Annotated in this window: 103 protein-coding genes, 4 tRNA genes and 1 riboswitch (2 of these 108 running past the window's edge); of the genes, 55 read left to right on the top strand and 52 right to left on the bottom strand. The window is 67.8% G+C overall.

Annotation, left to right across the window (positions count from 1 at the left end):
• Positions 1–928: the end of a glycosyltransferase family protein gene (locus RUR_RS35870; protein ID WP_283139680.1), read on the top strand. 1,115 nt of this gene lie to the left of the window's left edge; the window shows 928 of its 2,043 coding nt (coding positions 1,116–2,043); its start codon lies off the left edge, out of view; the stop codon is at positions 926–928.
• Between the two features lie 100 nt (positions 929–1,028).
• Here the strand turns inward: RUR_RS35870 and RUR_RS35865 are convergent, their stop codons facing one another.
• Together RUR_RS35865 and RUR_RS35860 are read right to left on the bottom strand one after the other, a co-directional pair.
• Positions 1,029–2,480, bottom strand: coding sequence for a flotillin family protein (locus RUR_RS35865; protein WP_283139679.1), 1,452 nt, complete (start codon positions 2,478–2,480; stop codon positions 1,029–1,031).
• 59 nt (positions 2,481–2,539) lie between these two features.
• Positions 2,540–2,740: a hypothetical protein gene (locus RUR_RS35860; protein WP_487250727.1), complete on the bottom strand. Its 201-nt coding sequence runs from the start codon at positions 2,738–2,740 to the stop codon at positions 2,540–2,542.
• A gap of 402 nt (positions 2,741–3,142) precedes the next feature.
• Here RUR_RS35860 and RUR_RS35855 point away from each other — a divergent pair, with 402 nt between their 5' ends.
• The gene (locus tag RUR_RS35855) at positions 3,143–3,403 is read left to right on the top strand and encodes a hypothetical protein (protein WP_283139677.1); all 261 of its coding nucleotides are present in this window, start codon (positions 3,143–3,145) and stop codon (positions 3,401–3,403) included.
• The gene (locus RUR_RS35850; RefSeq protein WP_283139676.1) at positions 3,400–3,558 is read left to right on the top strand and encodes a hypothetical protein; all 159 of its coding nucleotides are present in this window, start codon (positions 3,400–3,402) and stop codon (positions 3,556–3,558) included. The genes RUR_RS35855 and RUR_RS35850 overlap by 4 nt, the downstream gene beginning before the upstream one ends.
• 216 nt (positions 3,559–3,774) lie before the next feature.
• Here RUR_RS35850 and RUR_RS35845 read toward each other — a convergent pair whose 3' ends face one another.
• The 4 genes from RUR_RS35845 to RUR_RS35830 form a co-directional block, all read right to left on the bottom strand.
• On the bottom strand, positions 3,775–4,503 hold the full coding sequence (locus tag RUR_RS35845; protein ID WP_283139675.1) for a hypothetical protein: 729 nt from the start codon (positions 4,501–4,503) through the stop codon (positions 3,775–3,777).
• A 124-nt stretch (positions 4,504–4,627) separates the two neighbouring features.
• Positions 4,628–6,526: a GMC family oxidoreductase gene (locus tag RUR_RS35840; RefSeq protein ID WP_283139674.1), complete on the bottom strand. Its 1,899-nt coding sequence runs from the start codon at positions 6,524–6,526 to the stop codon at positions 4,628–4,630.
• Positions 6,527–7,189: 663 nt separating this feature from the next.
• Entirely contained in the window at positions 7,190–13,141 is a 5,952-nt protein-coding gene (locus tag RUR_RS35835; RefSeq protein ID WP_283139673.1) for an RHS repeat-associated core domain-containing protein, read from the bottom strand.
• The gene (locus tag RUR_RS35830) at positions 13,138–16,143 is read right to left on the bottom strand and encodes a LamG-like jellyroll fold domain-containing protein (RefSeq protein WP_283139672.1); all 3,006 of its coding nucleotides are present in this window, start codon (positions 16,141–16,143) and stop codon (positions 13,138–13,140) included. Before RUR_RS35830 ends, RUR_RS35835 begins: the two co-directional genes overlap by 4 nt.
• Positions 16,144–17,089: 946 nt before the next feature.
• On the opposite strand from RUR_RS35830, the gene RUR_RS35825 reads away from it, so the two are divergent.
• Together RUR_RS35825 and RUR_RS35820 are read left to right on the top strand one after the other, a co-directional pair.
• Positions 17,090–18,547 (top strand): DUF4331 domain-containing protein, encoded by a 1,458-nt coding sequence (locus tag RUR_RS35825; RefSeq protein ID WP_283139671.1) that lies wholly within the window; start codon positions 17,090–17,092, stop codon positions 18,545–18,547.
• Positions 18,548–18,618: 71 nt separating this feature from the next.
• A complete protein-coding gene (locus RUR_RS35820) occupies positions 18,619–19,962 on the top strand; it encodes a tetratricopeptide repeat protein (protein ID WP_283139670.1) in 1,344 nt (447 codons plus the stop codon).
• Between the two features lie 236 nt (positions 19,963–20,198).
• On the opposite strand, the gene RUR_RS35815 is transcribed toward RUR_RS35820, so the two are convergent.
• On the bottom strand, positions 20,199–20,963 hold the full coding sequence (locus RUR_RS35815; RefSeq protein ID WP_283139669.1) for an IclR family transcriptional regulator: 765 nt from the start codon (positions 20,961–20,963) through the stop codon (positions 20,199–20,201).
• Positions 20,964–21,243: 280 nt separating this feature from the next.
• Between RUR_RS35815 and RUR_RS35810 the strand changes: the two genes are divergently transcribed.
• The 10 genes from RUR_RS35810 (at position 21,244) to RUR_RS35765 (ending at position 33,045) form a co-directional block, all read left to right on the top strand.
• Positions 21,244–22,401, top strand: coding sequence for an ABC transporter ATP-binding protein (locus RUR_RS35810; RefSeq protein ID WP_283139668.1), 1,158 nt, complete (start codon positions 21,244–21,246; stop codon positions 22,399–22,401).
• A gap of 76 nt (positions 22,402–22,477) precedes the next feature.
• Positions 22,478–23,596, top strand: a complete 1,119-nt coding sequence (locus tag RUR_RS35805; RefSeq protein WP_283139667.1) for an ABC transporter substrate-binding protein — start codon at positions 22,478–22,480, stop codon at positions 23,594–23,596.
• Between the two features lie 45 nt (positions 23,597–23,641).
• The gene (locus RUR_RS35800; RefSeq protein WP_283139666.1) at positions 23,642–25,462 is read left to right on the top strand and encodes an ABC transporter permease; all 1,821 of its coding nucleotides are present in this window, start codon (positions 23,642–23,644) and stop codon (positions 25,460–25,462) included.
• A complete protein-coding gene (locus tag RUR_RS35795) occupies positions 25,459–26,493 on the top strand; it encodes an arginase family protein (protein WP_283139665.1) in 1,035 nt (344 codons plus the stop codon). Before RUR_RS35800 ends, RUR_RS35795 begins: the two co-directional genes overlap by 4 nt.
• Positions 26,490–27,626, top strand: coding sequence for an alcohol dehydrogenase catalytic domain-containing protein (locus RUR_RS35790; RefSeq protein ID WP_283139664.1), 1,137 nt, complete (start codon positions 26,490–26,492; stop codon positions 27,624–27,626). Before RUR_RS35795 ends, RUR_RS35790 begins: the two co-directional genes overlap by 4 nt.
• Positions 27,627–27,673: 47 nt before the next feature.
• Positions 27,674–28,501, top strand: coding sequence for a sugar phosphate isomerase/epimerase family protein (locus RUR_RS35785; protein ID WP_283139663.1), 828 nt, complete (start codon positions 27,674–27,676; stop codon positions 28,499–28,501).
• Positions 28,498–29,520: a Gfo/Idh/MocA family protein gene (locus RUR_RS35780; protein WP_283139662.1), complete on the top strand. Its 1,023-nt coding sequence runs from the start codon at positions 28,498–28,500 to the stop codon at positions 29,518–29,520. The genes RUR_RS35785 and RUR_RS35780 overlap by 4 nt, the downstream gene beginning before the upstream one ends.
• A 111-nt stretch (positions 29,521–29,631) precedes the next feature.
• Entirely contained in the window at positions 29,632–30,510 is an 879-nt protein-coding gene (locus RUR_RS35775; RefSeq protein WP_283139661.1) for a beta-keto acid cleavage family enzyme, read from the top strand.
• Positions 30,507–31,364 carry a fumarylacetoacetate hydrolase family protein gene (locus RUR_RS35770; RefSeq protein WP_283139660.1) on the top strand — a complete coding sequence of 286 codons (858 nt, stop codon included), beginning with the start codon at positions 30,507–30,509 and terminating at the stop codon, positions 31,362–31,364. The genes RUR_RS35775 and RUR_RS35770 overlap by 4 nt, the downstream gene beginning before the upstream one ends.
• Before the next feature lie 412 nt (positions 31,365–31,776).
• On the top strand, positions 31,777–33,045 hold the full coding sequence (locus RUR_RS35765; protein WP_283139659.1) for a glycerate kinase: 1,269 nt from the start codon (positions 31,777–31,779) through the stop codon (positions 33,043–33,045).
• Here the strand turns inward: RUR_RS35765 and RUR_RS35760 are convergent.
• The 7 genes from RUR_RS35760 to RUR_RS35730 form a co-directional block, all read right to left on the bottom strand.
• On the bottom strand, positions 32,968–34,434 hold the full coding sequence (locus RUR_RS35760) for an MDR family MFS transporter (RefSeq protein WP_283139658.1): 1,467 nt from the start codon (positions 34,432–34,434) through the stop codon (positions 32,968–32,970). The genes RUR_RS35765 and RUR_RS35760 overlap by 78 nt on opposite strands.
• Positions 34,435–34,906: 472 nt before the next feature.
• Complete coding sequence (locus RUR_RS35755; RefSeq protein WP_283139657.1) at positions 34,907–35,977, bottom strand: quinone-dependent dihydroorotate dehydrogenase; 1,071 nt, start codon at positions 35,975–35,977, stop codon at positions 34,907–34,909.
• A gap of 70 nt (positions 35,978–36,047) precedes the next feature.
• On the bottom strand, positions 36,048–36,416 hold the full coding sequence (locus RUR_RS35750; RefSeq protein WP_428847046.1) for an ACT domain-containing protein: 369 nt from the start codon (positions 36,414–36,416) through the stop codon (positions 36,048–36,050).
• A gap of 1,810 nt (positions 36,417–38,226) precedes the next feature.
• Positions 38,227–39,393 carry an agmatinase family protein gene (locus RUR_RS35745; protein WP_283139655.1) on the bottom strand — a complete coding sequence of 389 codons (1,167 nt, stop codon included), beginning with the start codon at positions 39,391–39,393 and terminating at the stop codon, positions 38,227–38,229.
• Positions 39,394–39,608: 215 nt separating this feature from the next.
• Positions 39,609–40,046 carry a hypothetical protein gene (locus RUR_RS35740; RefSeq protein WP_283139654.1) on the bottom strand — a complete coding sequence of 146 codons (438 nt, stop codon included), beginning with the start codon at positions 40,044–40,046 and terminating at the stop codon, positions 39,609–39,611.
• A gap of 10 nt (positions 40,047–40,056) precedes the next feature.
• The gene (locus tag RUR_RS35735) at positions 40,057–41,133 is read right to left on the bottom strand and encodes a DUF6745 domain-containing protein (RefSeq protein ID WP_283139653.1); all 1,077 of its coding nucleotides are present in this window, start codon (positions 41,131–41,133) and stop codon (positions 40,057–40,059) included.
• A gap of 87 nt (positions 41,134–41,220) precedes the next feature.
• Positions 41,221–42,510: an SMI1/KNR4 family protein gene (locus RUR_RS35730; protein WP_283139888.1), complete on the bottom strand. Its 1,290-nt coding sequence runs from the start codon at positions 42,508–42,510 to the stop codon at positions 41,221–41,223.
• Positions 42,511–42,647: 137 nt separating this feature from the next.
• On the opposite strand from RUR_RS35730, the gene RUR_RS35725 reads away from it, so the two are divergent.
• From RUR_RS35725 to RUR_RS35710, 4 genes are all read left to right on the top strand, one after another.
• Positions 42,648–43,349 carry a helix-turn-helix domain-containing protein gene (locus RUR_RS35725; RefSeq protein ID WP_283139652.1) on the top strand — a complete coding sequence of 234 codons (702 nt, stop codon included), beginning with the start codon at positions 42,648–42,650 and terminating at the stop codon, positions 43,347–43,349.
• A gap of 92 nt (positions 43,350–43,441) precedes the next feature.
• On the top strand, positions 43,442–44,005 hold the full coding sequence (locus tag RUR_RS35720; RefSeq protein WP_283139651.1) for a dihydrofolate reductase family protein: 564 nt from the start codon (positions 43,442–43,444) through the stop codon (positions 44,003–44,005).
• 24 nt (positions 44,006–44,029) lie between these two features.
• Positions 44,030–44,830 (top strand): alpha/beta fold hydrolase, encoded by an 801-nt coding sequence (locus RUR_RS35715; RefSeq protein ID WP_283139650.1) that lies wholly within the window; start codon positions 44,030–44,032, stop codon positions 44,828–44,830.
• 315 nt (positions 44,831–45,145) lie between these two features.
• Positions 45,146–45,592: a hypothetical protein gene (locus RUR_RS35710; protein WP_283139649.1), complete on the top strand. Its 447-nt coding sequence runs from the start codon at positions 45,146–45,148 to the stop codon at positions 45,590–45,592.
• 147 nt (positions 45,593–45,739) lie between these two features.
• Here RUR_RS35710 and RUR_RS35705 read toward each other — a convergent pair.
• A tRNA-Arg gene (locus RUR_RS35705) sits at positions 45,740–45,815 on the bottom strand.
• A 143-nt stretch (positions 45,816–45,958) separates the two neighbouring features.
• On the opposite strand from RUR_RS35705, the gene RUR_RS35700 reads away from it, so the two are divergent.
• Positions 45,959–46,231, top strand: a complete 273-nt coding sequence (locus tag RUR_RS35700; RefSeq protein ID WP_283139648.1) for a GlsB/YeaQ/YmgE family stress response membrane protein — start codon at positions 45,959–45,961, stop codon at positions 46,229–46,231.
• A 108-nt stretch (positions 46,232–46,339) separates the two neighbouring features.
• On the opposite strand, the gene RUR_RS35695 is transcribed toward RUR_RS35700, so the two are convergent.
• Positions 46,340–46,543: a DUF397 domain-containing protein gene (locus RUR_RS35695; protein WP_283139647.1), complete on the bottom strand. Its 204-nt coding sequence runs from the start codon at positions 46,541–46,543 to the stop codon at positions 46,340–46,342.
• 223 nt (positions 46,544–46,766) lie between these two features.
• Between RUR_RS35695 and RUR_RS35690 the strand changes: the two genes are divergently transcribed.
• Entirely contained in the window at positions 46,767–47,309 is a 543-nt protein-coding gene (locus RUR_RS35690; protein ID WP_283139646.1) for an RNA polymerase sigma factor, read from the top strand.
• Positions 47,306–48,190 carry a hypothetical protein gene (locus RUR_RS35685; protein ID WP_283139645.1) on the top strand — a complete coding sequence of 295 codons (885 nt, stop codon included), beginning with the start codon at positions 47,306–47,308 and terminating at the stop codon, positions 48,188–48,190. Before RUR_RS35690 ends, RUR_RS35685 begins: the two co-directional genes overlap by 4 nt.
• Positions 48,191–48,305: 115 nt before the next feature.
• Here RUR_RS35685 and RUR_RS35680 read toward each other — a convergent pair whose 3' ends face one another.
• Positions 48,306–50,468 (bottom strand): prolyl oligopeptidase family serine peptidase, encoded by a 2,163-nt coding sequence (locus RUR_RS35680; protein ID WP_283139644.1) that lies wholly within the window; start codon positions 50,466–50,468, stop codon positions 48,306–48,308.
• A 577-nt stretch (positions 50,469–51,045) separates the two neighbouring features.
• A complete protein-coding gene (locus RUR_RS35675; protein WP_283139643.1) occupies positions 51,046–51,594 on the bottom strand; it encodes a YciI family protein in 549 nt (182 codons plus the stop codon).
• On the opposite strand from RUR_RS35675, the gene RUR_RS35670 reads away from it, so the two are divergent.
• Together RUR_RS35670 and RUR_RS35665 are read left to right on the top strand one after the other, a co-directional pair.
• Positions 51,593–51,793: a hypothetical protein gene (locus RUR_RS35670; protein ID WP_283139642.1), complete on the top strand. Its 201-nt coding sequence runs from the start codon at positions 51,593–51,595 to the stop codon at positions 51,791–51,793. The two genes, RUR_RS35675 and RUR_RS35670, sit on opposite strands and share 2 nt — an antisense overlap.
• A 118-nt stretch (positions 51,794–51,911) precedes the next feature.
• Complete coding sequence (locus RUR_RS35665) at positions 51,912–52,943, top strand: DUF6183 family protein (protein WP_283139641.1); 1,032 nt, start codon at positions 51,912–51,914, stop codon at positions 52,941–52,943.
• 145 nt (positions 52,944–53,088) lie between these two features.
• On the opposite strand, the gene RUR_RS35660 is transcribed toward RUR_RS35665, so the two are convergent.
• Together RUR_RS35660 and RUR_RS35655 are read right to left on the bottom strand one after the other, a co-directional pair.
• A tRNA-Ser gene (locus tag RUR_RS35660) sits at positions 53,089–53,177 on the bottom strand.
• Between the two features lie 103 nt (positions 53,178–53,280).
• Positions 53,281–53,859 (bottom strand): YceI family protein, encoded by a 579-nt coding sequence (locus tag RUR_RS35655; protein WP_283139640.1) that lies wholly within the window; start codon positions 53,857–53,859, stop codon positions 53,281–53,283.
• Positions 53,860–53,958: 99 nt separating this feature from the next.
• Here RUR_RS35655 and RUR_RS35650 point away from each other — a divergent pair, with 99 nt between their 5' ends.
• A complete protein-coding gene (locus RUR_RS35650; RefSeq protein ID WP_283139639.1) occupies positions 53,959–54,447 on the top strand; it encodes a MarR family winged helix-turn-helix transcriptional regulator in 489 nt (162 codons plus the stop codon).
• Here the strand turns inward: RUR_RS35650 and RUR_RS35645 are convergent.
• Positions 54,444–54,995, bottom strand: coding sequence for a SigE family RNA polymerase sigma factor (locus RUR_RS35645; RefSeq protein WP_283139638.1), 552 nt, complete (start codon positions 54,993–54,995; stop codon positions 54,444–54,446). The two genes, RUR_RS35650 and RUR_RS35645, sit on opposite strands and share 4 nt — an antisense overlap.
• Before the next feature lie 482 nt (positions 54,996–55,477).
• Between RUR_RS35645 and RUR_RS35640 the strand changes: the two genes are divergently transcribed.
• Together RUR_RS35640 and RUR_RS35635 are read left to right on the top strand one after the other, a co-directional pair.
• Positions 55,478–56,281: a hypothetical protein gene (locus RUR_RS35640; protein WP_283139637.1), complete on the top strand. Its 804-nt coding sequence runs from the start codon at positions 55,478–55,480 to the stop codon at positions 56,279–56,281.
• 7 nt (positions 56,282–56,288) lie between these two features.
• On the top strand, positions 56,289–57,122 hold the full coding sequence (locus RUR_RS35635) for a MauE/DoxX family redox-associated membrane protein (protein WP_283139636.1): 834 nt from the start codon (positions 56,289–56,291) through the stop codon (positions 57,120–57,122).
• A 37-nt stretch (positions 57,123–57,159) separates the two neighbouring features.
• Here RUR_RS35635 and RUR_RS35630 read toward each other — a convergent pair whose 3' ends face one another.
• On the bottom strand, positions 57,160–58,341 hold the full coding sequence (locus RUR_RS35630; protein ID WP_283139635.1) for an ATP-binding protein: 1,182 nt from the start codon (positions 58,339–58,341) through the stop codon (positions 57,160–57,162).
• Positions 58,342–58,549: 208 nt separating this feature from the next.
• Complete coding sequence (gene rplK / locus RUR_RS35625; protein WP_283139634.1) at positions 58,550–58,978, bottom strand: 50S ribosomal protein L11; 429 nt, start codon at positions 58,976–58,978, stop codon at positions 58,550–58,552.
• Positions 58,979–59,016: 38 nt separating this feature from the next.
• On the opposite strand from rplK, the gene RUR_RS35620 reads away from it, so the two are divergent.
• From RUR_RS35620 to RUR_RS35610, 3 genes are all read left to right on the top strand, one after another.
• Complete coding sequence (locus RUR_RS35620; protein WP_283139633.1) at positions 59,017–59,946, top strand: MerR family transcriptional regulator; 930 nt, start codon at positions 59,017–59,019, stop codon at positions 59,944–59,946.
• 130 nt (positions 59,947–60,076) lie between these two features.
• Entirely contained in the window at positions 60,077–60,802 is a 726-nt protein-coding gene (locus tag RUR_RS35615) for a M15 family metallopeptidase (protein ID WP_346349094.1), read from the top strand.
• A gap of 34 nt (positions 60,803–60,836) precedes the next feature.
• Positions 60,837–61,706 carry an NUDIX hydrolase gene (locus RUR_RS35610; protein ID WP_283139631.1) on the top strand — a complete coding sequence of 290 codons (870 nt, stop codon included), beginning with the start codon at positions 60,837–60,839 and terminating at the stop codon, positions 61,704–61,706.
• On the opposite strand, the gene RUR_RS35605 is transcribed toward RUR_RS35610, so the two are convergent.
• Positions 61,701–62,867 carry a L,D-transpeptidase gene (locus RUR_RS35605; protein ID WP_283139630.1) on the bottom strand — a complete coding sequence of 389 codons (1,167 nt, stop codon included), beginning with the start codon at positions 62,865–62,867 and terminating at the stop codon, positions 61,701–61,703. The two genes, RUR_RS35610 and RUR_RS35605, sit on opposite strands and share 6 nt — an antisense overlap.
• A gap of 233 nt (positions 62,868–63,100) precedes the next feature.
• On the opposite strand from RUR_RS35605, the gene RUR_RS35600 reads away from it, so the two are divergent.
• Complete coding sequence (locus RUR_RS35600; RefSeq protein WP_283139629.1) at positions 63,101–64,306, top strand: FAD-dependent oxidoreductase; 1,206 nt, start codon at positions 63,101–63,103, stop codon at positions 64,304–64,306.
• A gap of 33 nt (positions 64,307–64,339) precedes the next feature.
• Positions 64,340–64,429: transfer RNA gene (locus tag RUR_RS35595), tRNA-Ser, on the top strand.
• 138 nt (positions 64,430–64,567) lie between these two features.
• Here the strand turns inward: RUR_RS35595 and RUR_RS35590 are convergent.
• Positions 64,568–66,538 carry a MinD/ParA family ATP-binding protein gene (locus RUR_RS35590; RefSeq protein ID WP_283139628.1) on the bottom strand — a complete coding sequence of 657 codons (1,971 nt, stop codon included), beginning with the start codon at positions 66,536–66,538 and terminating at the stop codon, positions 64,568–64,570.
• A gap of 149 nt (positions 66,539–66,687) precedes the next feature.
• Here RUR_RS35590 and RUR_RS35585 point away from each other — a divergent pair, with 149 nt between their 5' ends.
• Together RUR_RS35585 and RUR_RS35580 are read left to right on the top strand one after the other, a co-directional pair.
• On the top strand, positions 66,688–67,650 hold the full coding sequence (locus tag RUR_RS35585) for an NAD(P)H-quinone oxidoreductase (protein WP_283139627.1): 963 nt from the start codon (positions 66,688–66,690) through the stop codon (positions 67,648–67,650).
• A 33-nt stretch (positions 67,651–67,683) separates the two neighbouring features.
• Complete coding sequence (locus tag RUR_RS35580; RefSeq protein WP_283139626.1) at positions 67,684–68,223, top strand: bacterial proteasome activator family protein; 540 nt, start codon at positions 67,684–67,686, stop codon at positions 68,221–68,223.
• Here the strand turns inward: RUR_RS35580 and RUR_RS35575 are convergent.
• Positions 68,214–69,011 carry an HAD family hydrolase gene (locus RUR_RS35575; protein WP_283139625.1) on the bottom strand — a complete coding sequence of 266 codons (798 nt, stop codon included), beginning with the start codon at positions 69,009–69,011 and terminating at the stop codon, positions 68,214–68,216. The two genes, RUR_RS35580 and RUR_RS35575, sit on opposite strands and share 10 nt — an antisense overlap.
• Positions 69,012–69,235: 224 nt before the next feature.
• On the opposite strand from RUR_RS35575, the gene RUR_RS35570 reads away from it, so the two are divergent.
• Entirely contained in the window at positions 69,236–69,439 is a 204-nt protein-coding gene (locus RUR_RS35570) for a cold-shock protein (protein WP_283139624.1), read from the top strand.
• A 105-nt stretch (positions 69,440–69,544) separates the two neighbouring features.
• On the opposite strand, the gene serS is transcribed toward RUR_RS35570, so the two are convergent.
• The 7 genes from serS to RUR_RS35535 all read right to left on the bottom strand — a co-directional run bounded on the left by serS (position 69,545) and on the right by RUR_RS35535 (position 78,228).
• The gene (gene serS / locus RUR_RS35565) at positions 69,545–70,813 is read right to left on the bottom strand and encodes a serine--tRNA ligase (protein WP_283139623.1); all 1,269 of its coding nucleotides are present in this window, start codon (positions 70,811–70,813) and stop codon (positions 69,545–69,547) included.
• 54 nt (positions 70,814–70,867) lie between these two features.
• A complete protein-coding gene (gene pheA, locus RUR_RS35560) occupies positions 70,868–71,788 on the bottom strand; it encodes a prephenate dehydratase (protein ID WP_283139622.1) in 921 nt (306 codons plus the stop codon).
• 37 nt (positions 71,789–71,825) lie between these two features.
• Entirely contained in the window at positions 71,826–72,278 is a 453-nt protein-coding gene (locus RUR_RS35555; RefSeq protein WP_283139621.1) for a DUF4446 family protein, read from the bottom strand.
• A 17-nt stretch (positions 72,279–72,295) separates the two neighbouring features.
• On the bottom strand, positions 72,296–73,564 hold the full coding sequence (locus RUR_RS35550) for a glycosyltransferase 87 family protein (RefSeq protein WP_283139620.1): 1,269 nt from the start codon (positions 73,562–73,564) through the stop codon (positions 72,296–72,298).
• A 2,020-nt stretch (positions 73,565–75,584) separates the two neighbouring features.
• Entirely contained in the window at positions 75,585–77,042 is a 1,458-nt protein-coding gene (gene mptB, locus RUR_RS35545) for a polyprenol phosphomannose-dependent alpha 1,6 mannosyltransferase MptB (protein WP_283139619.1), read from the bottom strand.
• On the bottom strand, positions 77,042–77,782 hold the full coding sequence (locus RUR_RS35540) for a glycosyltransferase (protein ID WP_283139618.1): 741 nt from the start codon (positions 77,780–77,782) through the stop codon (positions 77,042–77,044). Before RUR_RS35540 ends, mptB begins: the two co-directional genes overlap by 1 nt.
• Positions 77,783–77,883: 101 nt before the next feature.
• Positions 77,884–78,228, bottom strand: a complete 345-nt coding sequence (locus RUR_RS35535) for an STAS domain-containing protein (protein ID WP_283139617.1) — start codon at positions 78,226–78,228, stop codon at positions 77,884–77,886.
• A gap of 211 nt (positions 78,229–78,439) precedes the next feature.
• Here RUR_RS35535 and RUR_RS35530 point away from each other — a divergent pair, with 211 nt between their 5' ends.
• The gene (locus RUR_RS35530) at positions 78,440–78,868 is read left to right on the top strand and encodes a hypothetical protein (protein WP_283139616.1); all 429 of its coding nucleotides are present in this window, start codon (positions 78,440–78,442) and stop codon (positions 78,866–78,868) included.
• 1 nt (position 78,869) lies between these two features.
• Here RUR_RS35530 and RUR_RS35525 read toward each other — a convergent pair whose 3' ends face one another.
• On the bottom strand, positions 78,870–80,003 hold the full coding sequence (locus RUR_RS35525; RefSeq protein ID WP_283139615.1) for a sensor histidine kinase: 1,134 nt from the start codon (positions 80,001–80,003) through the stop codon (positions 78,870–78,872).
• On the bottom strand, positions 80,000–80,710 hold the full coding sequence (locus RUR_RS35520; RefSeq protein ID WP_283139614.1) for a response regulator transcription factor: 711 nt from the start codon (positions 80,708–80,710) through the stop codon (positions 80,000–80,002). The genes RUR_RS35525 and RUR_RS35520 overlap by 4 nt, the downstream gene beginning before the upstream one ends.
• Positions 80,711–80,906: 196 nt before the next feature.
• Between RUR_RS35520 and RUR_RS35515 the strand changes: the two genes are divergently transcribed.
• Positions 80,907–81,074 carry a hypothetical protein gene (locus RUR_RS35515; protein WP_283139613.1) on the top strand — a complete coding sequence of 56 codons (168 nt, stop codon included), beginning with the start codon at positions 80,907–80,909 and terminating at the stop codon, positions 81,072–81,074.
• A gap of 344 nt (positions 81,075–81,418) precedes the next feature.
• Entirely contained in the window at positions 81,419–82,669 is a 1,251-nt protein-coding gene (locus RUR_RS35510; RefSeq protein WP_283139612.1) for an arginine deiminase, read from the top strand.
• Here RUR_RS35510 and RUR_RS35505 read toward each other — a convergent pair.
• Positions 82,666–83,154 (bottom strand): ATP-binding protein, encoded by a 489-nt coding sequence (locus tag RUR_RS35505; RefSeq protein WP_283139611.1) that lies wholly within the window; start codon positions 83,152–83,154, stop codon positions 82,666–82,668. The two genes, RUR_RS35510 and RUR_RS35505, sit on opposite strands and share 4 nt — an antisense overlap.
• Before the next feature lie 184 nt (positions 83,155–83,338).
• Positions 83,339–85,210 (bottom strand): sensor histidine kinase, encoded by a 1,872-nt coding sequence (locus RUR_RS35500; protein WP_283139610.1) that lies wholly within the window; start codon positions 85,208–85,210, stop codon positions 83,339–83,341.
• Between the two features lie 61 nt (positions 85,211–85,271).
• On the opposite strand from RUR_RS35500, the gene RUR_RS35495 reads away from it, so the two are divergent.
• Positions 85,272–85,841, top strand: a complete 570-nt coding sequence (locus RUR_RS35495; protein ID WP_283139609.1) for a methylated-DNA--[protein]-cysteine S-methyltransferase — start codon at positions 85,272–85,274, stop codon at positions 85,839–85,841.
• 1 nt (position 85,842) lies between these two features.
• On the opposite strand, the gene RUR_RS35490 is transcribed toward RUR_RS35495, so the two are convergent.
• Together RUR_RS35490 and RUR_RS35485 are read right to left on the bottom strand one after the other, a co-directional pair.
• Entirely contained in the window at positions 85,843–87,177 is a 1,335-nt protein-coding gene (locus RUR_RS35490) for a purine-cytosine permease family protein (protein WP_283139608.1), read from the bottom strand.
• Positions 87,169–87,278: riboswitch (TPP riboswitch) on the bottom strand. Its footprint overlaps the gene before it by 9 nt.
• A gap of 208 nt (positions 87,279–87,486) precedes the next feature.
• The gene (locus RUR_RS35485; RefSeq protein ID WP_428847045.1) at positions 87,487–87,819 is read right to left on the bottom strand and encodes a rhodanese-like domain-containing protein; all 333 of its coding nucleotides are present in this window, start codon (positions 87,817–87,819) and stop codon (positions 87,487–87,489) included.
• A 76-nt stretch (positions 87,820–87,895) separates the two neighbouring features.
• On the opposite strand from RUR_RS35485, the gene RUR_RS35480 reads away from it, so the two are divergent.
• Positions 87,896–88,255 (top strand): SSI family serine proteinase inhibitor, encoded by a 360-nt coding sequence (locus RUR_RS35480; RefSeq protein WP_283139606.1) that lies wholly within the window; start codon positions 87,896–87,898, stop codon positions 88,253–88,255.
• A gap of 15 nt (positions 88,256–88,270) precedes the next feature.
• Here RUR_RS35480 and RUR_RS35475 read toward each other — a convergent pair whose 3' ends face one another.
• From RUR_RS35475 to RUR_RS35460, 4 genes are read right to left on the bottom strand one after another with little or no spacing between them, the layout of a single operon-like run.
• A complete protein-coding gene (locus RUR_RS35475) occupies positions 88,271–89,149 on the bottom strand; it encodes an Fpg/Nei family DNA glycosylase (RefSeq protein WP_283139605.1) in 879 nt (292 codons plus the stop codon).
• Complete coding sequence (locus RUR_RS35470) at positions 89,127–90,629, bottom strand: tripartite tricarboxylate transporter permease (protein ID WP_283139604.1); 1,503 nt, start codon at positions 90,627–90,629, stop codon at positions 89,127–89,129. Before RUR_RS35470 ends, RUR_RS35475 begins: the two co-directional genes overlap by 23 nt.
• Positions 90,626–91,186 (bottom strand): tripartite tricarboxylate transporter TctB family protein, encoded by a 561-nt coding sequence (locus RUR_RS35465; protein ID WP_283139603.1) that lies wholly within the window; start codon positions 91,184–91,186, stop codon positions 90,626–90,628. The genes RUR_RS35470 and RUR_RS35465 overlap by 4 nt, the downstream gene beginning before the upstream one ends.
• On the bottom strand, positions 91,183–92,151 hold the full coding sequence (locus tag RUR_RS35460) for a Bug family tripartite tricarboxylate transporter substrate binding protein (protein WP_283139602.1): 969 nt from the start codon (positions 92,149–92,151) through the stop codon (positions 91,183–91,185). Before RUR_RS35460 ends, RUR_RS35465 begins: the two co-directional genes overlap by 4 nt.
• Before the next feature lie 171 nt (positions 92,152–92,322).
• Between RUR_RS35460 and RUR_RS35455 the strand changes: the two genes are divergently transcribed.
• Positions 92,323–93,972 carry an ATP-binding protein gene (locus tag RUR_RS35455; protein WP_283139601.1) on the top strand — a complete coding sequence of 550 codons (1,650 nt, stop codon included), beginning with the start codon at positions 92,323–92,325 and terminating at the stop codon, positions 93,970–93,972.
• Positions 93,969–94,640, top strand: coding sequence for a response regulator (locus RUR_RS35450; RefSeq protein WP_283139600.1), 672 nt, complete (start codon positions 93,969–93,971; stop codon positions 94,638–94,640). The genes RUR_RS35455 and RUR_RS35450 overlap by 4 nt, the downstream gene beginning before the upstream one ends.
• On the opposite strand, the gene RUR_RS35445 is transcribed toward RUR_RS35450, so the two are convergent.
• From RUR_RS35445 to RUR_RS35435, 3 genes are all read right to left on the bottom strand, one after another.
• Positions 94,622–95,254: a TenA family protein gene (locus RUR_RS35445; RefSeq protein ID WP_283139599.1), complete on the bottom strand. Its 633-nt coding sequence runs from the start codon at positions 95,252–95,254 to the stop codon at positions 94,622–94,624. The genes RUR_RS35450 and RUR_RS35445 overlap by 19 nt on opposite strands.
• A gap of 42 nt (positions 95,255–95,296) precedes the next feature.
• On the bottom strand, positions 95,297–95,866 hold the full coding sequence (locus RUR_RS35440; protein WP_283139598.1) for a DM13 domain-containing protein: 570 nt from the start codon (positions 95,864–95,866) through the stop codon (positions 95,297–95,299).
• 118 nt (positions 95,867–95,984) lie between these two features.
• Complete coding sequence (locus RUR_RS35435) at positions 95,985–96,923, bottom strand: LCP family protein (protein WP_283139597.1); 939 nt, start codon at positions 96,921–96,923, stop codon at positions 95,985–95,987.
• A gap of 700 nt (positions 96,924–97,623) precedes the next feature.
• Between RUR_RS35435 and RUR_RS35430 the strand changes: the two genes are divergently transcribed.
• Both RUR_RS35430 and RUR_RS35425 read left to right on the top strand, forming a co-directional pair.
• Positions 97,624–98,985, top strand: coding sequence for a hemolysin family protein (locus tag RUR_RS35430; protein WP_283139596.1), 1,362 nt, complete (start codon positions 97,624–97,626; stop codon positions 98,983–98,985).
• Entirely contained in the window at positions 98,982–100,001 is a 1,020-nt protein-coding gene (locus tag RUR_RS35425) for a hemolysin family protein (protein ID WP_283139595.1), read from the top strand. Before RUR_RS35430 ends, RUR_RS35425 begins: the two co-directional genes overlap by 4 nt.
• A 99-nt stretch (positions 100,002–100,100) precedes the next feature.
• Here the strand turns inward: RUR_RS35425 and RUR_RS35420 are convergent.
• A tRNA-Leu gene (locus RUR_RS35420) sits at positions 100,101–100,183 on the bottom strand.
• A gap of 88 nt (positions 100,184–100,271) precedes the next feature.
• Here RUR_RS35420 and RUR_RS35415 point away from each other — a divergent pair.
• From RUR_RS35415 to pknB, 7 genes are all read left to right on the top strand, one after another.
• Positions 100,272–101,012, top strand: coding sequence for an FHA domain-containing protein (locus tag RUR_RS35415; RefSeq protein WP_283139594.1), 741 nt, complete (start codon positions 100,272–100,274; stop codon positions 101,010–101,012).
• 17 nt (positions 101,013–101,029) lie between these two features.
• Entirely contained in the window at positions 101,030–101,497 is a 468-nt protein-coding gene (locus RUR_RS35410) for an FHA domain-containing protein FhaB/FipA (RefSeq protein ID WP_283139593.1), read from the top strand.
• Positions 101,494–102,771, top strand: a complete 1,278-nt coding sequence (locus RUR_RS35405) for a Stp1/IreP family PP2C-type Ser/Thr phosphatase (protein ID WP_283139592.1) — start codon at positions 101,494–101,496, stop codon at positions 102,769–102,771. Before RUR_RS35410 ends, RUR_RS35405 begins: the two co-directional genes overlap by 4 nt.
• 26 nt (positions 102,772–102,797) lie before the next feature.
• Positions 102,798–104,147 (top strand): FtsW/RodA/SpoVE family cell cycle protein, encoded by a 1,350-nt coding sequence (locus RUR_RS35400; RefSeq protein WP_283139887.1) that lies wholly within the window; start codon positions 102,798–102,800, stop codon positions 104,145–104,147.
• Positions 104,144–105,598, top strand: coding sequence for a peptidoglycan D,D-transpeptidase FtsI family protein (locus tag RUR_RS35395; protein ID WP_283139591.1), 1,455 nt, complete (start codon positions 104,144–104,146; stop codon positions 105,596–105,598). The genes RUR_RS35400 and RUR_RS35395 overlap by 4 nt, the downstream gene beginning before the upstream one ends.
• The gene (locus tag RUR_RS35390) at positions 105,595–106,932 is read left to right on the top strand and encodes a protein kinase domain-containing protein (RefSeq protein WP_283139590.1); all 1,338 of its coding nucleotides are present in this window, start codon (positions 105,595–105,597) and stop codon (positions 106,930–106,932) included. Before RUR_RS35395 ends, RUR_RS35390 begins: the two co-directional genes overlap by 4 nt.
• Before the next feature lie 61 nt (positions 106,933–106,993).
• Entirely contained in the window at positions 106,994–108,823 is a 1,830-nt protein-coding gene (gene pknB / locus RUR_RS35385) for a Stk1 family PASTA domain-containing Ser/Thr kinase (RefSeq protein WP_283139589.1), read from the top strand.
• Positions 108,824–109,016: 193 nt separating this feature from the next.
• Here the strand turns inward: pknB and RUR_RS35380 are convergent, their stop codons facing one another.
• Genes RUR_RS35380 through RUR_RS35370 form a run of 3 tightly spaced genes read right to left on the bottom strand, consistent with a single transcriptional unit; the run spans position 109,017 to position 110,370 of the window.
• Positions 109,017–109,589, bottom strand: a complete 573-nt coding sequence (locus RUR_RS35380; RefSeq protein ID WP_283139588.1) for an anthranilate synthase component II — start codon at positions 109,587–109,589, stop codon at positions 109,017–109,019.
• Complete coding sequence (locus tag RUR_RS35375) at positions 109,586–109,744, bottom strand: hypothetical protein (RefSeq protein ID WP_283139587.1); 159 nt, start codon at positions 109,742–109,744, stop codon at positions 109,586–109,588. Before RUR_RS35375 ends, RUR_RS35380 begins: the two co-directional genes overlap by 4 nt.
• Positions 109,744–110,370 (bottom strand): class E sortase, encoded by a 627-nt coding sequence (locus RUR_RS35370; protein WP_283139586.1) that lies wholly within the window; start codon positions 110,368–110,370, stop codon positions 109,744–109,746. Before RUR_RS35370 ends, RUR_RS35375 begins: the two co-directional genes overlap by 1 nt.
• A gap of 315 nt (positions 110,371–110,685) precedes the next feature.
• Between RUR_RS35370 and RUR_RS35365 the strand changes: the two genes are divergently transcribed.
• Entirely contained in the window at positions 110,686–110,934 is a 249-nt protein-coding gene (locus RUR_RS35365) for a cell division protein CrgA (RefSeq protein WP_283139585.1), read from the top strand.
• Between the two features lie 71 nt (positions 110,935–111,005).
• Here the strand turns inward: RUR_RS35365 and RUR_RS35360 are convergent, their stop codons facing one another.
• Positions 111,006–111,740 carry a rhomboid family intramembrane serine protease gene (locus RUR_RS35360; RefSeq protein WP_283139584.1) on the bottom strand — a complete coding sequence of 245 codons (735 nt, stop codon included), beginning with the start codon at positions 111,738–111,740 and terminating at the stop codon, positions 111,006–111,008.
• 206 nt (positions 111,741–111,946) lie between these two features.
• The gene (locus RUR_RS35355) at positions 111,947–112,516 is read right to left on the bottom strand and encodes a peptidylprolyl isomerase (protein WP_283139583.1); all 570 of its coding nucleotides are present in this window, start codon (positions 112,514–112,516) and stop codon (positions 111,947–111,949) included.
• Between the two features lie 253 nt (positions 112,517–112,769).
• Here RUR_RS35355 and RUR_RS35350 point away from each other — a divergent pair, with 253 nt between their 5' ends.
• The 3 genes from RUR_RS35350 to RUR_RS35340 all read left to right on the top strand — a co-directional run.
• A complete protein-coding gene (locus tag RUR_RS35350) occupies positions 112,770–113,213 on the top strand; it encodes a hypothetical protein (protein WP_283139582.1) in 444 nt (147 codons plus the stop codon).
• Between the two features lie 286 nt (positions 113,214–113,499).
• Entirely contained in the window at positions 113,500–114,825 is a 1,326-nt protein-coding gene (locus RUR_RS35345; RefSeq protein WP_283139581.1) for a serine hydrolase domain-containing protein, read from the top strand.
• A 53-nt stretch (positions 114,826–114,878) separates the two neighbouring features.
• Positions 114,879–115,031, top strand: the beginning of a protein-coding gene (locus RUR_RS35340) for a potassium channel family protein (RefSeq protein WP_283139580.1). Its footprint extends 330 nt past the window's final position; the window shows 153 of its 483 coding nt (coding positions 1–153); its start codon is at positions 114,879–114,881; its stop codon lies beyond the right edge, outside the window.

The raw sequence follows: 115,031 nt of genomic DNA, 5'->3' as shown, positions 1-115,031 counted from the left end.
CTGCTCCACCACCGTGCTCTCCGGCCACTCCAAGGCGATCGAACAGACCTTCGGCGACCTCATCCCCATCGCCAGGGACCCCGAAGAGGCGTACAACCACGCCCTCTACCTGATCAACAGCCCCGAGCTACGGGCCCGCCAAGGCCAGCTGGCGCTCCGCGAGGTCTTCACCAAGCACACGTTCTCCCACCGGGTCGACCAGGTGCTCACCACCCTCGGCCGGTTTGTCGAACCGCGTACCCGCAGCGTCTCCGCGGTCCTGCCGACCAACCGGGAAACCCACATCGAGCACGCCATCTCCCAGGTCGCCCGGCAGCGCCTCCAGCCCCAGCTCGTCATCGTCCTGCACGGGCTCGACCTCGCCCCCGAAACCGTGGCCGACAAGGCACGGGCCGCCGGAGTCGAGAACGTCGTCGTGCTCCCCGCGGACAAGACCCTCTCCCTCGGCGCCTGCCTCAACCTCGGCATCTCCCGGACCGACGGCGACCTGGTCACCAAGTGGGACGACGACAACCTCTACGGCGAGCACTACCTCTCCGATATGATCTTCGCCTTCCAGTACAGCGACGCTGAAATGGTCGGAAAAGGCGCGCACTACACCTACTTCGAAGGGAACGGCGCGACCGTACTCCGCTTCCCCGACTTCGAACACCGCTACACCCACCTGCTCAACGGCGGAACCTTCCTCGCCAAGCGCGACCTCTTCCTCGCCACACCCTTCGAAGACGTCACCAAGGGCGAAGACACCCGTCTGGTCCGCCGACTCAAGGCCGACGGCGTCCGCATCTACTCCACCGACCGCTTCAACTTCGTCTACATGCGCGCCGCCGACCGAGCCGCCCACACCTGGCAGGCCGACGAACACAAACTCACCCGCAACGGCCGCTTCTCCTTCATCGGCCGCCCGGAAAACCACGTAATGATCTAGGGCGCGTTGTAGTCACCCCGACCGTATTAACTAAGTGGCCCGGCTCTAAGTGAGCCGGGCCGATTAGGTAAGTGGGTTTTCCGGCGATGCGCCGTACAGGTCAGGCTTTGAGGTCTTCTATTTTCTTGAGGGCGTCGGGGGTGGAGCCGTTGGTGCCGTTGGCGCCGGAGAGTATGGAGCGGGCGAGGCCCAGGCCGGTGCCGCCGAGGGTGAGGGCTTTGGCCAGCATTTCCTCGATGCCCTGGGCGCCGTTCAGGACGACCATGTGGTCGACGTTTCCGAACGCCTTCGCACCGGCTTCGACGATCTGCGGCCAGTTCTCGGCGAGCTGCTGGGCGATGACCGCTTCCTGGTTGTGGGCGAGGGCGTCCGCTCTCGCCTGGATCGCCTCGGCTTCGGCGAGGCCTTTGGCCTTGGCCGCGTCGGCTTCGGCGAGACCGCGGGCTTTGGCCGCTTCGGCGTCCGCCAGGCCTTTGGCCCGGGTGGCCGAGGCCACGGCGTCGCCGCGGACCTTGGTGGCTTCGGCGTCGGCGAGGGCCGCCTGCCGTACCTGTGACGCCTGGGCCACGGCTCGCAGTTCGGTCTCCCTGGCTTCGGCTTCGGCTTGGGCGATTCGGGCGTCCCGCTCGGCTTGGGAGAGGGTGACCGTCTCGTAGGCTCGGGCGTCCGCCGGCTTGCGCACCTGGGACTGGAGCTGCTTCTCCGCGAGGTCCGCTTCGAGTTCGGCGGCCTTGGTCTCCTGGACCACGACCTCCTGGCGGGCGGTCGCCTGGGAGAGCGGACCGGCCTGCTTGGACTTGGCCGAGGCGCGGTCGATGTCGGCCTGGAAGCCGGCCTGCTGGATCTGGCTTTCCCGTACGGCCGCCGCCTTCAGCGCCGCGGCGACCTGCTCGGCTTCGGTGGCCTCCTGGTCTCGCTGGGCTTCGGCGATTCGGGCGGTGGCCGCGACCCGGGCGGCGTGCGGCTTGCCCATGTTGGTGATGTATCCGGTGGTGTCGTCGATCTCCTGGATCTGCAGGGAGTCGACGATGAGCCCGAGTTTGCTCATCTCGTCGGCGGCGCTGCCGCGGACTTCGCTGGTGAGCCGTTCCCGGTTGAGGATGAGGTCTTCGACGGTGAGGTTGCCGATGATCGAGCGGAGGTGGCCGGTGAACAGTTCGTGGATCGCGCCGTCCATGGAGTCCTGCTGATCCAGGAAGCGGCGTGCGGCGTTGGCGATGGAGACGAGGTCGTCCCCGACTTTGTAGATCACCACTCCGCGGACGTTGACCGGGATGCCCTGGTTGGTCACACAGGACACCTGGAGGTTGGCCGCTCTGCTGTCCAGCCGGAGCCGCCTGGCGGTCTGGAACCCGGGCAGGACACCGGTGCCCTTACCAGTGACGATCTTGAATCCGAGGCTGTCTACGCCGTCGGCCCTGTTGCCGCCGCGGGCGCCGAGGCCGGAAATGATCAAAGCTTCGTTCGGCTCCGCGATCCGCCAGATCATCCTGAACAGGATGATCAGCACGATGGCCGCGACCACGAGGCCGATAATCAGGGTTATGCCCATAGAGCCCTCTGCAGTTGTCTAGGCGGTTTGCTGAGCAAGCTGTGGAAGCCAGAACGCGACTAGACGACCGCCAGTGCGACATAGACAGTGCGGGGCGCGAAGTACTCGACCACGACGATGATGGACCCGACCGGGATCTCCTCGGTGGGAACACTCGGATGGGCGTAGAAGGCCTCCACACCCCCGCGGATCGGGATCATCACCTCCCCGACAAGACCTGGACCGATCCTGCCGGTAACCCTGCCCTGCCTGCCGACCACCTGTGTCCTCTCACTTCCCCAGTTCACCGGGAGCGTCCGCGAACCCCACCTGGAGGTGCTTTCCTCCGATGCCAGGTGAGACGGACATCCCAAAGATCCCGCGATGAGCCGATCCAGGGGTGACTGGCTCACGTTATCCCCGTATAGCTGAATATTGTACGCCTGAGATCAACACAATGTAGGCCACCTAACCGGTAAAAGCGTGAGTTGCCCCATCTGATCGGTGGGTGCACACCAGCTCAATGCGCATTTGATCCCATCCCCAGGCGATAACGCTTTTGGAGGCTATGGTCAGGGTGAGCCCGAGGATGTGGCCGCCGCATGCGCGGCGGCCGGGCCCGAAGAGCCAGGGCAGGAAGAAGACGTGGAATCCCCCGTAGCCGGGGCGGTCCGAGGAGGGGCATGCCGGAGATCGCAGGGAAAGTCGTCCACATCGCCGTTTCGCCACCCGGTGGAAAAGCCCAGCTCGACGAATGGGACCGGCAAGCCTCACGCCGCGCCTCGCAGGGCTACACCGTCACCGACCCGCCGGACGGCCACCCCACGCACCGCGTGTGCCCCTACTGCGTCTCCCAGGCCGTAGTCGTCGGACGCCCGCAGTTCTCCGCTCCCGTCACCGATTCCGGAAAACCGAGCCAGGTCGACGTCTGGGGTGGGCTATGACCGAGGGGCGGCCGGAGTGCCGACAGTGCAAGGGCGCGGGCAGGATCAAGCAGCGGGAGCGGGTCCGCGAGAACAAGGACGGCGAGACCGCCACCGTCGTCAAGGAGTGGTGGGGAACGTGCCGGTGGTGTGGCGGCACCGGGAAACGCGACTGACATCGATGGCCCCCGCCCGGGAAGGGGCGGGGTCGCTTCATATCCGGTGCCGACCTGACGACACGGCGGGCAAGGAGAACCGGTAGTTCAACACGGGGAGTCAGAGACCAGATAACCCGAAAGCACGCCAGTGGGAAGACACCTGGTTAAACCGGGGAATGCATACCGCTCAGCGTGGGATAGCTAAGGAGATTGCCGCCCTATGGGGCGATTTGGCTATCTAAGGGTACGGCTTACCTTGTGATAGGCCTCCTCCGCATACTTGCGGACGGTCTTCTCCCCGACCTCCTTTCCCACGACAAGCAGGCTCACAATGACATTACGGTGCCGGACCGTCGCCGTCCCGATCTGCAGGTCGTACCCCTCGCCGGTGGCCCGGGTGAGATAGCCCTGGAATCCATCGCCCAGCTTTTCCAGCGCCATTTCACGGGTCAGATAGGAAAAGTTCGCCTTTCCGACCCTCGCCCGATACGCGGAGCACTCCCGTGGAGCCTTGACCTCAAACGGCTTGACCGCCTCCTCCGGCGCCAGGGCGATCAACGCCTCGGTCAGCGAAAACCCTTCCTTGCCGAAAACGATCACTGCCGCCGGAGAGTTCCGTACGTGTACGGAGGTGGGGTCGATCTGCCCGATCTTGCGGCACTGCGGCTTGTTCAACTCCGCCTTGGCCATCGCCTCGTTGCCGAGGCGGGTCGCGCGCAGCGCGCCGTACAGTCCGGCCTCCGGCCCGTACGCCCGGCGCAGCCCCGGCACCTCGCCGAGGAGCGCGCCGCGTAAGTCCTGAGCCGTGTACGGCCGGCCGCCGGGGATCGGGGTGGCCGAGGCGACGCCGGACGGGGCGGGGGTGTCCGCGGCCCGATCGGCGGCGGGGCTCGGCGCCTCACCACCGCACCCGCCGACCAGGCCCGCACACAATATGGCAGCGAAATAGCCAAGAGCACGCATGAAATCCCCCTATTGGATTGCCCGCGAAACCGGATTCGGGTCGCCCAGCGCGGACAACCCTATTTCCGGAGTACGTCGGCCACCGTTCAGGGAGCGAATTACGGGGAATTATCCCGCACGCGTATTAGACCCGGTTTTCGGAATCGCGGAGGATGTCCTGGCCGGCCTTCTCCCCGATGATCGCCGTCGGAGCCCAGAGGAACAGTCCGGGAATCCTGGGGAAGGCCGAGGCGTCCACCACGCGCAGATTGGCGGTTCCCCGTACCCGGAACCGGCTGTCGAGGACGGCGTTCGGGTCCGAAGGGTGCCCGATCGGGTTGGTGCACGAGGCGTGATGCCCCCACGCCTCCCGGCGCACCCACCGGGCGAGCTCGGCGCGGTCGGTCATCGCCGGTCCGGGCCAGATCTCTCTCCCCACTCCGGCCTGCCGGTTGATCCGGCGGACCTGCTCCACCCCGTCGACGATCGCCTCGACGTCCCCGGCGCCGCCGGCCCCGTCGTCGAACTTGCGGAAATTGATGAGCGGCGGAGCCGTGGGGTCGGCCGAGCGAAGCCGTACGGTACCCGTCCGCGCCCCCGCGTAGCCCTTGAGAATCAACCAGCTGAATTTGGTGTGGGTGTACCCGTCCTCCCCGAACCTGGGCTTGTAGCCGCGAAAGTCGGACGGGGCGCCGAAAATGTAGAGCTGCCCCCGCCGGTCGTCTCCGTGCCGGCGCTTGATACCCCCGACAACCCCGTTGAACGAGTACGGCGCAAGGCCGCCCAAGCCCACCGAGAACGCCCCTTGGGACGCGCCCATACAGGGGTCGAATATTCCGGTGTCGAAGGTGCACGGCAGGGTGAGCAGGAACGCCGGGTGGTCGGTCACCACACTGTTCTCATAACGGTCCTGCAGATTGGTTCCCACGCCGGGTAGATCAATCTGAACCGGAATCCCATGGCGTTCCAGATGCGCTCGCGGACCGATCCCGGAGAGCATGAGCAATTGCGGGCTGTTGTAGGTCCCGCCCGACACGATGACCTCTCTGCGCACCCGTATGGTCCGCCGCATGGATGCGCGCTCCGCCGCAGAGGTGGGGACGCTGAGCGGCGAGGCGCCGTACAACGCACGGCCCTTGAGGAATTCGACGGCCACCGCCCTTCTCCGCCCGTCGGGGCCGGGGCCGAGCACGATGCGCTCGGCGAGGCAGTCGGTGCCGATGAGGAGCCGTCGCGGGTCGGCCGCCTGTGCGGCGAGCAGCACTTCCCGGGGTCCATAGCGCTTTCCGCTGCGATGGGCCTGGGGCGGATAGAAGAAGCCCTGCGCGCTGCGGTCCACGTTCGCCCTGCTGTTCACGCCGAACCGGTCGTCCACGACGTCGCCGCCGGGCAACGCCGCCGCCTCGGCCTTGGCCGCGGAGAGGATCAGGTTCAGCTGGGGGTCGAGCGCGGCGGCGTCCAGCAGCGGGAACTCGATCGGCTGCCAGGTCTGGACCCGTTCCCAGTTCGCCCACATCGCCTCGGGGGACCAGGAGTCGTCGCCGGTGAGCCGCTGGATGCCAGCCCAGTCGGAGTGCTCGGGATACATGGTGATCTGCGCGTGATGTGCGGTGCATCCGCCGAGCGTGGAGGCACGTGGATAGAGAATCCCCAGGTCCCGGGTCCACTGGCTGGAGGTCCGGCCGAAGACCGGGTCGGTGAAGTGCTGCACCCAGAAGTCCCAGCGCACGGCCTTGTCCACCCCGGCCGCCTTGTTGTGCATCGCCGGCGTCTCGTACCAGGTCTTGTTGCCCGCCGGCGGGCCGGCCTCCAGGACGGCGACGGTGAACCCGGCCTTGGCGAGGGTGACGGCGACCGGGGTCCCGCCGGGGCCCGATCCGATCACCACGTAGTCGACCTCGTCCACGTCGGCGAGCCCGTCCTGCGGCAGACCCTCCGCGGCGGCCTCGGCCTGGCGGGCCGCAAGAGCCGCCGACCCCAACCCGGCGACGGCGGCGGCACCGATGCCAAGACGCAGCGCAGCCCGGCGATCGAAATCAGGCATATCCCCCGTGCTCCTTTTCGGCGAGAAACGCGACACCGGGGGATCGTGACGCCGGATATTCAAACACCGCTATTCAATCACAGGGAGTTACACTGATCACCGCGCCTCGCATCGGCCACCGAACACGCCGGCTATGAATTCGGACATAGATTGCGATTCACCGGCGGACCCTCTTTATCTGGAGCAAATCACCAAGCATCCATTTACCGGCGATATTCCCAGATCATGGGCAGTGCGCTTCATTTATCACAAAAACCACTCGAAATGGCCACGCCTCCAACCACGTTGGCGCACCGGCCGGATCCACGAGTGTGCCCTCGGCCGAAGGAAGGCCGCAGTCAAGAGCCTCACCGCAGCTCTCTCGATGGATCCGTACTTCACCCAGGCGGACCGCGGCATGCGAGTCGCTCACGAGGCTTCACGCGAGGCGGGGATGATCAACGACGATGTCGATCCAGGTTCGAGCTGTGTCGTGCTCGTGACCACCGCGGCATTCCCCGATCATCCCCGGCGGGTCGGGCCGCAACGTGCTCTGAGTCGCCGCGGCCGACCGAACGCGATCCGAAGATCGTGCGCCGACCGGACGGGCGACTCAGAGACGTTCCCGGGTCATAGATCCCGGGTTAGCGGTTTAGATCGACAATTTGGGACGCCCGTGACGGATCAGAAGGGCATCCACCGCCCCTGGTACCTGATGCCTTGGTCGCTGGTCGGCTTGGTGGCCTTGGTGGCGGTGTTTCTCACCTGCGTGTAGAACGTCTGCTGAGTATCCGGGCAAAGGCCAACCCATTTACAATTCGTGTACATCTGGTTGTAGTAGGCATACATCGCATTGACGGCCTGCCACGAGTTCACCCCATTATGCGCGCGATCCGCCCTGTCAAATATATCTTTGGCATTCGCTCGGCCGTCTTGGGCCGCGAGAAACCTTTCCAGGGCTTTCTTGCGTTCATCCAGCGCGGTCGGCAAGTTGGGGTTGGTCTTGCCGGGCAGCGACTGACCCCACAGGAGATCGGACATGTCAGCCGCGTCCTTCAACTCCTTGTCCGCAGCATCCAGCACCTTGCGTGCCTTGACGACCTTAGCGCCTGTCCTCAAAGCCGCCCCGCCCGGAATCAGGCCTGTAGCGGCTACCGAGCAGTCGATCGCATTCTTGTCTACGAAGCACTGCTTGTGCGCGTCCATGACGCCGAAGGCCCAGGCGGCAGCACCCACCCCAACCGCAGCCGCCTGGCAGGGCGGTGGCAGGACGGCAAGAACCGCCGACACCGTACCCAGCACGGTTGAGATGTCGCCCGCGTTGTTGTACGCCCACTTGCCGGCATTCACCACTCCGGACTTGGCATTGTTGTACGCCGCGACCGCCGACGACTTCACCATGGAGGTCGCCGTCTTGGCCACCTCCACGTGGCGGTCGACTGTCTTCTTCAGCGCACTGCCCGTATCCGAGACCCACTTCGGCCATTTGCCGAACCGTCCGTCGGCATCCGACATCGTCATCGGGTTGGCCCCGGCGTACCCGTACCCCTGCATCTGCTGTGGGTCCGTGTAGTCGATGACCGGGTCGACGCTGATGAACCGCCCCAGGGCGGCGTCGTACTCGCGGGCGCCCAGATGGACCAGCCCCGTGTTGTCGTTGACGCCGCCGACGAAGCCCTTTTCCATGCCCGACGGCCAGGCCCCGCTGCCACCACGCGGGGTGCCGTACGGGGCCTCACGGCGGACGGCGAGCGCTTGGTCGGTGGCGCGGACCGACACCGAGGAGGTGCCGTGGTGGTCCGAGGCCAGCCAGGTAAGCCCGGCCGCGGTGCGGACGGCGACGGTGACGCCCGCATGGGAGTAGTAGCGAGTCGTGGCCTTGGTGGCGCCGGTGATCCGCAGCTCCTGGCCTGGCAGGTAGAGCGTGGCCCCGGCCGGGTCGCGGCGAATCAGGCGCTCGCCGTCGGCGTCGTACAGGAAGGACGTGCTCCCCGAGGTGTCGGCCGCTGTGGCCAGGTGGCCCTCACTGTCCCAGGTGAGCGTCTGGGTGCCCTTCGCCGACGGGCGCTTGACGGTGTTTCCCGTCGCGTCGTACTCGTAGACCGCCCTCGTCCCGCCGGTGGTGGTGCTGGTGAGCGCGTGCGGCTGCGACGCCGAGTAGCCGTACGTCGTGGAGACGGCGCCGCCCGTGGTGTGGGAGACCTGCTCCAGCCGGTTGCCGATCTTGTCGAACCGCCAGCTCAGCCAGTACTTGGCCACTCCGCCGAGCGTCGCCGCCGTCGGATCCGGCGCGCAGTCGCCGTTGCCGGGCGTCCACGCCTGGGTCAGCCGCCGTTGCGCGTCGTAGCGGAAGCACTGCGTGTCATCCGGCGAGGCCGCCCGGGTGAGGTTGCCGGCGTCGTCGAAACCGTAGTCCACGGCCTGGACGGCCGCCGGCGCCACCTCGCGGGTGGTGAGCAGGCGTTCCAGGCGGCGGGTGCCCTCCTGGTAGAAGTAGCCGGTGTCCATGACCTTGCCGGTGCCGTTGCGGCGGCCGACCACGGCCAGTTCACCGAACCGGGTGTAGGCGGTCAGGTCCACGTAGCCCGACAGCGTGGCCGGCTTGTCGAGGTCGGTGTACCGGGTGGTGAGCGTCTCGGCGGACAGGCCGCCACCGGAGCCGTCGACGTCCGGCATCCGGACCGAAGCCGACAGTCCGTTGACCGTGTAGGTGTTGTTGTAGGTGTAGGTGCCCGCCAGGGCGCCCTCCGACGCCGGGATCGTGAACACCTGCGTCTGCGGCTTGTAGTCGACGGTGTACCCGGTGGTCTCCTGCGTGTACGCGTTGCCGCCGTGGTATCGGACCGACTTGGTGAGCTGACCGGCCACCACCGTGTCGTAGACCCACTCCGCGCGCTTGACCGCCCCCTCGGCGACAGTCGTCTTACGACCCAGTTCGTCGTAGGTGAACGTCAAGGTGGTACCCAAGGCGTCCTTGAGCGTGGTCAGCTCGCCGTACTCGTTGTAGCCGCTGATCGTGGTGCCCTTGTCGGGGTCCTTGTCGACCGTCTTGTTGCCGCGCAGGTCGTACTCGTACTCCCAGACGCTGCCGGCCGGGTCGGTGATCTTCTTGAGTGCACCGCGCTTGGTGTACTCGTACCTGGTGTCGTCGTCGGCCAGGCGCATGAGCGTGGTACGGCCGACCGCGTCGGTGAACGTCGTCGACGGGGTGCCGCCGCCCGGCGGGGTCCTCTCGGTGCGGTCGCCGAAGTGCGCGGTGGTGGTCCGCCACTTCTCCACGCCCTTGGAGTAGAAGATCGAGGCGGTCTCCCGCCCCATGCCGTCGAAGGTCTTGCGGGTCTGCGACGGGATGACGTTGTCGCCCCCGTCCTTCGGCTTGTACACCAGGTTGTCGGGTGCGCCGTCGGCGACGTACGCGTCGTTGGTCTTCCAGATACGGCCCGCCGTGTCGTGGAAGGTGTCGCTCACGACGCGGCCGCCCTGATCGCCGGCCTCGGGAGCCTGCGTCTGGCGAACGCGCAGCAGTCCGTCGTACAGCGTGTGAACGGTGGTGAGTCCACCGTTGGCGTTCAGCCGCGACGTTGTCAGCATCACCGGACCGTCGCTGCGAATCAGGTAACCGAACTGCGCCGTCGGGGTCGACGAGGTCGACCGGCCGGGGCCCCACACCTTGCTGAGGCGGCCCAGGCCGTCATAGGCCAGAACGGTGACCCGGCCGTTCTGATCGGTGATCTTGGTACCCGCCCCCCACGCCGGGTCTTGCTCGGTCGTGGTGGTCCAGCCCTTGACGTTCGTCAGCACCGTCTTGATGAGCGGGCCTCCGGCCGCGGGCGTGTACGCGGTGGTGCTGCGCCCGCCCTTGGCGTCCCACGCCTCGACGATGCGGCCCTGAGTGTCGTACGCCGAACGCGCGGTCGTCGAGTACGTCTTGGGCGACCAGGTCAAGAGCGTCTCGACCTTGGTGACCCTGCCCTGGGCGTCGTAGGTGTTGAGCACGTCACCGACGACGTCCTCGGCTTCCGCCGGGGCGGTCCCGCACGGCACGGCGTAGGTCTCGACCCGCCGGGTCAAGGCCACCAGCCACTTGGTGGTGTCACGCGGCTCGTACGTCGTCTTCACGCACTTCTCGTCCCCGGGGATCGCGTCGTCGCCGGACTCCTCGACCTGTACGGCCATGCCGTACGCGTCGAAGGTGGTACGTGTCGTCGTGGTGCGTGCCGGTCGGCCACCGTCCAGGGCGGTGCTGCTGCGGGTGACCGCGGTACCGGTGTAGCGGGCCGAGACGGTGACGCCGCCCAGCGTGCGCGACGCGGTCGGAGCCGACTGCCACGGCTCGAAGGTCTGCGTCCCGACGACCGCCGTCCCGTTGTAGGTCACGGTCTGCCGGGTCATGCCGGCGTAGGCGTCCTCGTCGTTGACGGCGGGCGCGCCCCCGGTGGCGGGCAGCGTGGCGACGCGGGTGCCGGAGGGCAGCTTGTCACCGTGCATGCCGCGGAAGAACGTCGCCTCGGTGGTCTGCTCCTCACCGGGATCACCCTTGACGGTGCGGACGGTGCCGTAGCCGCGCCACACCGACCACGTCTTGTTCTCGGCCTTCACCATGCCGTCGTCGTCGGTGTAGTGCCAGCCGGGGCTGCCGACGTAGGTGTACTTGGTGATGGCGCGGGGCGCGTCGGTGGTCTGATCGTTCTCGGTGACGGCGGTCACGACGTACTTGTGGAAGTAGTCGGTGAGCGGGTCGGCCCCCGTACCCGGCGGGGTCCACTTGACCGGGTAGCAGCGCAGTGTGTTCGTCTCCGGCGCCGACGGCATCCGCGACCCGGCGACGCAGTCGGGCGGCGAGTAGGAGACACCGATCTTGCCGCCGGTCTCGGTGGTGATGCCGGCGATGCGCCACCAGTTCATCGCGGGCGAGTGATCGACGGTGTCGACGCGGTTGGGCATCTGCACGCCCTCGAACATCACATCCGGGACTCTGACGCCGTCGCGCCCGGCATGCGAGATCTTGCTCAGCCACAGCCCGGGCCGGGTGCCGTCGCCCGGGTCGGGGAAGGAGTGGGTGAACGTCCACGACTCGACGTCGACGTGCCGGCCGGCCGTGGCGTCCCACACCTGGGTGACGACCTTGGCCAGGCGCTTGGTCGTCCAGAACGTGGGCGAGGTCGTCTGACACGGCGAGCTGGTGCACTCCTGGTCGTACGGCGTGTCCGGCCAGGTGGTGGCGTCCTTGGTGGTGCAGTTGGCCAGGCAGCGGTCGGCGGTCTCGAACAGCACCCGGGCCGGCACGGTGGACGAGCCGTCGCGGGTGCCGTAGTCGATCTGCGTCAGGTAGCCGCCCCGGTCGTACTCGGCCAGGTCGGTGGTGGTGATGTTGCGGGCGTACTTGTTCTTCTCCCGCTGGTATCGGTACGTCATCGTGTTACCCGACGGGTCGACGACGTAGTCGAGGTTCCACCGGTACGCCTGGGTGCAATGGGAGTCGGCGAAAGCGGCCTTGTGGCACGGCTCGCCGGCGTGGTTGCCGAATACGGGCGACGTGAGGACGCTCTGGGTGGCGCCGCTCTTGCCGAACCAGTACTGGACGCCGTTTGAGGTGGTCACCACCCAGTGCTCGCCGTCGTTGTCCCCGTTGGCGGCACCCGTCCTGCGCTCGATCCGGGAGGCGTCGTCGTTACGGAGCTTCCAGCCCTTGCCGTTCTCGTACACCAGGTCGCCGCCACGCCCGTCGAGCGACAGGGTCGCGTTGTCGGTCGCCCAGCACTGGTCGCCGGTCTTGCGGGTCGAGTTGTTGCCGCTCTGGGTGTCCTCCGCGCACGGCTTGTAGCGGCGCTCGATAAACCCGTTGGACAGATCGAAACCCTCACCGACCCACGACGGCTGGTTGTTGGAGGCGGCCATCCGCCCGTCGACCGACGAGGAGGAGTAGGCCAGCTGCAGAGTGGGCACGGGCCCACCGACCGCCGGAGGCATCCGGAACGGATAGTTCCAGGAGAAGTCGCCCGTCGAGCCGCCCGCCGACCAGGTGGCCGACGGCTGCAGCGAGGTGGCGCTGTAGTCGCCGGAGGGTCCGGCGGGCGCCGCCTGCACCATCAGCGTCGCCGGCAGCTCGACCTGCGCCGACACGGTGTTCGATTCGTTTTTGGAGGTGAGGGGTACGGGCGCGCACCCCTCGCACTCAGGCGCCTTGGCCAGCACCAGGCGCGAGGCCCAGTCGGCGCCGTACGCGTCGCGGAACCCCGAGTAGTCGACGCTCACCGTCGCCGTCGGCACGGCCGACTTCCCGGTCGCCGAGGTGTCGGAGGTGACTCGCAGCTTCAGGCCGGGCGAGTCGAGCACCTCCAGCTTGACCTGGCCTGCGGTGGCCGACCGGATCGCCACCGGCATCCCCGCGGCGGCCGAGGAACGCCCGGCCTCCAGGTTCGTGGTCACGGTGAGCCCGGCCTTGGGCCACACGGGCTTGTCGCCCGCATACGCCTTGCCGGTCCTCGGCTCGGGGACCTTTGTCAACGGCAGGGAGGAGCCCGGGACGGACTCGTCGTGCTGGGCCTGCATCCGCTCGGGCACCGCCGCGGCGGCGGGTCCGGACACGACGGGCAGCAGAGCCACCCCGATGAGTGCGGACAGAATCTTTCTCACTTCTGGCCTCCGGGAGCGGCCGCGGCCAGCGCCGCTATCCGCGAGTCGGGGAGAACGCCGGCGTACGCGTGCACGTCGTCCAGGTCACCCATGAAGAAGTCACCCGCCCACATCCACTTTCCGAAGCCGATGGACAACGGGCCCGTGGCCCGCCACGCGGCTCCGGACGCGACCTCGGCGACCTTGACGCCGTCGACGTACAGGCGCACCTTGGCCGCGCCCCTGTCGTACACACCGGCCAGGTGCTGCCACTGGTTGAGCTTCACGGTTCCGCCGACGGCCGCCCACGGGCAGCACGCGTCGGTGTCGCCGGGGCGCAGCTGCATCGACCACTGCGGCCTGTTCAGGTCCTGCCGCAGGCCGAGGTAGAAGCTGGCGACGTTTGTGCCCTCCTGGGCGACGGCGGTCCTCTCATACCTGGACAGGTCGGTGATTCGCACCCAGGCCGCGACGGTGAACGGCTGGTCGGTGTGCAGCACCGGGCCCGAGGTGGCGAGCTTGGCGGAGCCGTTCAGGCCGGCCGCCGCATCGGCGTTGCCGCCGCGGTCGGCGGTCCAGGAGGCCCCGGTGGGCTGGGCGTCCCGGCCGTAGCCGGAGTCGTCGCCGCCGTGGCCGTCCAGGGTCCACAGGCCGACCCGGGTGGTGGCCTGGCCGGTGATCTCAGCGGACGCCAGAACGCGGTTCCACACCTTCACGCCGGACAGAGAACCCGAGAAGTAGTTCTTGAAAGCGCCCGCCCACAGGCTGCGCCCGAAGGACAGGGCGCCGACGCTGGTCCACGGCGCAGGTGGTCGCGCCACCGTCTGCTGGGCGACGCCGTTGACGTACAGGGTGACGGTCCTGGCCCCGGCGTCGTACACGCCGGCCAGGTGGGTCCACACACCGGCCACGGGAGCCGCGGTGGAGACGGCCGCGCCGCCCTCGTTGTTCGACAAGGCGGCCATCTGCCAACGGTCGGCCGTCGAGTTGTACTCCAGCCGGAACGTCGAGTAGGTCTCGCCGGCCTGAGACACGACGGTGCGCCACGCGGTCTTGTCCGCGAGCTTGACCCACGCCGACACGGTGAAGCTCTTGGAGGTGTCCACCACGGGCCCGGTGGTCGCCGCGTAGTCGTCCACACCGTCGAACGACACCGCGGTCACGCCGACCAGGCGCCCGTCGGCGCCGGGCGTGCCGCCGCTCAGCCTGGCGGTGCGCTTGGCGGGTGCGGAGTCGGTCTGCTCGGTGCCCGGGCCGTCCAGCGCCCAGTCGCCGACCGGCCCACCGGCCGAACCGATCAGAATGGTGTGCCGCTTGATCGGGCTCTCATGCCCGGCCCGGTCGACGGCACGGACGTACAGGGTGAGCTGGCCGGGCCGGGTCGGGTCGGTCGCGCTCGGCGGCGGGGGCGTGATCTGCAGAGTCGACGGCGCTCCCGCGACGTGGGTGGTGGGCGGATCGGCCCAGCCGTACTTGAAGCCGGTGGCGTCGGCACCGCCGCCGCTGAAGGTGAACGTGCCGGTCTGGCCGGGTGCGCCGTGGTAGGCGTCGTCGGCCGGGTAGTCGGCCGAGGCCACCTCCGGCGCCGTGTCCAAGCCGACGGTGTCCACCCCGAACTCGCACCAGGCGCTGTGGGCCTTGCTGTTGAGACTCCCGTCGTTGGCCAGGGCGCGGAACGCGTACAGGCCGCCCTCGTCGAGCGCCGGGGTGGCGATCTGGGTTGTGGTGCCGCTGGAGGTGTTGCCGGGGGTGGTCGCCGAGCCCACGACGGGGCTGTAGCTGCCGTCGGCGTTGACGCGCGCCCACTCGAAGGTGGCCTTCATGTCGGTCTCGGGTTCCGGATCCGTCAGCCGGGCCTTCAGCACGGGTGTACGGGTGTCCAGCCACGGCCGGGAGGCTCCCGTCACGCACGGCCGACCCGAGACGGTGAGCTGGTCGGGCGCCGTGGGGTAGGAGTTGTAATCGATGGCCAGAAACGGATTGTGGGCGTTGTACGAGTCGCCGACGACCTTGTAGCGCTTCCAGGACCACACGTCGCCCTCATTGACAGCCTGCAGCCCCAGCGTCAGGTTCGGCGCTCCGTTCGCGGCGGCAGCCGTCACGGGGGTGGTGACGGTGTACTCCTGAGCACCTGCCGGACACTTGCTACCGGAGCCACCGGTATGGCGGCGCACGATCTTGTCGTCGTCGCCGTACGACTGAATCCAGCCTGGCTGAGCGTCCCACGTGGTGGAGCCGTTGATGCCGCCGGTGTGCCACGCCGCAACCGAGCCGGCGACGTTGTTGCCGTTGCCGCAGTCCTTGCCCGTCCAGGAGTGCCACACGCTGAACGTGGCCTTGCTGACAACGGTCCCGGCTACGGCCGCGATGTTGAACTCGACGAACGAGCGTGCGATTTGGCTACCGGATTTCCCGACGCGCAGCACGCCCTGGGTCGCGTCTTCGGGCTCGTTGAGTGTCAGCCGGTCGTAGTACGAGGTATTCGGGAAGGTGGTGCGGACCACCGTCCAGTGGTTGCGGCGCCCGGCGAACGACGCGTCGATCCTGATGGGGAACCTGGCACCGGGGTCGTCGAGCAGCACGGGGTCCGGCACCAGGTCCAGCGCCCCGGCGCGGATCTCGGCCTTGACGGGCTTCTCGGTGTCGGCGTCCCCCATGATGGGAGTCGCACCGCCCAGGACAAGCCTGCCGCTTGCGTCCCTGGCGCCGATCGCTCCGGTCTTGGCGTCGACTCCCAGTGACAGTCCCTTGGTCTTGGTCGTCAGCGACAGCTTGCGCAGCGCCGGATTCTTGGCTGACTCGCGGTCTTTCACCACCAGGGCATAGCTGAACGCGTCGAGTTCGGCCTTCACCTCCAGGTCGACGCCCTTGAGCACCTCGGGGTAGACCGCAACGCCGCCCTTGAGCACAGGTTTGGGCAGCTGGCCCGGCCAGCCGAGGCTCAGCTGGGTGCCATCCCGGCCCGCCTTGGCCAGAGGCGTGGTCCCCCCACCGCTGAACTCCATCGGGAACGTCGCCGCCACCGGCGCAACGGTCCCGTCAGGACGTTCGCGAAGGGTGGCGTCGGGACGTACCCAGTCACCCTTCTCTGATTTCGCCCAAATGGGGCGAAGATGCTCATATCGGGTAAACGATCCATCGGGATTGGCGAAGATCTCCGTGGTCTCGCCCCGCGCCGAAAGCACCTCTGTTCTTTCCCGCGCCTGCGCCGCCACTTGCCCCCCGGTCAAACCGCCGAACGTCCCACCCCCCGCCAACACCACGACCAAAACCGCTGCCAATCGACGAGCCACCTTTTGTCTCCCTTGAGCGCTCGCAAAAACGATGATGCGAGGCCTGACTAGGGGAAGCCCGTATAAATCGCGTATATGTCCTGCTCTTCATGGGTAAATCGAACTCCTGCTCACCTCAGACAAGGCTGAGAAGCACCGATTGACCAGAGTGACCACGGCCTGCACCCGAGTGGACTTTCGGAATCCACCCGGCTCTTTTCGGACAGCCGTAACCGCCCAAATCTCGGTGTGTCGCTGCCACGAGCCCGGGTCGGGGAGCGTCGGCCGGCGCCTTGTCGATCCGAAGACGGCGATCACGACAGGCCCGGCTACGGCCCAAAGGCGGCGCCCCGGAGAACAGCTCCCCGCCCCCGGCCGAAGCCATCGAACTCAGCCCGGCAACGACGGCGGCCCCACCGCCAAGGCGTGGCGCGATCCGCCGATCGAAATCAGTTATCCGCCCCCGCGTCCGGCTGAAGAGAACGCGACATCGGAGGAACGTGACGCACCGCGCTCAAACACGGCTTCTCAATCACAGAGAGTTACACTGATCTTCGCGCCTCGCGTTTTGCCACCACATACTCAGAACGAGAATTCGGACATAAATCAAAAATCGCTGCCAATTCTCACTTGATGCCCATGTCCGCGGTACGGCGGTAAGGCATCGGACCGAATTCCCAACCGGGGGATGGGGAACATGATGCAGTTATCTCGAAAAGCCACCGCGAACCGATACCGCCGGGCCGCACTCGCCCTCTGCACGGCAGGCGCGACGCTCTCGGCCGGCCTGCTCGCCGCAGGCCCCGGGGCGGTGCCCGGCCACGCCTCCAACCACGTCGACTCGCCCGGTCAGATCCTCGACCCGCAGATGGACGTCACCGACCTCTACGCGTTCACCAGCCCGGACCGGCCGGACACGGTCACCGTCATCTGGAACTACATCCCGTTCGAGCTCCCGGTGGTCCCGCTCCCCTGGTACCGCTTCGCCACCCAGGGCTTCTACGACCTGCACTTCGACAACACCGGAGACGGCGCCCCCGACCTCACCTACCGCTGGTGGTACCGCAACGGCGACGGCAGCGGAGATGCCAAGGCGCCGCCGAGCTCCCGTTATCCCGCCATCCCCCAGCAGGGTGAGAACTACGACCCAAGCGACTACACCAAGCTCGTCCCCCGGCAGGCGGCCAGGGCCCTGATTCCGCAGACCTACAAGCTGGAGCTGATCCGTCCCGGCGAGCCGCCGAGGACCCTCCTCGACAACGCCCCGGTCGCGCCGTGGCCGCTCGGCTTGGACTACACAAGCAAGTTCGATCAGGCGATCGTGCCCATTCCCGGCGGTGGCGTGACATTCTCCGGACCGGTGAAAGACCCGTTCTATTTCGACTTCCGGATCTTCTCTCTGCTCAGGACCGGAAACCCCGTCGCGCCCCCGGTCGACATTCTGCTGCCGTTCAACGTCCACAGCATCGCGATTCAGATCCCCAAGTCGGAGCTCGCGCTGAACGGGGATGTCCATCGCAACCCCGTTGTCGGCATCTGGGCGACCAGCTCAAGGAAGTCCCTCAACCTCACCGGGGGATCCGACGAGTACCGCCAGGTGTCCCGGCAGGGGCTGTCCATGTTCGGGGACAGCGTCAACCCGCCTCACCTGCGGGATCTCTACCACGCCTCGTCTCCCGCCGACGACCACGCCTGGCGCGGGCTTCGCGACGCGGTCCGGCACCCGTACGTCGCCAAGCTGGCGGCACCGGGCACGCTCACCTTCCCCTCGTTCGGCCCGCGGCTGGACCACGAGCAGATCTTCCTCACCGGAATCGCCAAGGAGACCGGTCCCATCAAGATCGACCTCAACTCGCACCTGCTCAACAGGGACGTGAACCGGAGCAAGGTCGTCCCGGCCGAGATGACCCGGCTCAACATGACCACCCCGGTGACCGCCAACCCGAACAAGTACGGGCTCATCGAAGGCGACCTTCAAGGCTGGCCCAACGGGCGCAGGCTCGGCGACGACGTCACCACCGCCTACCTCCGGGTGGCCCTGGGCGAACCGCTCCGGCGACGGCTTCTGCTCACCACGTTCAGCCCGCTGCAGGGCCCGGCCAAGCGGCTCCGGCCCGACTTCCCCTACGTGGCGACGCCTGACCTCCGCCGATAGCAGCCGATGGAAACCGACCGCGGGTGGGTGCCCTCCGGCACCCACCACCGCCCACCGACAGGAGCGAAGCCATGCGACGTCAACAGATCATCCTCTGCGTGGTGGCAGCGGGTGCCGGGGCCGCGGCCCTGATCGGTCCCGGTCTCCTCGCCGACATGGCGGAGATCGGTTCCGACGCGCCGGCTCCCACACAGCAAGCCGTGGACTACATCGATCCCCGTCCGGGCGGGCGGCTGAGCGCCAAGGACCTCCCCAATCTCATCACCGCGGCACAGGCCCGGTTGAAGAACGTGCCCCAGGACGCCGAGACCTGGGCGCGGCTCGGCAGCGCCTACATCGAGCAAGCACGTATCACCGCGGACCCCGCGTACTACCCCAAAGCCGACGGCGCCCTGCGGCGCTCGCTGCGGGAGCAACCGGAAGAGAACATCGCCGCGCTCGTCGGCATGGGCTCGCTCGCCGCGGCCCGGCACGACTTCGCCGGGGCCCGCGATTGGGGTCTCAAAGCGCAGAAGATCAGCGAACGCCACGGACCCGCGTACAGCGTGCTCACCGACGCCTATCTCAACCTCGGCGCGTACAAGTCGGCGGAGCGGGCACTGCAGCGTTTGCTGGATCTCAGCCCGTCCGTCGCCTCGTACACCCGGGCGGCCCACCTGTTCGAGCTGAAAGGCGAGACCACCCGCGCCAAGGAGGCACTCCGGCTCGCCGAGGACGCCGCGGTGATCCCCTCCGATGTGGCCTCGGTCGCCTACTTCTCCGGCGAGCTCGCCTGGAAGACCGGACGCCCGCAGGACGCCCTCACCTCGTACGACCTGGCTCTGACCATCCTGTCCGACTACGCTCCCGCGCTCGCCGGGAGAGGCAAGGCGCGGTTCGCCCTCAAACAGACCGACGATGCGATCAAGGATTATGAGGCTGCCGTCGCCCGTACCCCACACCCTCGGTTCCTCCTCGAACTGGGCGAGATCTACCGGTCGCTGGGGCGGCCCGCCGACGCCGATCGCCAGTTCGCGCTGCTGAAGGCGACGGCCCGCCTCTTCACCGACGCGGGGGTCCGCGACGACCTCGGAATCGCCCGGTACGAAGCCGATCACGGCGATCCGGCGGTCGCCGTACGGCTGGCGCGCGCGGAGTGGAAGCGGCGGCCCACCGTGGATGTGGCGGACGCACTCGGCTGGGCGCTGCATCGGGCGGGGCATTCGGCCGAAGCCATGCGGCATGCCCGGTACGCGGCCCGGCTCGGCGAACACAACGCCGAGTACGCCTACCACCGCGGCGAGATCGAGCGAGCGCTCGACCGGAAGCGAGACGCCGTCCGGAGCCTCACCACGTCGATCACGATCAACCCGTATTTCCCGCGGGCGGCGGAGGCCCGCGAGTCCCTCAAGCGCCTCAGCGCCGACCGGCGCTGAACCCGGCCGACCGCGATCCGGTACGGGCCATGCTTCATGTCGGATGTCTCCAGGAGGTGGATCTCGCGAGATGCGATGTCACCGATCCTGGAGAGTTCGCCCGGTTCCCGAATCGCCGACGCGGGCCATCTTCCGCCTCCCTCTCAGGAGGGAGGCACTCACGTGCTGTGGTGCGCCGTGACGACGTAGGCGTTCCACCTGGGCGGGAAACGACGCACCACCTCGCGAGGATCGAATCAGATCGTGTGCGCGAGTTCGCGGACCAGGATGACCCCGAGTTCGACGAGACGGCTCTGCGGCATGCGCGAGGTCGGTCCGGACAGGGCGACGGAACCGATGCACCTGCCGTTGTGATTCAGGGGCGCCGCGACGCAGGACGCGCCGACGAGGGTCTCGTCGATATCGAGGGCGAAGCCGACGCCGCGGGATTCCTCGACCCGTTGACGCAGCTCCAGTGGCCCCTTGGGGGCACGCTCGGTGCCACCTGAGTAGCTCAGGGTGCCGAGGACCTCGTCGAGGTCGTCGCCGTCAAGTGTCGACAGGTAGGCCCTGCCCACGGCGGAGCAGTGGATGGGCCGCACGGTGCCGAGCCGCTCGCGAAGTGTGAGCACCTCGGATGAGGGCTGGTACTGGACGTAGACCATGTTGCCGCTGGCGGGGGCGGCCAGGAGCGACGCTTCACCGGTCTCGCCGGTCAGCCGTTTGAGCAGCGGTCCGACCTTCTCTATCAGCTGCTCGTGGGCGGGGTGGTTGACGATCAGCCCGTAGAAACGCTCCGGGCGGATGGTGAACTCCTTGGTGGCGTCGTCGCGGGCGACATAGCCGGCGTCCACGAGGTCGCCGAGGATCCGGAGGGCGCTGCTGCGGTTCACGTTGACCAACCGGCCCACCTCGGCCGCCGTCGCGGACTTGGTGGCCAGCTGCTCGAGAACCATGAGGCCGCGCCGGATGTGCGACATGCTCCCGAGGTCGCTGCTGTCCCGTGATCGCTTGTCTGGCATAGAGATGATTCTCTCCTTACCAAGATCCTGGACTGTGGTGTTCTCGGAATCTTCTCACCATGTCGTGGGGTGTGCCACGCACTGAGATGTGTTGCGCTCGCAGCAACATAACACTCCTCACTCTGGATGTGGAAGCCTTCAGATTCATGCATGCGGGGGCACTACAGGGGATCTTGTAGCACTTCATCGCCGGTGACCCCCTTGACACACCTTCTCCGGGCTGCCTATTTTCATCAGCCATACGCGTTGCACTGATTGCAACTATACCGAGGAGTTGAGGATGTCCGAGGTGTCGGAGGGCGTCCAGGTCGTCGACCAAGTCGCGACGGGCGGTGAGGTTGAGTTGGACGGCCTGTCGAAGAGCTACGGAACGTTCCAGGCGGTGCGTGGTGTCTCGCTGAGCATCCGTCGCGGTGAGTTCCTGGCGATCCTGGGTCCTTCCGGTGCGGGCAAGACGACGCTGCTCAACATGCTCACCGGCTTCGAGACGCCGACGAGCGGTGCGATCCGGATCGACGGTCGCGACGTCGCGCGGCTGGCGCCGCACAAGCGCGGGATCGGCGTCGTGTTTCAGCACTACGCGCTGTTCAAGCACATGACCGTCGCCCAGAACGTGGGGTTCCCGCTGCGCATGCGGCGGATGTCGCCGCGCGAACAGCGCAGCCACATTCAGCACGCTCTTGAGCTGGTCAAGCTCGAAGGGTTCGCGGCCCGGTTCCCCGACCAGCTGTCCGGTGGGCAGCAGCAGCGGGTCGCACTCGCCCGCGCCATCGTGTTCCGGCCCCCGCTGCTCCTCATGGACGAGCCGCTTGGCGCGCTCGACAAGCGCCTGCGCGAGCACATGCGCGTCGAGATCAAACGCCTCCAGCGGAACCTCGGCGCAACCGTCATCTACGTGACCCACGACCAGGGTGAGGCGCTCACGATGGCCGACCGCATCGCGGTGATGAACGACGGCGCCGTCGAGCAGCTCGGGACGCCTGACGACTTGTACGAGCGACCCGCGAGCGCCTTCGTGGCCGACTTCGTCGGGGAGACCAACTTCTTCCACGGCCGCACCGTTCGCGACGCCGACGGCCGGGTTCGCGTCGTTCTCGACGGCGACCGGCCGGATCTCCGCCGGGAAACGGAGAACGCGGACTCGCTCAAGCCCGACTGCCGGGTTCAGGTGGGTGTGCGCCCGGAGCAGGTCTCGCTGCTGCCGGTGGAAGGCGCCGACGGGCCCGCCGTGGTGGGCACGGTGTGTGAAGTGCTGTACGAGGGCGCGACGGCGTTGCACGTCGTCGAGACGGCGATCGGGAACCTGACCGCGCGCCTCTCACTCAAGAACCTCCGAGAGACCCGATGGGCTGTGGGCGACCAGGTCGCCGTTCATTGGGACGCCCGGGCGGCACGGGGCTACCACGTCGCGGATCGGGGTTCCTCCCCATCGTCGTAACCGGCGATACCCCGGCCCTGGCTGCCGACCAGGGCTCCGATCCGCGTCAGATCTGCACGACAGAAAGGTTCGGCTGATGAAGTTTTCTCGGAAGACCGCGCTGGGAGCGGTGGTGGCGGTCAGCACGCTGCTCGCGACCGCCGCCTGTGGAGGCGGCGACACCTCGGCAGGAAGCGCTTCCCCTTCCGCCGCCGGCCAGGTCATCGTCCCCGATCCCGGCGGCGACCTGGGCAAGGCGATGAAGAAGGCGTTCTTCGACCCGTTTGAGAAGCAGACGGGAATCGATGTCGTGCTCGCCTCCGGTGAGTTCGACGCCGCCGTCGTGCTCTCGGGCGTCAAGGCCGGCGCCCCGGCCTACGACATCCTGAACATCAACGCCGCGGGGCTTCAGCGGTTCCGTGACAACGCGGCGATCGAGCCGATCGACTACACGCTGTGGAAGGAAGGCGTCCGGGACAAGATCTCCCCGGTGAAGGCCTCCGACGACGCGGTGCCGGCCTTCTACATCTCCATCGTCCCGTCCTGGAGTACCGCCAAGCTCGGCGACAAGGCACTGACCTCGTGGGCGGACTTCTGGGACGTCGGCAAGTTCCCCGGGAAGCGGACCCTCGCCCCGGGCGCATGGGGTGCCGGCGGTGCGACGTTCGAGATCGCCGCGATGGCCGACGGCGTGGCACCGAAGGACCTCTATCCGATCGACTACGACCGGGTGTTCAAGAGCCTGGACCGGCTCAAGCCGAACCTGGTGAAGTTCTGGGAGACCGGCGCCGAGCCCATCCAGCTGCTCACCGGTGGTCAGGTGGCGGTCACCAGCGCATGGAACGGCCGCGTCGCCGGCGCCCAGGAAAAGGGCGTGCCGGTGGCCAGCACGTGGAACCAGTCGATCCTGCAGTACGACAACTGGACCATCCTCAAGGGCGCCAAGAACGCCGCGAACGCGCAGAAGCTCATGGCCTTCATGATGGAGGCGCAGCCCCAGGCGGACTTCGCGAACGCGATCCCCTACTCGCCGGCAAACTCCGCGGCGTTCGACCTGCTCTCCCCCGAGCGTGCCGCCCTGCTGCCGACCTCGCCGGGGAACGTGGCGAACGCCGTGACCCAGGACTACGCCTGGTGGACGGCGAAGGCCCCGGGGACGGACAAGAGCAACGAGGAAGTCGCCATCGAGCGCTGGCAAGCGTGGGTCTCGAAGTAGTCCACGACGTGTCTGCGCTCAAGACGACCTCGATCTAGGAGATCCATGTCGGTCGACAGCTCCGCGGAGCGGTTCACCGGTGGTCTGGCCGCCCGCCTGCGGCGTCGGCCGGACCGCCGGTGGCTCACGCTCGTGCCGCTCCTCGCAGTCCTGATTCTGCTGTTCGTCGTCCCGCTGTTCTCGCTGCTGGCCGACAGCTTCCGCAGCGGGCAGGGATTCTCGCTGGAGAACTACCGCGAGCAGGTGACCTCGCCGGTCTTCTGGCGGGCGATGCGCCGTACCCTGGTCATCGCCGCGCTCTCGACCGCGATCTGTGTCGCGCTCGGGTACTGCATGGCCTACGCGCTCACCCGGATGCCCAAGCGGCTGCGCGGCGTGCTGATGGTTGTGGTGCTCGTGCCGTACTTCACGAGCATCCTGATCCGCTCCTACGCCTGGATCGCGATCCTCGCGCCGGGCGGGCTCGTCGCCCGGACGCTCGCGCTGGTCGGTGTCGAGAATCCCCCCGAGCTGGTGTTCAACCAGATCGGGATGCTGATCGGGACCGTGCAGATCCTGCTGCCGCTGGCGCTGTTGCCGATCTACAGCGTGATAAGCGACATCGACCGCGCCCCGGTGCGCGCCGCGCAGAGCCTGGGGGCCTCACCCGCCGTCGCGCACTGGCACGTGTACCGGCCGGCCACCTCGTCGGCGGTCCTGGCGTCCGCCGCGCTGGTCTTCATCAGCACGCTCGGCTTCTACGTGACGCCCGCGCTGCTCGGCGGGCCCGGCGACGCCCTCATCGCGCAGTCCATCCTCGTGCAGTTCTCCAACCTCGTCGATCCGGCCGGGGCCGCGACGCAGGCCGTACTGCTCCTGCTGATCGTCCTGCTGCTGTTCGTCGTCCTCTTCCGCTATCTCGCGCCTTCACTCTCCGTCGGGGGCACCGAGTCGACGGCGGCGGCCGAACGGCCCGGCCGTCGTCCTCGTTGCGGTGGCGCGGACCCGGACGAACGGCGGGAGAAGCTGCGTGCCCTGCGCGCGCGGATGCTCGACACCGGTCTCGACCTCGTCGGGCGGCTGCGCCTGCCCATCCTGCTGTGCGGCTGGATCCTGGGCGCGGCACTGCTCGTCACGCCATTGATCGTCGTGGCCATCTGGTCCTTCAGCGACGCGACGTACCTGACGTTCCCGCCGGAGGAGTACTCCACCCGGTGGTTCGCCGACTACTTCGCCGACGAGGCGTGGCTCGGCTCCACGTTCCTCAGCCTGGGTATCGCCTCCACCGCCGCTGTGATCAGCGTCGTCATCGGCGGCTTCGGGGCCTTCGGTCTGGTACGGGGCCCGCAGCGCCCGCGGCTGCCGATCGCGATCCTGGTCGCGATGCCGCTGATCGTCCCCCCGATGATCTACAGTCTCGGATTCTTCGTCCTCGTGGCGCCGCACGGCCTTGTCGGCACGAATCTGGGCCTGATCCTGCCGTATGTGGTCCTGGGACTGCCCTTCTCGGTCTCCATCACGGCGGCGGCGCTGCGCAACCTCGACCATCGCCTGGAGAACGCCGCGCGGAGCCTCGGCGCGGGTTCCCTCTCGGTGCTCCGGCACGTCCTGCTGCCCGCGCTGCGCCCGGCACTGATCAGCGGTTTCGTGTTCTCCTTCCTCGCCGCGTTCGACGACGTCGTCGTCGCCACCTTCATGTCGGGGCCGACGGCGGTGACGCTGCCGCTGCGGATGTTCCAAGACATCAAACTCGAAGTGAGCCCGAGGACAGCCGTGGTCGCCGTCGTCCTGCTTGGAGCGGGGGCGGCCGCCGTACTCCTCCGGTTCGTCATCGCTTGGCTCGTGCGCGCCGTGAAGGTGGCGCTGAGCCGATTGGGGTCCTCATGAACACCGTAGACGTGACCGCGGTCATCGCCGAGATGACCGACCCCTATGTCGAACACCAGGAGTTTCCCGACCTCGTCTACCCGACATCGGTCACGGCGACGTTGGCGGCCTACCGTGGAACGTTCCCGACCGCGAAGCGGCTCGTGCCGGAGGAGGACGACGAGACGGCGGCGCTGAGCGTGCACAGCCGCGAGTACGTCGACTTCGTCAGGGACGGCAGCCGGCGACCGGAGGGCGCCACGAAGTTCCCCCTGAACGTCGTCGCGCTTCCCGAGCTCCGGGTGTCCGAGCCGCGCACCTTCGAGGGGCGGCACACGCAGTACTTCTTCGACGAGGTCACGCGGGCCACACCCGCGGTGTGCGAGGGAGCGCTGCGAAGTGCGGCCGCGTGCCGGCAGGGGGCCGGATGGCTCGCGGACACGGTCGCCGCGCGAACCGCGGATCCGGCGTTGATACTCGTGCCGTCCCGGCCTCCGGGTCACCACGCCCTGCCCACCGTGGGCGGCGGTCTCTGCCTGTTCGCGAACGCCGCCATCGCGGCGCGCGAGCTTTCCCGCAGCGGCCGGGTCGCCGTACTCGACATCGACCAGGACCACGGGAACGGCACCCAGGCGGTGTTCTACGACGACCCGTCGGTTCTGACGGTCTCGATCCACGCCGAGGGCTGGCCGCACGTCGCCGGATTCGCGGAGGAGACCGGAGGCTCGGGCGCGCCCCACACCAACCTCAACCTCCCGCTGCCCACCGGCTCGGGGTTCGACGTCTACGCGCCCGCGCTTGAGACGGCGCTGGAGGCGATCGGCCGCTTCGAACCCAGGTATCTCGTCCTCGCCTTGGGCTACGACGCCCATCGGGAGCAGGGGTTCGGTCTGCTCCGCCTGGAGGTGGAGCACTTCGGCGTCCTCGGCCGCCGTATCGCCGGGCTTCGTCTGCCGACCCTGGTGACCACCGAGGGGTGCTACGGGTACTACGAGTCGACCGCCGAAGCGGCGACCCGCTTCTTCGAAGGGTGGGCGGAGCGGTGGCGGTGAGTGCCACCATGCGCGCCGCGCTCCTGACCGGGATCGATCGGCCGCTGGAGATCCGCGAGGTACCCGTCCCTTCGATCGGGCCCGATGAGGTTCTGGTACGGACGCTGTCCAGCGGCGTCTGCCGTACCGACCTGCACATCCAAGACGGCTTGGCCTATGTGCCCGAACTGCCGCACATCATGGGCCACGAACCCGCGGGCATCGTGGTCGAACGCGGCTCGGCGGTGTCGGAGGTAGACGTCGGCGAGGTGGTCGTGCCCCATCTGTTCGTCGCGGACAGGGACTGCCGCTTCACCCGGGCCGGCGCCGACGCGCAGGCGCTGCACCTGCGCGGGATCCTGGGTGTGACGCTGCCGGGGGGCTTCGCGGAGTACTTCGCCGCACCTGCCCGGAACCTCCTGAAGGTTCCCGCTGGACTCGATCCCAGGGTCGCGGGGCTTTCGAGCTGCGCGGTCGTCACGGCCGTGCACGCCTTCCGTCGCGGCACGGTGACACCGGTACGGACCGCGGTCGTGATCGGCGCGGGCGGTATCGGGCAGATCCTCCTCCAGCTCCTGGTCGACGCCGATGTGTCGGCCGCGGCCGTCGACGTGCGCGAGGAGAACCTGGCGCTCGCGATCCGCAACGGGGCCGACCACACCGTGTCGGCGTCCGCGGCGGACCGCGTGCCGGTTCTTCATGCCTGGGCCGAGTCCCGAGCCGGTGCCGCCGACGCCGCCGACGGCGTGGACCTGGTGATCGACCTGGTCGGATCGTCGACGTCGATGGCCGACGCCGCCCGGTATGTGCGCCGTCGTGGTCGGATCGTCGTGGTCGGCGAGGAACCCGACTTCCCCGGCATCAGCTCGACGACCATCGCCCAGCGCGAGCTGGAGATCGTCGGTTCGCGCAACGGCGATCGGAGCGATCAGCACGACGCGCTGCGGCTGCTCGCCGAGGGCGTCATCACTCCTCCGCTGGACGAGGAGTACCCGCTCGATCGCGTCAACGAAGCACTTGCTCGCCTGCGAAGCGGTCAAGCACACGGCCGGGTCCTCATCACGCACGAGGCGCTGCGCCGGCCCGGGGCCGGTGGGCAACAGACGAAGAAGCCTTCGCAGACAGGCACAACGATCAGTGAGGAACTGAGATGAAGATCGCAACCGATACGTGGATGCTGCGTCCACAGCCAATCGACACAGTGTTCTCGACTGTGCGGGAGGCGGGCTTCGACTATCTGGAGCTCTCGCCACGGCCCGACGTGATGCCGAGCTACGGCGGCAGACGGGCGTCGAAGGCGAAGATCGCCGAGATCGCGGAGGCGTCGAAGACCCACGGCGTCGAGATCGCGTCCATCTTCATCGAGCAGGCCTGGGGAAGCTCGGAGGAGGACATCCGGCAGGCCGCGGTCGGCTACTGGAAGCAGACCATCCAGCTCGCCGTCGACCTGGGCTGCGACCGCATCAACTCCGAGTTCACCGGACATCCGTCCACCCCGCAGGCCGGCGAGGCCGCGATGCGCCGCTCCCTGGCGGAGGTGCTGCCGCTGGCGGAGTCCGAGGGCATCACGCTCGCGCTCGAACCACATCCGGGCGACTGGGTGGAATCCGGCATCGGAGCCGTCGACTTCATCCGGGGACTGCAGAGCGACCACGTCACCTACCTGCACTGCGTGCCGCACACGTTCTACCTCACCGGTGTGGAAGACGAGCGTGGTCACTTCAAGAACGTCAACCGCGACATCATCACCTACGCGGGCGACACCATGGACCACGTCCACCTGGCGGACACCCTGCTGCCCGGCCGTACCTTCCTCAATCCCGGAAGTCCCGGGGTGCGCAACCACCAGCACCTCGACATCGGACAGGGCGACATCGACTGGGACGAGGTGTTCGACGCCCTCCGTGAGGTCGGGTTCGACGGCGTCGTGTCGGTGGCCGTCTTCCGGCACGAATCACGGGTGATGGCATCGCTCACCCACAACCGGCGCATCGTTCGCGAACGCCTCGAAGGGGGTGCTGACCAGTGACCGGACCGGTACGCTTCGGCGTCGTCGGCCTCGGCGAGATCTACCAGCTCGCCCACCACCTCGCCTACCGGCGGGCGGACGGCCTGGAGGCCGTGGTCGTCTGCGACCTGGACGAGGCCGTCGCCGTACGGACGGCGGAGTCCCTCGGTGCGGAGGCCGGCACCGACTACCGCCGGCTCCTGGAGGACGATCGAGTCCAGGCCGTCGACCTCGTGCTTCCCCACAACGTGCACTACAAGGTCGCGCGCGAGTTCCTGGAAGCGGGCAAGCACGTTCTGATCGAGAAGCCCATGACCGTCGACGCCGCGCACGCGCGCGAACTCGTCACCCTCGCGGCCGACAAGGGTCTCAAGTTCACCGTCAACGAGAACACGCGGTTCATCCCCGCCTACCAGGCGGCCCTGGACGCCATCACCGGCGGCGAGATCGGGGACGTGACACTCGTCCGTACCCTCATCAGCGGCAATGAGTTCGAACGGCTCGGCAACCCGAAACTGTGGAAGGGACGCCAGGACGGCTCGGGCGGCGGCACCATCATCGACGCCGGTGCGCACTCCTTCTACCTGCTGAAGTGGATGTTCGGTGAAGTCGCCTCGCTCAGGGCGCTTTCCGAGCGACTCGTCGACGCCAGCCAGGTCGAGGACTGGTCGATCGTATGCGGCCGAATGCGTTCGGGCGCGCTCTTCTCCGTCGAGTCCACCTTCACCTCCGGTGGGCCGTGGAACGAGCGCCTCGAGGTGCACGGGACCGAAGGGCTCATCGTCGTCGACCAGCACCAGAACCCGCCGGCCATGATTTTCCGGGGCAAGCGCGACCATGCCGGCTCGCCGTTGCCCGGTACGGCCTACGAGCCGCGTACCTGGAAGTACAACTCGATCTCAGCCGGGATCGAGAGCTTCGCCCGTTCGATCGCGAAGGACGAGCCGACCGCCGTCGCGCCCGAGGACGGCGCGTACGCGGTGCGCATCATCGAGCTCGCCTACGAGTCGGTGGCCACGGGCTCGCCCGTCACGCTCTAAGCGGTCCGACCCGAGCCGCGCCCGCCCGTCCAGGGCGTGGCGCGATCCGAGGCTGCCCGCATCACCCCCGAACCACCTCCCAATGTGCAGAGAAACCAACAAGGAGACCCCATGGATCCCCTGATCATCACCGTGACGGCCGACAGCACGATGTCCTATCCCGGCTACAAGGGCATGCCGGCCATCGAGGACACCGACAAGGTCGCCCAGGAGTACATCGACTCGGTGAACGCGGGTGCGACGCTGGTCCACCACCACGGTGTTCACTACCTGGAGGACGCCATCCAGGCCGACGGCAAGAAGCTGTCGAAGATCGACTTCGACGGCTGGAGGGATCTCACCGAGAAGATCCGGACCGTGGGCACCGATCCGATCATGCAGTTCGGCATCGCCAGCGCCCGGCTTCCGGAGAAGGTCGAGCTGATGTCGCTCAGGCCCGACATGATGTCCTACGCCTTCAACGTGCACGACGAGTACTTCCAGCCCGACCCGGCCTACCCCGCCAACGAGATGTACTCCCTGCACCCGCGGGACGAGCTCGTGGAGTTCGTCACCGCGGCGGAGGCGCACGGGGTGAAGCCGGAGATCGAGTGCTTCTACACCGGAGCGTTCTGGAACCTTGAGTACGTCCGGCGGCAGGGCCTGCTGAAGGAGAAGGCGTGGGCCACCCTGTTCTTCGGCTGGGCGGGTGGCGCATGGACGCCGCCGACCCCGGACGCGCTCATGTACATGGTCAACCACCTCCCGCCGAACACGAACTGGAACGTCAGTGTGATGGACCCGGTCGCGCAGTGGAAGCTGCTGCCGCTCGCCATCGCGCTGGGCGGCCACGTCCGTGTCGGCTGGGAGGACAACCCCTACCTGCCCGGCGGTGAGGCCTCGCGCAGCAACGCCGAGTTGGTGGAGGTCGTCGTCAAGATGGCCCAGCAGATCGGCCGCCCGATCGCGAACGTCGAGGAGGCTCGGCGGATCGCCGGGGTGAGCCGGTGACGGCGGCCTCGATCCGAGGTCTGGCGCGCGCTCGTCTGGGCGGCCAGGTCGTGCTCGTCCGGATCTCGGACGGCAAGGCGACGGTGCTCGCGACCGAGTCCGAGCACCCCGCCGCCGACGTCCTGCGGGAGGCGCTGCACACCGGTGCATGGCGCGCGGACGGTGACGACGTGCAGGTTCCGGTCGACGACCTCGAACTGCTCGCGCCGGTCGCGAACCCTTCGAAGATCCTGTGCGTCGGTCTCAACTACCTCGACCACGCGGACGAGTCGGGGGTGCAGGCCCCCGCCAAGCCGCTCCTGTTCGCGAAGTTCCCCAACACGCTGCGCGCCGACGGCGCCGTCGTCGAGGTACCGAGCGACATCTCCGGCCGGCTCGACTATGAGGGGGAGTTGGCCGTCGTGATCGGGAGCCGGGCGAGCAACGTCCCCCCGGACGAGGCGCTCGACCATGTCCTCGGCTACGTCGCGGCGAACGACCTGTCGGCGCGGGACGCCCAGTTCTCCGACGGTCAATGGCTCCGTGGCAAGTCCGCCGACGGTTTCTGCCCGGCCTCGCCGATCGTGGTGCTCGCCGAAGATGTCGAAGACCCTCAGGCACTGCGCATCACCACCCGGCTGAACGACCAGGTCGTGCAGGACTGTTCGACGGCCGAGATGATCTTCTCCGTGGCGGAGATCATCTCCTACGTTTCCCGCTACATGACGCTCGAACCGGGGGACCTGATCCTGACGGGCACTCCGCCGGGTGTGGGCTTCGCCCGCAAACCCCCGCTCCTGATCCAGGACGGCGACACGGTGACGGTGCACGTGGAGGGCATCGGCAGCGTCGCCAACCAGGTGCGCGTCGTTTGAGACGACCGGCAGCCGATCCAAGGTGACCACGCGGTGCGTGTGAACCGATCGGCTGTTCGTCACGACCTGACGGCAGGCAACGGGACTCTCATAGATCGTCTTGCGACCGAGCAGGAAGATCAACTGGAGTCCCGTTTCAGGTTATGCCCGACATCACCGGTGCGGATCGCCGGCAGTCTGCCTCCGGTTCCGGACACGGGCCGCGGCCGGATATGCCGATGGCCGGCCACTGGTCGATCATGGCCTTCAACGACGCATCGGTGTGCATCCCGCCGACCGGGTGCGCAGCCGAAAGGCCGACCCGATCTGCACGACGGCAGCTGAAACCAAGGGGTTCGCCTTCTCGCCCGCCCATACGGGTGGGCCGTTTTGGAAACGCCCTTCGGGTGACGATCAGCGGGAGGGACCTGACATGACAGGGATTACGGCAGGGCAGGTCATCGTCGCGCCGGACAAGTTCCGCGGGTCACTGACCTCCCCCGAGGTGGCCGCCCACGTGGCCGCCGGGCTGCGTACCGCCGTTTCGGGGCGCGTGCCCGTCGTCCGGCTCCCGGTCGCCGACGGCGGCGACGGCACCGTCGACGCCGTGGTCGCGAGCGGGTTCACCCGCGTCGAGACGGAGGTGACCGGGCCGGTCGGCGAGCGGGTCCGTGCGGCCTACGCCGTACGCGACGAGCCGGACGGCCGGGTCGCGGTGATCGAACTGGCCGAGGCGTCGGGCCTGCGGCGGCTGCCGGAGGGGGCCGCCCCCGAGCCGCTGACCGCCACGAGCCGCGGCACCGGCGAGCTCGTCGCCCACGCCGTACGGCACGGTGCGACGCGGATCGTGCTCGGCCTCGGCGGCAGCGCCTGCACCGACGGAGGCGCCGGCCTGGTCCGGGCGCTCGGCGTGCGGATGCTGGACGCGGCCGGGAACGACCTGCCGCCGGGGGGAGCCGCGCTGCGCGACCTGCACGCGATCGACGTCTCCGGCCGGCTCCGCGGCTTCGAAGTCGTCGTGGCGAGCGACGTGGACAACCCGCTGCTCGGGCCGGACGGCGCTGCGGCCGTGTACGGCCCGCAGAAGGGCGCGACCCCCGGCGACGTGGCCGTGCTGGAGGCCGGCCTGGCCCGGCTGGCGGCCGTCGCCGCGCGCACCCCTGGGCTGGTGGACGACACCGCCGAGCGCGGCGGCGTCGCGAGTGCGACGGATCCGGCCGGACGGCCGGGCACGGGAGCCGCCGGCGGCGTGGGATTCGGCGCGCTGACCTTCCTGGCGGCGACGATCCGGCCGGGTATCGGCTACCTGCTGGACCTGGTGGACTTCGACCGGCACGTGCAGGGCGCCCGCCTGGTGATCACCGGCGAGGGCTCGATCGACGAGCAGACGCTGCGTGGCAAGGCCCCCGTGGGCGTCGCAGCCGCCGCGGCCAGGCACGGTGTGCCGGTCGTGGCGGTCTGCGGCCGACGCTCGGTGGACGACGAGGAGCTGCGGGCGGCCGGCATCGAGGCCGCGTACGCGCTGACCGAGGTCGAGCCCGACCTACGGCGGTGCATGGCCGAGGCCGGGCCGCTCCTCGAACGGCTCGCCGGGCGGATCGCCGCCGCGTTCATCACACCGGATTCAGTGGCCGGCCCCCGTGAACTCGCCGGTGCTCTCGGCCCGGGCCGGGAGCAGCAGAGCGGTGACGATCACGATTAGGGACAGCCCCGCGCCGATGATGAACGCCAGCCGCATGCCGCCGAGGTTGGCGAGCGCTTCCGTGGCTCCCGAGACCTTGAGGGTCTCCGCTCGCGCGCTCATCACCGTGATCACGAGCGCGGTGCCGATGGCCCCGAAGACCTGCTGCAGCGTGCCCAGGATCGAGCTGGCGTGGGAGTAGAGCGGCGGGGGAACCGCCCCGAGCCCGAGCGTGAACACCGGGGTGAAGGACGCGGCCAGGCTCAGCATCAGCAGCACGTGCAGCCCGAGGATCTGCCAGTACGGCATGGTCATCGTGATCTGGGTGAAGCCGGCGAGCGCGAGCGTGATCCCGATCGCGCCGGGGATGACCAGCACCCGGCCGCCGAACCGGTCGAACAGGCGGCCGACGGTCGGCCCGAGCAGCCCCATGGCGAGGCCGCCCGGCATCACCAGGAGTCCGGTCTCCAAGACGCTGAGGCCGCGAACGTTCTGCAGGTACAGCGGCAGCAGGACCATCGAACCGAACATCGACATGAAAGCCGTGGCCATCATGATCAGCGCGACCGTGTAGGTGCGATGGCGCAGGGTGCGCAGGTCCAGCAGCGGCACGCCGCGCTTCTGCAACGACAGCTGGCGGAGGACGAAGACGGCGATGGTGAGCAGGCCCGTCGCCACGATCGCGGCGGCGACGCGGACGTCCCCACCCTCGAACCGGCTGAGCCCGTACACCAGGCCGGCGAAACCGGCGGCCGCGGTCACCACGCTCAACCAGTCGATGGTGCTGAACTTGGACTCCCCGACGTTCTTGAGATGCTTCAGGCCCTGCCATGCGATCAGCGCGGCGATGGGGAACACCACGACGAACAGCAGCCGCCAGGACCCGAAGTGGAGGATCGCCCCCGAGACCGCCGGGCCCATGGCGGGCGCCACCGAGATGGCCAGGGTGACGTTCCCCATCACCCGGCCCCGGTCCGACTCGGGCACCACCTGCATCAGGGTGGTCATCAGCAGCGGCATCATCACCGCCGTCCCGGACGCCTGGACGACACGGGCGCCCAGCAGCACCTCGAACGAGGGCGCCACGGCGGCCAACGCCGTGCCGAGCAGGAACAAGCCCATGGCGGTGGTGTACGCGCTGCGCGTGGACACCCGCTGCAGGAACCACCCGGTGATCGGGATGACGGCGGCCATGGTCAGCAGGAAGGCGGTCGAAAGCCATTGCGCGGTCTGCTCGGTGATGTCCAGCGCGGTCATCAGCGGCGGGATCGCGTTGATCAGGATCGTCTCGTTGAGGATGACCACGAAGGTGGCGAGCACCAGGAGCCGGACCACGGCCGGGGTACGCCCTGAAACGGTGGTCGTGGCCTTGTCAGACGCGTCGAGATGGTCGAGTTGTTGGCTGGGCACGGTACCTCAATCAGGGGTTGTCGGACATGGCGTCGTCATCGCTGGTGTCCCAGCCTTGGGTCTTGCAGGAAGTTGTGGTCATGCAGAGTTTGACCGGCACCACCGACAAAACTCATCGCCCGCCCCCAACATTCCCGCAAGTGGGGTGAACTGTCACCCGATTTTCACCGGTGACGGATGACTCCAGATTGTGCGAACAAGTACCCGTATCACCCATGGCCTGGGTGAACACCGCCCCAGGGCCGGACCACCTCGGTGGCGAACACTCGGCCGGAAAAAATCCGCCGACAAGCGCCTGTCGGCGCTCTCACGACAGCCCGCACTTCTCGCGGGCCTTGGCACGTGAGTCCGTCGCGAGGCTTCGAGGAGGCCGCGAACGATCGACTCCCAGCCGGTCGACATGCGGATCCGGTACGGGCTCCGCATGCTCGTTCGGCGGACGCCGCGCCCTATAGGTTGCCGTGCGACCTGATCAGGAATCCTGTCCGATCAGGTCCTGAAGGCTCTTCAGCCCTTCGGACCGGAGCCTGCGCTCAAGATCCCGATGGATCCGATGCGGCCAGAGCGGCCCTCCGTAGATCATTCCCGAGTAGGCCTGGACCAGGGTCGCGCCGGCCTTCAGGCGATCCCAGACGTCGTCGGCCGTCTCAACCCCCCCGACTGAGACCAGAACCAGCCGGTCGCCGACCCGGCCCCGGAGTCGTCGCAGCACGTCAAGCGACCGCTGTTTGAGCGGCGCCCCGGAGAGCCCTCCCGCGCCGAGCCGCTCCACCTCCTCCGTGGAGGACTTGAGGTTCGCCCGGGAGATCGTGGTGTTGGTGGCGATGACGCCGTCGAGTCCGAGCTCCAGGGCGAGGTCCGCGACCGCGTCGACGTCCTCGTCCGCCAGATCGGGTGCGATCTTCACCAGGAGCGGTCGGTCGGTCGTCTCCTTCACCGCGCTCAGCAGCGGCCTGAGCTTGGCCACCGACTGCAGGTCACGCAGGCCCGGGGTGTTGGGCGAGCTCACGTTGACCACAAGGTAGTCGGCGAACCTGGCGACCAGCTTCGTGCTCAGCACGTAGTCGGCCACCGCCTCGTCTTCAGGCACGATCTTGGTCTTGCCGATGTTGACCCCGATCAGCCCGTGCGCGCGGTTCCGGGCGCGCAGCCGTACCCCGGCCTTGGCCGCCCCCTGGCTGGGGAACCCCATCCGATTCAGCACCGCCTGGTCCTCGACCAGCCGGAACAGGCGAGGCTTGGGGTTACCCGGCTGAGCGCGGGACGTCACCGTACCGACCTCGACATGGCCGAACCCGAACGCCGCCAGCGCGTCGCAGGCCATGGCGTCCTTGTCGAACCCGGCCGCCAGGCCGAGCGGGCCGGGGAAGGTCAGCCCGAACGCGCGCACCTGCAAGGCGGGGCTCCGCGGCGCCAGCAGACGATGGATCAGCCACCGCAGGCCGGGGACCGCCCCGACGATACGAAGCAGGACAAACGTCGCGTGGTGCACCGTCTCCGCGGGAACCCGCCTGAGCACGTGCGTGAAAAGAAGTCGATACATCGCCATCGAGCGTATCCGTCGAGTTCGGCCGCATCGCCGCGAGGGGTGGCCCAGGCGCTCACCCGCACGGTCAGATCGTGTATCCCCGAGCCCGCAGCGCCTCCACGGCCCGCGGTAGGTCGGCCGTCCGGACCAGCAGGTAGTCGGTGTCGAACGTGGACAGCGCGAACACCGAGACCCCCGCCTCCGCCAGCGGCGCCGTCAATGCGGACAGGATGCCGACGAGCGAGAAGTCCAGCTGCCCCACCACCCTCAGTGCGCTCCAGCCGCTCTCCACCTTGGCTCCTTCGGGCTCCTCGCCCGCGGCGCACACAACCGAGACCTCGTCCACTGTGACGATCACCCCGTACAGCTCGGCAGGGCCCGGCGGGACGAGTACGGCGGAGCCTGCGGGCAGCCCGCAGACGGAGTACTCGCCGGAGAGCAGTGCGAGTTTCACAGACATCACCTCGGAAGTCCGGCCACGACGGGCGCCCTTCATCGAACCTATGCAAGTTCAAGAGCGCCCGTGCCAGAAATCTTCAGGCATGGGTGCTCTCGGATCTCCGGGCTCCCAAACGGGCACTCGTCTGCTAGACGAGGAGTTTTGGAGAGACTCCATCTTTTGATGGGGTTGATTAGGAACGGCGCTGTTATTCAGATACTCCGACAGCAACAACGGCCGAGGAGTAGCCGTGCAGATATCGGTCGGCGCCGCCCTTACCGGTCACTTCCCGGCCGGCATCGCCTTGACCATCGCCATGGCGTGCCTCCTCCACCGGCAGAGAGTCTCCTGATCCAGGCGACGAATCTCCCGATCAAGGCAACCAAAGGAGGCAAAGCATGAAGGGACTGGCCGAACTGGCGATCGTACTCTTCGCGATGGGAGTCCCCGTCGTGATCATCGTCATCATCGTCGTGGTGATCGCGGCAATCCGGCGCTGACCACCCGACCCCCAACCCTGGTCCGAATCGGCGCACCCCACCCCGCCGGTCAGACCGGTTCGCGCACAGTCCTACCGGGACCAAGCCTGCCCCATGGCCCCATAGCGTCGGTATCGAAGGAGGGGAAGACGCTCTCCACCCCGTTGTTCCGGGGAAGATCCGCCATCGTATGAGCCCCATGCTCCCAATCTCATCCCCACGATCGCATCGCAACGCAGCGCGCCCGCCGCTCATTGATCAATACCAGACCTTACATATCCCTGGACATATCAGAACTTTCGAAATTACGTAATTTAATGGGGTTATCGGAGGTGTGTGCTGCTAGTCAGGTGGTGCGACGACGAAGCGCGGGCGGAAAAGTGATCCACGGATAGCACCACATGGGGAGGACATGGACAGCAGACGGGGCTGGGACCTCGGCATCGGCGCCGCCGTGGCCGGCGCTGTGATCTACATAGCCCGCAAAGCGATCGATACGGTGCGGAAGAACAGGTCGGACAATCCGGTGACCCCGCCCCCGGCACCCGGCCCCACCCACTCACCCATGACCACCCCCATCGCCCACGCCGGGTACCTCCCAGCGGGTCATATATCCGCGGAGCAATACCATCGGACGACGGTCACGGGGCAGACCATCGGAGCGATCGGAACCGTGGCCGCGGCCCTCATCGGGCTAATCGTGGTGATCATCAATGTGACCTGCTCCGGTGAGAACTGCAAGAAGCAGCCTCCGGGACCGACTGCCTCGGAAACGGTGACACCACGCCCCTCGCTTACCCCCTTCCAGCCTCAGCCATCCCCTGCGCCTTCACAATCCGTGGCCTCGGTACTTCCCGGTATTGCCGCCCGTATAAGTGCGGAATATATTCATAAATCCATCGCCGTCTTCGAATACCCCCAGCAGATAACCTCCTTCCTCCTGAGGCATCCCAATGGCGACCTAATCAAACTTCTTAATGGAAGTTCCGTAGGAGTTCTCTGCCATATAACAGGAGCAAGCACCACCCATGAGGTGGAAAGATTCACCAGCGATCAGTGGGTTCGGATCTCCTGGGGAGATACCAGGCACGGGCATATTCCCCGCTTCCGTGTGAGCCTGCCAATCCCTGCCCCCCGGATCCCGCCCTGTGATCCTCCGACTTATTCCCCAACGCCTTCGCCAACTCCAAGCGAAACGGAAGAGAATCCTTTTGGCCCTGGTCCAACTCCAAGTGAAACGGAAGAGAATCCTTTTGGCCCTGGTCCAACTCCAAGCGAAACCTTCATCATCCTCTGAGCCGGTCCACCGATTCCCGATGTTCCAGCCGACGACGGTCCCGCTGCGGCTAGTCGGCAGGCCGCCGCTCGTCGATCTCGCGGGCGCGCTGGGTCTGCGGGTCACCCCGACGGTTGCGGCCCAGTTTGCCGGCGGCGACCGAGGAGGCCAGAACCTCGCAGATCAGCCGGACGCCGAGTAGCGAGGTGACGTCCGAGCTGTCGTACGGCGGCGAGACCTCCACCACCTCCATGCCGAGCAGACCCTCCGCGGCGAACCTCCGGACCAGTTTGAGCACCTCTCTGGGGTACAGCCCGCCGGGCTCCGGCCAGCCTGTACCCGGCGCGAATCCCGGGTCCACCGCATCGATGTCGAACGAGAGGAAGACGCCTTCCGCCCCATTGCTCCAGGCGACCTCCAACGCGAGATCCGCCACCGCGTCGAGGCCCATCCGTTCGACGTCCTCCACCGTGATCACCAAGGAGCCGCCCTCGCGGGCGTGTTTCACCCCGGGCCGAGGCACCTGCCAGCCGCCGATGCCGATCTGGACGAGGTTGCCCATGTCGAAGTGGAGCTCGTGCGCCGCCCAGTACCAGGGGGTGGTGTGCATGCGCTCGTCCAGGTCACGCTTCTGCGTGTCGAGGTGCCGGTCGAAGTGAATGACGCCGATCTTCTTCCCGAAGGCGTTCATCACCCCCCGCGACGTCGGAAACCCGATCGAATGGTCGCCCCCGAGGATGACGGGGAAGACCCCGTTCGACACCAGGTGTTCGACGCCTTTGGTGATCTGATCGAATGCCTTCTCCAGATTGGCCGGGGTGATGAAGATGTCCCCCACATCCACGATGTCGAGCTGTTCCCGGAGGTCCACCCCCATCTCGAAGTAGTAGGGCGTGTACAAGGAGGAGATGAGCCGCATCCCCTGCGGTCCGAACCTGGGCCCCGGCCGGTAGGTCGTCCCGGTGTCCAGGGGCGCCCCCACCACCGCGACCTCGTGCTCGCCCACCTTGGTGACGTCCTCCAGGTACGGGGCCTTGAGGAAGGTGTTGATCCCGGAGAAGTGCGGCAGCTCGCCCCGCTGGAACGTGGAGGCGAGCTCCTTGTCCTGAATGGAATCCGCCGGCGGGAGCCCAAGCCGATGGATCCGCCGCAGCTCCTCCTGATACCTGCGATCACTCAGCTCGCTCTCCAGCCGCTTGGCCCGCTCACCGAGGAGGTCTTCCGGATCGATTCCCATGACGTGTCTGTACACGTCTAACTTTTTCGAGTAACGCCCAGTTTGGTAGGTATTTCGAGAAGAACAGGAACTGACGACCTCCCACGCCGTCGCGAGCTCCGGCGAGAGGCCCATACCGGGATCGGGATGGGCCTCCGAGCCGTCGGCAGTCGAGATCGGTGCGCAGCCCGTACCCCGCTCGAATCCGGTTCACTCACCCGCCAAGGCCGGTCGGATCAGTCGGCGACCAGGCGGGCGCGGCGGCCTTCGTGCTCGCGCTGGCGCCGTACGACATAGGTGCCGGGCGGGCAGCCCGTGGCCCCATGCTCGGGATGAAGCAGGTAGACGACGGCCGAAGCCTCGAAAAGGCCGATGGCCAGCAGGGCGGAGTCCGACACGCCGGCCGTCCACCGGCAGGTGCCGGGGTCGGCGACAAGGGTATGCGGGTTTCCCCCGGCGGCACCGCGAAGCAGTTCGATCCCCTCCGGGCCGACCTCCGTCCAACGGGCGTTCGGCCCGGGTGCCACCGCCGAGGCGATCATGGAGAGCGGGATGACGAGGAGGTCGCCCTGGGCTTGGAGTCCGTCGACGACGGGGATGCGCGCCGAATGCTCAAGATGGTCGAGTACGGCGAGCCCGGTCTGCTGGGCCAGCATGGCGAGAGTCACAGTCATGAAGATCACCTCAGGTTCGTCGGGCCAGAAGGGAGTACTGCTCGGCGGGGAGCCCGTAGGTCCAGGCGGCGGCTTCCATCGGGTCGTCCAGATAGCCCGGCACGGTCAGCCCGTACCGACGCCGCCGTCCGTCGCGTTCGACGGAACCGTTGACCACCAAGAGCACCTTGGTCTCCGGGCGAAAGTGGTAAAGGTGCAATTCGGAGCCGGGATTACCGGGGTCCGCCACGGAGGCGACCAGCCGCAACCCGGCCTCCTCGATATAGGAATCCCAGCCGATGCGCTCGATGGCACACCGTCTGACCTCGATGTTGGCCTCTCTCATGATCCGATCGACGCTCGGATCCGTGATCACCCAGGAGGGCACCTGCGTCCCGTGCCAGGCATGCACCTCCCAGCCGTCCGCGTACCGCAATGCGGGACCGTCCCCACGGTGCAGCCGCACTTCACCGTTGTCACCGCTCACCTCCGTGTGGATCGCCACAGGTCGTTCGGCGACGACACACAGATCCCTTCGGGGCCACCACCAACCGCATGACCTGGACAAAGTGACCCACAGATCAAGCTGCCAGGTGTGTTCCGGGGTGAAGACCACACCTGCGGCCCGGCGGAGGGTGTCGTAGTGGGCGACCCAGGCGACACCCTGGGTGGCATACCAGAGGTCTGTCCGACTCGACCAGTCGTGCACCGCCCGGAGCGGCATGCTGAGCGAGTGGGCGGATCGCTCCAGCGAGGTGCGGACTTCCCGGCGAATCCACTCGCCCATCGAACGCCGAAACCACCTCACCTGGTGGTCCAGGTCCAGGCAAAGCACTCGCATCAGGCTCGACAACCGCGGCGGCAGCTGCCATTCGAACATGCGATCGACGGTTTCGTACGGGCGGAGCCGTACCCCCGGCGGGACGGTCATCAGTGCCGTGACCGGCGACGCAGCCCAGTGGAAACGCGGTGGGGGGAGCCCGATCAGGCGATACAGCCCGGAGATTGCGGCCTCTGCGGCCGGACGGTCGGCGGGCGAGGTCGACAGCAACCGGCCCAGCCATTCTTCACGGATTTCAGCGGCTTCCCGCTGGATGTGCGCGCTCACCGAACTTCGATGGCGTCAAGCCTCCTTAAGATCATGCCTGGATGGTGACAGATCGACCTGCGCTGTGTCCACCCTCCCCGGGACGGTTCAGCGACTCTCCCAGTCCAGTCGCCCGTCGGCCGCTACGGGCTTCCAGTAGCCGATGGACCCGCCGGTCTCCATCGCGTCCGCGGTGGCTTTCAGCAGGGCGTAGTACGAGCGAAGCCGGATCCCTCCGGGGGTGAAGCTCATCGTGCCCTCGTGATTGCTTTTCCCGACGTCGCGTTTCGCCGAGTCGATGATGAGGTGGTCGCCCCCTCCGTCCTCGCCGAAGGGGATCATTCGCCCGCTCCACCATCCCGTCCTCGGGTCGGGGAATTCCCCATCCTCCTCAGCGTTGATCTTGCACATCAGGCGCCAGATGTCACGGATCTCCCGGACCCTCATGCTCCCATTGCCCAGGAAGCCGAACTTCCAGGTGTCCTTCGCGGAAACGGCTCCGTCGTGCCTCAGCAGCGAGGCCCGCAGGTCGTCGGGGAACCGCAGACCCATCTGCGTCTCCGCCACCGCGATCGTCTTGGCCTTCGCGGGTTTGCCGAGCGTTCGGTAGGTCTTGGGAGCGTTGGTCTTCAGCCACGCCTCGATCCGGCGCCACTGCCGATTCACCGCTTTGGTCACCTGAGGATTGAGCGGTCGCACCTTCGGGGCACCGGTACCGGGCCTGCAGTGCGTGTCCGGAGTCGGCTCGTCCGCCGGGGACGGCGTCGGCAGGTCGGACACGGGCTCCGAGTAGCCGTAGTCGTCCGAGTAGCCATAGTCGTCCGAGGAGCCGATGTCCACGAGCTCGTCCGAATAGCAGGAGTCATAGTCACCCAAAGGGTTCCCGTCGCATATTCCCTCGGCTGGTTGCCTACTGGGGAACCGCTCGACGGTCTCCACCGCCGGCTCTTTGGCGAACGTTACGGTTTCGAGAATCTGCGCCCCTCCTACCAGGAGGAGAAACGCGATTCCGGCGATGCCCCAGCGTCTCAACCGTCGCCGGGCGATTTCATCCCGCGATTCGAAGAAGCCCTCGACGACGGAGCGGAAGGTGGACGGCTTGACGGCGTATCGCTCGAGATCGGCTGCGGTGGGAACACCCAGGACCGGGCGCCAACGCGGTTCACTCGCCACCTGAACAGGAGACGCCTCTTCGGAAACCGTCTGCTTTTGCCGGACAGGGCGCTGAAACGCCGGTCGTCTGCGGGAACGCAGTAACAACACGGCGATCACTGCCAGACCGGCAACCGCAAGCGCACCCCATACCCCTCTAGACGTGATCAATCGCCGCACGTCCGGCAGAGTATCCGGAATCATGTCTTTCGCATGCGTGTTCGCCTCATCCCCCACCGGTGCCATCGACACCTGACCGGTCGTACCGATTCGGTGAAGGCCTGCCTGAGCTGTCGCCAGCGATGTCTCGACATAGGCTCAGAAAAGCGAACTTGCACTGCTACCCGCTGAGTGGCACGGACGGAGTGAGGGGAACGACGCGGATGGGCTTGGAGGTCGAGAGCCGATCAGCCGATTCGCCGTACATCGAACGGGTGTGGCGGAGCAGGAGCCGTGGCGTCGACCGGATGACGTCGATCGCGACGGCGCATTGGGACCTGGTCTTCTGGGAGCACCGCGGCCAGGTCAACGTGTCCGTCAAAGGGCCGGAGTCCGGGACGAGTGCCGCCCACGTCCCCGATGAGGCCACATTTTTCGGGATCAGCTTCTCGCTCGGCACTTCGATGCCGCATCTTCCGGTCGATCGGCTCGTCGACGGTGGCGTGCAGATTCCGGATGCGACACAGAGATCGTTCCGGTTGAAGGGCTCCGTCTGGCGCCTGCCCGACTACGACAACGCCGAGGCGTTCGTACGGCGAATGGTGCGTGAGGGTGTCCTGGTGCGCGATCCGATCGTCGCCTCGGTGCTCGCCGGCGTGTCGCCGGACGTGTCCGAACGTACGCTCCAACGACGCTTCCTGGCGGCGACCGGGCTCACCCGGGGTGCCGTCCGGCAGATCAATCGGGCCAGACAGGCCGCGGTCCTGATCCGGGAGGGTGTGCCGAGCCATGACGTGGTCCATCGGCTCGGATACTTTGACCAACCGCACCTGGCACGCTCGCTGACCCGGTACGTCGGGCGGACCGCCACGCAGCTAAGCGATCCGGACGCGGCGGAACCGCTGTCGCTTCTGTACAAGACCTGAACACTTGTTCCCATCTAACCTCCCAGTCACAGTCACCTGGCCGACCGAAAACACCGAATCGGCCGACGGGGAAACAAGGCGAGGAGGTCACCGTGCGGAAGCTGATCGTGTCAGAGTTCGTGTCGCTCGACGGGGTGATGCAAGCTCCCGGCGTCGAAGCAGGTTTCCGGCACGCCGGCTGGGTGCTGGAGCATGACTCCCCCGAACACGATGCACACCGGTACGAAGAGTTGCTGGAGACCTCGGCCCTGCTGCTCGGCCGGGTCACCTACGAGGGGTTCGCCGCCACCTGGCCCACCATGACGGGCGAGTTCGCCGGCCGGATGAACGCGCTGCCCAAGTATGTGGTGTCCAGCACGTTGCACAAGCCGCTGCCGTGGAACTCCTCCCTGCTCAAGGGCGACCTGACCGACAAGGTCGAGGCGCTCAAACGCCAGGGCGGCCACCGGCACATCTTCGTCCATGGCAGTCGCTCACTCGTCCAGGAGTTGTTGACGCGGGGCCTCGTGGACGAGCTGCGACTCATGGTCTTCCCCATCGTGCTGGGGTCGGGTGCCCGTCTGTTCCCCGATACACCGGAAAAGATCACGCTGACGCCGGTCGAGAAGCGCACCTTCGACTCCGGCGTGATCGCGCTGACCTACGCCTGTAAGTGACATCCCATCCCAGAAAGAACAGCCATGAACACCATCACGTCCAAGGATGGCACCCCCATCGCCTTCGAGAGCATCGGCGACGGCACGCCCCTCATCCTGGTGGACGGCGCCACCTCACATCGGGCGATCAATCCGCTCGGACCCCTGCTCGGCGATCTGCTCGGCGCGTCCCATACGGTCTACACCTACGATCGCAGAGGTCGCGGAGACAGCGGTGACACCGCCCCGTACAGCACAGACCGCGAAATCGAGGACCTGGCGGCGCTCATCGCCGAGGTGGGCGGGACGGCCCACGTCTGCGGCTTCTCCTCAGGCGCGGTACTCGCCATGGATGCGGCCGCCGCCGAGCTGCCGATCACCCGGCTGGCCCTGTACGAGCCTCCGTTCGTGGTCGACGACGGCCGTCCGCCCCTGCCCGACGACTACGTGGCGCGCCTGGACGCGTTCGCCGCCGAGGGACGTCGCGACAAGGTTCTGGAACTGTTCTTCACCGCGGCGGCCGGCGTGCCCGCGGAGTTCGTCACCGGGATGAAAAGCGCCCCCATCTGGACCGCGCTGCAGGCCGTCGCCCCGACCATCGCCTACGACGGCCGCTTCATGGCGGGCACGATGTCGGGCCACCCCCTCCCGCAGGACCGCTGGTCCGCCATCGCCATGCCCACCCTCGTGCTGTACGGCGGAGCGAGCGAGTCGTGGCTCGCGAACGCGGCCCGTGCGGCGGCCTCCCGCATCCCCCACGCCGAGCTGCGTGAACTGCCCGACCAGACGCACAACGTGAGCGCCGAAGCCCTGGCTCCCGCGCTGGCCGCCTTCCTGGCCGACTGAGACCGCATCCGAGTTCCGGGGCACGCCGAAACGATCAAGAATCGGATAGGCGGCGGACGTAGGGACGGCGCCGCACGACCCTGGAAACGGAAAGGCCCACCCCGGCTCAGCTCCTCCGGGGTGGGCCTTTTCTCATCTGAAACAACCCCTTGGCTCCTACGGGTGCCGGAAAGAGTCCGGTTGAGCACTGCAAGCTCTGTCCGCTACGGCGGGCACCTCTCGTGAGGAGCGACTTCAGGGCACTCAGCCACAAGGCCTCCGGCCGTACCGATCTCTTTGCTAGCTTCGTCCGATGAACACGGAAACGGCAAGCCTGTGATCGCCAACCCCACCGGTGACAACACGCGATCGAAGACGCTGCTCTCCAGCCACCGCCGCGAAGCGGGCCGCTACTTCGATCTCCGGCTGCACGTCAACCCCGACGACGCGCGCCGCGGGATCTCCTTCGAGGAGGAATACGAGTACATGTCCCGGCCCGGCGACGGCGGCGGCGAGTACCGCTACGTCGTGCACACCCCGTACAGCTCGCTCCCCGCCCTGGTCAGGTTCTTCGAATCCCGTACCGGCCGCGTCGCCGAGCCGTCCGAGGACCTGGAGGACCGGCTCACGGCCTGCATGGCCCTCCTCGTCGAACGGGGCGACCTCGAGGACGGCATCGCGATAAAGGAGAACCGCGACCGCGTCGCGGGCTGGTTCACGGAAGCCGGTGTGCCTACGGAGTCGGACGAATCCCACTGGTTCAGCATGGACGGCATGGACTAGCGGATTCCCGCAATTCCCCGGTCCCCTTTAGTCCCCACTGCATTGGGCACGGGGTCGAACAGGTTGGGGTCCCACGGAGACGCTCGGTTGGGCGCTGCAACGAGAAAGGCTCCTGAGGGCGTAAGCCGACTCAGGAGCCTTCTTGGGTGGCGCGGTCGAGAGGATTCGAACCCCTAACCTTCTGATCCGTAGTCAGATGCTCTATCCATTGAGCTACGACCGCCCGGTGCATGAGCAAGTGTAGCGGTACTTTGGGGTTGCGCCGAACAGGTTTCGTGAACCGGTCTGTCCCCCCGTGTGAGCTGGGACGATACCGGGCATATACGCCGCGGGGGTTGTCCTACGACAGGGGGGAGGCTGGTTCGTATGCTCAGCCTCATCTGGTTTCTTATCATCGGCCTCGTCATCGGAGCCATCGCTCGTCTGATCGTCCCCGGAGAGAACCCGATGTCTTGGTGGATGACTCTGCTGCTCGGGGTCATCGGCGCGTTGATCGGGGGGTTTGTGACGCGCAGCATCATGGGAACCGGCAGCGCTTTCTGGTATTACATCATCTCCGCGGCGGTAGCCGTACTGCTCGTCTGGGGGTACAGCCGCTACACAGCCGGTCGCTCCGGCTCAAGCGGCACCCGACCATGATCGGTTCGGTGAATTCGCCCGGCGATGTGGCCGACGTAACAGGGCCACATCGCCGGTTGCGCTGACAGACAACCGCCGGGATCAGCCGTCAGATCCCGGCCGCGCGGCTCATACTTCGAATTCGCCGTTGCGGACACCTGTGACGAACGCGGTCCACTCGCTGGGGGTAAAGGTCAGAACCGGACCGGAAGGGTTCTTGCCATCCCGAACCGCGACCACTCCGGTCACGTTGGTGGCCACCCTGACACACATCGCCATCGCACATGAGCTGGCCTTACGGAACTCGGCGCCGGTCAGATCAGGGCTATCCACCTTGGCTCTCTCCTCACTATGGCGACCAGGTGCCCTCGCTTCCGACAAGAAAGCGATGTCCGCACCATAGGGAGATCGCCCTTCGGCACCAGGAAGATGACGAACGAAAGATCCCCGTTGGTTCATCAAGAGGGCCGCCGTGGATGTAGGACGTCCTTGGCCGGTAATAGATAGAGATATCCGGACATGGGGTGGTTACTGACCACTCACGTGAGGAGACCGGATGGGAAGGGACCCCGAGCGCCGGTTCGTGGAGATCTACGAATCCACCTACGGCGCCATCCTCGGGTACGCCCTGCGCCGTTGCCCCGATCCCGACGACGCCACCGATGTCGTCGCCGAGACGTTCACGGTCGCCTGGCGGCGGATCGACGAAGTACCTGCGGGCGACGACGCCCGGCTCTGGCTGTTCGGCGTGGCCCGGCGGGTGCTCGCCAATCATCGGCGCGGTGAACGCAGGCACGAACAGCGGACGGCGGCGTTACGCGAGCAGCTGGCCGCCTCCCCCGTCCTCGGCGAACCACCCGTCGAGGACTACTCACAGGTCGGGAGGGTTCTGCGGAGCCTGTCGGACGACGACAGGGAACTGCTGACCCTCGTCGCCTGGGAGAACTTGGGCACACGCGAAATCGCCCGCGTTCTCGGCATCTCCCGCAACACCGCGGCCGTCAGGCTTTACCGCGCCCGCAGGCGCCTCGCACGCGGCTTGGCCAAGGCCGGAATCAACCATGTGGGCTCCGTCGCCGTCGAAGGGAACACGCTGTGAACATCGCCGACCTCGCACGGGTGCGGGACGAGGACGTGGCCCGGGATCCGGCCGGACAGGTCTCGGGCGCCGGGGCGCGCGCGCTGATGGAATCGATCATGTCGGAGGCACGGGAACCGGCCGCCGTGCCGCGCCGGCGTTCAGTGGTCCGGCGCCGCCTGACACTGGGCGCATTCGCCGTCGCGCTGACGACTGCGCTGGTCGTCGGATTCGGGTGGCCCCGGTTCGGTTCCGTCACCGAGTACGCCAACGCGGCCGTATCGCTGAAACGGACCGACGACCACCTCACCGTCGTCGTCAACGACCCGAACGCCGATACGACGACCTTCGTGGAAGCGTTCCGGGCCGTCGGACTGGATGCCGTCGTGGACAGGATTCCCGTGCCGCCGCAGCTGGTGGGCAAGATGTTCGGCCCGGACCTGGTGGGCGAGCTGCCCCCGGGTACGGGGGTGTCGTACCGGCCTGAAGGCCCCTGCGGATCGGCCTGGTGCGGAGAAGTGACCTTCTCCAAGGGCTACACCGGGAAGATCTCTCTGAGCATCGGCCGGGAGGCCGCGCCCGGGGAACCCTATGCCAGGGTGTCCACCGTCAACGAAACCGTCGACACCTCCACCGTGGACGGGTATCCGGTGCGTGGCAAGACGGTCGCGGAGGTCAGGCCCGAACTGGAGCGGCGTGGACTCAAGATTCAATACGTCTTGGTGCAGGGCAATCCCGATGGAACCGGTGTCGGCACACCTGTGGGCCCAGAACGGATCGAGGACGGCCATCGCGTCATGATGACCAGGCCGTACAGCTCCGACACCGTGGTCCTGCACGTCATCCCGGAGTCCGACCCGCTCTTTCGCAACGACGTCGACCCGGGCTCCACGAGTGAATGATCACAACCTTGGCGACGATTGACTTACGCCGATCGCCATGTATCCAAGTTTCCGCCGGGGATGCGGCCGCAATCGCTTGACAGCTCAATAGACGACGTTTCCGATCCAGCCGTTCTCAGCGTGGTCCTGTGCCGGTGGCCTCTCGAAGAGGCACGGTTGTCTTATCCGGTGACAGGCCGGTGTGTTTTCCGGCGAAGGCCAGGATATCCGCGAATAGGGCGCGTTCTTTGCTGGCGGGAGAGGCGGCGTGGGCGGTATCGGGTTCTCGGCGCATGAGAATAGGCCGGTCACTGCCGGTGGCGTGCTGGAGGGCTGCGCACATTTTGGTGACGTGGGCTTCTCCGGTCTGCAGGTCGGTTACCGCCCCGGTAAGGAGGAATGCGGGATAGGAGGCTCCGGGCGTGATGTTGTGATACGGGGAGTAACCAAGTAACCATTCGAGTTGCTCGGCCTGGGAGGCACTACCGAATTCATCGGTCCATGTGCATCCCAGGCCGAATTTCTCGTAGCGCACCATGTCGCACAGCGGTCCTTCGGCGATGACCGCGGCGTACAGGTCTGGTCGCCGGACGGCGGCGGCGGTGACCAGGAGCCCGCCGGCGGATTGGCCGTAGCTCGCCAGTTGGTCACGGGTGGTTCGGCCGGTGTCGATGAGCCAGGCCGCGGCGTCGTTGAAGTCGCTGATCGCACGGTGCTTCCCTGGGCCGCGGCCGGCGTCGTGCCAGCGTTGGCCCTCCTCACCGCCTCCACGGACGCAGGCGACCGCGTAGGTGCCGCCGACGCCGACCCATGCGGCCGCCATGGGGAAGAACCAGGGGCGCATCGGCATGCCGAAACTGCCGTAGCCGTAGAGAAGAGTGGGACGGGGGCCCTGATGTTCCTCGGCCGGAATGAACAGGAGCAGCGTGATCTCGGTGCCGTCGCCGGCGCGATAGCGAAGGCTACGGCTGCGGATCTCCGGAGTGTGTCCGGCTGTGGTGGCACCGGTTTCCTGTTCCGTCCTCCCGTCGGCGGCGTCGTAGCGGTAGATGGTGGGGGGTGTGGTCGCGTCGCAGTAGCTGAACCAGGCATGACGCCCGTACGGGACGGTGGTGCGCAGGGAGGACACGACGCCCGCCCCGGGGAGGGGCAGCTCGGTGAGCGGGCGGCCACTGGCCAGATCGTGCAGGGTCAGGGTGGAGGTTCCGTGGCGGGCCCGAGCCACCAGCAGGAGCGGCCGGGGAAGAGCCGGGTCGTCCAAGACCAGGCACTCGTCCACGGGTGCCTCCGGATCCTCGGCCACCAGCGTGTGCCAGGCCGCCGGGTCGGTGTCGTGCCGGTGCGCCGTGCAGATGCGGCCGCACGGGGCCTGGTGGTCGGTGACCAGCAGAAGACCGTTGTCCGCGAGGAAGCGTGGGAGAACACGGGCGCGTATCGCGTGCCCATCCACGATCTTGTCGAAATGCGGGGCCTCCGGATCGATGAGCTCGGCCAGGTACACATCGTTCTGCGCGGCGGGACCGACCATCGCGGTGATCGCCAGATGACGGCCGTCGGCGCTGACCGTGAGCCCGTAATAGTGGTCCGGGGCGTCCTCACCGCCGAACACCACCACGTCGGTCTGCCAGGACGAACCGATCCGATGCAGTCTCACCCGCCGCTGCAGACGCATGTCGCCGTGGGCCAGTTCCTCGTCGGGAACACGGCTGACGTAGTAGAACGCGTCCCCGCCCGGTAGCCAGGCCAGGGAGGTGTTGCGGGCGCGCGGCAACGGCCCGTCCACCACCTCCCCGGTTCGCACGTCCAGCACGATGATGTCGCTGCCGGGTTGCTCGGCGACCTCCGTTTGGACGGCCACACGATCACCTTCGCGCGACGGCCACCAGGCGTACAGCCCGGTGTGGCCGGACGGATCGAGCTCCGCCGGATCGATCAGCACCCGTCTGTTCCCCTCGGCGTCCACGACGATCAGGCGCCGCTGCTCGTCCCCACGGAGTTGCTCGGCGAGGAACATGACCGAACCACGCACCGTTGGGGGCTCCGACACGCCGAAGGAGGACACCTGATCCACCAAAGACGCCCACGATCGCTTCTCCCGCCAGCCGGCGCGACACGCACGAAAAAGACGATCCTGAGCCGCGGCCCAGTCCCGCACGCGTGCGTCCTCGCCGTCCTCCAGCCACCGATAGGGATCGGAAACCGGGAATCCGAACAGATCCTCCACCCCATCGATGCGCCAAGCGGCAGGGTACGACAATCGCGCCACAAACGCCCCCCGGATGTATTTCCCGCCTGTCATAGGCCGAGGTACTGCGGTCGATACAGACCGCAGCACCTCGGCTCGCTCAGCTACGACTGACCGCGAAGAATGTCCGCCTGCCAGCCGCGTGCGCCGCCGGTGCGGGCAGCCGGAGTGGTCTCCCGATACGGCAGGTATCCATTCATGTTAGCCTCCCGGATCTGTTGATTCGCCCCGGAATGAGCGATTATGGCGACAAGTGTCCCCGGGCCTGGGATCGATAAACACGGATGACACCCTCGACGGTGATCGCCAATTCTCCCCAACCCTCGGCGGCATGCATCCCGAAGATCCGACCGTATCGGTGATCCTCCTGCCTAAACTCCCGGAATAGAATGGAGCACAGTAGAAAACCACATCAAAATCGCTATCACGCAAAGAATAATTTTGATCGAATAGCGAGACCGAGAGTAAGCAATGGATTTCCGAAACCGTCGCGGGCCCAGCGTGATCCTTCGACGATGCCGAGCAGCCCACCGATCGCATATCAACGCATGACTGCCTGCTTCGATCCTTCTTGAGCACCGGCGATGCCAGGCCTCAGACGGATGATCACGACGGAACCGTCAAGCGTTCATTACCGCCGCCCACCGAATTCCCAGTCGTGGACCTCGATGTCGGCATACCTGTCCAAGGTCAGGACGGCGCGTGCCGCATCCGGGTCCTGCGCCCGGACCAGGAGCGCCGTACCCAGCCATGTGGTGCCGTCGTCGGACAGCAGTGGCCCATACGCGATCAACTCGTCCCGGTCGGATGGCGGGACGAGATCGGCGGCCTGGCCGGAGCCGAGGCCCAGCACCAGATACCGGTTGCCGCCGTCTCGGCCACCGGGGAAATCCCACATGGTGCGCCCCAGCACGTTGCGCCATCGGCGCAGCACCACGTCCCGGTACACACCGGCCTGGTAGTTGGGCTCGTCGAAGACGAACGCCCGCGCAGTGGCGAGATCCGGCAGGTCGACGATGTGCACGCTGCCGGTGGCCGTGTCTCCGCCGGCGTCGAAGGTCGGGCCACGGGCGATCAGCTGCGCCGCGTACCGATCCATGTAGGACCAATGTTCTTCCAGCAGCTCGTCGCGCAGCTTCGCAGAGTCAGGCCGATCGCGGTGGTAACAGAAGAACTCCATGCCGAGAGTTCTTACCATGGCCCAGAGCGACGGCTCCACACTGATCAACCAAGCCATCGTCGGCCCCTCAAGCCTGTTGACCCGTCAGCAGGTGATGCGTGCTCGCCAGGGGCCGCGCATGAGGTTGATCTCGTCGGAGGGTTCGATGCACACCCACGCGCCCGCCAAGGGCAGGCTGCCCTCGATCAGCCACCGGTGACCACGATCACCATCGTGGTGCCTGCCAAGCGACCACGTGCACGATCCCAGAGCACCGGATCCGCCAATGGCTCACAACCGGCACGCAAGCCCGTCCGGCTATCCATACGGGTGTGTGGATGAAGAAGAAAGAGACCACGTGGACGGCTGTCGTGAGCTTGAGTAGGGGTCCGGACGATCCGGCCCTGTGGAGTGTCCCGGTCGACGTCGAGGGACTGGCCTCCCTGGTGTGCAAGCCGCTCACCAACCCTCGGCATGTCCGCGACCTGGCCGCCCTGCTGGCCGAGAAGCGGCCGGTTCGCCGATTGCTGCCACTGCTGGAACGCGTCCCGCTCAGGCTGGACAACTGGGCGGAGCTGGTCGCCTGCCTGATGCAGGAGCTGGTGTTGCGCCGCGTCAATCTGACCCGGGTTCCCGCGGCGGTGCGTTGCGCAGGCGCCCTGCGGGAGCTGGGGCATCCCCTCGCGGGACTGCCTCTCAAGCGATCCAGGGGAGAACGCCACACATACCTCTACGACTTCCCGTGGGCAAGCTACAGCGACTTCTCCGTTCCGGAGCACCCGGAGATCGAGTGGCTTCCCCAGGCCCAGAAAGGCGAGTGGGGGGGATATCGGGAATCCACCCCGTTGTGGGACGCCTGGCTGGCGAAGGTACCGATATGCGAGTCAAGGATCGTGAGCACAAAGCACGACAAGGAGCTCATCTCCTCCGCGGTGCAGCACTGGAGCAGTAGCTGGGCGGAGATCATCGAACTTCCCCGGCGTTTCGATCCCGGGGAGGTGGCGTCGTTGTGGGTGAACGCGTTCCTGCCGGATGCCCACAGAGCCACGGGTGCGCTGAACGGCCAGGTGGCAAGCCTGGGCAGCGTGGTGGGGGAGCTGCTCACCATGGCCTACGGCAATTCCGTCTTCGGGAATGGCTCGCGCGGCGGATACGGCAGGATGAAGGTGTGGCAGTCGATCGCGGGCCTCGTGCGTGCCCCCGCCGACGCGTCCGTCCACCGGGTCAACGAACTCGCCGCCCGATGGACTTGGCTGGCCTTCAAACTCACCCGGCGGGAACCGTACTGGGTGGACCGGGAACTCGCGATCGGCGCGCTCAGCCCGGGCGGGAACGTGCTGAGCCTGCTGGTCTCCCATGACACCGACTGACGCCACAATCTCCTGCGCGACGCGGGGCTGGGAACCGGCCTCGGCACTCTGGGGCTGCTGAACCGACAATTGCGACTGGAACCGTGACGGCATCTCAAGCTCAGAAAGGCCCTCGCTCCGTGGTGGAGTGAGGGCCTCTGATCAGCGGAGGCTCGGGGATTTGAACCCCGGATGGGCGTGAACCCAAACCGCATTAGCAGTGCGGCGCCATAGACCTGACTAGGCGAAGCCTCCCGGCTCAGGAAAGACTACCGGCCAGGCAGCGAGGCGGCAAAGCGAATGCCGCCTCGCTTTCCTCCCGGTCTCCGGAAAAGTTGTCCACAGCCTGTGGGCAACCTCAGGAGCGGCGGATCGCCTCACCTTCGATCTCGATCTTGATCTTCTTGCCGACCATGACACCGCCGGCCTCCAGCGCCTGGTTCCAGGTGAGACCGAACGCCTCACGGTCCAGCTCGGCACTGATCGCGAAGCCGAAGACGTCCTGCCCCCACGGCGATCGCTGGAAGCCCTCGTACTCGACCTTGAGCTCGATCTCCTTGGTGACGTCGCGGATGGTCAGCTCCCCGAGGGCGGTGATCCGGTCACCCGAGTGCCCGGTGATCCGCGTGGTACGGAAGATCATCTCAGGGAACTTCTCCGCGGCGAAGAAGTCCTCGCTCCGAAGGTGTGCGTCCCGGTCGGCGACGCCGGTGTCGACGCTCGCGGTCTTGATGACCGCCTCCGCGGTCGACTCCAGCGGGTCCTCGGCGATGGTGACGCTGCCCGAGAACTCACCGAACCGGCCGCGCACCTTGCTCACCATCATGTGCCGGGCGACGAATCCGATGGTGGTGTGGACGACGTCGAGGTCGAAGGTGCCGGGCGTGGGGAGCGCGATGCCCTCCCAGTCCCGGGTCGCGAGCTGACTGGTAGCCATATGCGGAACTCCTCAATGAGGTTGCCATGCAAATAGTTGCTATGTCAGATATCTACACGAGGACCATTTGCAGTGTCAACTTTCCGCTAGGATGGCGGCATGGAGCTCTTCGAGGACCCGCGCCTCACCGCAATGGGCTTGATCGTCGAGACGCACGAGGGACTGGCGGCCAAGACGGCACCCGCCCTCAGCGAGCACGGCCTGTCCTCCGTCGACTTCGACGCCTTGATCCGGCTCGCCCGTACCCCCGGACGGCGACTCCGCATGAGCGACCTCGCCGCGCAGACCGCCTTCTCGACCAGCGGCATCACCCGCGTGGTGGACCGTCTGGAACGTGGCGGGCTCGTCATCCGGGAGTCCTGCCCCCATGACCGGCGGACCTCGTACGCGGCGCTCACCGAAGCCGGTGCCAAACGACTCGCCGAGGTCGTACCGCAGCACCTGCTGGACCTCGATCGCTGGCTCACCGGCCTGCTCACACCCGAGCAGCTGACGGCGCTGCTGGACGCCCTCCGCGTCATCCGGGACCACGTCCGCCCCTGCGCGACGGCCGGCAGCGACCTCGCCGCGCGGACCGCCGAGCCCTAGACGCCGCTCAACGAGGTGTCGTCCTGCGGCTGACGTTGCCGGGGAACGATCGTCTCGTACGGCTCACACCCCGCCAGGAAACCGCGGAGCTTGGCCACGGCCCGGGAGAGGGTGCTCTTGACGGTGCCCACGTTGATCTCGAGGATTTTGGCGATCTCCGGCTCGGTCAGGTCCTCGTAGTACCGGAGAACGACCACCGCGCGCTGCCGGGGAGGCAGGCGGTCCAGCGCCTCCTGAAGCTGTACGTGCAGATCCCCGTCCGGCTCCGGTGCGACGGACGGTTCGGGCACCTCGTCGAAGAGGTGTTCCCGGAGCCGGCGACGCCGCCACCATGAGATCTGAATGTTGACCATGGCTCTGCGGACATAGCCATCCAGGGCCGCACGCTCCTGGATGCCCTCCCAGGCCAGATAGGTCTTGGTCAACGCGGCCTGCAGGAGGTCCTCGGCATCGGCTCGGTTACCCGTGAGCGTGTACGCCGCGCGCAGCAGGGTCGGTCCCCGCGCCACGACATACTGGCGGAACTCCTCATGCCCGTCGTCGCTCACGATGACGGGAGGCCGTCACTCAGGTACATGTCGTCAGCAGAATCGCACCCTACGGCCTGATTCCGACTGACCGTGGAATCAGGTTTTCCCCTGTCGCCGGCAAAGATCCACCAAGGCGGCCGCCTGCCGCCTGAAGACGTGAGCGGGGATTAGAAATATGACTCATCGCTGATGCGAACTTGTTTCTTGGGTATATATATTTCTACCCGTCACCTGCGAGTTTCCGATAATCCCCTCAAAAGGGGCAACAAACCCCGAGTGCCGTGTGACGCTGTTGACGATGCTCGCCGACAACCCCAGGTTCCTCTTCAACATCGCAGCCGCCACCGGGAGAGGCAATGTCGCACCAGGCCGCCGAACGCCGTAGCGCCATGGCCGCCGCAGCACTCGGCCGTAGCCCCAGTGCTACCTATTCCGCCAATGACACGACTCTCTGTGCAATAACCGGAGAAATTCTCGATATAAGCCCCCATCTCATTATTTTGGAGACACCAGAAGGCGTGGAGAAGCGGCTCGTCATGGCTCCGTGGACCACCGCCTGGCGGGGATCCACCACCTCCCCCAACGATCTCCCGGTGGGCGCCCAGGTGATCCTCCGCACCCAGCGGGCCGGACGCGTCGTCGATCGGATCTGGGCCGACGTCACCAGGGTCAACGGCATCATTCTCAGCATCAACGGCGGCCCGAAGGACCGCACGGTCGAGGTCGACTGCGGCCCGCACCGCGGGCGCCGGACGGTGTCGATCCCCTACCAGACCTCCGGGCGAATCCAGGTCCGCCACCCGCAGTTCGAGCCCGGCTACCTCTTCGACGTGATCGGACTCCGCGAGGAGGGCGTGGTGTCCGCGCGCACGCCCGCGACCTCCCAGCCGCCGTACAAGGCGACCGCGATCCCCCCGGCCTCCCGGGTCTACGGAAGCGTGCCGTCCCGGATCTCCGGGACCGCGACCTGGTACGACGCCTACTTCGAGAACGGCAACCGGGGCGCGGCCTACCCGATGCTGGAGGAGGCCGACACCGGCTGCGCCGATGGAGGGGTCTCCTGCGCCGGCCTGCCCTATCTCGCGATCGGGAGCCTCCTCTACGTCCGCAACGTCTGCACCGGCCGGGCGGCAGCCGTACCCATCGTCGAATGCGGCTGCCTCACCGGAAAGTTCTGCGATCGATGTGTCGAGTGCGGCACCTCCCCACGCGGCCGGATCGTGGACCTTCCGCCGACGACCTTCGTCGAGCTCGGCGGCGACCTGACCTCGGGCTGCTTCAACGCACGGATTGGATTGGGGTGAGACACGGGTGTCGGAGGCGATACGCGCGGCCGGGCTGCCGGTTCTCGCGCTCCTGCTGACCCTCGGCGGGCTGGCAAAGGTGATCACTTCTGGCCGGGAGGCCACCCCTGGGGGCCTGACCAGGCTTGGGCCGGCCATCCTGATCCGGGAGACCTGGCGTGCACCCGCGATGGTCAGCTGCGCGCTAGGCGAGTTCACCTTGGCGGCGCTGCTGATGGCCGGGACGCACTCCCTCGTCAGGTGGCTGACCGCCGCGTTCTTCGCGGTCTCCACCTTCGTCCTGGTGGAACTGCGCAGACGCCGCCCGGACGTCGGCTGCGGATGCTTCGGCGAGGTCAGCTCCACCCCCGTGGGCCTGCGCGCGATATCCCGGACGGTCGTGCTGACGCTCCTGGCCCTTGGCACCGTCGGGGTCCATCAGTCCGGCTGGCAGCTGGTCAGCGGACTCGGCCTCCTCCACGTGCTCGGCCTGGCCGTGGTCGTCGGGACCCTCCTGCTGGTCTCACCCGAGCTTGAGGAGACCGTCGCCCGGCTCCGGTATCAGGCTCCCTGTGAGCTCCGGCCGGTCGACCATGGCCGGGGCCTGGAGAAGCTCCGTAGCAGCGCGACCTGGCGCACGCACCGGCCGCTGCTGACCTCCGACCGGTACACCGACAGCTGGCGTGAACTCTGCTGGCGCTTCATGGTCTTTCCCGGCGAGGCCGAGGGCAGGCCGGTCGACGTGGTGTTCGCCGTGTTCCTCAGCGGACGCCGGCCCCCGATCCGGGTCGCCGTGATCGATTCGGACAGCCGGAACGTGGTCACTCTGCAGGAATCTATTGCTCTATCCGCTGGACACTAGAAGGCGTTAGATCTCGCGAGACCGGTCGGCCCCGCGCTCAGATCGGCTGAGCGCGGAGGAACCTGCCGAAGTGCGGCACCGTGAAGGCGATGAGCCCGCGTTCGGCGCTGTAGATCAGCCCTTTCTTGATCAAGCTGTCCCGGGCCGGGGAGAGGCTGGACGGCTTGCGCTTCAGCGTCTCGGCGACGTCCGAGGTGAGTACGGGCTCGTCGCCGATCGAGGCCATGGCGTGCATGTACTCCCGCTCCGCGGGTGTGGCCCGTTCATAGCGGCTGCCGAAGAAGCCGACCGCCAGCTCCCCTTCCGCCTCGGGGGCGGCCACCTTGACGTCGTCCGCGGTGATCGGGCTGGCGGGCGCGAGGTCCCACGCGACCTTGCCGTACGCCTGGACGAAGTAGGGGTAGCCGTCGGCCGCCTCGTACAGCGCGTCCAGCGCCTCCTCCGTGAACTCGACGTCCTCCCTGGCCGCCGGCGCGATCAGGGCGAGGTCCGCCGCGGCCCGGTCCAGCCGGTCGATCCGGGCGTATCTGAACAGTCGCTCCGAATAGCTCTTGCTCGCCGAGAGCACACCGGGCAGGTGCGGGAGTCCGGCGCCGACGACGATCAGCGGTCCCCCGCTCTGGGAGAGCTCGTGGCAGGCGGCGCAAAGCGCCGAGACGTCCACGGCCTGGACGTCCTGCATCTCATCGATGAACAGGGCGATCCCCACGCCGAGGTCGGTGGCGACGGAGGCCGCGTCCACGAAGAGCTCGGTGAGGTCGATCTCCAGGTCGCCGGAGTCGGCCCGTCCCCTGCTCGCCGGCACGTCGATACCGGGGGACCAATGAGAGGTGCCCTTGGCCGCCTGCGGGTCCCGCATGGCGAACGCCTTGAGGACGCCGAGGAACCCCTCGATCCGCTCGGGGGCCCGGTGGCGGGGCGCCAGCTCCCGTACGGCCATGTGCAGCGCCGAGGCGACCGGACGCCGGATCGACTGCTCAGGCCGAGCCTCGATCTTTCCGGTGCCCCAGAGTCGCTGCATCGCCATCGACCTGAAGGTGTTGAGCAGGACGGTCTTGCCGACGCCCCGCAAGCCGGTCAGGACCATGCTGCGCTCGGGGCGGCCTCGGGCCACCCGCTCAAGCACGATCTCGAACTGCCGTAGCTCGCGATCGCGACCGGCGAGCTCGGGCGGGCGCTGACCGGCACCGGGGGCGTAGGGATTGCGCACGGGATCCACGTTCTCGGACTTTATTGCCGGGTATTGCGGCCGACCTAGATTTCCGTAGAAAGTGCTACGGCGTGTCGCATGACGCGCATGACGACGAGCTTCGAGCATGACCATGGAAGCCCCCTCGTGCGATCGAACTTCCGTTCGACCATAGCGCAACGAGGCATCGTTCCGGGCGACTTTGGTGACTTAACTCGCCACCACTTCGAACAAGTATTCAGTCTCGGACCGTCAAGCCCATGGAGCGGGCGGTCCCTGCGATGATCTTTTCCGCCTGGTCCAGGTCGGCGGTGTTGAGGTCGGGCAGCTTCCGCCTGGCGACCTCACGCAGCTGTTCCCGGCTGATCACCGCGACCGACTGGGCACCCGGCCGGGGGGATCCCTTCTCGATCGCGGCCACCTGCCTGAGCAGGGATGCCGTCGTCGGCATCTTGACGACCAGCTCGAAGGTGCGGTCCTCGTAAACCGTCAGGACGGCGGGGACGACATGCCCACGCAGATCCTGGGTGGCCGCGTTGTACTGCTTGCAGAACTCAATGATGTTGACACCGAGCGGGCCCAGATCCTTGCCGACGGTCGCGGGACTGGCCGCGCCCGCCTGCGCCTGAATCTTCGCAACCCGGGTGATTTTCTTCTTGGTCGCCATGGCTCGCACACTAAAGTCTCCAGTTACTGGAGGCTCAAATGGATTTGTACTCGATAGGACGGCTGGCCCAGCTGACCGGACTCCCGGTGAAGACCATCCGCTACTACTCCGACATCGGGGTGCTCCCCGAGTCCGATCGGTCGAACGGCGGATACCGCCTGTACGGGGACGACAGCCGGGCCCGGCTGGAGCTGGTCCGGACACTGCGCGATCTCGGCGTCGACCTCACCACGATCCGCCGGCTGGGCGAGCCGCCGAACTCCCTCGAATCGATCCTCCGCCTGCAGCTACGCGCCGTGGAGGCGCAGCTGAAGGCGCTCCAGCGGACCCGTGCGGTGTTGCGTACGGCGCTGAAGGACGGTGCGCCCACCGATCAGGATCTCAACCGCCTCAACGCCTTCGGCCGGCTCGGCGGCGCCGATATCACCGCTCTCGTCGACGAGTTCGTCGAGGAAGTCGTCGGGGACAGCGAGGCGAAACGGGATTGGCTGGGCTGCCGGCTGCACGCGATGATCCCGGAGCTCCCCGACGAGCCGTCCGTCGAACAGCTCGACGCGTGGCTTGAAGTCATCGCGCTCCTGTCCGACCCCGGCTTCCGGGAGAGTCAGCAGTCGGTGGGCTCAGACTTCTGGGAAACCATGACCGAATCGAAGATGCGGGCCTGGGCGGCGGCGCATCAGGCTGTGCTCGACGAGGCCGCCGCGGCCCTGCGCGCGGATGTGCGCCCGGACTCCCCGGAGGCGGTGCCGATCCTGCGCCGGATCACCGCCGTCATGGCCCGGGGCACGGGGGCCCGGGACGACGCCGCGTTCCGCGCGTCGATGCTCCGGGGGTACGAGGAGCACGACCCTCGCGGGGAGCGGTACTGGCAGTTGATCTCGGTGATCAACGGCTGGGAATGGCCTCGGGTGGAGACCGTCGCCCACCGCTGGATCCACGCCGCGCTCCGCGCCCAGCAGGAGTTGTGACAGACATCACAATTTCCTGACATATCCCCCAGAGGCTCGGAGGTCGACACGGCGATCTCCGGCAAATGATCGGGTTGCCGGGAATCAGCCCCGTAACCTGGGCTTTTAGGACCAGGCATCGGGAATCGTGATGGTACACAAGCACCGTAAAGCACTCGCCGTCGCCGGGCTGGCGCTCGCCCTGACCGCCTGCGGCAAAGGCGGCTCCGTGAGCGCTCCGGCGATGATGGACCCCACGACCGGCACACCGTCGGCCCCGGCGACCGCGACCCCGACGGCGCAGACCCCGCAGGCGTTCAAGGCCGAGGTCACCCCGATCAGGCGGGAGCAGGTCAAGCACTCCTGGCGCCCCGGGTGCCCCGTACCGTTCACCCAGCTCCGCATGATCACCATGACCTACTGGGGTTTCGACGGCCAGCCGCACACCGGTCACCTGGTGGTCAACGCCGCGGTCACCCAGGACGTCATCAAGGTGTTCAACAAGCTGTACGACATGCGGTTCCCGATCAAGCGCATGGAGCCGGTGGACACCTACCGCGGCAGCGACTTCGACTCCATCGAGGCCGACAACACCTCGGCGTTCAACTGCCGCAAGGCGACCGGGTCCAGCAACTGGTCCAACCACTCGCTCGGCACCGCGATCGACCTCAACCCGCAGGAGAACCCGTACGTCTACTCCGGGGGGCGGGTCGCCCACGCCAACGCCAGGCAGTTCTCGACCCGTCCGCTGGACAAGCCCGGAGTGGTCAATCCCGGTGACCGGGTGGTGAAGGCGTTCGAATCGATCGGCTGGGGCTGGGGCGGATACTGGTCAGGTATCAAGGATTATCAGCACTTCTCATCATCAGGCGACTGACGGCCTCGCCGCCTGGTGGGACGGGGCAGGCCAGATGGCGGCTAGCGACGGTGACGGATGGGCGCTCTGCGCCCGTGGTCATCGGCATTGGGGGATCTTCGGCGCGTCCGGCCTGCTCGTCGTGCACCGGGACACCGGCGGGTCCACCCATGTGCTGATGCAGCACCGTTCGTTCGACAGCCATCACGGGGGCACCTGGGCCCTGCCCGGCGGCGCGCGGGACAGCCATGAGAGCTCCGTGGAGACGGCCCTGCGCGAAGCCGCCGAGGAGGCGGCCATCGCCCGCGGCGACCTCCGCGTCCAGGGCGTCTACCTGGACGACCACGGCGGCTGGTCGTTCGAGACCGTCATCGCCGCGGCCTCCGTCAAGATCGAGGCCCGGCCCGCCAACGGGGAGAGCATCGAGCTGCGCTGGCTTCCGGTCGCCGACGTCGCGGCGCAGCCGCTCCATCCGGGCTTCGCGGAGACCTGGCCCGCGATCATGCATGTGCTCCGTCCGCTGCGGATCGTCCTCGACGCCGCCAACGTCGTCGGCTCCCGGGCCGACGGCTGGTGGCGGGACCGGGCGGGGGCGGCGACCCGGCTCCTCACCGAGGTGAGCGCTCTCGCGGCTTACGGCGTGCGCGCGCTGCCCGGGGACAACCAGCCGACCCGCGTGTTCCCCCGGTTCACCGTCGTGGTCGAGGGCGCCGCCCGGACCGCGCGGTCCACCGGCGAGATCGACGTGGTCGCGGCACCCGGCTCCGGGGACGACGCGATCGTGGACGCCGTCCGCTACGCCGCTCCTTGGGAGAGGGTCCTCGTGGTCACGGCCGATCGGGCCCTGCGGAGCCGGTGCCTGGCGCTCGGAGCCTCCGTCGTCGGCCCCCGGTGGCTGCTGGAGCAGCTACCCGCGCCGTCATGAATCGGCGTTCGCCCACTTCTTCCACGGGATCTGCCAGTAACCCCAGCCGTTGTCCCACTCCAGCTCCCGGTCGGTCCCGGTGATGACCACGACGTCACCGCGCTGGGTCATGTTGTAGTACCAGGCCGCGGTGGCGGGTGCGACGTTGATGCAGCCGTGGCTGACGTTGCGGCGGCCCTGCGCCCAGGTGTTTCCGAGCGCGTGCACGTACTCCCCGCTGTTGGAGATCCGGATGGCGTGGTTCACGGTCAGCTTGTAGTACTCGGGATCGCCGGGCTTGCGACCCGGTGAGGTCATCACCACCGGGTTCTCCCTCGACATCGTCAGGTGCACACCGCTGGTCGTGGTGTACTCCCGGGTGGTGGCCTTGCCCGCGCTGATCGGGATGCGCTTGAGCTGCTTGCCGTCGCGCTTCACCGTCATGTGGAAGGTCCGGGTGTTGACCGTGGTGATCTGAGCGGCGCCGATCTCAAACTTGTGCTCGAAATCTTCAATGCCGTAGGTGTTTGCGCCTGCCTTGACCCCGGCGAGATTCGCCTGGAACGTCACCTTCTGGTGGGCCGGCCAGTAGGTCTTGGTGCGATAGATCACCAGCTTGGGGTCGATCCAGCGCCACGCCCCCTCGACCGGCTTCTCCGCGTCCACCCGCAGCGCCCGCTCCACCGCCGCCCGGTCCCGTACCGGCGCCGAGAACCGGACCATGATCGGCATGCCGACCCCGACCTTCTCCCCCCGGATACCCGGCGTCACGTCCGCCACCTTCACCGTGGAGGCCGGTTTGAGCGCCCGGAAACCGCTCTTCGCGGTGGTGACCGTACCGGCGCCGTTCTTCGCCGTCGCGGTCACCGTGTACCGCGCCGAGGGCACCAGATTCCGGTCGGCCCGCCATTCGGTCCGGTCTCCGTTGAACTCGCCCGGCACCTTCTTGCCGGCCGCCCTGACGTCGACGGTCTCCAGACCGCCGCCCACCACACGAACGACCACACCCTGTTCGGGCTTGGCCGCAGCCGTCCCGTCCACCGGCGTGATCTCGACCTTCGCGGCCGGGACCTGGGTCGGTGCGGGCCCCGCCGCCCCCCGCTGCCCCGACGTCTCCTGACACCCGGCAAGGAGAAGCACGGCTACGCCGAACACCCCCGCGAGCACCCCACCCCGGGTCATACTTCGCCCCCGTAGATCAAACCCCTAAATCATAATAATTCGCCCATGGTACTTCACTCCGTCTTGACCGAATCAGCATCATCAGTGGAATGTGCCGACGAAACAGAAGCTCAACGCGGCTCCGGCCACCCGTCTCCCGGGTACTCACCTACTCCGAAGGCTTGAGTCACGGGACCGGAGGATCCTCCCAACGGACGACGACACACCGTCCATAACTTGCGAGGCTGGTAGGGATGAAGGTACTGGTCGTCGGCGCTGGGATCGGCGGGCTCGCGGTCGCGCACGCGCTGCTCGCGCACGGGCACGAGGTCGAGGTGTTCGAACAGGCCGCCGCGCCGCCGGGCGGCGGCACGGCGGTCACGCTCTGGATGAACGGATCGGGGATCCTCGGCTCCCTCGGCGTCCCCCTCCACGGCATCGGCCGCCGGATCGACGCCCTCGGATCCAGGACGTCCGACGGCAGCCCCCTGGGCCGGATCGACATGGCCCGGGTCGCCAAACGGTTCGGGGCGCCGAGTGTCACCGTGCCGATTCACCGGCTGGTGAACCGGCTCGCCTCCGCGCTCCCCGCGGGCCTTCTCCGGTACGGCGCGAGCGTGGTCTCCCTGACCGACCACGGCGGGACGATCGAGATCACCCTCTCCGACGGCGGTACGGCCGCCGGCGACGTGCTCATCGGGGCGGACGGCCCGAACTCGATCATCCGCCCGGCGATGACCGATGCCGGCTCACCCCAGTTCACCGGCCGGGCGACCTGGCAGGGGGTGACGGCCCTCCCCGTCGACATCGCGTTCGGGAACACCGGGCTCACCATCGTCGGTGAGGAGGGCTCCTGCGGGCTGATGCCCGCCGGTGAGAACCTGCTCCAGTGGTGGTTCGACATCCGGTGGCCGTCGGCCCAGCCGCCGTCGGGCTCGCCGCTGCGGGAACTCCGGCGCAGATTCGGGCACTGGGCCTCCCCCGTCCCGGAGATCCTCGCCATGATCGACGATGAGGACGTCGGTTTCCATCCGCATTTCCGGCATCGGGTGCCGTACCTGTGGGGACGCGGCCGGGGAACCCTGCTGGGCGACGCGGCCCACACGATGCCGCCGTCCCTGGCCCAAGGGGCGAACCAGGCGCTTGAAGACGCCTGGGTGCTCGCGAGCCTGCTGCCGCGATCGGGTGATCCCCAGGCCGCCCTCAGGGAGTACGCGGCGCTGCGCTGGCGCCGGGCGGCCCTCGCCTCCCGGCTCGCCGACGTCGGGGTCACCCAGCAGGGCAGCTCGGTCGAGCGGCTGGCCTTCGTCCCCGACCGGGTGAAGACCTGGGCCTTCGGCACCATGCTCCGCAGCATCAGCAACTATCTGGGCGGAAGCCCGGCCCACCCGGTCGCGACCGCGGACCCCTCCCCCGACCCGGCGGCCCGGCCCGGAGTTTACGCACCACCGAACCCGTAAACCCCGCGACCCGCTAAGGTGGTGGTGCGTTTGGGAGGGTTCGCATAGTGGACGAGTGCAGGCGCCTTGAAAGCGCCCGGGCCAGCAATGGTCCCGTGGGTTCGAATCCCACACCCTCCGCCACCGGACATCATCCCTGAGCTGCGAAACGGTTCAGGAGCCTTCCGCCGCACACCGATCCCGCGGCGCCCCGGTGAAGCCGGCGGAAGATCCCTTTGCTGAACGGCCGACGCAGGCCGGCGGCCGTACCCGCCGCACCGATCACACCTCGGAGAACCCGTCTCCGACCGCCGCGGACAGCCGGAGGTAGGCGGTCCGCGTGGCCTGCTGCAGGCGTTCGAGGTCGATCTCGGCGCCCTCCTCCAGATGCGGGTCGTACGGCACCCGCACGACCGCCCGGCAGCGTGCGGCGAAGTGCGACTCCAGACGGTCCAGGTCGACGCTCGACTTGGACCGCGGCCGGACCATGGAGAGCACCACGGTCGCCGAGCGGACGAGATTCGCGTGGTGGTGGGCCTCCAGCCAGTCCAGCGTGGCCGAGGCCGCCCGCGCGCCGTCGACGGACGGGGAGCTGACCAGGACGATCTGGTCGGCGAGCCCGAGGACACCGGTCATCGCCGAGTGCAGCAGGCCGGTTCCGCAGTCGGTGATGCAAATGGAGTAGAAGTTCTCCAGCAGCCGGGCCACCGAGCGGTAGTCCGCGGCGCTGAACGCCTCGGAGACCGCCGGATCCCGGTCGGATGCGAGCACCTCAAGCCGGGACGGAGCCTGTGAGGTGAAGGCCCGCACATCGGCGTACCGCTGGATCTGCCCTTGTTCGTTGAGCAGGTCCCGCACCGTGGCCGCGGTCTCCAGCTCCAGCTTGTCCGAGAGGGTGCCCCGGTCGGGGTTGGCGTCGACGGCGATCACGCGGTCGCCGCGGACCTGGGCGAGCATCGCGCCGAGCCCGACCGTGGTGGTGGTCTTGCCCACCCCGCCTTTGAGGCTGAGCACGGCCACCCGGTGATGGCCGCGCGTCACCGGGGTGCGCGCCCGGGCCATCAGGTCGCGCCGCCTCAGCTCCTCGGGCGACTCCCCGGGCCGGATAAGCCCCACCGAGGCCCGGTAGATGAGCCTGCGCCATCCGCTGGACGGTCCCTCCCTGCGGTCACGACGCGGCAGGAAGGGGTCGTCCAGCTCCGGCGTGGGAGCCATGGGTTTCCTGGAGACCGGCCGCCGAGGCTCGCTCTCCACCGCGGGTTCGGCCGCCGGGGTGACCGGCCTGACCGGCGGCTCGGCCGCCACGGGACGGACCGGTGACTCCGCCGGCGGCGCGGGGAGCGGGTTGTAGGCGTACCGCGGCGCTTCGACGACCGGATCCCTGGGCTCCGCCGCAGGCCGTACCGCCTCCGCAGGCGGAATCGGTTCCGGCGCCGAACCCCTCGGGTGGTCGGCGGCCCGCTCGAACCGGGCCGCCTCCCCGGCGGCGCCCTGGGGCGCGACGTCGGCGACGGGACGCGGTACGGGCTCCGGCCGGGGTGGCGCCGCCGGCGCCTCGACCGGACCGGCGGATGCGGCGACGGGCTGCTCCGGTGCCGGCCGGACCGGCAGGGGGTGGGGTTGCGGCTGCGCGCGCAGGGAGCCGAACGCCTGGGTCCACTCGTTGCCGATGGCCTCGAACCGGGGGGAGGCGACCGTACGGCGAGGGGGCTCCGCCGCCTGAGGCGGATCGTCCGGCGGGTCGGCGGCCGGCGGGCTCGACGGCGCCTCGGCGGACGTGCCGGGCGCCTCCGCGACGGGTGCCGGCTCCTTGTGGAGGGCGGCCGACGGGTGCGGTTCCTCCGGCCGTACCGTTCCAAGGCTCGGCGAAGCCGGGGGAGGCTCCACCGCCACCGGCTCGGCGACCTCCGGCACCGCGATCGGCGACGGCTCGGGAGGCGGTGCGGGCCGCGCCGCGCTCGGCGCCACGGGGGCCTCGGGCTCCGCCTTGGGCGCGGCGGCCGGGGGATCGGTGTCGTGAACGGGCGCCGGGGTGGCACGAGGCCCGTACACCGAGTCGACGACCGCCCGGAAGAGCGGCGGCGGGACCGGGCGCCGGTCCTTGGGTACGGCCAGCCACGGGTCCTTGGGGTAGGGGGACGGTGTGGCCGCCGGAGTTTCGCCGGGTGCCCCCGGGCTCTCCTTGCTGATGGCGTCGAGCCAGGCGAGCTGCTCTTCGAGCGAGTGCGAGTCCTCACGATCGTGTCTGGCCACCGATTCTCCCTCGGGCCGGGCGCTGGGGCAGCAACCAGGCAAGACTATTCCCCATATCGGGGTGTCCACCTGACATAAGCCTGCCTCGACATACTCATCTAGCGCATGAGTCACACGGGTCGCATCCGTTCTCAATTAACGTGGTCATCATGCACGCGATCGTGATTGCCGAACCCGGTGGCCCCGAGGTACTCCGGTGGCGCGAGGTTCCCGACCCCCGTCCCGGACCCGGCGAGGTCGTGATCGACGTCGTCGCCTCGGCGGTGAACCGGGCCGACCTGCTGCAGCGGCGGGGGCTCTACGATCCCCCGCTCGGCGAGTCGCCCTATCCGGGATTGGAGTGCTCAGGGCGGATCAGTGAGATCGGCGAGCAGGTCGAGGGGTGGCGGATCGGCGACGAGGTGTGCGCGCTGCTGGCGGGCGGCGGTTACGCCGAGCGGGTGGCCGTCCCGGCCGAGCAGCTGCTCCCCGTGCCCACCGGCACCGTGCTCCGCGACGCGGCGGCACTGCCCGAGGTGACCTGCACCGTCTGGTCGAACGTGTTCATGGTGGCCAGGCTCCGCAGGGGCGAGACCCTGCTCGTGCACGGCGGTGCGAGCGGCATCGGCACCATGGCGATCCAGCTGGCCAAGGCCTTCGACGCACGCGTGATCACCACCGCCGGATCCCCGGGGAAACTCGCCCGATGCCGCGAGCTCGGCGCCGACGTCACCGTCGACTACCGCACGGAGGACTTCGCCGAGATCGCCCGGGATCAGGCGGATGTGATCCTCGACATCATGGGCGCGAAGTACCTCGGGCGGAATGTGACCGCGCTCGCCTCCGGCGGCAGGCTCGTGGTGATCGGACTCCAGGGTGGCACGGTCGGCGAACTCGACCTACGCTCGTTGATGTCCAAGCGCGCCGCCGTTCACGCCACCACCCTCCGGACCCGGCCGGTCCCGGAGAAGGGGGTGATCGTGAAGGGTGTCCGGGAGAACGTCTGGCCGTTGATCGAGGCCGGAGCCGTCCAGCCCGTCGTCCACGCGGCGGTCCCCATGGCGGACGCCGCGCGGGCGCATCGGATGCTGGAGGCCGGCGAACAGGTCGGCAAGATCGTTTTAATCGTGTAAGCCCCACTGCCCGTTATCGGCCAGACTTGACACATGGACCAGCCCATGAACGCAGAGAACCAGAGCATCCCCCACGTCGTCGTGGTGGGTCCCGAAGGCATGACGGTGCGGGACGAGAACGGCGAGCAGGAAGAACGGCCGATCACCGATCTGGTGGAGCAGCCGGCCAAGGTCATGCGTATCGGCAGCATGATCCGTCAGCTCCTCGAAGAGGTCCGCGCCGCCCCCCTGGACGAGGCGAGCCGCAAGCGGCTCAAGGACATCCACCAGAGTTCCATCAAGGAGCTGGAGGACGGACTCGCCCCCGAACTCGTCGACGAGCTGGAGCGGCTCTCCCTGCCGTTCACCGACGACGACCAGGGCAGCCCGCCGAGCGAGGCGGAGCTCCGGGTCGCCCACGCACAGCTGGTCGGCTGGCTGGAAGGGCTCTTCCACGGCATTCAGACCACGCTCTTCGCCCAGCAGATGGCGGCGCGGGCCCAGCTTGAGCAGATGCGCCGCGCCCTGCCCGGCGGGCTCTCCCTCCAGGACGACTCGGGCCACCCCCGCGGTGGTTCGGGACCTTACCTGTAAAGCTTCTCCAGGACCTGCGCCACTCCGTCGTCGTTGTTGGCCGCCGTCACATGGTGGACGACGGCCAAGACATCGGGATGCGCGTTGGCCACCGCGTAGGACGTGCCCGCCCACATCAGCATGGGCAGGTCGTTCGGCATGTCGCCGAAGGCGACCACATCCCGGGCGTCGACCCCGTGCTCCACGGCGAGCTGCGCGAGCGCGGTGGCTTTGGTCACACCGTGGGCGCTCATCTCGACCAGACCGCGGCTACCCGAGTAAGTGGCGGTCACCAGGTCGCCCACCAGCTCGGTCACCAAGGCGTGCAGGGTGCCGGGCCCCATGCCGGGGTGCTGGGCGAGCAACTTGGCGCAGGGACGGGCGACCAGCTCGGCGAGGTCCAGGCCGGCGTCCGCGACGGAGAGGGAGTCCCACGGGCCCAAGTCGAACCCCGGCCCGTGCGCGAAACCCCGCTCGTATTCCACCGAGAAGGCGAGCTCGGGCATGCCCCGGCGCAGCCGCCGTACCACCGCGTCCAGAATCTCGGGCCGGATCAAGACGGACTTGACGATTTTCTCGGTATGGAGGTCGTAGACGAGGGCGCCGTTGGCGCAAACGGCGAGCCCCCGATGTTCCACAGCCGCCACCACATCGGCCATCCACCGAGGTGGGCGGCCGGTGACGAATATCAACAGCGCGCCTGAGGCCTCGATGCGGCTAAACGCCGCGGCCGTGCGCGGTGACACCGTGCCGTCGGCGCGCAATGCCGTGCCGTCAAGGTCCGTGGCGACGAGGAGGGGGATACGCATAACACTGTCTAGTGTGCCCTGTGGGCGGTTGACACCGATCACCGGGGAATGTTGAGGACATGGGGAACACGGGCTGTCTCGATGGTGTTAGATGTGGTGACGTTGTATTAGCTCTTCCCGATGTGAAAACCCAGCGTGAGCGTCTGAGCACCCGGGAGCTGTACGACACACCCGGGGTTCGTGACGTGCGGATCCCAAGATCCTTCCCTAAGGGAGAGCAGTAAATGGCTATGGGCACCGTCAAGTGGTTCAATTCTGAGAAGGGCTTTGGTTTCATCGCCCCCGACGGGAACGAGCCTGACGTGTTCGTTCACTTCTCCGAGATCGTCGGCTCCGGTTATCGGAGCCTGGAGGACGGCCAGCGGGTGGAGTTCGAGATCACGCAGGGCCAGAAGGGCCCGCAGGCGTCTCAGGTCCGCGCTATCTGACGACCGCGGTTATCCGCTGATTTGGGGGTAAAAAACCCCCAAATCACAGCAATATCAATTTGAGGGACGGGTGCTCAAACCCTACGAGCACCCGTCTTTCCGCTACTACCGCCCCTGAATCGGCTCAAGCACATCAAGGCCGACATAAGGCCGCAATGCCTTCGGAACCACCACCGAGCCATCGGCCTGCTGATGATTCTCCAGAATGGCGACGATCCACCGCGTCGTGGCCAGTGTCCCGTTGAGCGTGGCGACATGGGCCGGCTTGGCGTCGCCCTCCCGGGAGCGCACCCCGAGGCGCCGCGCCTGGAACTCGGTGCAGTTGGAGGTCGAGGTGACCTCGCGGTAGGTCCCCTGGGTGGGAATCCACGCCTCGCAGTCGTACTTACGCGCCGCACTGGAGCCCAGGTCACCCGCCGCGACGTCGATCACCCGGTACGGGATCTCCACCTTGGCGAGCATCTCCTTCTCCCACGCCAGCAGACGCAGATGCTCCTCATGCGCGTCCTCCGGCCGGCAGTAGGAGAACATCTCCACCTTGTCGAACTGGTGTACCCGGATGATGCCCCGCGTGTCCTTGCCGTAGGAGCCGGCCTCCCGCCGGAAACACGACGACCATCCGGCGTACCGCCTCGGCAGCGACTTGGCGTCCAGGATCTCGTCCGCGTGGTAGGCCGCGAGCGGCACCTCGGACGTGCCGACCAGGTAGAGGTCGTCGTTCGGCAGGTGGTAGATCTCCGAAGCGTGCGCGCCGAGGAAACCGGTGCCCGCCATGGCCTCCGGCTTCACCAGCACCGGAGTGATCATCGGAATGAACCCGGCCTCGATCGCCTGCTGCATCGCCATGTTCAGCAGACCGAGCTGGAGCCGCGCGCCGACGCCGGTGAGGTAGAAGAAGCGCGCCCCGGAGACCTTGGCCCCCCGCTCGGTGTCGATCGCGCCGAGCCGCTCGCCCAGCTCCAGATGATCACGCGGGGTGAAATCGAACTCTCTGGGGATCCCCACGTGCTCCAGCACGACGTAGTCGTCCTCGCCCCCCGCGGGGGCCCCGTCCTCGACGAGGTTGGGCACCGTGGAGAGCAGGTCGTCGAGTTCCCTGCCGAGCCGCTCGGACTCGGCCTCGGCCGACTTCACCTGCCCGGCCAGATCCTTGGCCTGCTCCAGCAGCGCGTTCCGCTCCTCGCCGGAGGCCCGCGAGACCGACTTGCCGATGCTCTTCTGCTCGGCACGGAGCGACTCGAACCGGCTCAGCGCGTCCCTGCGCCGTTCGTCCAGGTCGAGCAGGGCGTCGACGACGGAGTCGTCCTCGCCTCTGACGCGCTGCGAGGCGCGCAGCCGGTCGGGGTCCTCTCGGAGGGCACGTAGGTCAATCACAGCACGAAGGCTACCGTTGCGCGCCGAAGACCTGCGATCCCATTGCCGGTTTGCTCAGACTCCGCCGGCTCGGATCCGCTTCAGCCAGCCGGCCGCCTCGGTGAAGTCGGCCTCCGCCGTCCCCTTGCGGATCGCCGGCGCCACACCGTCCGCCCGCGCGTAGCTGCCCAGGAACCGCACGTGTCCGCATACCCTGCGCAGTCCCATCAGCGCCTCGGCGACCCTGGAATCGGCGATGTGCCCCTCGCAGTCGATGGAGAAGCAGTATCGGCCGATCCCGTCCCCGGTGGGGCGGGACTGGATCCAGGTGAGGTTGACGCCGCGGACCGAGAACTCCGCCAGGATCTCCTGGAGCGCACCCGGGTGGTCGTCTCGGATGTAGGCCACCAGCGACGTACGGTCCACGCCGGTGGCCGCGGACAGCGGGCCTGGCGGACGGACCACCAGGAACCTGGTGACCGCGTCGGAACGCTCGCCGATGTCGGTGGCGAGCGCCTCCAGGCCGTACCGCTCACCGGCGATCGGGGCGGCGATGGCCGCGTCGTAGGGTGAGCCCACCTCGGCGACGGTCATGGCCGCGCCGGCCGTGGACCCCGACTGCAGGACCTCCGCGTGGGGCAGGTGGGCGGCGAGGAACGTACGGCACTGCGCGTGCGCCACCGGGTGGGTGAGGATCCGCTTGACCGACTCCAGCGTCGTCCCGGGGCGGACGAGCAGGGCGAAACGCACCGGAACCAGCACCTCGGCCGTGATCAGCAGCGGGGCGCCCGCGCTGAGCTCGTCCAGAGTGACCGTGACCGGCCCTTCGATGGAGTTCTCCACGGGGACCACGGCCCCCGAGACGTGGGCCTGGCGTACGGCCTCAAGCGCGGCGGCCACGGTCGGGTAGGGGAGACCGCGTGCGTCGGGCGCGTACGACCGCAGGGCCGCTTCGGTGAACGTCCCTTCGGGTCCCAGGTAGGCGAGAGTGGTCATGAATCCAGATTAGAGGCACGCACAAACGCACGAGGACTCAGCGCGCCCCTTCGCCGCGTGTCCGCAGACTCCCGGGCCTGCCCGGCTCGACGTCCGGCCCGAGCCCGAGCCGCGCGGCCCGTACCGCCTGCTCCTCCTCGGGGGAGAGCGGCTGGACGCCCCGGCCTCCCCGGATCGGGCGCACATAGGTCCGGGTCTCGGATCGACCGTTGATGGAGGTGAGCGCGATCCCGTCGCCCAGACTGTTGATCAGCGCCACGGAGAAGGAGAGCCGCCCGGACATCTCCTCCAGCGCGTCGTACCGGTAGACGGCGACGTCCCGGATCGCCCGTGGATCGACTCCGGCTCCGCGGGTCGACGCCGCCTGGCGTGCCATCAGGTCCAGGCACTCCCGGACGACACCCCGTGCCCGCCGGCAGGCGTAGGCCCCCAGGCAGATGCCGAGGACCCCGGTGACGAGCCCCGCGACAGCCGTGAATGTGAGCAGCACACCACAAAGAGTAACGACTACGTCAAGTGATTGCTTGAGTACCGTTTAGGGAGCCAATATCCAAGGACCCAGACGAGCGCCACCGCGCCCAAACCGAAGGCGTTCTGCACGATACGACCGGCCACCGGGCTCAGCGCCGTGATCTCGGCTGCCCGAAGCGACACCCCCCACCAGGGGATGGTCAGCGTGTAATAGAGCCAGACACCCCCGGCGACCAGAAGACGGACCCGGTCCCGGCCGCTGCCGACCAGCGCTCCGAGGACGACGACGATCCAGGCGAAGTGGTGAATCCAGGAGACCGGGGAGAGCAGCAGAGCCATGAGCCCGGTGAGCGCCACCCCGGTGACCTCGCCCCAGCTCGGCGGCGCCCCCGGGGACAGCAGGCCGCCCGGGGCCGGGGTGGTCCCGATCAGCGCGACCCGGCGTGCGGCGCGGAAGCCGTACCAGGCCACGACGGCGACGAGCGTCAGCCACAGGACGGTGGTGAGCAGATCCGGCAGGTAGACGCGGAGCAGCATCCCGCGCATCGACTGGTTTGTCGTGGCTTTGTTGGATCCGAGGCGCTCCGAGTCGAGCAAGGCGTCGAACCAGAAGGTCGCGGCATCCCCGGGAATGATGAGAAAGGGGATGATCGTCAGGATCGCCGCGGTGGACGTCGCGACGATCGCCGCCCGGCGCCGTCCCGTCATCCAGAGATAGATCAGGAAAACGCCGGGAGTGAGTTTGATCGCGGTGGCGAGGCCGATGAGCACCCCGCGCGGCCACCGAGACCGTCCTCCAGGGCGTTCGCGGATGGCGCAATCCGCCAGGCAGAGCGCCACCAGCAGGATGTCCACCTGCCCGAACCTGGTCTGATCCCGCATCGGCATCAGATAGGCCGTCACCACCACCACGGCCGCCAGCATCAGCGGCGCCCACCGGCCCACCCGGTCCAGCAGCGGACGGAACGCGAAGTACACCGTGACGGCCAGCGCCAGATAGATCCCCGCCACCCACACCCACTGCGCCGTCGGCCAGGACATCCACGCGAGCGGGGCGGCGAGCAGCGCGGAGATCGGCGGATAGGTGAACGGCAACAGCTGCGGCGCCGGTGTGATGAAGTCGTAGACTGCTCTACCGGAGAGCACGGCCTCGCCGCCCGCCCGGTAGACCTCGAGATCGACCAGTCGTTGATCTCCGGGGTTGGTCAGCCAGTAGTGGACCAGCGGCGCCAGGGCGACGACGACCAGCAGCAGGGCGGGGACCCACATCCGGACCGCAAGGAAGGCCCTCTCCGTCGAACGCACGCCGCCAACGCTACCGGTGCCGGGGACACACCCGGCGCGGGTCAAGGAGGGACCACGGTGACCGGCCGACATCGCATACTCGCCGCGGCCTTGGTCGGCGTCCTCCTCAGCCTGATCCCCGGCACGGCGCAGGCGACCGGCTCCCACGCGCCCACCGGCAAGGTGGCGATCATCGGCGTCCCCGGCCTGCTCTGGAGCGACGTCTCGCCATCGTGGACCCCGAACCTGTGGCGGCTCGTCGGCACGAGCGCGGCGGCCTCGATGTCCACCCGGGCGATCCCCCCGCCCGGCACCGGGGTCACCTGCCCCGCCGCGGGCTGGCTCACCCTCTCCGCCGGCCAGCGGGCCGGCACCCCCGCATCGGCGTGCGCACCGCCCCCGGTCCCCGCGCGGACGACGGTCCCCGGTTTCGACGCGCTGGCGGCCTACAACCTGACCACGGGATACGACGCGGGGATCGGACTGCTCGGGCAGGCCGTCCGGGACGCCGGCGGCACCACCGCCGCGGTCGGCCCCGGCGCCGCGCTCGGCGTCGCCGACCGCCGCGGCACGGTCGACGCCTACTTCGAAAGCCCGTCCCCCGAACTCTCCCAGCACACGCTGGTGGCAGTGGAGATCGACGATCTCACCCGGATCCCGGCCGGGGCGGACCGCGCCGTCGCCGCGCGCGAGGCCGACCGGCGCCTGGGTTCGGCCCTTCCGCTCCTGGCGCCCGGAACCGTGACCCTGCTCGGCGGGATCGCCGACGACGGGGACCTCGCCCACCTGCACGTCGCGATCGCGGGCGGACCGCCGTACCCGGCGGGATTCATGTCCTCCGCCTCCACCAGGCAGGACGCCCTGGTAACCCTGCCGGACCTCACCGCCACCGCGCTCCACGCCCTCGGCCTGACCGCCCCCAAGGGCGTGGTGGGGCGCCCGTGGCAGGCCGTCGGCGGTGCGGAGTCCACGGCCGCCACCGTCGACCGGCTCGCCCAAGCCGACCTGGCCAGCCAGGTCACCCGACAGGTCCGCCAGCCCTTCTTCATCTCGTTCGTCGCGCTGCAGGTGCTGATCTACCTGCTGGCGGGGATCGCCCTGCGCAGGCGCTGGGGAGGCGACGGAACGCGCGACCGGGTCCTGGGCGCCACCCGAGTCGTCGGCGTGGCCAGCGGGGCGATCGCCGTGTCCACCTTCCTCGCCCAGCTCATCCCCTGGTGGAGCGGACCGCGGCCCATGCTCGGGCTGGTCGGGGCGATCGTGGCCGTGGCCGCGGCCATCACCGCCGCCGCCTACGCGGGTCCCTGGCGCCGGCACGTCCTCGGCCCTCTCACCGTCGTGGCGGCGACGACTTTCCTCGCCCTCGGCCTCGACGTGCTCACCGGCTCCCACCTCCAGGTGAACGCCGTCGCCGGCTACGAGCCGGTCACCGGGGGCCGGTTCTACGGCTTCAGCAACATCGCCTGGGCCGCCTTCGTGACCGGAGGCACCCTGATGCTCGCCTGGCCGGTCCAGGCGCTGCTGGACCGGGGCCGCCGACGGCTCGCGGCCACGCTGGTCGGCGTCACCGGAGGCGTAGGGCTTGTGATCACCGGATGGCCCTCGTGGGGGGCCGACTTCGGCGGCACGATCGCCTGGGTCCCGGGTTTCGCGGTGTTCGTCCTGATGCTGCTGGGGCTGAGGCCGTCCTGGCCGCGCATGGTCGCCTTCTGCGCCGCCGGAGTCGCCCTCATCGGCGCGATCGCCTGGCTGGACTGGCTCCGGCCCGCCGACCGGCGTACCCACCTCGGGGTGTTCTTCGAGCAGGTCCTGGACGGCGGCGCCTGGTCGGTCGTCACCCGCAAGGGACTGGCGATGCTCCGCACCCTGGGCACCTGGGAGCTGACCATCCTCGCCGTCACCGCCCTCGTCTTCCTCTACCTCGTCCTGATGCGCCCCGCCTCGTGGCGCGCCCCGGCCCTCGGCCTGGCCTACGAGCTCACACCTGCCTTACGGCCTGCGCTGTTCAGCGCGTTGACCTGCGCACTCGTCGGATTCGCCGTCAACGACTCGGGTGTGGCGATCCCGGCGATGGCGCTGAGCGTCGCGGTTCCGCTGGCGCTGACGGCCTCCGTGCGCGCGCTCCGGCTCGCACCGCCCACAGGATCAGGCCGATCAGCAGCGCCGTCAGCAGCAGCGGTACCACCTGGGACCTGACCACCGTCACCAGCCAGGCCAGGTCGGCCGGCTGATCCGCCTGCCGGGCCGGAAGATAGGCGAAGGAGAGCACGGCCAGGCGGGCGACGACGAAGGCGTCCAGCGCCGACCACGGCACCAGGGCGAGCAGGGCCAGAGCCAGCCCGTCGTACCAGGGCAAGGCGTAGGGCGCCGCAAACAGCCAGGCCACGATCAGGGCCACCGCCACCCGCGCGGCCACACCGTCCGGATAGGGGGCGGGCATCGCCCGCAGCAGCAGCGCCGCGAGTACGGCCAGGAGCGCGAACGAGCCGATCTGCACCCAGGTCCTCGGCATCGCCCAGCCCAGCAGCGGATCGTTGGCCACCAGGTGCCACGGCGTCGCCTTGGAGACGCTCTTGCTCGCCGCCCCCACCTGGTCGAGCACGTACGGGCCGGCCAGAGCGTACAACCCGGCCACGGTCACCGCCGCCGCCACGGCGACCGTCAGCAGGCGGCGGGGCGCACGCCGTAGCTCCCAGGCAGGTCCGAGGGAGACCAGCCCCACCGGAAGCTTCACCGCCATCCCCAACCCGATCATGACGCCCGAGCCGATCAGACTCCGGCCGAGCAGGGCCAGCGCGGCGACCGCGAACACGACCGCGAGGGTGTCCACGTGCATCCCGGCCACGAGGTGGTAGATCAGCAGCGGGTTGAGCGTCCACAGCAGCGCCGCCCTGCGCTGCCGGTCCGGATCGCCCGCCGCCATCCGGTGCAGCAGCAGCCCGGTGCCGGTGAACGCGATGGCGTTGACGACGGCGAGGACGAAGACCGTGAGCCTGACCGAGTCTGAGCCGACCAGCGCGGCGAGCCCGTGGAGACCGGTCGCCACCGGCCCGTACACACTCGTGACCGTGCCCCACTCCTCGACCGCGCCGACCACCGGATCCCCCGGCAGCTGAGCCGGGGACGTCGCATAGGGGTCGTGGCCCAGCACGAGCAGCCTGCCGTACGCGGCGTAGTTGAGGTGGTCCGAGGAGCCCATCGGGGGGAGGAAGGCGAGCAAGGCGGCCACGGACGCCCCGAGCAGCAGCAGGCGGCGTGGATCCGGGGCCCAGCCGCGCCGTACCGCCGAAAGGCCTGCGCCGAGTCCGGCGGTCCCGGCCGCAAGGATCACCGCGGCAAGGGCGACGACGAGGTGCCCCGAGGGCGCCAGGCCGAGCGAGTACGGCGGTTGCCCGGCCGGGCCGGGCAACGGTGGCACCATCGCCGACGGGCCGAGCAGCGGAATCAGCACGGTCAGGCCGAGACTCACGGCGAGGCCGCCGCGGGCGAGCCAGGACATCACCGGGGAGGACGGAGGGTTTCCAGCCCTCTGCGCACGACGGGCTCCCTGGCCGCGAGCGCTCTCGCCACGTCCTTGAACTGCTTCGCCCGATGCATCTGGGCCTTGAGGTCGTTGCCGGTGGCGCGATGCGCGAGCGGCACCTCGACCTCGACGACGCGGAAACCGGCCCGGAGCAGGTCGATGGTGAGCCCCGTCTCCACCCCGAACCCCGCGGCCAGTGGGCGGGCCGCCTCGAAGGCGGGCCTGGTGAGGCAGCGCTGTCCGTTGAGGGGCTGGGCGGCGGTGAAACCGGTTATCCGATGGATGCCGTCCCGCGCGAGCTTGACGACGAAGCCGTGCCCCCCGAGCTTGACGCGGTTGGCGGGGAAGACCGCGATGGACATGTCCGCGTCCCCGGCGCGGACGGGCTCGATCAGCGGACCGGCGTCCTTGGCGGTCTCGGTGAGATCGGCGTCGAGAAAGAGGAGATGCCGAGGGTGCTCACGGCCCTCGTCCAGGAGCCCCACCGCCTCCGCGCCGGTCTCCATGGCGGCGGCCTTGCCCTGGTTTCTGCTGTGCCGCACCACGCGCGCACCGGCCGCCCGGGCCGCGTCGCCGGTGCCGTCGGACGAGCCGTCGTCGACGACCACGACGAGGTCGACACCCGGCAGGGTGCGGGCGGCCCTGACTGTGGCGGCGATGCGAGCCGCCTCGTCCTTGGCCGGGATGATGACGGCGGTGTCGCCTGCGGACTCCATATCCACCGATGGTAGTGCGGCCCGGACGGCCTGTGGGCTAGCCCGGCCGTTCCGGTGGCCGCCGAACCGGCGGGGTGAGCCCGCAGACCTCGGTCATCGGGTTATCCGGCCGGTTCGGCGAACTCGGCGGGGATCGAGTCGTGCACGGTGAACACCGAATCCAGGCCGGTCACCTGCAGGATCTTGCGCACCGCGGGACGCGGCGCGGCCACCTCCAGCGCCCCTCCGCGTTCCCGGAGACGCTTGAGCGCCGACAGCAGCACGTTCATCCCGGTGGAGTCACAGAACTCCACATCAGACATATCTATGACAACCCGTTCTGGATCATCGGCAAGGAGCCGGGCGAACTCGGCCTGTAGCCGCGGCGCGGTGTACAGATCGATTTCCCCGGCGACGGCGATGATGGCGTTGCCCGCGTGAGATCGCGTCGAGACCTTGAGCTCCACGCGGGCACATTATCGCCGTCACGCCCCCTCGGTCACGTTCTCCGGCCATCCAAACCCATTCCTTGGAAATCCCGGATTGCTTTGACGACCATGTCCACCGTTTCAGCCACGCCGGAACCCGGAGTGCGCAAAGCTTTACCGTGTGCGACACCACCCGGCCGCGGACGGGGGTCCCGGTTCCATCGCTTCGCAGGGGAGGGGCGGGAGAACGATGGACGTTGATCGATTCGAGGATCCGCAGCGCACGAGATTACGTGAGCGTCTGGAGGCGATCCTCACCCAGACCGAGAAATCCACCTCGTGGCGCGCGGCGACGCGTCCACTCCACGGCCTCATCAACCGTGATGGCTTCGTCCCTATTCGCACCAGGCTCGCCAGAGAAGACCTGATATTTCTGGCGGGGGCGCGGGAGGAGCTCATGGGCTTCGCCGATCTGGGGCTCCGCCTCCTCGACCTCCACCAGCCGCGGGACGCCGGGGGGACCGCAGGCGACACGGCCCACCCCATCCTGCGCTGCCGGAGCTGCATGTGGCGCTGGCCGTGCCCGACCTTCCGCGCGATCGCCGAGACCTTCGTCTCGCCTCAGGAGGAGAGCGAGACGACGGGCTGGCTCGACGCCCCCGACGACCTGGCCGGCTAGCTCACACGGAGAGCGGCAGGCGGATCATGAATCGGCATCCGGGCCCGGTGTTGCAGACCCCGATCGCCCCCATGTGCGCCTCGACGATCCCCCGGGCGATGGCGAGGCCGAGCCCTGCCCCGCCGTCCGGTCCGGGTGTCCGGGCGGCCGAGCCCCGGAAGGCCACCTCGAAGACGCGCGGCAGATCGTCCTCGGGGATCCCGCCGCACGCGTCGGACACCGAAACGCAGGCCATCCCGTCGACCACCCCGGCCTGCACCGAGACCGAGCCGTCCGCGGGAGTGTGCCGGATCGCGTTGACGACCAGGTTGCGCAGCGCCCGGCCGACCTCACCCGAGTCCACCTCGACCGGGAGCATGCCCTGGGACGCGCCGTGGAGCCGTACCCCCTTGGCCCGGGCCAGCGCCTCCACCCCGGCCAGGGTGTCGGCGACCAGGTCGTCGAGGCCGATGCGGTGCCGGGACAGGCTCAGCGCCCCGGCGTTGATCCGGGAGAGCTCGAACAGGTCGTCGACCATCTGGGTCAGCCGCCCGGCTTCCAGGCGGATCTGCCCGTAATACCGCTGGACCGTCGCCGGGTCGTCGATGATCCCGTCTTCGAGGGCCTCGGCCATCGCCCGGAGCCCGGCGAGCGGGGTCCGCAGGTCGTGACTGACCCAGGCGACGAGCTCCCGCCGACTGGCGTCCAGGGCACGCTCGCGCTCGCGTGCCTCCCTGAGACTCTCATGGGCCTCTTCCAGAGCCTTGGAGATCGTGGCCAGCTCGGTCGGCATGCGGCCCTCCGGAGGAGTGAATTGCCCGAACATGGGCACGATCTGAACGGCCTTGAGCAGGCGGCGGCTGTCGGCCACCACCCGCCGGGCCAGCAGCAGCGCGACGCCGAACCCCACCATTCCGCCCACGGCCACGACCGTCAGGACGACGCTCCGGTCGTGCGGGTTGATCAACATCTTGAACGTGGTGGCGACGACACCCCCGAGTGTGGCGGCCACCGTCACCGCGGCGACGACGGCGAGCATCGCGCCCACGGACCGGTCCCTGATCACCCACATGAGCGCCAGGCCGGCGGCCGCGATGACGAGCCCGGTCCCTCCGGTGATCGCGGCGATCTCCAGCAGGTCCGCGATCGGAATCACGGGACTTCCTCCCCTGGTTCGTAGCGGTATCCGACGCCCCAGACGGTGACGATGCGCCTGGGCGCCGTCGGGTCGTCCTCGATCTTCTCCCGGAGCCTCCGCACGTGCACGGTGACCGTGGAGGAGTCGCCGAACGACCACCCCCACACCTGTTCGAGAAGCGCCGTACGGCTGAACGCCTGGCGAGGGTTGCGCATGAGAAAGGCCAGCAGGTCGAACTCGCGTGCGGTCAGGGCGACCTCCTCCCCGCGCAGGCGTACCTCGTGGGCGCCCACGTCGACGAGGAGGTTGCGGTCGCGGAGCACGCCGGTGCCGGCGGTCACCAGGGCTCCCCGGGCCCTCCTCAGCACCGACTGCACCCGCAGGGCGAGCTCACGGGGGCTGAACGGCTTGGTCACGTAGTCGTCCGCGCCCGTCTCCAGGCCGACCACCCGGTCGATCTCATCGCCGAGCGCGGTCAGCATGATCACCGGAACCGGCCAGCGCTCCCGGAGCTTCCGGCAGATCTGCAGGCCGTCCACGCCGGGGAGCATGAGGTCGAGAACGAGGAGATCGGGAGGGTTCGCGAGGGCGCGATGGAGGGCCTCCGCCCCGTCCCCGACGCACTCGACCTGATGGCCGTCGCGTTCGAGATATCGGGCCACGACATCTGCGACGGTGGGGTCGTCATCGACGACGAGGATCCGTGCGGTGGGGTTACTGCTCACTGAGTTTCGCTCCTTCGACGCCAACCACATCATCACGATATGACCGGGTCGCCGGATCGGCGGATCCTGTCAGCACTCCGTAAGGCCGAATCGATGATTCACGTGAAACATCACGAATAGCTAACATCCGGTAAGTATCCGATTACCGACCCCGCGAGCGCCACACCGACCGCACTCCGCGCGTACCGTGGATTCCATGATTCGAGCAATCTTGACGATATTGGGAGTCGTCCTCGCGGCGTACGTCGGCTTCCTCCTGGTCAGCGCACTCGTCGGCATATTGAAGTACATGCTGATCGTGGGCCTCATCGCTCTCGTCGTCGTCGGTGTGGTGACAATGGTGGGCAAGTTCTCCAAGACCTGACCATGGCGCCGACCTTGAGCGCTCCACCGGCCGATTCCGTTCCGTTCCGGGCCCGGCCTCGATCGTCGCGGTGACCGCCTAGCCCGCGGTCACCGCGCACCCCGACGTCGCGGGGTGCCCTCCGCCCGCCCGAAGCCGCGTGAGCCGTACCCGTGGGCGATGCCCGATCCCATTGCGCGGGATCGACTGGAAACCGGCAAAACCCTCCAGATTTGCCACCTCCGCCGTGGGCATCAACTGGAGTACGGCCCGACCTGTCCACAACCGACAGGCGACCCACCTGCCATCGTGACGGTATGAGTTCGACATACTTCTCTCAGTGGTCGAAGTCTTCAGGAGGAGCAGTGCGCGAGGCGACCGACGATCAGCTCTCACTCCAGGACGATCCGGCATGGGAGCACGGCGCGAACAGCGAGGTCGGCCGTCTCCGCACCGTATTGCTGCACCGTCCCGGCGCCGAGTTGAAACGCCTCACCCCCCGCAACAACGACAAACTCCTCTTCGACGGCATCCCCTGGGTGGGGCGGGCCCAGGAAGAGCACGACGCGTTCGCCTCGGTGCTCCGGGATCACGGGGTCGAGGTTCTGTACCTGACCGAGCTCCTCCAGGAGGCCCTCGAATTCGGCGAAGCGCGCAATGAGATCATCGATCAGGTGGTCGACGACCGCAGGCTCGGCGACCGGCTCAGGCAGATCACCCGGGCCTACCTGAACGACCTGCCCCCAGAGGACCTGACCCAGGCGCTCGTCGCCGGTCTCGCCCACGAGGAGCTGAAGATCGGCCGAGGACTCGTCTACGAGTTGATGAACCGGCACGACTTCGTGATCGATCCCCTGCCCAACCTGCTGTTCACCCGGGACTCCAGCGTCTGGATCGGTGATCACGTCGCGGTGACCAGCCTGGCGATGCCCGCCCGGGTCCGGGAGGCCGAGCTCACTCGGCTGATCTACACCCACCATCCGCGCTTCCAGGGTGTCCACCGGCTCTACGACCCCGCGCTGGAGCATGTGGAGGGAGGCGACGTGCTCCTGCTCGCCCCGGGTGTCGCCGCGGTCGGCACCGGCGAGCGCACCACCCCCGCGGGTGTCGAGCGGCTGGCCCGCCGGCTCTTCGACGCCCCGCGAAGCGGACACCCGGTCCAGACCGTGCTCGCCATCCCGATCGCCCAGCAGCGGGCGACGATGCACCTGGACACCGTGTGCACGATGGTCGACGTGGACACCGTGGTGATGTATCCGGCCGTCGCCTACTCACTCACCGCCTACACCGTGACCGTCGGCCCCGACGACGAACTACGCGTGTCCCGGGCCCGGCCGTTCCTGGAGGCCGCCGCGCAGGCCATGGGGATCGATCGGTTGAAGGTGATCGACACCGGGCTGGATCCGGTCACCGCCGAACGGGAGCAGTGGGACGACGGCAACAACACGCTCGCGGTGGCGCCTCGCCTCGCGATCGCCTACGAACGCAACATCGAGACGAACAGCCGGCTTGAGGCCGCGGGGATCGAGGTGCTCCGGATAGCGGGGAGCGAACTGGGCAGCGGCCGGGGCGGACCCCGGTGCATGTCCTGCCCGATCTATCGAGAGGCGCTCTAGTCGGGTATCCCGTACGGCACATGCGCCTCGGACGACACACGCTCCCGCAGGTCACCGATTTCGGGCTGTGCCATATCCCCGTTAGGGCTCGGGTAGGGAGCGTTGACGACGGCCCAGACCGTGGTGGTCACCCCGTCGTGCATGACGCCCCATCGGTCCGCGAGGTGCTCGACGATGCCGAGGCCCCGGCCGCCCAGCGAGGACAGTGTCGGTCGTCCCGCCCTCGGCTCGGTCGACGCCCCGCCGTCGCTCACCGAGACCTCGACCCGTCCGTCGGCCCACTGCCAGGCGACTTTTACCTGGCCGGAGGGGAGAGGGCGGGCGTGCCTCAGCGCGTTGCTCAACAATTCGCTCACCACGAGCACGGCGTCGTCCACCGCTGTGGCGAAGACCCCCCAGGCGTGCAGGTCGGCACTTAGGCGTTGGCGTGCGACGGCGACGCTGGACGGCGCATGGGGTAGCAATACGACGCTCGACGCACTCACCTCCCCCGCAGGTTTGTGAAACCTGTGGACCTTGTCACTGTTTCTGCTGAGGACCCAGGCCCCAGTACGACCGAAATGCCCCGTTGCAAAGACACGGAAACCGCTCTGTACTTACCGACCACGAAGCTTGGCCAACAGCTTGCCCTGTCGTTACCGCCTCGTTACCCGGCTTCGTCTACACGATTCACGATCTTGGAAGGACGAATTTCATTCGTGCCCCTCCACTATCCCGGGCACGGGCGATCACGTCACCCCCTTGAGCCCTTGCCAAACTTCGAACAATGTAAAGTCCGAGCCCGACGCCGCCAAAGCGCCGCCTGTCACCGGCTTCTCCTTGTACAAAACGCTCAAAAATCCGCTCATAGTCGCCCGGGGCGATCCCGATGCCCTCATCCTCGACGAGGACCACTATTTGATCTCGCTCCGCCAAGGCCCGGACCCTGATGACCCCTCCCTGCGGCGAGTACTTGAACGCGTTTTCAAGTAACTGACCCAGAATGGTGTCCGTCGCCAGCGGATCACCGAGGGCGAATGGTAGATCATCCGGAATATCCACCTCGATCGTATGGCGCTCCGACAGCGCGGGCAGGCCCATTGTCACGATCTTGATTACCCGCGCCATGTCGAAGGACTCGATCGTCACCGGCAGCTCGTTCGCGCCCAGCTGCGCCCCGAGCAGCAGATGCTCGACCAGCTGGGCGAGCGACTGGGCCCGGTCCGCGATCGCCTGTACGGCCGTACGGCGCTCGTCGTCGGCGAGCTCGTCCCACCGCCGCGCCAGCGTGCTCGCGAAGCCCCGCACCACCGTGATGGGCGTCCGCAGCTCGTGGCTGGTCGTGGCCAGGAAGAGATCCTTGGCCTCCTCCAGCTCCTTGGCCCGGGTGACGTCGCGGAAGTCGACCACGATCTCACCCGTCTCCGCGATCTCCGCGCTCATCACGTCGAGCCAGAGCCCCGACTCCAGATGGTGGGTGAGCTTCTCCTTGGGCGCCGGAAGCGGGAAGGGAGGCGGCCGGCCGATGACATCCGACGCCGCGACATCGGTGAGTTTGTGCGCCGCCGGGTTCCACTGGGTGACCTTGCCCCGCCCGTCCAGCACCGCGATGCCGTCGGCGCTCGCGTCGAAGACCGCCCGCTCGTGGGCGCGCTGGCGGACGGCGTCTTGGAACGCCATCGCGTTGGAGACCGCGATACCCGCGTGTCCGGCGAGCAGTTCAAGCAGCTCAAGCTCCACATGGCTCGCTCTCCGCTTGGAGAAGAGCGCGTACAGGGCGCCGTACGGGCGTCCGCCCACCGCCGCGATACCCAGCGCGATCGTGTGCAGACCGGGCAACTGCGACCAGATCAGCTCGTCGAGCCGGCCGTCCTCCCCGGTCTCCAGCATGACGGCCTTCCCCGTGCTCAGCAGCTTGCCCACCAGGCTCGTCCGCAGATCCGCGGTGGCCCCCCGCAGGGATTCGGGCATCTGATGCGCGCTGACCAGCCGGAGCCTGTCCCCTTCGATGATGACGAAACCACCGGCGTCGGCGCCGGTCAGATCGGTGAGGCTCGCCGCGATCCGGTCGAGCACGGCCGGCAGCTCAAGCTCGGCGTTGATGTCGCCCACCACGTCGGTGAGCCGTTTGACCAGGCGGATTCGCTCGGCCATGTAGCCACGGGCGGCTTCGTCGGTCTCTGCGACCTGGTACGCGGCGACCCAGCCGAGGAGGGCCCCTCTGGCCCCGTGCAGCGCGCTGATGTCGGCCCGGACGTCCAGCAGGCGCCCGTCCTTGTGGAAGCGCTTGGTCCGCAGCGAGACGCTGCCCCCGATCCGGACCCGCTCCAGGACGGCGTTGTGCTCGGCCATGAGCTCACCCGGGATGATCGGCGCCCTCCTGGACAGGACCTCCTCGGCGGTCCAGCCGAACAGCCGCTCCGCCGCGGGGTTCCAGCTGAGGACCGTCAGGTCTCGATCCATGGCGACGAGAGCGTTGGCCGCACTCTCCACCAGGGCTCGCTCGATGCCTTCGTCCCCTGCGGCAGGGCCGGCATCCCGCCGACGGTCCACACCGCCCATGGTGCCCCTTTCCTCCGCCGATCTTGATGTATTTCCGGGAAACCATGAGAGGGTGTATCGCATGTCCACCGGTGACCTGGAAGCCCTTCTGCGCGTGACCGCGCCGGGATACCAGGGCGAGTCGCCGCCGGACATCGCGTTCGACACCACCGACACCCCCGTGGGGCGCCTGGTGATGGCGGTGACGTCCCGTGGGGTTGTGGCGTGCAGTTTTGAGGACGAGCACACGATTTTCGCACGGATCAGCCGAGAGGTAGGCCGGTTCATCGGTCCCGATCCCAGTCGTGTCGATCCGCTGCGCCGAGAGCTGGATGCCTACTTCGCCGGTCGGCTGAAAACCTTCTCTTTCCCTGTGGATCCACGTCTGACGTCCCAGTTCGGCCGCGCTGTACTGCAAGCACTGGCCACAGTGCCGTACGGCTCAGTAGCGACTTATGAGGAAATAGCAGCACGCATTGGAAGGCCACAGGCGTTACGTGCCGTCAGCAACGCCTTTGCCTCCAACCCGGTCTGCATCGTAGTTCCTTGCCACCGGGTCATCGAGACCGGGGGTGGCCTTGGCGGCTACGCGGGCGGTGCGGCCGCCAAGGAGCACCTGCTTCGGTTGGAGGGGGGTTACCCGATTCGGTGAGTCACCCCCGCGCCGTACGGCCGAGCCGGCCGACGACCAGGGTGATCAGCGCGGCCACCAGGAAGGCCCCGACCGCCGCGCTCATCCACGGCTGCGGTGTGAAACCGATCATCTCCCGCGCCCCGGTCCACAGGGACTTCCACCACCCGACCTCGGGGAGCGCGGCGAGCAGCCAGTAGGTCGTGAACCCCAGGGCCCAGGGCAGGAGCATGAGCCATCGGGACGGCGCGTCCGCCGCCGTGTCCCAGGAGCGCCGTCCGCCGAGCAGGAAGTAGTCCACGGCGAGAACCGCGAACATGGGGACGAAGACCGCGCCGATCAACCCCAGGAAGACGGTGTACTTCGTCACGTCCACGACCAGGGCGAGCCCGGTGATCAAGGCTCCGATGGAGACGGAGAGAATCCGGCGGTCGACCTTCGGCAGCAGGTTGTGCACCGACATGGCCGTGGAGTAGACGTTGGCGAACGACTGGTCGGTCTCCCGGAGCACCAGAATGCCGAAGAAGAGCGCGCCCAGCGGCGCCGCCACGAAGGGATCCCAGACATTCTCGGTGTTCCCGCCGACGAGGGCGAGCGCCGCGATGCCGAGGGCGAGGCAGGCGACCTGGGCGATGCTGTATCCGACCACGGCGCCGTTGAACGCGGCTCTGGGTGTACGTGAGTGGCGCGCGTAGTCGGCGGCGAGGGGAACCCAGGAGACGGAGAGGGCGATCACGTAGTCGACGGCCGCCGGGAACCCGGTCCACGAACCGGCCTCGACCGCCGGGCCTTCGCGGAAGAGCGCGACGGTGAACCAGACCATGGCGACGATCACCGCGATCGTCACGTAGCGCCGGAGGAGCCGGACGGCTCCCAGCGGCCGGATGGTGAGGGCGGTCGTGATCACTCCGCCCAGGACGACCCACACGGCGTACGGGACCGTGTCTCCGAAGATCGCCTTGGCGCCCTGGGCGATCACCCAGAGCTCGAAGGCGCCCCAGCCGAGCAGCTGGACGATGTTGAGAACGGTGGGCAGGTACGACAGGCGCGCCCCGAAGAGTCCACGGAGCAGGACCATCGCGGGGGCACCGGTCTGTGCTCCCGGTACCGCGGCAAGGCCCACCATGGCCGTGCCCACCAGGCTCCCCACCACGGCGGCGGTGAGCGCCGCCAGGAACGAGAGCGGAACGTCGCCGAGGGGGTTGAGCAGGGCGAGCGCCCCGGAGAACCCGAGAAGACTCACTCCCAGGTTCGCCCAGAAGGCACTCTGATCGAGAAACCCCAGAGTCCTGGGGGTCTCCTGCGTGAGGGTGAGGGGGGCCTCGGCATGCTTGGACGGACTGACGGCAGGCGCCATCGCGCTACTCCCTACGCCGGCATTACCCGGACAGGTTCCTGCGGTCGGCAGCGGCAGCTACCCTCTCAGCCCGGTTACCCCGAGCTCCCGCGCATTGATGTGAGCATGCGGGATCACCCCGGCATGCGGCGTCAATGATGCACCATTTGGTCGCTTTATGCCACCCAGTGACCGGTCGGCCGCGCCCCGCCGCCGAGGTCACGTCCCCCTGGTGGCGGGCTGGTCGGCCCGGCTCCAGTGGGGACAAACCGGTCACCTGCGGCCATCAACGCTTCCACCGCATTCGGTGTCCACCGCACCTTGCTTGGACTATGCGACAAAAGGCGGATATTGCGTGTCACTGATCATCGGGCGACCCGCCGCGGCCCACGCCTGCATACCCCCCTCGACGTTGATCGCGGTCCAGCCGCCCTGCGCCATGTGGGCGGCCGCGTGCGCGGAGCGGACCCCGGACCGGCAGATGAGATAGACCCCGCGATCCTTGGGCACCTCGTCGAGCCGGACGCCCAGTTCCCCCAAGGGGATGTGCACCGCGGTGGGCGCATGGCCCGCCTGCCACTCATCGTGTTCGCGCACATCCAGAAGGTAGGCGCCGTCGGGCACAGACGCAGCATCCATTGCTTGATAGGTCATACCCTCCATTGTGGCGGAACCCGACCCGCGAGGCTCACGTCAAATACGCATGAGGTCTCTAATCGCATTGACACTCTCTTTCGTCATGGTCGGAGTCGGCGCCCCGCCCGTGATCGCGGCGAGCGACTCCGCCTCGTCCGGCACGCTCTTGACGATCAAGTTCAGGGACCCCGGGCACAAGACGGTCGTCCGGACGCTCCGCTGCGACCCCGCCGGGGGAAATCACCCCAGGGCCGCCAAGGCGTGCGCCGCGCTCCACCGCTTCAAGAACTGGCACGAGCCGGTCGCCAAGAATCGGGCCTGCACCTTGATCTACGGGGGACCGCAGACCGCCACGGTCGAAGGTCGCTGGAAGGGCAGATGGGTCGAGGGCAGCTTCAACCGCTTGGGCGGCTGTGAAATCGAGCGCTGGGCAAAGGTAGGTCCCGTCCTGAACGTACGCTGATCACCTATCTGAGGACTACTTGAGAAAGCGGGACATGCGCCGGTCCGCCAGTGTCCGTCCGCCCGTCTGACAGGTCGGGCAGTACTGCAGCGACGAATCCGCGAACGACACGTCCTTGATCGTGTCTCCACAGACCGGACACGCCTCCCCGGCCCGGCCGTGTACCCGAAGACCCGACCTCTTCTCCGTCTTGAGGTTCTTGGCGGCGATTCCGATGGAACGTTCCAATGCCTCGCGCAGCGTGGTCACGATCGACGAATACAACTCGGCCACATCCTCGCCGGTCAAGGTACCCGCGACCCGGAACGGCGACATCCGCGCCGCGTGCAGCACCTCGTCGGAGTAGGCGTTGCCGATGCCGGCGACGACGCTCTGGTCGCGGAGCAGGCCCTTGATCTGGGTACGGCGGCCGCGGAGCAGCCCGGCCAGCACCTCGACGGTGAACTCCGCCGAGAGGGGGTCGGGACCGAGCCGCGCGATGCCGGGAACGTCCGCCGGATTCCGCACCACGTAGATCGACAGACGTTTCCTGGTCCCCGCCTCGGTGAGCTCGAAGCCGGGGGCGGATCCGTCGTCTCCCGGCGCCAGCCGTACCCGCGCCGCCAGCGGCCCCTTGCCCGGACGGACCGGCCGGACACCGGTCAGATCGTCGCGCCACCGCAGCCAGCCGGCCCGGGAGAGGTGGGTGACCAGGTGCAGCCCGTCGACGTCGAGGTCGAGGAACTTCCCGTGCCGGGCGACACCGGTCACCGTGAGCCCGCCGAGCGCGCCGACCGGCGGGTCGACGGTCTTGAGCGCCTGAAAGGCGACGATCTCAACCGCCGCGACCGTACGGCCCACGGCGCGCTCGCGCAGAAACCCGGCGAGTGACTCAACCTCGGGTAGCTCCGGCATAACGCCAGCTTACGAGCTTGCGCAGCAGCGGAGCCAACAGCGCCAGGGCGGCGATGGCCAGGAGGGTCACCGAGATGGGGCCGGACACCAGAACGGAGACGTCCCCCGCCCCGATGGCCACGGCGCGACGGAGTTGGATCTCCGCCATCGGCCCGAGGATGACGCCGATCACCGCGGGCGCGATCGGCAGGCCGTATCTGCGGAACGCGAAACCGAGCACCCCGAGAAGGTAAAGGACGATCAGATCCACCCACGAGTTGTTCAGCGCGTAGACACCCAGCGCGGCGAAGAGCACGATCCCCGCGTACAGATAGGGCCGGGGGATTCTGAGCAGCTTCGCCCAGAACGGGGCGAGCGGGAGGTTGAGCACGAGCAGCATCGCGTTCCCGATGAACAGGGACGCCACCATGCCCCAGACCAGCGCCGGGTTGTGGTCGAACAGCTGAGGGCCCGGCCGCAGGCCGTACTGCTGGAAGGCGGCGAGCAGGATCGCCGCCGTCGCCGAGGTGGGCAGCCCGAGGGTGAGCAGCGGCACCAGGGTGCCCGCGGCCGAGGCGTTGTTGGCGGCCTCGGGCCCGGCGACCCCTTCGATGGCGCCCTTCCCGAACTCGCCCTTCTGCTTCACCAGTTTCTTCTCGACGGCGTAGGAGAGGAATGTCGGGATCTCCGCGCCGCCGCCGGGGAGCGCTCCGATCGGGAACCCCAGGGCGGTGCCCCGCAGCCAAGGCTTCCAGGAGCGCTTCCAGTCCGCCTTCCCCATGAACGCACGCCCGACCGGTATCACCTCCGGGGTGGCGTGCCGGAGCCGGGACGCCACGTACAGCGCCTCGCCGAGGGCGAACAGGCCCACCGCGATGATCACAACGTCGATGCCGTCGAAGAGCTGGCGTACCCCGAAGACGAGCCGGTCCTGGCCGGTCTGCTGATCGATGCCGACCAACCCGATCGCCAGGCCGACGGTGAGCGAGGCCAGGCCGCGGACAAGCGACTTGGAGAGGACGGCGGAGCACATGGTGAAGGCGAGCACGGCGAGCGCGAAGTAGTCGGCGGCGCTGAACGAGATCGCGAACTCCACCACCAGCGGCGCGGCCATCACCAGCAGGCCGGTGGCGATGGTGCCGGCGATGAACGAGCCGATCGCCGCGGTGGCCAGTGCCTGGGCGGCTCGGCCGCGCCTGGCCATCTTGTTGCCCTCCAGCGCCGTGATCATGGAGGAGCTCTCGCCGGGGGTGTTCAGCAGGATCGATGTGGTGGAACCTCCGTACATCCCTCCGTAGTAGATCCCGGCGAACATGATGAACGCGCTCGCGGGCGGCACGCTGAAGGTGATCGGCAGGAGCAGTGCGACCGTCATGGCGGGCCCGATACCGGGCAGAACCCCCACAATGGTGCCCAGGGTCACCCCGAGCAGCGCGTAGAGCAGATTCACCGGTGTCAGGGCGGTCGCGAAGCCGTCGAGGAGCAGCTCGAACGAGGTCACAGGACGCCTTCCAAAAGACCCGCGGGCAGTGTCACGCCAAGTCCACGGACGAACAGGAGATAGGTGGCGAAGGACAGCACGACGGCGATCGCCCCGGTCCGCAGCGGCTTCCGGGCGCCGAGGGAGAAGGCCAGCCCGAAGAAGAGCAGCGCACCGGCGACCACCCAGCCGAGAAGGTCGACCAGGGACGCGAAGCCCAGGAAGACCAGGGTCACCATGGCCACCGCCCGCCAGTCGGCGGGTGCCCGGGTGTCCACGTCCTCGCTCTCCTCGGGGTCGCCGTGTCCCCCGCGCAGGACGTCGATCACGTAGCAGACCCCCACGATCAGGAGCGCTCCGCCGACGAGCACCGGGAAGAACCGTGGTCCCGGACCGAATGTGGCCGCACCCGTCGCCACATCCGCGGTGCCGATCAGTACGACGAATCCGAGGGCAAGGACCACTCCCGCGAGCACCAGTTCGGATTTTCGCGTCCAAAACGAGCTGGTGGGAGCAGGGGAATCGCCGTGGGGTTCCCCGTCCTGGCCGACGGGGAACCCCTGCCGTTCTTCGGTCACGTGCCGAGACCCATTTCGGCGATGATGCCCTTGATCCTGGTCCGCTCGGAGGCCAGGTAGTCGACGAACGCCTGGTCGGTCTGGAACGTGTCGATCCAGCCGTTCTTGGTGACCGCGTCCTTCCACGCCTGCGAGTCGTGCATCTTCCGCACCAGGTCGGTCAGCGACTTCTTGGCGTCCTCGCTGAGCTCAGGCGGGGCCACGAAACCGCGCCAGTTCGCCAGGACGACGTCGAGACCGCCATCCTTGATCGTCGGCGCGTTGAGGCCGTCCACCGGCTTCGGCGAGGTCACGCCGAGCGCCCGCAGCTTGCCGGACTTCACGTGCTCGGCGAACTCGCTGACGCCGGAGATGCCCACCGCGACCGTGTTGCCGAGCAGCGCGTTGAGCGCCTCGCCACCACCTGAGTGGGCGATGTAGTTGACCTGCTTGGGGTCGATGCCCGCGGCCTTGGCGAGCAGGCCGGCGACGATGTGGTCCGTCCCGCCGGCCGAACCCCCGGCGATGGCGATCTTCGCCGGATCGGCCTTCCAGGCCGTCACCAGGTCCTGGAGCGTCTGGTACGGCGACTGCGCGGGCACGACCACGATCTCGTATTCCTCGGTGAGCTTGGCGATCGGCGTGACGTTCTCCAGGGTGATCTTCGACTTGTTCGTCTCGACCGCGCCGACCATGACCAAGCCCATGGTCATGAGCATGTTGCCGTTGCCCTTTTCATTGGCGAGCTGCGCCAGGCCGATGGTGCCGCCGGCTCCCGGCACGTTGAAAACCTCGGACTTCTGACCGATCGACTCAAACGCCTGCTGCGCGGTGCGGGAAGTCGTGTCCCATCCCCCACCGGGAGAGGCGGGTGCCATGATCTTGAGTGCGACCGCCTGTCCCCCCTCCGCTCCGCCAGAGTTTCCACATCCGGAGAGTGTGACCAGGGCCAACGCGGCGAGGCCGGCCACAAGACGAATACGCATCGGGTACTCCCACAGGTCAGGGACGGATTGTGTGTGGATGCTGAACCGCCGGAGACCTGCATGTCGACCTATTCGGTGCTTTCTGTCGTATTGGTCGTATTGGTCATAACCTGCTGCGCGCTTGTTACTTGAAAATGCTTACATGTGGGCGCCGCACTCTTAGGGGGCTGGATGGAACGCATTCGGACGGCCTCCCTCGGTTCCCAGCTGTTCGTCCTGCAGATGGTGATCGTCCTGCTCGCGGTGGGCGCGACCGCGACGGTCTGGCTCCAGCACACCCGGGCCCGGATAGACGATCAGTACGAGCAACGGGCGCTGGCGATCGCGCAATCCGTGGCGGGTCTCAGCTCGGTCCGCAAGGGGTTCAACTCGTATGCGCCGGAGCTGATCCTGCAGCCCATCGCGCTCAGCGTGCAGCACGCAACAAAAGCCGATTATGTGGTGATCGCAAATCGCGATCAGATTCGCTACGCCCATCCGAATCCGCTGCGAATCGGCGAGCGGCTCTCCACGGACGGCTCCCGTGTTCTCGAAGGACACCCGTGGACCGGCACCGAAACCGGGACGCTCGGGCGTTCGGTCCGCGGAAAGGCCCCGGTCTTCGATTTCTCCGGGCAGGTCATCGGTCTGGTCTCGGTCGGAATCCTGGAGACCACCGTGGACCAGCAGCTCGGCAAGACGGTGACTCCGCTGATGTGGACGGTGGTCGCGATTCTGATCACCGGTGGCATCGCGGCGGCCCTGCTCGCCCGACGACTCCGCCGTCAGACCTTCGGGCTGGAGCCTCGGGAGATCGCCGCGCTATTTGAACAGCGCGAAGCCGTACTTCACGGGTTAAAAGAGGGAATACTCGCATTCGATATTCCCGGACGTGTCACACTCATCAATGACTCGGCGTGCGAACTCCTCGGACTCTCACCTGGCTGCGTAGGCTCGCCACTCGGCACCCTCCCTCTGTCCGACCGGCTGAAGGACGTGCTCAGCGGTGTGGACATCGGTGAAGACCTCATCGTCCTCCACCGAGACCGGGTACTGGTGCTCAACCGCGTGCCCGTCTCGGTCCGGGGTCAGCGCAGAGGCTTCGTGGTGACCCTGCGTGACCGCACGGAGCTGGTACGGCTCACGCGCGACCTGGATCGCGCATCGAGCACGACCGACGCGCTCCGGGCCCAGGCGCACGAGTTCGCCAACCGCATGCACACGGTCGTCGGCCTCCTCGAACTCGAAGAGTACGGCGAGGCGGTGAGCTACATCACCCAGACGACCCAGACCCACCATCGATTCACCGGCGAACTCCGTAAACGCATCTCCGACCCCATGCTCACGGCATTCCTCCTCGCCAAGTCCGCCGAAGCCGCGGAACGCGGCGTGACGCTCGTGCTCAGCCCCGAGTCGAATGTGGAGGCCGAACTCATGGGGGACCCCCGCGACGCGGTCCTGGTCGTCGGGAACCTGGTGGACAACGCCCTGGACGCCTTGGACGGCGCCGCGGGAGAAGTGGAGGTGGGCGTGCGAACGACACGGAACGGACTGCACATCCGCGTGCGCGACTCGGGGCCTGGAGTCGCTCCCGAACTGGTGTCGGAGGTGTTCCAGGAGGGCTTCACCACAAAGGCGGCCTACGCCGGTCCACGGGGGCTCGGACTCGCGCTGACCCGCCAGACCTGTATCCGCCGCGGCGGCTGGGTCAGCGTCGACAGCGTGACGGGACATACCAGTTATCCCCAGTGGAAGAATGACAGATCCGGCGGAGAGCGCGTCTTCGACGACACCCCAAGCCCGGTGGGAGCGGTGTTCACAGCATTTCTGGCAACACAATGATCCGAGTACTCATCGTCGACGATGACTTCATGGTGGCGCGTATCCACACGGGCTATGTGGGACGGATGCCGGGCTTCACGGTGGTCAGGGTGGCCCACACCGCGGCCGCCGCGCTGGCCTCGGTGGCGCGGGACGAGCCCGACCTCGTCCTTCTCGACATCTACCTCCCCGATCGCTCCGGCCTGGAGGTGCTCCGGGAACTCCGCGCAACGGCCAGCCCGGTCGACGTCTTGGTGATCACGGCCGCGTGCGATGTGACCACGGTACGCAAGGCCATGCAGGGCGGGGCCGTGCATTACCTGATCAAGCCGTTCACCGCGGCGTCGCTCACCGAGCGGCTGGCGCAGTACGCCGACGCCCGGCGGCGGCTCGAAGGTCTGTCCTACCGCGCCGCGGGACAGGACGACGTGGACCGGCTGTTCGGGCGGGTGCGGGGCCTGCCCACACTTCCCAAGGGGCTCTCCTCGACCACCTGCGAGCTCGTCGCCACCACACTCCGCGAAGCCGGGTGCGATCTGTCCGCGGCGGACACCGCGCTCCGGACCGGGCTGTCCCGGGTGAGCGCCCGACGGTACCTGGAGTATCTCTGCGAGACAGGCCAGGCCCGGCTGCAGCCACGCTACGGGTCGCCCGGCCGGCCCGAGCACCTCTATCGCTGGACAGGCTGAGGGGTCAACCCCGGCACGTCCCAGAACGCCAGCTCATGCCGCATGCCCTCCGTGAAGAACGCTACCGCCCGCGCACGGTCCGGGGAGACCTCGTCGATCATGAAGGCGATGCGCTCGGTCAACGCGGCGAACGCCGGGTCGGCGTAGGTGTCCACCCAGCGGCGGTACCGGGGCTCCGCGGGCGGGTTCCGCGCGAGGATCTGCCCCAAAGTGGAATAGCCCCACATACAGGGATAAAGGGCCACAAGTCCCTCGCCATAGGACGCGGCGGAGTCGAGCAGGAAGGCGGTGTAGGCGGCACAGGCGGGGCCCATTTCGGCCCCGCCCAGGTCGGCGTGGAACTCGGCCGAGAGAGCTCGGTGCAGGTCGAGTTCGTCATGCCAGGTCGAGTGGGCCAGGTCGACGAGGTCTTCGAGATGGTTGTCGGGTGCCTGCCAGGCCAGGCGGCTGAACACCCGAACGTAGTTCACCAGGAACAGGTAGTCCTGTTCGAGCCAGGACCGGAAGACGGACTCGTCAAGATCTCCGCGCTGGATTCCGGCCACGACCGGATGGGCGAGCTGTGCGTCGAGCAGCGGACGGCCAATGGCATGCAGTTCGACAGAAAGTGTCATATCGACCATTCTGCCCGGTCTGCACCATAGGCCTTCGCGGACTCAGGCCGACTTCAGCGCCGCCGCGCCGAAGGATACGGCGAAACGCTTGCACCAGATGCTGACGCTCTTCAACGAGTCCAGGTCGGTGCCCGGCGGGATCGCGTAATTGGCGTTGCCCTTGTTCCCCTTGAGGTCGCCCAGCTCCACATACTTGCCGTCGTCGAACACCTTCCAGCCGGCCAGTCCCTCCTTGACCGGCTGGTCGCTCAGCCAGACCTTCAGATCGGGACCGTCCGAGGTGTCGAGGTTCTCGATCCGCAGCACGCGGCTCCCGTCGGCCAGCTTGAGCACCCGCACCTGGCCCGTCGTGCCGTGCTCGTGGGTGATGAACGAACCCGTCGCCAGAACCTCGGGCTCGGCGGCCGGCGGCTTCGAAGGCGCGTCCGTCGAACCCGACTGGGGCGGCCGCTGCTCCGGAGGGGCCGTGGCCGTGGGCAGGGCCTCGTTCACCGTGACCGTGGTGAAGATGCGCCACGGCTGGAACAGGTACATGGCGTAGGCGAACGCTCCCGCGAGCACGACGAGCACCACCCAGGTGACAGGACTACGTAGCAGCTGCTTAACCTTCATCGATCAACCCTCCGGCCGACGGCCGTCACCACCAGACGACCTTGTACTCCAGCGAATTCCAGCCAACAGCATCGCCGAGGAAGATTCGCTCTTCCTGCGATTACATAGTGCTTACCGACTACTTCTCCAGCGCGCTCTGCGGCACCGGCTGGTCCTTGGCCAGCGCTCCGAAGAGCTGGAGCGCGCGCGCCCTGTCCCACTGGACGACCGATCCGACCCCGGGAAGCGTGGGGGTCGAGGCCACCGGCACCGTCGTGGTCACCGGCCCCGCCTTCATCGCGAACGCCAGCCCGGAGAGGTCGGTGATGCCGGCCCCCTCGTCGACCGAGACCGACTCGGCCGCACTGAAGGCGAGCGGGATGGAGGTGAACGGGTTGAACAGCACCCCGGGGCTGGTGGCCTTCTGGATGACCGCGGAGAAGAACTGCCGCTGCCGCTTGACCCGGTCGAGGTCGGCGCGGACGGTGGCCCTGGTGCGCACGTACCCGAGCGCGGTGCCGCCGTCCAGCTCCTGACACCCCTTCTTCAGGTTGATGCCGGCCTTGGGATCCTTGATCGCCTGAGACACGCAGAGCTCGACCCCGCCGACCGAGTCCACGATGCCGACGAAGCCGGCGAAACCGATCTCCATGTAGCGGTCGATCCGGATGCCGGTGACGCTCTCCACGGTCCGCACGAGCAGTTTGGGGCCGCCGCCCCCGCTGTACGCCGCGTTGAGCTTGTTACGGCCCTGGCCGGGGATCGGGACATAGGAGTCGCGGGGCAGGCTGACCAGCGTCGGCTTGCCGTCCCCCGCCGGGATGTGCAGCAGCATCATCGTGTCCGTACGCTGACCGACGGCGCGGCCGGTCGCGAACTTCTTCCGCTCCGCGGCGGACAGGCCCTTACGGCTGTCGGAGCCGACCAGAAGCCAGTTCTCACCCGGGGTGTCCGCGGGCCTGCCCTCGTAGTCGCCGAGCGCGTCGATCCGCCCCATGCTCCCGTTGAGCTGGAAGTACAGCAGGACCACGAGCAGGAGCATCGCCACCAGCAGGGCGAGGAGAATCCGTACGATCACTCGGGCGGAAGGACGACGTCGTGGACCGGATCTGCCGGAAGGGATCACCGGGGGTGAGCCTGGCGGGGGGCCATATCCAGATGCATCCGGTTTTCCTGCTCCGAAAGGCGCGGCTCCAAACGCACCGCCGCCCGGTCCGGACGGCGGCGCCGACGCAGGGCCGTACGGAGCTCCGCCAGGCGCCCCGTAGGCGGCCTGAGGCGGCCCCGGCGGGGTGCTCGGCGGGCTGGACTTACGCGACTTGCCGTAGACCCGCGACTTGCCGTACACGCCCGCGGCGGGCGGCGCGGACGCAGGCTCCGACCCGCCGGGCTGATGCAGAATCCGGGTGGACTCGTCCCGGGGTGGCTCATGCGGAGGCTGTCCGCCGCCACTCCGCCCCTGCCGCCCTGGTACCTCTCCCACTGCTTCCCCCACAGTCCCGACGCCTCTACGTCTCCACCTTCGCGGATCGAGCTTGCAAGTCCCTTACCGAGTGCTTGAGCTCGGCCACTCCCTGATTCCCAGTCTGCGTCGCCAAGGCCGTAACCGCTTGGTGTTCCTTGGACATCAGCCCGCAATCACGGCAAGCCGGAAACACGTCGGACGTCCACACCGTTACGGTTGGTAGTACGTCAATGGAAAGGAAGACCGTGTCCAGTTCGGACCCGTGGAATACCTGCCCGTGCGTCAGCACGGGTCGCCCTGATTCAGGTCTGCGATGACCACCGCGCTCGGCCTTGTCGCCGTACTGTTGCTGATCGCCGGGACCGGCTACTTCGTGGCACAGGAGTTCGCGTTCGTCGCGGCCGACCGCGGAGTGCTCCGCGAGCAGGAGAACGCCGGCGACGCCGCCGCGAAGAGAGCCCTCCAGGTCACCGCCAGACTCTCCTTCATGCTCTCCGGAGCGCAGCTCGGGATCACCGTCACCTCTCTGCTCGTCGGGTTCATCGCCCAGCCCGCACTCGCGGACGTCATCGCCCCGTGGCTCTCGGCGGCGGGGCTCCCCGAATCGCTGGTGCCGGGCGCCGCCTTGGCATTAGGTATCACGGTCGCCACGATCGTGGGGATGATTCTGGGAGAACTCGCCCCCAAGAATCTGGGCATCGCCCGGCCGGAGGCGGTGGCCAAGCTCCTCTCCCGGTCGACCCTCGTCTACCTCGCCGTCGCCGGGCCCGTCATCCGGTTCTTCGACTCCTCCGCCACCAGGCTCCTCCGGCTTTTCGGGGTGGAGCCGATCGAGGAGGTCGAGCAGGGGGCGACGCCCGAGGAACTGGACCGGATCATCGAGGAGTCCAAGCGGTCCGGCGAACTGCCGGCCGGACTCTCCGAGCTGCTGGACCGGGCGCTCGACTTCGGTAACCGGACCGCGGAGGACGTGATGGTCCGGCGCACCGCGGTGGTTTCGCTTCAAGCGAACCGGCCGGTGTCGGACCTGGTGGACGCGCTCCGCGACGCCGGGCACTCGCGCTACCCCGTCCTCGGGGAGGGCAGTGACGACGTGGTCGGCGTCGCCGGAATCCGTGAACTCCTCACCGTCGCGGACACCGGCCGCACCTCGATCCGCGAGATCGTCCGGCCGGCCTTCATGGTCCCCGCGGCCCTGCCGCTGCCCGCCCTCCTCAGCCAGATGCGCAGCACCCACGAGGAGTTCGCCTGTGTGATCGACGAGTACGGCGGCCTCGCCGGGGTGGTGACCCTGGAAGACCTGGCCGAAGAGCTCGTCGGCGAACTCGTGGACGAGAACGACCCGGAACCCCCTGGGGCGTTCCGCTGTCTCGACGGCTCCTGGATCGTCCCCGGGACGCTCCGGATCGACGAGGCGGAGCGGGCGACCGGGGTAGGCCTTCCGGAGAGCGAGGGCTACGAGACGGTCGCGGGACTCGTCCTGGCCGCCCTCGGCCGCCTGGCCGAACCCGGTGACACCGTACAGGTCCCGCTCCCGCCGGATCTGGACCTGATGAACCGGCCGGAGCCCCGGGAGGCCGAGCTCGTCGTGACCGCCGTCCACCGCAGAGTCCCCTCCTCGGTACGGCTGACGCTGCGAAACGCCGTACCCCAGACTGCGGAGAGCCGCTCATGAACGTCACGGCGGCGATCCTCCTCAGCGTCGTCCTGCTCCTTGGGAACGGCTTCTTCGTGGCCGCGGAGTTCGCGCTCGTCGCCGCCCGCCGTCACCGCCTCGAACAGGCCGTGAGCGGTGGAGGCAGGATGGTACGGGCGATAGCCCGGGTCGCGGTGCGGAGCGGACGCGAGCTCTCGCTCATGCTCGCCGGCGCCCAGCTCGGCATCACCCTGTGCACCCTGGGCCTGGGCATCGTGGCCGAACCCGCCATCGCACACCTGCTCGAACCGCTCATGTCGGCGATCGGCCTACCGCCCGCGGCGCAGCACCCCATCGCGTTCCTCATCGCGCTGGCCCTGGTGACGTTCCTGCACATGGTGGTCGGGGAGATGGCACCCAAGTCCTGGGCGCTCACCCATCCGGAGCAGGCGGCGCTCGGTCTGGCGGTCCCGTTCCGCGCCTTCACGGTCGCGGTCCGTCCGATCATCCGGGTGCTCAACGGGTTCTCGAACCTGCTGCTCCGGCTCTTCGGCGTGCACACCCGGGAGGAGATGTCGAGTACGAAGACACCGCCTCAGCTCGCGTTCCTGGTCGGCGAGTCCGGCCGGATGGGGCTGCTCGACCGGGATGAGCACGACCTGCTCACCCGGGCGCTGCGGGTTCAGTCGCTCACGGTAGACCGGCTCATGGTCCCGATCGACCGGGCGACCGCCGTACCGTCCACCGCCGCCACCGCGCAGATCAGGGAGGCCGCGCTGCACAGCGGGCACCTGCGACTCCTGGTGAACGACGGGTCACCGGGCGGAGTCATCGGTGCGGTGCATATCCGGGAAGTTCTTACAAATCCCGAACAATCACTAAGTGATCTGGCTCGGCCTATCCCGCGGATGGCCGCCAGCGTAAATCTTCCTGAAGCCGTCTCCACGCTTCAAGAGGCCCGATCCCATATCGGCCTGGTTCTCGGCGAGAACAAGCAGGTCAAAGGCATGGTAAGCCTAAGTGATCTCGTAGGCGAGCTACTCGACACCCGATGATCACTAAAACGATCAGCCCCGGCACTTGCAGGACCGGGGCTGATTTCGTCAATCTTGGGCTACCACTGTTCATCGAGAACGAGGATGGTGAGCCTCACGTGGGCGAGGAGGGACTTGAACCCTCACGTCCTTTCGAACACACGGACCTGAACCGTGCGCGTCTGCCATTCCGCCACCCGCCCTTTGGGTGCGCACAAAGGTTAGCACGGATCCGCTGGCACACCTGAACCCGGATACGATCGCATCAGAACATGGGAAAGGAGGTACCCGGTGGGTGTCCTACAGCGCTTCGAGCGACGGCTCGAAGGCTTGGTTGAGGGTGCCTTCGCGCGGGCCTTCAAATCGGAGCTTCAGCCGGTTGAAGTCGCCAGCGCGGTGCAGCGGGAGATGGACGAGAGGGCCGCGATCGTCGCCCAAGGGCGCACGCTCGTGCCCAACGACTTCGTGGTCGAACTGTCCCCCGCAGACAGCGAACGCCTCGCGGTGTACGCGGACAGCCTCAGTCACGAGCTCGGCAATCTCGCCCGTGAGTACGCCAAGGAGCAGGGCTACTCCTTCGTGGGACCGGTCCGGGTACGTTTCGAGACGGCCGAGGATCTGGGGACCGGGATGTTCCGCATCCGGTCCGGCGTGATCCGCGGTGCCACCGTGGAGCAGGACGAGATCCGGCAGCCTGTCAGCGATCTTCCGGTTCCGCAACCGGGGGTGTTCGCCGGCCGGCCGCGCCTGCTCGTCTCGACGGCCGACGATCCGGCAGGGCAACGCTCCTATGAGCTGACCACGCCGGTGACGCTCCTCGGCCGGGGCACGGACTGCGACCTGCGCCTGGTCGATCCGGGGGTATCCCGGCACCATGCGGAGCTGCAAGTCGAAGGGCACGAGGTCGTTCTGGTCGACCGCGGGTCGACAAACGGGACGTTCGTCAATGGGCAGGCGGTGCGCCGGGTGACGTTGAACGACGGCACACGGGTAACGCTTGGTCGCACAACTCTGGTTTTCCGGCGCGATTAGAGGTAGACAAACGGTTCATGTCCGAGTTCACGCTGCTGCTAATACGGCTCGCCTTCCTCGCGATGCTGTGGTTTTTCGTCATCGCCGCGGTCGGCGTGATCAGGACTGACCTGTTTGGCCCGCGTACGGCTCCCGCGGCTGCTGCGCGTAAACCGGCCAAACCTGCGAAACCGCAGGCGAAACCCAAGCGGGGCGAGCCCAAACAACTCATAGTCACGGGCGGTCCACTGAGTGGCACCATCATCGATCTCGCTGAGGCGCCAATCACCATCGGCCGGACGAATGATGCCACCTTGGTGCTCACTGACGACTACGCTTCAAGCCGGCATGCACGGCTCTTCCCCCAGGACGGTCAGTGGATCGTGGAAGATCTTGGTTCTACCAATGGCACATATCTGGACCGCACTAAAGTGACCCGCCCGACGCCGGTGCCACTCGGAGTTCCGATCCGCATCGGCAAGACCGTCATCGAATTGCGCAAATGACAATCGCACTCCGCTACGCGGCACGCTCAGACGTCGGCCTCCTCCGCGAAGGAAACGAGGACTCGGCGTACGCCAGCTCGCGCCTGCTCGCCGTCGCAGACGGCATGGGAGGCCACGCTCACGGTGAGGTGGCCAGCTCCGTCGCCATCGCGGCCATCGCCGCCCTGGACGAGGATTCGCCCGCGCCCGATCTGCTCACCGCCATCGAATCCTCGGTGCGCGACGCCAACCGCCGTCTCCACGAGATGGTCGGCCGCGATCCGAGCCTCAAGGGCATGGGTACGACGCTCACCGCCATGCTGTGGTCGGGTACCCGCGTCGCCCTCGTCCACGTCGGCGACTCCCGGGCCTACCTCTTGCGCAACGGCGAGCTCTACCAGATCACGCACGATCACACACTCGTGCAATCCCTGGTGGACGACGGCCGGATCACCGCGGAAGAGGCGGCGACCCATCCACAGCGGTCGATTCTGCTGCGCGCACTCGACGGTAGCGGAGAGGTCGACCCGGACCTGTCGCTCCGCGAAGCCCAGCTCGCCGACCGGTACCTGCTCTGCTCGGACGGACTCTCCGGCGTCGTCAGCGCCGAGACGCTCCACCACGTGCTGACCACGACCCCGGACCTGGAAGCCGTCGTACGGCAGCTCATCGATCTGGCGAACCGAGGCGGCGGCCCCGACAACATCACCTGTGTCGTCGCCGACGTCATCGAGGCCGACACCGCGGAGTCCGTGCCCCTCGGCGACGTGAAGGTCGTCGGCGCGGCCGGCAACTCCCGGAATCGGGCCAAGGTCACCGACACGTTCCCCGGGCAGACCGCTCACACAGTAGAGAACCACGAAATCGAGCCAGAGGATCCTCCGGCGGCGCCCGAGGGCCGACTCCCTCCACCGCGCCGCCGGCGCTTATGGCCGATTCTGGTGACTTTTCTGGCTCTGCTGGTGACCGGCGTCGGCGCCGCGGCCTTCGTCGCATGGCAGTACGGCAAGGACCAGTACTTCCTCTGCCCCGACGCCGATGGGGTCGAAGTCGCGCTGTGCACCGGGATCAACGGTAACGTGCTCGGTATCGACCTCTACAGCCGGGAGGACCTGTCCGAACCGCTGCTGCTGGCGGCCCTCGCGCCGGCCCAGCAGGAGATGGTCAAGAACGGCCGGATCCAGTTCGACCGGCGCGAACAGGCGCCGGAGAAAATCGCTGAGCTGGGGAACGCCAAGGTGGCCCCCACCCCCGCGACGTCCACGTCCCCGACCTCGAAATCAACACCTACGTGAGTTCTGTGACAGCCGAGCCCGTCCCCATGACCGCCAAGCGCAGGGGGGCGCAGCTCGCGATGCTCACGTTCGCGGTGCTGATCGTCATGGCCGCCTATGCCAGTGTGGGCCTGGCCAAGGACGGCCAGCTCCCCGCCGGCATGCTCGGGTACGGCCTCGGCCTCGGCGGGCTGATGCTCGTGGCCTACCTGGTTCTGGCCAAGTTCGCCCCGTGGGCCGATCCGCTCCTGCTCCCGCTGGTGACGGTGCTCAACGGGATCGGCCTGGTGATGATTTACCGCATCGAGCTGGGCGGAGAGGAACGGGCGTCCGCCCTCAACCAGCTCATCTGGACCGGCCTGGGCATCGTGTTCTTCACCCTCACCCTCGTGGTGCTGCGAGACCACCGGTTGCTGCAGAGATTCACCTATACGGCGGCCGCGGCCGGTCTGGTGCTCCTGATGCTCCCCCTGGTGCCGCTCCTCGGGCAGAACATCAACGGGGCGAGGATCTGGGTGAGCCTCGGCGGCTTCTCCCTTCAGCCCGGTGAGTTCGCCAAGCTCGCCCTGGTGGTCTTCTTCGCCGGATACCTGGTCGCCAAGCGGGACGTGCTCGCGCTGGCCGGACGGCGGCTGCTCTTCATCGACCTTCCCCGAGCGCGGGACCTCGGCCCGGTGCTGATCACGTGGGTGGTGAGCCTGGGCGTCCTGGTGTTCGAACGCGACCTGGGCACCTCGCTTCTGCTCTTCGGCACCTTCGTCGTCATGCTGTACATCGCCACCCAGCGAACCTCCTGGGTGCTGATCGGAATCCTGCTCTTCGTCGGTGGCGCGTTCGTCGCCGGGCAGATTTTCGACCACGTCGGCGACCGCTTCGACGTCTGGCTCAACCCGGAGAAGGACGAGTACTACAACCGGGAGTTCGGTGGCAGCGCACAGTTGCTGGGCGGCCTGTTCGCCATGGGTTCCGGCGGGATCCTGGGCACCGGCCTGGGAAGCGGCTCACCCAGCCTGATCCCGCTGTCCTTCTCCGACTTCATCATCCCCGCCGTGGGCGAGGAACTGGGCCTGACCGGCCTGATGGCGATTCTGATGATCTACGGACTGATCGTCCAGCGGGGGTTCCGGATCGCCATCGTCGCGCGAGACCCCTTCACCAAGCTTCTCTCGAGCGGGCTCGCGTTCCTGCTCGCCTGGCAGGTCTTCATCATCGTCGGCGGGGTCACCAACCTCATTCCGCTCACCGGGCTGGTAACCCCGTTCATGTCGGCGGGCGGCTCGGCCCTGCTCTCGAACTGGATGCTCATCGCGCTTCTCGTCCGCATGTCCGACGCAGCCCGTAAGCCGCCGCCGCAGGCGATCCAGAACGAAGGACTGACCCAGGTGTTCCAGCGATGAACGGCACCCTCAAACGTGTGGCGATCGGGGTGATGGTCCTCTTCGCCCTGCTGCTCATCAACGTGAACTATGTTCAGGTGATCAAAGCGGAGGAACTCCGCGAGGACCCGCGCAACCGGCGGGCCTTCTTCGCCCGGTACGAGAACGACCGGGGCTGGATCACCGCGGGCGACGTTGTGCTGGCCCGGTCCAAGGACACCAAGAGCGACCTGCGCTTCGTCCGGGAGTACCCCAAAGGTGAGGTGTACGCCCACGTCACCGGCTTCTTCGCGCCGGAGAACGCCACGGAGATCGAGGCGGCGACCGGCTCCCTCCTGGACGGCACCGACTCCAAGCTCGCGGTCCGCCGGTTCATCGACCTGATCACGAACAAGCCGCTGAAGGGCGCCAACGTCGAGCTGACCATCAACCCCGCCGCGCAGGAGGCCGCGTACAACGCGCTGCGCCGGGACGGTAAGCGCGGAGCCGTGGTGGCGATCAACCCCAAGACCGGCGCGATCCTGGCCTTGGTCTCCGTCCCCAGCTACGACCCCAACCTGCTCTCCATCCCGGATCGGGCCAAGGTCGTCGAGAATTACAACAAGCTGGACGCCAACAAGAACAAGCCCCTGGTCAACCGCGCGATCAACGACACCTACGCCCCCGGCTCGACCTACAAGGTGGTCACCGCGGCCGCCTTCCTCTCGGATGACGACTCCCGCGGCCCGGAGACGATGGTCCCCGCCCCCCAGGTCCTTAACCTGCCCAACACCAACGTGGGACTGCCCAACTACGGCGGGGCGGCCTGCGGCGCCGGTCGGGTGACCCTGGTCTTCGCCCTTGAGCGGTCCTGCAACACCCCCTTCGGCCAAATCGGCATGGATCTGGGCTACGAGGCCATGAACGAACAGGCCAAGAAGTTCGGGGTCGGCGAGGAACTCAACATCCCGATGCGGGTCGGCGGGGTCAGCGACTTCGGCAAGGAAGAGGACTTGGCCGCGCTTGCCCAGGCCTCGATCGGACAGCGCAGCAACCGGATGAGCCCGCTGCAGATGGCCATGATCGCCGCCGGTATCGCCAACGACGGCACGGTCATGGCTCCCTACCTCGTCAAGCAGGTCACCGGCCCGGACAACAGTAAGATCATCACCGAGAATCCGCAGCCGCTGGGCGAGGCCGTCTCCGAGGACGTGGCCCGCAAGCTCAAGGACATGATGGTCAGCGTCGTCGACCGGGGCACCGCCACCCGGGCGCAGATCGAAGGCATCCGGGTCGGCGGCAAGACGGGGACCGCGGAGACCGCCGAGGGCCGGGATCCGCACGCCTGGTTCATCTCGTTCGCGCCCTACGACAACCCCGAGGTCGCCGTCGCCGTGTTCATCGAGTCCGGCAGCGCGGGCGGCAACGCCTCCGGCGGCGGGACCGCCGCGCCGATCGCCCGGGATGTGATGAGGGCGGTGCTCCGGCAGTGACCACCCGGGATACCGGTCACGAGGGCAGACCTCTCCTCGGCGGACGCTACCGTCTGCTGGAGCGGATCGCCGCGGGCGGTATGGGGGAGGTCTGGCGGGCCGGTGACGAGCTGCTGGGACGTTTCGTCGCCATCAAGCTGCTGGGCCGGCAGTACCTCGGGGACGAGGGGTTCCGGGAGCGCTTCCGCAGTGAGGCACGGATCACCGCGGGCCTCGCCGACCCGGGGATCGCCCAGGTCTACGACTACGGCGAGCAGGACGACACGGCGTACCTCGTCATGGAGCTGGTCGTCGGGGAGCCGCTCTCCGCGATTCTGGCGCGAAACGCCCCGCTGAGCCCCGAGGTCACCCTCGACATCGTCGTCCAGACCGCGCGGGCCTTGCACACGGCCCACCGGTCGGGCGTCATCCACCGGGACATCAAGCCCGGCAACCTCATGGTCACCAGCACCGGCGTCATCAAGGTCACCGATTTCGGGATCGCCCGGGCGGTCCAGGCCGCGCCGTTGACCAAGAGCGGGATCGTGCTGGGCACGGCTCAGTACGTCAGCCCCGAGCAGGCGTCCGGGCGGCACCTCACCGCGCTCACCGACATCTACTCGCTGGGTGTCGTCGCCTACGAGTGCCTCGGCGGCCGTCCCCCGTTCCTGGGGGAGAACCAGGTGGCCATCGCGCTCCAGCACCTGAACGACCCTCCCGCCCCGCTCCCGCGGGAGATCCCCGGATCGGTCTGCGACCTGATCATGGCGACCCTGGCCAAGGACCCCGGAGACCGGCCCTCCAGCGCCCAGGAGCTCGCCGACCGAGCCTATGTGCTGCGAAACTCGCTGGCGTCGGCGAGTTTGAGTACCCTCAATGTGGTATCGGATCCGACAACCTCCGATGCCGCAGCTCGCGTCGCTCCACGTGCCAAAGACGGCCCGGCGAGGCGGCGACGTTCGCTGGTGCTCGTTACCACCCTTGGCCTGACGGTTTTCATCCTTGGAGTGATTATGCTTACCGCGCTCCAAGACAGACCTGCCTCGGAACCCGCCACGCAAGACGCGTGGACCCCGCGCACCCCCACCCCGGTGACGGCCGAGACCGCGTACGTGACGGTGACGTCGCTGCCGATGGTGCCCGCGCGATCGATCAGGACGGCGTCACCGTCGCCCTCGGCCACCCCGAGCGTGACCGGGAAGCCTTCGACGAGCCCCAGCACCACGCCGGAACCCACGCCCACCCAGCAGCCGACCCCGACACCGACCGCGGCCCCCATTCCTTCGATCACTCTCACCCCGACCTCGACGACCACCCAGCAGTCGGGCGGCGGAGAAGTGGGACGGGCGCGATGATGGACACAGCGGTGACGTGGGGCGAGCCCCAGAAGATGAATGGCAAGGGACAGTGCAGGACATGACTCAGCCCCGGGTTCTCGGCGGTCGATACGAACTCGACGGTGTCGTCGGGCGCGGCGGCATGGCCGAGGTCTATCGCGCACGTGACCTGAGACTCGAACGGATCGTGGCGATCAAGACTCTGCGATCCGACCTTGCGAGGGATCACACGTTCCAGGCGCGGTTCCGCCGCGAGGCCCAGTCGGCGGCGTCCTTGAACCATCCGGCCGTCGTCGCCGTCTACGACACCGGCGAGGACATGGTGGACGACACCCCGGTGCCGTACATCGTCATGGAGTACGTCGACGGCCGGACGGTACGCGACCTGCTCCGGGCCGACCGCCGACTCCTCCCCGAGCGGGCTGTGGAGATCGTCGACGGCATCCTCCGCGCCCTCGACTACAGCCACAAGAACGGGATCGTCCACCGCGACATCAAGCCGGCCAACGTGATGTTGACCAGGAACGGCGACGTCAAGGTCATGGACTTCGGCATCGCCAGGGCGGTCGCCGACTCGGCGGCCACGATGACCCAGACGGCCCAGGTCATCGGCACGGCCCAGTACCTGTCCCCCGAGCAGGCTCGGGGAGAGCGCGTCGATGCCCGAAGCGACGTCTACTCCACCGGCTGTGTCCTGTACGAGCTGCTCACCGGCCAGCCTCCCTTCACCGGTGACTCCCCGGTCGCGATCGCCTATCAGCACGTCCGGGAAGACCCCGTTCCGCCGTCACAGGTGGACCGGGAGATCCCCCGGTGGGCCGACGCGATCGTGCTCAAGGCGATGGCCAAGAATCCGGGACAGCGCTACCAGAGCGCGTCGGAGATGCGCAACGACCTGCAGCGCGCCCTCCAGGGGCTGCCGGTGGACGCGCAGACGATGGCGCTGGCGATGACGCAGGTGCAGGCGCCGATGCCGAACTCCGGCCCGCAGACCCAGCGCACCGCGGTGGTGCCCGCCTACGACTACGGCCAGACGGGCGACGTCGGGGGAAGGGCCGACCGTTCCCGGCGCGGCCGGGGTGGCGGTGGCGGAAACGCCACATTGATCAAAACAGCGGCGTGGATCCTCATCCCGCTGGTGGTCATCGCCGTTTCGATCTACGTCGGGCTCTCCATCCTGAGCCCGAGCGCGAACACGGAGGAGAAGAACGACGTCTCGGTCCCATCCCTGGTCTCCCAGGAGCGTGGCGCGGCCGAGAGCGAGCTGAAGGGCATCGGCCTGGGCTTCGAGGTCATCCAGGAGTTCAACGACGAGTACGACAAGGGAACCGTCTTCAAGACCGACCCCGAGGCCGACCAGATGGTGCCCAAGGGAACCAAGGTCAAGCTCTATGTCTCCAAGGGCAAGGAGAAGGTGACCGTACCCGATCTGCTCGGTAAGACGGTGGAAGAAGCCAAGGCAGAGCTCGAGGCCCTCGGGCTGAAGGACGCCGTGGTGCGGAAGGACTCCAACAAGCCCCAGAACCGGGTCTTCCAGACCGACCCGAAGGCCGGTGAGCAGGTCGACAAGGGCGGCACCGTCCGGCTCTCCGTCCCCCGCTCGGCGATCCCCGTCCCCGAGCTCTCCGGGTTGACCATGGAAGAGGCCTCGCAGGCCCTCCGGGACGCCGGATTCAAACCCAAGTTCGTCGAGGAGCCGAGCGACCAGACGGAAGCCGGCCGGGTCCTCCGGCAGTTCCCCGAAGCCGGCACGAAGCGGCTCCCCGGTGCCGTGGTGACCGTCACCGTCTCCAGCGGACCGCCTACCTTCACCGAGGCTCCCTCGCCCGGCCCTGGGCCCACCGATGAGCCCACCGCGCCGGAGCAGACCGAGAACCCGGGTGACGGAGGGGAAAACGACGATTTCTGAGCCGGAACACAGCGAAGGTCTCCGCCGCTCGGGGGCAACGGCGGAGACCTTCATCGTTTAGTCGTCGCAGCGACGGGCCGTGTTACATCATTTTCCGAAGCCGTTCCGTGAATTTCCGGCGGGGGGCTCCTGGAGACGGCAGGGCCGATGCCGCAAGCCCCTGACCAGACCGTCGGCCGTACCCGCACCGCGGTCACGCCGTGATCTGCCGAAGCCAGTTCCCGAACAGCAGATGACCGGATTCCGACAAGATCGACTCCGGATGGAACTGCACCCCTTCCACCGCCGCGCTTCGATGCCGCAGACCCATGACCACACCGTCGGCCGTACGGGCGCTCACGATCAGCTCGGCGGGGACCTCGGTGACGGCGAGCGAGTGATACCGCGTCATGGTCACCGGCGAGGGGAGGCCGGCGAAAACCCCCTGGTTGTCGTGGAGGATCTCACTGGTGTACCCGTGCAGCAGGGCGGGTGCCCGGGCCACCGTGCCCCCGAACGCGACCGCGATGGCCTGATGCCCCAGGCAGACCCCGAGCAGGGGAACGCCTCGGGCGACGGCGTAACCCACCAAGGGCACGCTGACCCCGGCGTCCTCCGGCCGGCCCGGCCCCGGGCTGAGGAGAACACCGTCGAAGTGATCGGCGTCCGTCGGCGAAACCTCGTCCCGGGGGTGCACCGCGCAGTCGGCGCCGAGCTCCCGCAGATACTGGACGATGTTGTGGACAAAGCTGTCATGGTTGTCCACAACCAGAACACGCGGGCTCATCCGTGCACCGTCACGTGATCGATGGCGATCCAGGTCTCCAGCCAGGGGAAGGCGACGAACCACAGCCCCGCCACCGTCAGCGCGGCGAGGAGGACGCAGGTCGCGGTCCTGATCGCCGGAGTCCCGGGCAGGCGCCGCCACAACCAGCCGTACATCAGGCCTGCCGCTCCTCTCCTCTCACCAGGCGCCCGAAGACGATCAAGCGCTGCGCCGCCGAGTACTCCGGATGACAGGTGATCAAAGTGATCACGGCTGTGGACGGGTCCCGGCCCGGCAGCCCCGGCACCGGTGCGACGACGCCGAGATCGGCGGGATCCACCACGACGACCCGATCCACCTCGTAGGTGTATGTCCGCCTGCGTGTCTCAACGATGATCTCATCACCACGCACCAGCTCGTCTATCCGGTTGAACGGAGCACTGTACGTGGTCCGATGCCCTGACAAAACAAAGTTACCGATCTCCCCCGGCATCGCCGTACCCGGGTAGTGCCCGGGTCCCCGGCGCAGCTCCTCGAACCCCACCCCCTCCACGAGGGCGTATCGATAGTCCCCACCCAGCCTCGGAATCCGCAGCAGCGCCAGCGCATTGCCCAGTCCCAGTCCCGCCCGGGGTTTCCCCGCCACCTCGACCGGCGGTTCCTCGCTGAGGATCCTCTGCAGCACCTGCTGCTGACGTGCGGTGTACGAGCCGGTCCCCCACAGCAGATAGACGCAGAACAGCAGGAGGATCGCTCCCAGTGTGACGCTGACCTCACCGATCGTCCGGAGAACAACCCTCAACGGACCCTCCCCGATGGCTCCGACCGTCCACCGGGTTCACAGTAGGCCGCAGACCTGCGCGCAAACGCCGGGGGTGAACCCGTCAATCCACAATTTGGCGCCTCTTTGAACTACCGAAGCCGATCGGATGGGTTTTCTCCGTACCATGACACGATCCAGATACCGATCGCTCAAACGTGGCGCCGTCGCCGTACACTCCGGTTGGATGATTCTTGCTCGCCGTCCTGCTCCCAAAGCTCTTCCGCCAGCGGCTACGCTAACGACGGCAGGCACGCGCTTGTGCTATGCCCATGATGATCTCAGGAGTTGTCAGTCGTGCCCAAGCCAAACACTCGCAAGAAGGCGGTCTACACTCCGCCGCCGAAGACGCAGCAGGTCGCGGTCAGCCCACGGTGGCTCGCCCCGGCGATGGTGGTCGCCTGGATACTCGGCGTGCTGTGGATCGCCGTGTACTACATTGCCGGAACCAACGTGCCGGTGATGTCCGATCTTCAAAACTGGAACCTGCTGATCGGCTTTGGTCTGATTGTCTTCGGCGTGGTCCTCTCCACACGTTGGCGATAATCTCGCTCATCCGCCGCCCGTCCCAATTGCCGGCAAGCTCGCTCCACAGGTTATCCACAGGCTGTGGATACTCACCCGAAGAGTGCGCTGTAGGCGAACGGGGGCAGAACAACCACGAGCAAGACGAGCACGATAAAGACGGCGAACGTGGCGGCGAACTGAATGACGTTCCTGTTTTTGGCAGGGGCGTAGGCAAATATCGCGGCCACCAGGGCGCCGGTCACCAACCCGCCCAGGTGGCCCTGCCAGCTGATCCCCGGAACGATAAAAGTGATCACCACGTTGATGCCGATGAGCACGGCCACCCCGCGGATGTCGTAGCCCAGCTTCCGTCCGACCACGAACAGCGCCGCGAAGAGCCCGAAAATCGCTCCGGAGGCGCCGACCGCAGTCGTCCCGAAAAGGTAGATCGCGACTGAGCCGCCGAGCGCGGAGATCATGTAGAGCGCGGCGAAACGGACCGATCCCAGACGCCGCTCAAGCTCGGGACCGATTACATACAGCGCCCACATGTTGAAGAGGATGTGCCAGAACGACGGTGGCGGGGAATGCAGAAATGCGCCGGTGATCAGTCTCCACCACTGCCCGACCGCCACGTGGCCGGCGGACATCATGAACTCGTTCAGAACCCGGACCGTGTTCGCCGCCTCCAAGACGTACGCGAACACGTTCACCGCGAGCAGGGTCCAGGTGACGAAAACGCGGTTGGTGACCTTGCCCCCGAAGGTCGTACGCGCCTGGCGCACGGTCCGGCTGCCCTGGTGCACGCACTCCACGCATTGGTGGCCGACGGCCGCCTCGCGCATGCAGTCCGGGCAGATGGCACGATCACACCGTTGGCACCGGACGTAGGTCTCGCGGCCGGGATGTCTGTAGCACACCGGAACGACGTGGGGGGAAGGCCGTTCCCCGCCCAAGGACTCGGGCGGGGTCGACGGCACCTCGGGTGGCTGAGTTGTCATCGCGTGAGGGCCCTTTCGACCGTGCGTATACCCAACCACCCTATGCGTGGTCAGGCCTGCTTGCGCTCGATAACGACGCGCTCCAGGACGACGTCGGACTGCGGCCGGTCGTTGCGGCCCGTGGCGACCTTGGAGATGGCGTCCACGACGTCCTGGCCCTCGAGAACCTCGCCGAAAATGGTGTGCCTGCCGTTCAGGTGCGGCGTCGGCACGACGGTGATGAAGAACTGCGAGCCGTTGGTCCCGCGCCCCATCTGCTTACCCGCGTTGGCCATGGCCAGCAGGTAAGGCCGATTGAAGTAGAGGTCGGGGTGGATCTCGTCGTCGAACTTGTAGCCGGGGCCTCCGATACCCTGACCGAGCGGGTCCCCACCCTGGATCATGAAGCCGTCGATGACACGGTGGAAAATCGTGCCGTCGTAGAGCTTCTCGGTGGACCGCTGCCCCGTCTCCGGGTGCGTCCACTCCCTCGACCCCTCCGCCAGTTCGACGAAGTTCCGCACCGTCTTCGGCGCGTGGTTCGGGAAGAGCTGGACCTTTATCGCACCGAGATTGGTGTGCAGCGTCGCTGTGAGTTCCTCAGCCACTGGTTGGCTTCCCCTCGTTTGTCCTGCGCACATCTGGTTAGAAGTGCACAGTGCTGGTCTGTGGTGATGTGGCGTACGACCTGCGGGTCGTCCGGTAATCCTCCCACGGCCGGTCAGGGTTGAGCCGCTTGTAAGCGGGAAGGTGAGCCCTCAGGGGCCCCGGCGACAGGGGGAGGTTGTTGTGTCCCTGACACAGAGAAGGCGCCGCGTCGAGGTGATTGTCCCTGCGACGTGGCCACGACGGGCGAGAGCCCGGGCACAATGGGCGGCCGAGCGGGTTTCGCCCATGGCGATGAGCGCCCGCGAGATGGCCGCCCACCGCTTCATGGACGCACGTGGCTGGGCAGCACCCCAGCTGGACCGTGCAGCCCACTCAGTCGAGGAGAGTCTCGCGCCGAGACTGAGCGCGATGCTCGCCTCAGCGGCCGACCGAATCGATCCATACCGGGTGCAGCCCCGGAGTCGTTGGCCGATGATGCTCCTGGTCGCCGGTGCGGCCATCATCGTCACGGGGGTGCTCATTCGGCGGGGCACCACCCAGCACTGGACGGAGGCGATCCAGAACAACGCCGAGGAGGCCGCGACCCAGGTGGGTGAGACCACGAAGTGGGCCGGCGGCCGAGCCGAGAAGGCCGGCGAAAAGGTCCACGAGACCGCCGACAAGGTGGCCTCCAAGGCCCACCAGCGCGGCCACGGCATCGAAAAGCCACTGGACGACCACAGGCCGTAGCCTGAGAGGTTCGCGACAAGGTCCCGGGGATGCCGATCGCCCGGGACCTTTTTGGGCCCTCATCCCAAGGCACAGGGCCTGAAAGTAAATTAAAGGCTATTGAATTTTAGATACTTTGCCGACACCCAAAACACACAAAAGTGAACCGCAAGTAAGCAGGGTCAAGCCGTCTACCTCGACACACACGATTATTCAGGCTCTGAGTTCACCGTCGAGGGCCATCTTCTCATCAGCCCACACGCGATTAGGGTGGGTGCATCCAGCGCTCGGATGAGGAGAACCTCTCATGCTGCCCACCACCGCACAGGCTCTGCTAAGGCGACTCGCCATCGACCAAGCCCAGGAACGCCTCCCCTCGGTGGTGGCATCCGTCGTCCGAGACGGCCAAACCGTGTGGCTGGGAGCGAGAGGTGAAGTCGGCGGAGCCTCCCCCACCGCCGACACCCAATATCGCATCGGCTCAATCACCAAAACTTTTATCGCGGTAATGGTCATGCGTCTCCGCGACGAAGGCCGCCTCGGTTTGAACGACACGCTGGACACCCACGTCCCCGGCACCCCCGTAGGTGACCGAACCATCGCCGAACTGCTCTCCCACACCGGGGGCCTGACCGCCGAAGCACCCGGGGAATGGTGGGAGCGGATCGCCGGGCCGGATCGGCTCACCCTCGGACCCGAGGTGGTACGGCATCGCGCCGGACGCCGGTTCCACTACTCCAATGTCGGATACGGCCTGCTCGGCGAACTGGTCTCCCGGCATCGGGGGAGTGACTGGATGACCGCCGTACACAAGGAAATCCTCGAGCCGCTCGGGATGAACCGCACCACCTTCATGCCGCAGGAGCCGCACGCCGAAGGCTGGGCCGTACACCCGTGGGCGGATGTCCTGCTGCCGGAGCCGGCCCACGACGGAGGGGCGATGGCTCCCGCCGGGCAGCTCTGGTCGACCGCGACGGACCTGGCCCGGTGGACGCTCTTCATCGGCGGCGACAGCGGAGACGTCCTCCACCAGGACACCGTCGCCGAGATGCGGGAACCCGCCAAGGTCGACGACGGCGACGAATGGCGGTCCGGGTACGGACTCGGATTCCAGCTCATGCGGCACCGCGGGCGCAGGCTCGCCGGTCATACGGGCTCCATGCCCGGGTTCCTCGCCACGATCTGGGTCGACCCCGCCGACGCCACCGGTGCGTTCTTCCTCGCCAACACCACCTTCGGCGTCGGGTTCACCCTCCTCACCGACCTGCTCGACATCATGAGCGAGCACGAGCCGCGCATACCCGCCGAATGGACCCCGCAGAGCGTCGATCCGGATCTCCTCGAACTGACCGGACAGTGGTACTGGGGGCCGCTGCCGTACGTGCTCCGCATCCTGCCGGACGGCCTGATCAACCTTTCGCCGATCGGCGAGCGGGGGAGGGCGTCCCGCTTCCGCCCCGAACCAGACGGCACCTGGCTCGGGCTCGACGGATACCACGCCGGTGAGATCCTCCGGGTGGTACGGGGTCCGCAGGGAACCCACCTCGACCTGCAGACCTTCATCTTCTCGCGTACCCCGTACGACCCTGTGGTCCCGATCCCGGGCGGAGTCGACCCGGACGGCTGGCGCTAGGCCGACGGCGTGTCCACGGGAGGCGGGCCGACCCGATGCCAAATGATGGGGAGGTGGCAGGAGAGCGGGCATCCCACGGCTGGGTCGGCCAGGTCGCCATGGTCGTCGGACTTATCCTCTTGTACTACCTGATACCACTCGGGGACAGCAGGAATCCGGTGCGACTGACGGTGTCGATTCTGCTGTTCATCGCAGGGGTCGCCCTG

The sequence above is a fragment of the Rhizohabitans arisaemae genome (genome assembly GCF_025996515.1).
GTDB classification, from domain to species: domain Bacteria; phylum Actinomycetota; class Actinomycetes; order Streptosporangiales; family Streptosporangiaceae; genus Rhizohabitans; species Rhizohabitans arisaemae.
The sequence above is the reverse complement of the archived record's forward strand: the minus strand, read 5'-3'. Positions and strand labels throughout refer to the sequence as shown.

Excerpts from the sequence above, each read along its gene's own strand:
- RUR_RS35865 (WP_283139679.1), bottom strand. The coding sequence starts at position 2,480 with ATGGGCATAACCCTGATTATCGGCCTCGTGGTCGCGGCCATCGTGCTG.
- RUR_RS35855 (WP_283139677.1), top strand. The coding sequence starts at position 3,143 with ATGCCGGAGATCGCAGGGAAAGTCGTCCACATCGCCGTTTCGCCACCC.
- RUR_RS35850 (WP_283139676.1), top strand. The coding sequence starts at position 3,400 with ATGACCGAGGGGCGGCCGGAGTGCCGACAGTGCAAGGGCGCGGGCAGG.
- RUR_RS35845 (WP_283139675.1), bottom strand. The coding sequence starts at position 4,503 with ATGCGTGCTCTTGGCTATTTCGCTGCCATATTGTGTGCGGGCCTGGTC.
- RUR_RS35840 (WP_283139674.1), bottom strand. The coding sequence starts at position 6,526 with ATGCCTGATTTCGATCGCCGGGCTGCGCTGCGTCTTGGCATCGGTGCC.
- RUR_RS35825 (WP_283139671.1), top strand. The coding sequence starts at position 17,090 with ATGATGCAGTTATCTCGAAAAGCCACCGCGAACCGATACCGCCGGGCC.
- RUR_RS35820 (WP_283139670.1), top strand. The coding sequence starts at position 18,619 with ATGCGACGTCAACAGATCATCCTCTGCGTGGTGGCAGCGGGTGCCGGG.
- RUR_RS35815 (WP_283139669.1), bottom strand. The coding sequence starts at position 20,963 with ATGCCAGACAAGCGATCACGGGACAGCAGCGACCTCGGGAGCATGTCG.
- RUR_RS35810 (WP_283139668.1), top strand. The coding sequence starts at position 21,244 with ATGTCCGAGGTGTCGGAGGGCGTCCAGGTCGTCGACCAAGTCGCGACG.
- RUR_RS35805 (WP_283139667.1), top strand. The coding sequence starts at position 22,478 with ATGAAGTTTTCTCGGAAGACCGCGCTGGGAGCGGTGGTGGCGGTCAGC.
- RUR_RS35800 (WP_283139666.1), top strand. The coding sequence starts at position 23,642 with ATGTCGGTCGACAGCTCCGCGGAGCGGTTCACCGGTGGTCTGGCCGCC.
- RUR_RS35795 (WP_283139665.1), top strand. The coding sequence starts at position 25,459 with ATGAACACCGTAGACGTGACCGCGGTCATCGCCGAGATGACCGACCCC.
- RUR_RS35775 (WP_283139661.1), top strand. The coding sequence starts at position 29,632 with ATGGATCCCCTGATCATCACCGTGACGGCCGACAGCACGATGTCCTAT.
- RUR_RS35765 (WP_283139659.1), top strand. The coding sequence starts at position 31,777 with ATGACAGGGATTACGGCAGGGCAGGTCATCGTCGCGCCGGACAAGTTC.
- RUR_RS35755 (WP_283139657.1), bottom strand. The coding sequence starts at position 35,977 with ATGTATCGACTTCTTTTCACGCACGTGCTCAGGCGGGTTCCCGCGGAG.
- RUR_RS35745 (WP_283139655.1), bottom strand. The coding sequence starts at position 39,393 with ATGGGAATCGATCCGGAAGACCTCCTCGGTGAGCGGGCCAAGCGGCTG.
- RUR_RS35740 (WP_283139654.1), bottom strand. The coding sequence starts at position 40,046 with ATGACTGTGACTCTCGCCATGCTGGCCCAGCAGACCGGGCTCGCCGTA.
- RUR_RS35730 (WP_283139888.1), bottom strand. The coding sequence starts at position 42,510 with ATGGCACCGGTGGGGGATGAGGCGAACACGCATGCGAAAGACATGATT.
- RUR_RS35725 (WP_283139652.1), top strand. The coding sequence starts at position 42,648 with ATGGGCTTGGAGGTCGAGAGCCGATCAGCCGATTCGCCGTACATCGAA.
- RUR_RS35715 (WP_283139650.1), top strand. The coding sequence starts at position 44,030 with ATGAACACCATCACGTCCAAGGATGGCACCCCCATCGCCTTCGAGAGC.
- RUR_RS35700 (WP_283139648.1), top strand. The coding sequence starts at position 45,959 with ATGCTCAGCCTCATCTGGTTTCTTATCATCGGCCTCGTCATCGGAGCC.
- RUR_RS35690 (WP_283139646.1), top strand. The coding sequence starts at position 46,767 with ATGGGAAGGGACCCCGAGCGCCGGTTCGTGGAGATCTACGAATCCACC.
- RUR_RS35680 (WP_283139644.1), bottom strand. The coding sequence starts at position 50,468 with ATGACAGGCGGGAAATACATCCGGGGGGCGTTTGTGGCGCGATTGTCG.
- RUR_RS35670 (WP_283139642.1), top strand. The coding sequence starts at position 51,593 with ATGCCGAGAGTTCTTACCATGGCCCAGAGCGACGGCTCCACACTGATC.
- RUR_RS35675 (WP_283139643.1), bottom strand. The coding sequence starts at position 51,594 with ATGGAGTTCTTCTGTTACCACCGCGATCGGCCTGACTCTGCGAAGCTG.
- RUR_RS35665 (WP_283139641.1), top strand. The coding sequence starts at position 51,912 with ATGAAGAAGAAAGAGACCACGTGGACGGCTGTCGTGAGCTTGAGTAGG.
- RUR_RS35655 (WP_283139640.1), bottom strand. The coding sequence starts at position 53,859 with ATGGCTACCAGTCAGCTCGCGACCCGGGACTGGGAGGGCATCGCGCTC.
- RUR_RS35650 (WP_283139639.1), top strand. The coding sequence starts at position 53,959 with ATGGAGCTCTTCGAGGACCCGCGCCTCACCGCAATGGGCTTGATCGTC.
- rplK (WP_283139634.1), bottom strand. The coding sequence starts at position 58,978 with ATGGCGACCAAGAAGAAAATCACCCGGGTTGCGAAGATTCAGGCGCAG.
- RUR_RS35620 (WP_283139633.1), top strand. The coding sequence starts at position 59,017 with ATGGATTTGTACTCGATAGGACGGCTGGCCCAGCTGACCGGACTCCCG.
- RUR_RS35615 (WP_346349094.1), top strand. The coding sequence starts at position 60,077 with ATGGTACACAAGCACCGTAAAGCACTCGCCGTCGCCGGGCTGGCGCTC.
- RUR_RS35610 (WP_283139631.1), top strand. The coding sequence starts at position 60,837 with ATGGCGGCTAGCGACGGTGACGGATGGGCGCTCTGCGCCCGTGGTCAT.
- RUR_RS35605 (WP_283139630.1), bottom strand. The coding sequence starts at position 62,867 with ATGACCCGGGGTGGGGTGCTCGCGGGGGTGTTCGGCGTAGCCGTGCTT.
- RUR_RS35600 (WP_283139629.1), top strand. The coding sequence starts at position 63,101 with ATGAAGGTACTGGTCGTCGGCGCTGGGATCGGCGGGCTCGCGGTCGCG.
- RUR_RS35585 (WP_283139627.1), top strand. The coding sequence starts at position 66,688 with ATGCACGCGATCGTGATTGCCGAACCCGGTGGCCCCGAGGTACTCCGG.
- RUR_RS35580 (WP_283139626.1), top strand. The coding sequence starts at position 67,684 with ATGGACCAGCCCATGAACGCAGAGAACCAGAGCATCCCCCACGTCGTC.
- RUR_RS35575 (WP_283139625.1), bottom strand. The coding sequence starts at position 69,011 with ATGCGTATCCCCCTCCTCGTCGCCACGGACCTTGACGGCACGGCATTG.
- RUR_RS35570 (WP_283139624.1), top strand. The coding sequence starts at position 69,236 with ATGGCTATGGGCACCGTCAAGTGGTTCAATTCTGAGAAGGGCTTTGGT.
- pheA (WP_283139622.1), bottom strand. The coding sequence starts at position 71,788 with ATGACCACTCTCGCCTACCTGGGACCCGAAGGGACGTTCACCGAAGCG.
- mptB (WP_283139619.1), bottom strand. The coding sequence starts at position 77,042 with ATGTCCTGGCTCGCCCGCGGCGGCCTCGCCGTGAGTCTCGGCCTGACC.
- RUR_RS35540 (WP_283139618.1), bottom strand. The coding sequence starts at position 77,782 with ATGGAGTCCGCAGGCGACACCGCCGTCATCATCCCGGCCAAGGACGAG.
- RUR_RS35530 (WP_283139616.1), top strand. The coding sequence starts at position 78,440 with ATGGACGTTGATCGATTCGAGGATCCGCAGCGCACGAGATTACGTGAG.
- RUR_RS35515 (WP_283139613.1), top strand. The coding sequence starts at position 80,907 with ATGATTCGAGCAATCTTGACGATATTGGGAGTCGTCCTCGCGGCGTAC.
- RUR_RS35500 (WP_283139610.1), bottom strand. The coding sequence starts at position 85,210 with ATGGGCGGTGTGGACCGTCGGCGGGATGCCGGCCCTGCCGCAGGGGAC.
- RUR_RS35495 (WP_283139609.1), top strand. The coding sequence starts at position 85,272 with ATGTCCACCGGTGACCTGGAAGCCCTTCTGCGCGTGACCGCGCCGGGA.
- RUR_RS35490 (WP_283139608.1), bottom strand. The coding sequence starts at position 87,177 with ATGGCGCCTGCCGTCAGTCCGTCCAAGCATGCCGAGGCCCCCCTCACC.
- RUR_RS35485 (WP_428847045.1), bottom strand. The coding sequence starts at position 87,819 with ATGGAGGGTATGACCTATCAAGCAATGGATGCTGCGTCTGTGCCCGAC.
- RUR_RS35480 (WP_283139606.1), top strand. The coding sequence starts at position 87,896 with ATGGTCGGAGTCGGCGCCCCGCCCGTGATCGCGGCGAGCGACTCCGCC.
- RUR_RS35475 (WP_283139605.1), bottom strand. The coding sequence starts at position 89,149 with ATGCCGGAGCTACCCGAGGTTGAGTCACTCGCCGGGTTTCTGCGCGAG.
- RUR_RS35460 (WP_283139602.1), bottom strand. The coding sequence starts at position 92,151 with ATGCGTATTCGTCTTGTGGCCGGCCTCGCCGCGTTGGCCCTGGTCACA.
- RUR_RS35455 (WP_283139601.1), top strand. The coding sequence starts at position 92,323 with ATGGAACGCATTCGGACGGCCTCCCTCGGTTCCCAGCTGTTCGTCCTG.
- RUR_RS35450 (WP_283139600.1), top strand. The coding sequence starts at position 93,969 with ATGATCCGAGTACTCATCGTCGACGATGACTTCATGGTGGCGCGTATC.
- RUR_RS35445 (WP_283139599.1), bottom strand. The coding sequence starts at position 95,254 with ATGACACTTTCTGTCGAACTGCATGCCATTGGCCGTCCGCTGCTCGAC.
- RUR_RS35440 (WP_283139598.1), bottom strand. The coding sequence starts at position 95,866 with ATGAAGGTTAAGCAGCTGCTACGTAGTCCTGTCACCTGGGTGGTGCTC.
- RUR_RS35430 (WP_283139596.1), top strand. The coding sequence starts at position 97,624 with ATGACCACCGCGCTCGGCCTTGTCGCCGTACTGTTGCTGATCGCCGGG.
- RUR_RS35425 (WP_283139595.1), top strand. The coding sequence starts at position 98,982 with ATGAACGTCACGGCGGCGATCCTCCTCAGCGTCGTCCTGCTCCTTGGG.
- RUR_RS35410 (WP_283139593.1), top strand. The coding sequence starts at position 101,030 with ATGTCCGAGTTCACGCTGCTGCTAATACGGCTCGCCTTCCTCGCGATG.
- RUR_RS35405 (WP_283139592.1), top strand. The coding sequence starts at position 101,494 with ATGACAATCGCACTCCGCTACGCGGCACGCTCAGACGTCGGCCTCCTC.
- RUR_RS35400 (WP_283139887.1), top strand. The coding sequence starts at position 102,798 with ATGACCGCCAAGCGCAGGGGGGCGCAGCTCGCGATGCTCACGTTCGCG.
- RUR_RS35395 (WP_283139591.1), top strand. The coding sequence starts at position 104,144 with ATGAACGGCACCCTCAAACGTGTGGCGATCGGGGTGATGGTCCTCTTC.
- pknB (WP_283139589.1), top strand. The coding sequence starts at position 106,994 with ATGACTCAGCCCCGGGTTCTCGGCGGTCGATACGAACTCGACGGTGTC.
- RUR_RS35380 (WP_283139588.1), bottom strand. The coding sequence starts at position 109,589 with ATGAGCCCGCGTGTTCTGGTTGTGGACAACCATGACAGCTTTGTCCAC.
- RUR_RS35375 (WP_283139587.1), bottom strand. The coding sequence starts at position 109,744 with ATGTACGGCTGGTTGTGGCGGCGCCTGCCCGGGACTCCGGCGATCAGG.
- RUR_RS35360 (WP_283139584.1), bottom strand. The coding sequence starts at position 111,740 with ATGCGCGAGGCGGCCGTCGGCCACCAATGCGTGGAGTGCGTGCACCAG.
- RUR_RS35355 (WP_283139583.1), bottom strand. The coding sequence starts at position 112,516 with ATGTGCGCAGGACAAACGAGGGGAAGCCAACCAGTGGCTGAGGAACTC.
- RUR_RS35350 (WP_283139582.1), top strand. The coding sequence starts at position 112,770 with ATGGCGATGAGCGCCCGCGAGATGGCCGCCCACCGCTTCATGGACGCA.
- RUR_RS35345 (WP_283139581.1), top strand. The coding sequence starts at position 113,500 with ATGCTGCCCACCACCGCACAGGCTCTGCTAAGGCGACTCGCCATCGAC.